This is a genomic window from Rhodococcus sp. OK611 (assembly GCF_003050885.1).
GTDB lineage: Bacteria > Actinomycetota > Actinomycetes > Mycobacteriales > Mycobacteriaceae > Rhodococcus_G > Rhodococcus_G oryzae.
In genome coordinates, this window is record NZ_QAOZ01000007.1 from 55,947 (window position 1) to 169,439 (window position 113,493).

General features: G+C 68.9%; 106 protein-coding genes, 3 tRNA genes and 3 pseudogenes (2 of these 112 running past the window's edge). 43 read left to right on the forward strand and 69 right to left on the reverse strand.

Annotated elements, in window-relative coordinates:
* Positions 1–843, reverse strand: a pseudogene (locus tag C8K38_RS10245) (alpha-E domain-containing protein) (it extends 128 nt beyond the left edge of the window).
* On the reverse strand, positions 830–2,476 hold the full coding sequence (locus C8K38_RS10250; protein ID WP_097211394.1) for a circularly permuted type 2 ATP-grasp protein: 1,647 nt from the start codon (positions 2,474–2,476) through the stop codon (positions 830–832). The pseudogene C8K38_RS10245 and the gene C8K38_RS10250 overlap by 14 nt, the downstream one beginning before the upstream one ends.
* Before the next feature lie 204 nt (positions 2,477–2,680).
* Between C8K38_RS10250 and rpsT the strand changes: the two genes are divergently transcribed.
* Complete coding sequence (gene rpsT / locus C8K38_RS10255) at positions 2,681–2,941, forward strand: 30S ribosomal protein S20 (RefSeq protein WP_027499933.1); 261 nt, start codon at positions 2,681–2,683, stop codon at positions 2,939–2,941.
* 77 nt (positions 2,942–3,018) lie between these two features.
* Here rpsT and C8K38_RS27975 read toward each other — a convergent pair.
* The 4 genes and pseudogenes from C8K38_RS27975 to C8K38_RS10275 form a co-directional block, all read right to left on the reverse strand.
* Positions 3,019–3,340: pseudogene (locus C8K38_RS27975) on the reverse strand (class I SAM-dependent methyltransferase); the annotation flags it as partial.
* A gap of 12 nt (positions 3,341–3,352) precedes the next feature.
* Positions 3,353–4,327, reverse strand: a complete 975-nt coding sequence (gene holA, locus C8K38_RS10265; RefSeq protein WP_257017420.1) for a DNA polymerase III subunit delta — start codon at positions 4,325–4,327, stop codon at positions 3,353–3,355.
* Positions 4,328–4,392: 65 nt separating this feature from the next.
* Positions 4,393–6,750: a ComEC/Rec2 family competence protein gene (locus tag C8K38_RS10270; RefSeq protein ID WP_257017421.1), complete on the reverse strand. Its 2,358-nt coding sequence runs from the start codon at positions 6,748–6,750 to the stop codon at positions 4,393–4,395.
* Positions 6,751–7,626: a ComEA family DNA-binding protein gene (locus C8K38_RS10275; RefSeq protein ID WP_097211396.1), complete on the reverse strand. Its 876-nt coding sequence runs from the start codon at positions 7,624–7,626 to the stop codon at positions 6,751–6,753.
* Positions 7,627–7,809: 183 nt separating this feature from the next.
* Between C8K38_RS10275 and C8K38_RS10280 the strand changes: the two genes are divergently transcribed.
* A complete protein-coding gene (locus C8K38_RS10280; RefSeq protein WP_179800516.1) occupies positions 7,810–9,279 on the forward strand; it encodes a YncE family protein in 1,470 nt (489 codons plus the stop codon).
* Positions 9,280–9,307: 28 nt separating this feature from the next.
* On the opposite strand, the gene C8K38_RS10285 is transcribed toward C8K38_RS10280, so the two are convergent.
* From C8K38_RS10285 to C8K38_RS10320, 8 genes are all read right to left on the reverse strand, one after another.
* Complete coding sequence (locus C8K38_RS10285; RefSeq protein ID WP_097211398.1) at positions 9,308–10,210, reverse strand: DegV family protein; 903 nt, start codon at positions 10,208–10,210, stop codon at positions 9,308–9,310.
* Positions 10,211–10,214: 4 nt separating this feature from the next.
* A complete protein-coding gene (octT, locus tag C8K38_RS10290; RefSeq protein ID WP_077042071.1) occupies positions 10,215–10,988 on the reverse strand; it encodes a diglucosylglycerate octanoyltransferase in 774 nt (257 codons plus the stop codon).
* A complete protein-coding gene (locus C8K38_RS10295; protein ID WP_097211399.1) occupies positions 10,978–11,646 on the reverse strand; it encodes a histidine phosphatase family protein in 669 nt (222 codons plus the stop codon). The genes octT and C8K38_RS10295 overlap by 11 nt, the downstream gene beginning before the upstream one ends.
* Positions 11,643–12,077, reverse strand: a complete 435-nt coding sequence (gene rsfS, locus C8K38_RS10300; protein WP_097211400.1) for a ribosome silencing factor — start codon at positions 12,075–12,077, stop codon at positions 11,643–11,645. Before rsfS ends, C8K38_RS10295 begins: the two co-directional genes overlap by 4 nt.
* On the reverse strand, positions 12,077–12,751 hold the full coding sequence (gene nadD, locus C8K38_RS10305; RefSeq protein ID WP_027499922.1) for a nicotinate-nucleotide adenylyltransferase: 675 nt from the start codon (positions 12,749–12,751) through the stop codon (positions 12,077–12,079). Before nadD ends, rsfS begins: the two co-directional genes overlap by 1 nt.
* A 101-nt stretch (positions 12,752–12,852) precedes the next feature.
* Positions 12,853–14,295 carry a vWA domain-containing protein gene (locus C8K38_RS10310; RefSeq protein WP_097211402.1) on the reverse strand — a complete coding sequence of 481 codons (1,443 nt, stop codon included), beginning with the start codon at positions 14,293–14,295 and terminating at the stop codon, positions 12,853–12,855.
* A 29-nt stretch (positions 14,296–14,324) separates the two neighbouring features.
* The gene (locus C8K38_RS10315; protein WP_077042074.1) at positions 14,325–15,203 is read right to left on the reverse strand and encodes an AAA family ATPase; all 879 of its coding nucleotides are present in this window, start codon (positions 15,201–15,203) and stop codon (positions 14,325–14,327) included.
* Between the two features lie 49 nt (positions 15,204–15,252).
* A complete protein-coding gene (locus tag C8K38_RS10320; protein WP_097211403.1) occupies positions 15,253–16,560 on the reverse strand; it encodes a glutamate-5-semialdehyde dehydrogenase in 1,308 nt (435 codons plus the stop codon).
* 72 nt (positions 16,561–16,632) lie between these two features.
* Between C8K38_RS10320 and C8K38_RS10325 the strand changes: the two genes are divergently transcribed.
* The 6 genes from C8K38_RS10325 to C8K38_RS10350 all read left to right on the forward strand — a co-directional run bounded on the left by C8K38_RS10325 (position 16,633) and on the right by C8K38_RS10350 (position 23,395).
* Positions 16,633–18,027 (forward strand): amino acid permease, encoded by a 1,395-nt coding sequence (locus C8K38_RS10325; RefSeq protein ID WP_097211404.1) that lies wholly within the window; start codon positions 16,633–16,635, stop codon positions 18,025–18,027.
* 30 nt (positions 18,028–18,057) lie between these two features.
* A complete protein-coding gene (locus C8K38_RS10330) occupies positions 18,058–18,924 on the forward strand; it encodes a ribokinase (protein WP_097211405.1) in 867 nt (288 codons plus the stop codon).
* Positions 18,925–18,958: 34 nt separating this feature from the next.
* Positions 18,959–21,067 carry a RecQ family ATP-dependent DNA helicase gene (locus tag C8K38_RS10335; protein ID WP_097211532.1) on the forward strand — a complete coding sequence of 703 codons (2,109 nt, stop codon included), beginning with the start codon at positions 18,959–18,961 and terminating at the stop codon, positions 21,065–21,067.
* 120 nt (positions 21,068–21,187) lie between these two features.
* On the forward strand, positions 21,188–21,724 hold the full coding sequence (ectA, locus tag C8K38_RS10340; protein ID WP_097211406.1) for a diaminobutyrate acetyltransferase: 537 nt from the start codon (positions 21,188–21,190) through the stop codon (positions 21,722–21,724).
* Positions 21,721–22,983: a diaminobutyrate--2-oxoglutarate transaminase gene (ectB, locus tag C8K38_RS10345; RefSeq protein WP_097211407.1), complete on the forward strand. Its 1,263-nt coding sequence runs from the start codon at positions 21,721–21,723 to the stop codon at positions 22,981–22,983. Before ectA ends, ectB begins: the two co-directional genes overlap by 4 nt.
* A gap of 13 nt (positions 22,984–22,996) precedes the next feature.
* Entirely contained in the window at positions 22,997–23,395 is a 399-nt protein-coding gene (locus C8K38_RS10350; protein ID WP_097211533.1) for an ectoine synthase, read from the forward strand.
* 16 nt (positions 23,396–23,411) lie between these two features.
* Here C8K38_RS10350 and C8K38_RS10355 read toward each other — a convergent pair whose 3' ends face one another.
* The gene (locus tag C8K38_RS10355; RefSeq protein ID WP_097211408.1) at positions 23,412–23,840 is read right to left on the reverse strand and encodes a nuclear transport factor 2 family protein; all 429 of its coding nucleotides are present in this window, start codon (positions 23,838–23,840) and stop codon (positions 23,412–23,414) included.
* 128 nt (positions 23,841–23,968) lie between these two features.
* Entirely contained in the window at positions 23,969–24,601 is a 633-nt protein-coding gene (locus tag C8K38_RS10360; RefSeq protein WP_143548431.1) for a hypothetical protein, read from the reverse strand.
* Positions 24,602–24,760: 159 nt separating this feature from the next.
* On the opposite strand from C8K38_RS10360, the gene C8K38_RS10365 reads away from it, so the two are divergent.
* A complete protein-coding gene (locus C8K38_RS10365) occupies positions 24,761–25,684 on the forward strand; it encodes a D-isomer specific 2-hydroxyacid dehydrogenase family protein (RefSeq protein ID WP_097211534.1) in 924 nt (307 codons plus the stop codon).
* Here C8K38_RS10365 and C8K38_RS27095 read toward each other — a convergent pair.
* The 3 genes from C8K38_RS27095 to C8K38_RS10375 all read right to left on the reverse strand — a co-directional run bounded on the left by C8K38_RS27095 (position 25,678) and on the right by C8K38_RS10375 (position 28,050).
* Positions 25,678–25,851 (reverse strand): hypothetical protein, encoded by a 174-nt coding sequence (locus C8K38_RS27095; protein ID WP_179800517.1) that lies wholly within the window; start codon positions 25,849–25,851, stop codon positions 25,678–25,680. The genes C8K38_RS10365 and C8K38_RS27095 overlap by 7 nt on opposite strands.
* A 103-nt stretch (positions 25,852–25,954) precedes the next feature.
* Positions 25,955–26,446 (reverse strand): VOC family protein, encoded by a 492-nt coding sequence (locus C8K38_RS10370; RefSeq protein ID WP_097211535.1) that lies wholly within the window; start codon positions 26,444–26,446, stop codon positions 25,955–25,957.
* 59 nt (positions 26,447–26,505) lie between these two features.
* On the reverse strand, positions 26,506–28,050 hold the full coding sequence (locus C8K38_RS10375; RefSeq protein ID WP_097211410.1) for an alkaline phosphatase family protein: 1,545 nt from the start codon (positions 28,048–28,050) through the stop codon (positions 26,506–26,508).
* A gap of 103 nt (positions 28,051–28,153) precedes the next feature.
* Here C8K38_RS10375 and C8K38_RS10380 point away from each other — a divergent pair, with 103 nt between their 5' ends.
* Both C8K38_RS10380 and C8K38_RS27100 read left to right on the forward strand, forming a co-directional pair.
* Entirely contained in the window at positions 28,154–29,005 is an 852-nt protein-coding gene (locus tag C8K38_RS10380) for a Sir2 family NAD-dependent protein deacetylase (protein WP_097211411.1), read from the forward strand.
* Positions 29,006–29,014: 9 nt separating this feature from the next.
* The gene (locus tag C8K38_RS27100; RefSeq protein WP_179800518.1) at positions 29,015–29,182 is read left to right on the forward strand and encodes a hypothetical protein; all 168 of its coding nucleotides are present in this window, start codon (positions 29,015–29,017) and stop codon (positions 29,180–29,182) included.
* 4 nt (positions 29,183–29,186) lie between these two features.
* Here the strand turns inward: C8K38_RS27100 and C8K38_RS10385 are convergent, their stop codons facing one another.
* The 11 genes from C8K38_RS10385 to C8K38_RS10435 form a co-directional block, all read right to left on the reverse strand.
* Positions 29,187–29,519 carry a hypothetical protein gene (locus C8K38_RS10385; protein ID WP_143548432.1) on the reverse strand — a complete coding sequence of 111 codons (333 nt, stop codon included), beginning with the start codon at positions 29,517–29,519 and terminating at the stop codon, positions 29,187–29,189.
* 61 nt (positions 29,520–29,580) lie between these two features.
* Positions 29,581–30,702, reverse strand: a complete 1,122-nt coding sequence (gene proB / locus C8K38_RS10390) for a glutamate 5-kinase (protein WP_097211413.1) — start codon at positions 30,700–30,702, stop codon at positions 29,581–29,583.
* A complete protein-coding gene (gene obgE / locus C8K38_RS10395) occupies positions 30,702–32,162 on the reverse strand; it encodes a GTPase ObgE (RefSeq protein ID WP_097211414.1) in 1,461 nt (486 codons plus the stop codon). The genes proB and obgE overlap by 1 nt, the downstream gene beginning before the upstream one ends.
* 131 nt (positions 32,163–32,293) lie before the next feature.
* On the reverse strand, positions 32,294–32,557 hold the full coding sequence (gene rpmA, locus C8K38_RS10400) for a 50S ribosomal protein L27 (RefSeq protein ID WP_031938324.1): 264 nt from the start codon (positions 32,555–32,557) through the stop codon (positions 32,294–32,296).
* A 28-nt stretch (positions 32,558–32,585) separates the two neighbouring features.
* On the reverse strand, positions 32,586–32,897 hold the full coding sequence (gene rplU / locus C8K38_RS10405) for a 50S ribosomal protein L21 (RefSeq protein WP_077042085.1): 312 nt from the start codon (positions 32,895–32,897) through the stop codon (positions 32,586–32,588).
* Between the two features lie 241 nt (positions 32,898–33,138).
* On the reverse strand, positions 33,139–36,201 hold the full coding sequence (locus tag C8K38_RS10410) for a translation initiation factor IF-2 N-terminal domain-containing protein (RefSeq protein WP_097211415.1): 3,063 nt from the start codon (positions 36,199–36,201) through the stop codon (positions 33,139–33,141).
* Positions 36,202–36,627: 426 nt separating this feature from the next.
* Complete coding sequence (gene ndk / locus C8K38_RS10415; protein WP_097211416.1) at positions 36,628–37,047, reverse strand: nucleoside-diphosphate kinase; 420 nt, start codon at positions 37,045–37,047, stop codon at positions 36,628–36,630.
* Between the two features lie 18 nt (positions 37,048–37,065).
* Complete coding sequence (locus C8K38_RS10420; RefSeq protein ID WP_097211417.1) at positions 37,066–37,500, reverse strand: DUF4233 domain-containing protein; 435 nt, start codon at positions 37,498–37,500, stop codon at positions 37,066–37,068.
* On the reverse strand, positions 37,497–38,933 hold the full coding sequence (folC, locus tag C8K38_RS10425) for a bifunctional tetrahydrofolate synthase/dihydrofolate synthase (protein ID WP_097211418.1): 1,437 nt from the start codon (positions 38,931–38,933) through the stop codon (positions 37,497–37,499). Before folC ends, C8K38_RS10420 begins: the two co-directional genes overlap by 4 nt.
* Positions 38,930–41,581 carry a valine--tRNA ligase gene (locus tag C8K38_RS10430; RefSeq protein ID WP_373560249.1) on the reverse strand — a complete coding sequence of 884 codons (2,652 nt, stop codon included), beginning with the start codon at positions 41,579–41,581 and terminating at the stop codon, positions 38,930–38,932. Before C8K38_RS10430 ends, folC begins: the two co-directional genes overlap by 4 nt.
* Before the next feature lie 74 nt (positions 41,582–41,655).
* Entirely contained in the window at positions 41,656–42,267 is a 612-nt protein-coding gene (locus C8K38_RS10435; protein ID WP_097211420.1) for a GNAT family N-acetyltransferase, read from the reverse strand.
* 34 nt (positions 42,268–42,301) lie between these two features.
* On the opposite strand from C8K38_RS10435, the gene C8K38_RS10440 reads away from it, so the two are divergent.
* On the forward strand, positions 42,302–42,628 hold the full coding sequence (locus tag C8K38_RS10440; RefSeq protein WP_245220978.1) for a DMT family transporter: 327 nt from the start codon (positions 42,302–42,304) through the stop codon (positions 42,626–42,628).
* Positions 42,625–43,008 (forward strand): DMT family transporter, encoded by a 384-nt coding sequence (locus C8K38_RS10445; protein ID WP_097211421.1) that lies wholly within the window; start codon positions 42,625–42,627, stop codon positions 43,006–43,008. The genes C8K38_RS10440 and C8K38_RS10445 overlap by 4 nt, the downstream gene beginning before the upstream one ends.
* On the opposite strand, the gene C8K38_RS10450 is transcribed toward C8K38_RS10445, so the two are convergent.
* Positions 42,917–44,608, reverse strand: a complete 1,692-nt coding sequence (locus C8K38_RS10450) for an HNH endonuclease signature motif containing protein (protein WP_097211422.1) — start codon at positions 44,606–44,608, stop codon at positions 42,917–42,919. The two genes, C8K38_RS10445 and C8K38_RS10450, sit on opposite strands and share 92 nt — an antisense overlap.
* Before the next feature lie 147 nt (positions 44,609–44,755).
* Here C8K38_RS10450 and C8K38_RS28075 point away from each other — a divergent pair.
* The 3 genes and pseudogenes from C8K38_RS28075 to C8K38_RS10465 form a co-directional block, all read left to right on the forward strand.
* Positions 44,756–44,989 (forward strand): annotated as a pseudogene (locus C8K38_RS28075) (VOC family protein); the annotation flags it as partial.
* A 279-nt stretch (positions 44,990–45,268) separates the two neighbouring features.
* Entirely contained in the window at positions 45,269–45,889 is a 621-nt protein-coding gene (locus tag C8K38_RS27605; RefSeq protein ID WP_097211424.1) for a nucleotidyltransferase family protein, read from the forward strand.
* A 9-nt stretch (positions 45,890–45,898) separates the two neighbouring features.
* The gene (locus C8K38_RS10465; RefSeq protein WP_097211425.1) at positions 45,899–46,900 is read left to right on the forward strand and encodes a zinc-binding dehydrogenase; all 1,002 of its coding nucleotides are present in this window, start codon (positions 45,899–45,901) and stop codon (positions 46,898–46,900) included.
* 25 nt (positions 46,901–46,925) lie between these two features.
* Here C8K38_RS10465 and C8K38_RS10470 read toward each other — a convergent pair whose 3' ends face one another.
* Entirely contained in the window at positions 46,926–47,930 is a 1,005-nt protein-coding gene (locus C8K38_RS10470; protein WP_097211426.1) for an iron-siderophore ABC transporter substrate-binding protein, read from the reverse strand.
* 105 nt (positions 47,931–48,035) lie between these two features.
* Here C8K38_RS10470 and C8K38_RS10475 point away from each other — a divergent pair, with 105 nt between their 5' ends.
* From C8K38_RS10475 to C8K38_RS10495, 5 genes are all read left to right on the forward strand, one after another.
* The gene (locus C8K38_RS10475; RefSeq protein WP_097211427.1) at positions 48,036–50,348 is read left to right on the forward strand and encodes an FdhF/YdeP family oxidoreductase; all 2,313 of its coding nucleotides are present in this window, start codon (positions 48,036–48,038) and stop codon (positions 50,346–50,348) included.
* Positions 50,348–51,172: a formate dehydrogenase accessory sulfurtransferase FdhD gene (fdhD, locus tag C8K38_RS10480; protein WP_097211428.1), complete on the forward strand. Its 825-nt coding sequence runs from the start codon at positions 50,348–50,350 to the stop codon at positions 51,170–51,172. The genes C8K38_RS10475 and fdhD overlap by 1 nt, the downstream gene beginning before the upstream one ends.
* A gap of 120 nt (positions 51,173–51,292) precedes the next feature.
* On the forward strand, positions 51,293–53,476 hold the full coding sequence (locus C8K38_RS10485; RefSeq protein WP_373560244.1) for an MMPL family transporter: 2,184 nt from the start codon (positions 51,293–51,295) through the stop codon (positions 53,474–53,476).
* Between the two features lie 21 nt (positions 53,477–53,497).
* Positions 53,498–53,728 (forward strand): YgaP family membrane protein, encoded by a 231-nt coding sequence (locus C8K38_RS10490; RefSeq protein ID WP_097211429.1) that lies wholly within the window; start codon positions 53,498–53,500, stop codon positions 53,726–53,728.
* Positions 53,729–53,756: 28 nt separating this feature from the next.
* Complete coding sequence (locus C8K38_RS10495; RefSeq protein ID WP_097211430.1) at positions 53,757–54,161, forward strand: DUF302 domain-containing protein; 405 nt, start codon at positions 53,757–53,759, stop codon at positions 54,159–54,161.
* Here C8K38_RS10495 and aroQ read toward each other — a convergent pair.
* The 6 genes from aroQ to C8K38_RS10525 all read right to left on the reverse strand — a co-directional run bounded on the left by aroQ (position 54,141) and on the right by C8K38_RS10525 (position 59,247).
* A complete protein-coding gene (aroQ, locus tag C8K38_RS10500) occupies positions 54,141–54,605 on the reverse strand; it encodes a type II 3-dehydroquinate dehydratase (protein WP_097211431.1) in 465 nt (154 codons plus the stop codon). The two genes, C8K38_RS10495 and aroQ, sit on opposite strands and share 21 nt — an antisense overlap.
* Before the next feature lie 95 nt (positions 54,606–54,700).
* Positions 54,701–55,981 (reverse strand): ATP-dependent Clp protease ATP-binding subunit ClpX, encoded by a 1,281-nt coding sequence (clpX, locus tag C8K38_RS10505; protein WP_077042099.1) that lies wholly within the window; start codon positions 55,979–55,981, stop codon positions 54,701–54,703.
* Between the two features lie 310 nt (positions 55,982–56,291).
* A complete protein-coding gene (locus tag C8K38_RS10510; protein WP_027499880.1) occupies positions 56,292–56,954 on the reverse strand; it encodes an ATP-dependent Clp protease proteolytic subunit in 663 nt (220 codons plus the stop codon).
* 46 nt (positions 56,955–57,000) lie between these two features.
* Positions 57,001–57,645 carry an ATP-dependent Clp protease proteolytic subunit gene (locus C8K38_RS10515; protein ID WP_257017433.1) on the reverse strand — a complete coding sequence of 215 codons (645 nt, stop codon included), beginning with the start codon at positions 57,643–57,645 and terminating at the stop codon, positions 57,001–57,003.
* Positions 57,646–57,736: 91 nt separating this feature from the next.
* Entirely contained in the window at positions 57,737–59,092 is a 1,356-nt protein-coding gene (tig, locus tag C8K38_RS10520; RefSeq protein WP_097211538.1) for a trigger factor, read from the reverse strand.
* Positions 59,093–59,170: 78 nt separating this feature from the next.
* Positions 59,171–59,247: transfer RNA gene (locus C8K38_RS10525), tRNA-Pro, on the reverse strand.
* Positions 59,248–59,447: 200 nt separating this feature from the next.
* Here C8K38_RS10525 and C8K38_RS10530 point away from each other — a divergent pair.
* Positions 59,448–59,521, forward strand: a tRNA-Gly gene (locus C8K38_RS10530).
* Between the two features lie 63 nt (positions 59,522–59,584).
* Here C8K38_RS10530 and dinB read toward each other — a convergent pair.
* From dinB to C8K38_RS10545, 3 genes are all read right to left on the reverse strand, one after another.
* The gene (gene dinB, locus C8K38_RS10535) at positions 59,585–60,835 is read right to left on the reverse strand and encodes a DNA polymerase IV (RefSeq protein WP_097211432.1); all 1,251 of its coding nucleotides are present in this window, start codon (positions 60,833–60,835) and stop codon (positions 59,585–59,587) included.
* A 27-nt stretch (positions 60,836–60,862) separates the two neighbouring features.
* Positions 60,863–61,444 carry a GNAT family N-acetyltransferase gene (locus C8K38_RS10540; protein WP_097211539.1) on the reverse strand — a complete coding sequence of 194 codons (582 nt, stop codon included), beginning with the start codon at positions 61,442–61,444 and terminating at the stop codon, positions 60,863–60,865.
* 86 nt (positions 61,445–61,530) lie between these two features.
* Entirely contained in the window at positions 61,531–62,343 is an 813-nt protein-coding gene (locus C8K38_RS10545) for an AraC family transcriptional regulator (protein WP_097211540.1), read from the reverse strand.
* 83 nt (positions 62,344–62,426) lie between these two features.
* On the opposite strand from C8K38_RS10545, the gene C8K38_RS10550 reads away from it, so the two are divergent.
* Together C8K38_RS10550 and C8K38_RS10555 are read left to right on the forward strand one after the other, a co-directional pair.
* On the forward strand, positions 62,427–62,837 hold the full coding sequence (locus tag C8K38_RS10550) for an SRPBCC family protein (protein ID WP_097211433.1): 411 nt from the start codon (positions 62,427–62,429) through the stop codon (positions 62,835–62,837).
* Between the two features lie 98 nt (positions 62,838–62,935).
* Positions 62,936–63,775 carry a hypothetical protein gene (locus C8K38_RS10555; RefSeq protein ID WP_097211434.1) on the forward strand — a complete coding sequence of 280 codons (840 nt, stop codon included), beginning with the start codon at positions 62,936–62,938 and terminating at the stop codon, positions 63,773–63,775.
* 71 nt (positions 63,776–63,846) lie between these two features.
* Here the strand turns inward: C8K38_RS10555 and C8K38_RS10560 are convergent, their stop codons facing one another.
* Both C8K38_RS10560 and C8K38_RS10565 read right to left on the reverse strand, forming a co-directional pair.
* Positions 63,847–64,644, reverse strand: coding sequence for an Fpg/Nei family DNA glycosylase (locus C8K38_RS10560; RefSeq protein ID WP_097211435.1), 798 nt, complete (start codon positions 64,642–64,644; stop codon positions 63,847–63,849).
* On the reverse strand, positions 64,645–65,118 hold the full coding sequence (locus tag C8K38_RS10565) for a ribose-5-phosphate isomerase (RefSeq protein WP_077042121.1): 474 nt from the start codon (positions 65,116–65,118) through the stop codon (positions 64,645–64,647).
* Between the two features lie 62 nt (positions 65,119–65,180).
* Between C8K38_RS10565 and C8K38_RS10570 the strand changes: the two genes are divergently transcribed.
* The gene (locus tag C8K38_RS10570) at positions 65,181–66,053 is read left to right on the forward strand and encodes a M48 family metallopeptidase (RefSeq protein ID WP_373560245.1); all 873 of its coding nucleotides are present in this window, start codon (positions 65,181–65,183) and stop codon (positions 66,051–66,053) included.
* Here C8K38_RS10570 and C8K38_RS10575 read toward each other — a convergent pair.
* A complete protein-coding gene (locus C8K38_RS10575) occupies positions 66,050–66,373 on the reverse strand; it encodes a hypothetical protein (protein WP_097211542.1) in 324 nt (107 codons plus the stop codon). The two genes, C8K38_RS10570 and C8K38_RS10575, sit on opposite strands and share 4 nt — an antisense overlap.
* Before the next feature lie 113 nt (positions 66,374–66,486).
* On the opposite strand from C8K38_RS10575, the gene C8K38_RS10580 reads away from it, so the two are divergent.
* From C8K38_RS10580 to C8K38_RS10590, 3 genes are all read left to right on the forward strand, one after another.
* A complete protein-coding gene (locus C8K38_RS10580) occupies positions 66,487–67,125 on the forward strand; it encodes a TetR/AcrR family transcriptional regulator (RefSeq protein WP_097211436.1) in 639 nt (212 codons plus the stop codon).
* 181 nt (positions 67,126–67,306) lie between these two features.
* Positions 67,307–68,509 carry an LLM class flavin-dependent oxidoreductase gene (locus C8K38_RS10585; protein WP_257017434.1) on the forward strand — a complete coding sequence of 401 codons (1,203 nt, stop codon included), beginning with the start codon at positions 67,307–67,309 and terminating at the stop codon, positions 68,507–68,509.
* Positions 68,506–69,567, forward strand: coding sequence for an alcohol dehydrogenase catalytic domain-containing protein (locus tag C8K38_RS10590; RefSeq protein ID WP_097211437.1), 1,062 nt, complete (start codon positions 68,506–68,508; stop codon positions 69,565–69,567). The genes C8K38_RS10585 and C8K38_RS10590 overlap by 4 nt, the downstream gene beginning before the upstream one ends.
* 68 nt (positions 69,568–69,635) lie before the next feature.
* On the opposite strand, the gene C8K38_RS10595 is transcribed toward C8K38_RS10590, so the two are convergent.
* Complete coding sequence (locus tag C8K38_RS10595; protein WP_097211438.1) at positions 69,636–70,247, reverse strand: DsbA family oxidoreductase; 612 nt, start codon at positions 70,245–70,247, stop codon at positions 69,636–69,638.
* A 213-nt stretch (positions 70,248–70,460) separates the two neighbouring features.
* Between C8K38_RS10595 and C8K38_RS10600 the strand changes: the two genes are divergently transcribed.
* The 4 genes from C8K38_RS10600 (at position 70,461) to pepN (ending at position 76,101) form a co-directional block, all read left to right on the forward strand.
* The gene (locus C8K38_RS10600; RefSeq protein WP_097211439.1) at positions 70,461–71,693 is read left to right on the forward strand and encodes an NAD(P)/FAD-dependent oxidoreductase; all 1,233 of its coding nucleotides are present in this window, start codon (positions 70,461–70,463) and stop codon (positions 71,691–71,693) included.
* A gap of 104 nt (positions 71,694–71,797) precedes the next feature.
* Entirely contained in the window at positions 71,798–72,199 is a 402-nt protein-coding gene (locus C8K38_RS10605) for a YciI family protein (RefSeq protein WP_077042125.1), read from the forward strand.
* Entirely contained in the window at positions 72,196–73,443 is a 1,248-nt protein-coding gene (locus C8K38_RS10610) for an RNA polymerase sigma factor (protein WP_097211440.1), read from the forward strand. Before C8K38_RS10605 ends, C8K38_RS10610 begins: the two co-directional genes overlap by 4 nt.
* Positions 73,444–73,524: 81 nt before the next feature.
* Positions 73,525–76,101, forward strand: a complete 2,577-nt coding sequence (pepN, locus tag C8K38_RS10615) for an aminopeptidase N (RefSeq protein WP_097211441.1) — start codon at positions 73,525–73,527, stop codon at positions 76,099–76,101.
* Positions 76,102–76,190: 89 nt separating this feature from the next.
* Here pepN and C8K38_RS10620 read toward each other — a convergent pair whose 3' ends face one another.
* The 3 genes from C8K38_RS10620 to C8K38_RS10630 form a co-directional block, all read right to left on the reverse strand.
* Positions 76,191–76,661: a DUF5130 domain-containing protein gene (locus C8K38_RS10620; protein ID WP_097211442.1), complete on the reverse strand. Its 471-nt coding sequence runs from the start codon at positions 76,659–76,661 to the stop codon at positions 76,191–76,193.
* Complete coding sequence (gene ctaJ, locus C8K38_RS10625) at positions 76,648–76,905, reverse strand: aa3-type cytochrome oxidase subunit CtaJ (RefSeq protein WP_097211443.1); 258 nt, start codon at positions 76,903–76,905, stop codon at positions 76,648–76,650. The genes C8K38_RS10620 and ctaJ overlap by 14 nt, the downstream gene beginning before the upstream one ends.
* 63 nt (positions 76,906–76,968) lie before the next feature.
* Positions 76,969–77,631, reverse strand: a complete 663-nt coding sequence (locus tag C8K38_RS10630; protein WP_097211544.1) for an HNH endonuclease — start codon at positions 77,629–77,631, stop codon at positions 76,969–76,971.
* A gap of 153 nt (positions 77,632–77,784) precedes the next feature.
* Between C8K38_RS10630 and C8K38_RS10635 the strand changes: the two genes are divergently transcribed.
* The 3 genes from C8K38_RS10635 to C8K38_RS10645 all read left to right on the forward strand — a co-directional run bounded on the left by C8K38_RS10635 (position 77,785) and on the right by C8K38_RS10645 (position 80,583).
* Positions 77,785–78,180: a globin gene (locus C8K38_RS10635; RefSeq protein ID WP_097211545.1), complete on the forward strand. Its 396-nt coding sequence runs from the start codon at positions 77,785–77,787 to the stop codon at positions 78,178–78,180.
* A 68-nt stretch (positions 78,181–78,248) separates the two neighbouring features.
* Positions 78,249–79,838, forward strand: coding sequence for a glycoside hydrolase family 13 protein (locus tag C8K38_RS10640; RefSeq protein WP_097211444.1), 1,590 nt, complete (start codon positions 78,249–78,251; stop codon positions 79,836–79,838).
* Positions 79,839–79,941: 103 nt separating this feature from the next.
* Positions 79,942–80,583, forward strand: a complete 642-nt coding sequence (locus C8K38_RS10645) for a hypothetical protein (RefSeq protein ID WP_097211445.1) — start codon at positions 79,942–79,944, stop codon at positions 80,581–80,583.
* A gap of 271 nt (positions 80,584–80,854) precedes the next feature.
* On the opposite strand, the gene C8K38_RS10650 is transcribed toward C8K38_RS10645, so the two are convergent.
* From C8K38_RS10650 to C8K38_RS10710, 13 genes are all read right to left on the reverse strand, one after another.
* On the reverse strand, positions 80,855–82,231 hold the full coding sequence (locus C8K38_RS10650) for a glutamate decarboxylase (RefSeq protein ID WP_097211446.1): 1,377 nt from the start codon (positions 82,229–82,231) through the stop codon (positions 80,855–80,857).
* A 98-nt stretch (positions 82,232–82,329) separates the two neighbouring features.
* Positions 82,330–84,312 carry a YhgE/Pip domain-containing protein gene (locus C8K38_RS10655; protein ID WP_097211447.1) on the reverse strand — a complete coding sequence of 661 codons (1,983 nt, stop codon included), beginning with the start codon at positions 84,310–84,312 and terminating at the stop codon, positions 82,330–82,332.
* Positions 84,313–84,315: 3 nt separating this feature from the next.
* Entirely contained in the window at positions 84,316–85,056 is a 741-nt protein-coding gene (locus C8K38_RS10660; protein WP_245220983.1) for a hypothetical protein, read from the reverse strand.
* Between the two features lie 93 nt (positions 85,057–85,149).
* A complete protein-coding gene (locus tag C8K38_RS10665) occupies positions 85,150–86,430 on the reverse strand; it encodes a metal-dependent hydrolase family protein (RefSeq protein ID WP_097211448.1) in 1,281 nt (426 codons plus the stop codon).
* A 286-nt stretch (positions 86,431–86,716) separates the two neighbouring features.
* On the reverse strand, positions 86,717–87,400 hold the full coding sequence (locus C8K38_RS10670; RefSeq protein ID WP_097211449.1) for a hypothetical protein: 684 nt from the start codon (positions 87,398–87,400) through the stop codon (positions 86,717–86,719).
* On the reverse strand, positions 87,393–87,845 hold the full coding sequence (locus C8K38_RS10675) for an acyl-CoA thioesterase (protein ID WP_257017437.1): 453 nt from the start codon (positions 87,843–87,845) through the stop codon (positions 87,393–87,395). The genes C8K38_RS10670 and C8K38_RS10675 overlap by 8 nt, the downstream gene beginning before the upstream one ends.
* A 17-nt stretch (positions 87,846–87,862) precedes the next feature.
* Complete coding sequence (locus C8K38_RS10680) at positions 87,863–92,752, reverse strand: NAD-glutamate dehydrogenase (RefSeq protein ID WP_097211547.1); 4,890 nt, start codon at positions 92,750–92,752, stop codon at positions 87,863–87,865.
* Positions 92,753–92,848: 96 nt separating this feature from the next.
* A complete protein-coding gene (locus C8K38_RS10685) occupies positions 92,849–93,271 on the reverse strand; it encodes an acyl-CoA thioesterase (protein ID WP_097211450.1) in 423 nt (140 codons plus the stop codon).
* Positions 93,272–93,274: 3 nt separating this feature from the next.
* Positions 93,275–94,954, reverse strand: a complete 1,680-nt coding sequence (gene ettA, locus C8K38_RS10690) for an energy-dependent translational throttle protein EttA (RefSeq protein ID WP_027499846.1) — start codon at positions 94,952–94,954, stop codon at positions 93,275–93,277.
* Between the two features lie 111 nt (positions 94,955–95,065).
* The gene (locus C8K38_RS10695) at positions 95,066–96,232 is read right to left on the reverse strand and encodes a lipase family protein (RefSeq protein ID WP_097211451.1); all 1,167 of its coding nucleotides are present in this window, start codon (positions 96,230–96,232) and stop codon (positions 95,066–95,068) included.
* 150 nt (positions 96,233–96,382) lie between these two features.
* Positions 96,383–97,510 (reverse strand): alpha/beta hydrolase family protein, encoded by a 1,128-nt coding sequence (locus C8K38_RS10700; protein WP_097211452.1) that lies wholly within the window; start codon positions 97,508–97,510, stop codon positions 96,383–96,385.
* Positions 97,511–97,584: 74 nt separating this feature from the next.
* Entirely contained in the window at positions 97,585–98,055 is a 471-nt protein-coding gene (locus C8K38_RS10705) for a single-stranded DNA-binding protein (RefSeq protein WP_097211453.1), read from the reverse strand.
* Between the two features lie 163 nt (positions 98,056–98,218).
* Entirely contained in the window at positions 98,219–98,872 is a 654-nt protein-coding gene (locus C8K38_RS10710; protein ID WP_097211454.1) for a TetR/AcrR family transcriptional regulator, read from the reverse strand.
* A 139-nt stretch (positions 98,873–99,011) separates the two neighbouring features.
* Here C8K38_RS10710 and C8K38_RS10715 point away from each other — a divergent pair, with 139 nt between their 5' ends.
* Positions 99,012–99,968, forward strand: a complete 957-nt coding sequence (locus C8K38_RS10715) for an oxygenase MpaB family protein (protein ID WP_097211455.1) — start codon at positions 99,012–99,014, stop codon at positions 99,966–99,968.
* 3 nt (positions 99,969–99,971) lie between these two features.
* On the opposite strand, the gene C8K38_RS10720 is transcribed toward C8K38_RS10715, so the two are convergent.
* Positions 99,972–100,910, reverse strand: coding sequence for a serine/threonine dehydratase (locus C8K38_RS10720; RefSeq protein WP_097211456.1), 939 nt, complete (start codon positions 100,908–100,910; stop codon positions 99,972–99,974).
* Positions 100,907–102,937: a cytochrome c oxidase assembly protein gene (locus tag C8K38_RS10725; RefSeq protein WP_097211457.1), complete on the reverse strand. Its 2,031-nt coding sequence runs from the start codon at positions 102,935–102,937 to the stop codon at positions 100,907–100,909. Before C8K38_RS10725 ends, C8K38_RS10720 begins: the two co-directional genes overlap by 4 nt.
* 122 nt (positions 102,938–103,059) lie before the next feature.
* Here C8K38_RS10725 and C8K38_RS10730 point away from each other — a divergent pair.
* Positions 103,060–103,133: transfer RNA gene (locus C8K38_RS10730), tRNA-Arg, on the forward strand.
* Between the two features lie 36 nt (positions 103,134–103,169).
* On the opposite strand, the gene C8K38_RS10735 is transcribed toward C8K38_RS10730, so the two are convergent.
* Entirely contained in the window at positions 103,170–104,597 is a 1,428-nt protein-coding gene (locus C8K38_RS10735; protein WP_097211458.1) for a DUF2252 domain-containing protein, read from the reverse strand.
* A gap of 121 nt (positions 104,598–104,718) precedes the next feature.
* Positions 104,719–105,243 carry a DUF1269 domain-containing protein gene (locus tag C8K38_RS10740; RefSeq protein ID WP_245220984.1) on the reverse strand — a complete coding sequence of 175 codons (525 nt, stop codon included), beginning with the start codon at positions 105,241–105,243 and terminating at the stop codon, positions 104,719–104,721.
* 481 nt (positions 105,244–105,724) lie between these two features.
* On the opposite strand from C8K38_RS10740, the gene C8K38_RS27110 reads away from it, so the two are divergent.
* From C8K38_RS27110 to C8K38_RS10750, 3 genes are all read left to right on the forward strand, one after another.
* A complete protein-coding gene (locus C8K38_RS27110; RefSeq protein ID WP_169310513.1) occupies positions 105,725–105,862 on the forward strand; it encodes a hypothetical protein in 138 nt (45 codons plus the stop codon).
* Positions 105,863–106,176: 314 nt separating this feature from the next.
* Complete coding sequence (locus tag C8K38_RS10745) at positions 106,177–106,569, forward strand: hypothetical protein (protein ID WP_097211459.1); 393 nt, start codon at positions 106,177–106,179, stop codon at positions 106,567–106,569.
* 183 nt (positions 106,570–106,752) lie between these two features.
* A complete protein-coding gene (locus C8K38_RS10750) occupies positions 106,753–107,889 on the forward strand; it encodes a N(5)-(carboxyethyl)ornithine synthase (protein WP_209926845.1) in 1,137 nt (378 codons plus the stop codon).
* A 60-nt stretch (positions 107,890–107,949) separates the two neighbouring features.
* Here C8K38_RS10750 and C8K38_RS27115 read toward each other — a convergent pair whose 3' ends face one another.
* From C8K38_RS27115 to C8K38_RS10765, 4 genes are all read right to left on the reverse strand, one after another.
* Positions 107,950–108,120, reverse strand: coding sequence for a hypothetical protein (locus C8K38_RS27115; RefSeq protein ID WP_179800520.1), 171 nt, complete (start codon positions 108,118–108,120; stop codon positions 107,950–107,952).
* 113 nt (positions 108,121–108,233) lie between these two features.
* Entirely contained in the window at positions 108,234–108,485 is a 252-nt protein-coding gene (locus tag C8K38_RS10755) for a hypothetical protein (protein WP_077043777.1), read from the reverse strand.
* Between the two features lie 14 nt (positions 108,486–108,499).
* On the reverse strand, positions 108,500–109,672 hold the full coding sequence (locus C8K38_RS10760; protein WP_097211461.1) for a fatty acid desaturase family protein: 1,173 nt from the start codon (positions 109,670–109,672) through the stop codon (positions 108,500–108,502).
* A gap of 25 nt (positions 109,673–109,697) precedes the next feature.
* Complete coding sequence (locus tag C8K38_RS10765) at positions 109,698–110,753, reverse strand: ferredoxin reductase (protein ID WP_218840967.1); 1,056 nt, start codon at positions 110,751–110,753, stop codon at positions 109,698–109,700.
* Between the two features lie 192 nt (positions 110,754–110,945).
* Here C8K38_RS10765 and C8K38_RS10770 point away from each other — a divergent pair, with 192 nt between their 5' ends.
* The 3 genes from C8K38_RS10770 to C8K38_RS10780 all read left to right on the forward strand — a co-directional run.
* Positions 110,946–111,563, forward strand: a complete 618-nt coding sequence (locus C8K38_RS10770) for a TetR family transcriptional regulator (RefSeq protein WP_097211462.1) — start codon at positions 110,946–110,948, stop codon at positions 111,561–111,563.
* A 47-nt stretch (positions 111,564–111,610) separates the two neighbouring features.
* Positions 111,611–112,537: a LysR family transcriptional regulator gene (locus tag C8K38_RS10775; protein ID WP_097211463.1), complete on the forward strand. Its 927-nt coding sequence runs from the start codon at positions 111,611–111,613 to the stop codon at positions 112,535–112,537.
* A 116-nt stretch (positions 112,538–112,653) separates the two neighbouring features.
* Positions 112,654–113,493 carry the 5' portion of an FUSC family protein gene (locus C8K38_RS10780; protein WP_097211464.1) on the forward strand. 201 nt of this gene lie beyond the right edge of the window, so only the first 840 of its 1,041 coding nucleotides appear in the window; its start codon is at positions 112,654–112,656; its stop codon lies off the right edge, out of view.

Here is a 113,493-nt window from a genome sequence, read left to right on the forward strand (position 1 = left end):
ACACCAGCCTGGCCTGCAGGTCCTCCATCAGCACCCCCGGCGGCAGGAACTCCAGCTCGCTCCTGGCCCTGCCGAGCAACCTCTGGGCCTCGGCGCGCGAGCCGACCCGGCTGTGCGGCCGGTGGTCGAGTTCGTCGAGGCACTGCTCGGCCTGCCGGAGGGCGTGGAACACGGACCGCGGGAAGAGCCGGTCCAGGAGGATGAACTCGACCACTCGACGCGCATCGAGGGCGCCGCGGTAGGTCCGCAGGTAGGTGTCCTGGGCTCCCGCCGACCGCAGCACCGTCACCCAGGCGGGCGAGCTGGTACGGTCCCCCGCCCGCGAGAGCAGCAGCCGCACGATCATGTCCACCCGTTCGACGGACCGGCCGAGGAGCAGGAACCGGTAGCCGTCGTCGCGACTGAGGGTGGAATCCGCCAGCCCGGCGAACATCGCGGCGCGGCCCTCGACGTACCTGAAGAACTCGTGCGGGCCGAGACGCCGAGCGGCCTCCTCGCGCGCGGCGAGGCCGTTGTAGGTGGTGTTCAGGCACTCCCACATCTCGCTCGACGTCACCTCCCGTGCGCCCCTTGCATTCTCGCGGGCATGCGCAAGGGAGTCGACGATCGATCCACCCTGGTCGCGGCTGAACGCGACCAGGTCGGTGACCGACCACACGTCGAGCGAGCCCTCCGGCGGCGAGATCCCCAGCACCCGCAGCAGCAGCCGCGAGGACCGGTCGGCGTCGACCGTGGAGTCCTCGAACAACTGGTGCACGGCGACATCGAGGATGCGGGCGGTGTCGTCGGCGCGCTCGAATAGCGCCCGATCCAGTACAGCGACTCGGCATTACGCGCCAGCATCGTCCCCCACCCCACCCTGCTGCTGTTGTTGCTGCTGTTGCTGTCCTGTGGACAGCTCCGGCCCCTGCTCGGTCTGCCCGGCCCGCGACGGTTCACCCACCAGCTCGGCGCCCGCCAGCTCGCGCTCCGCGTCCGAGGTCCGGCTCGCGAGCACCCAGGTGTCCTTGCTGCCGCCGCCCTGGCTGGAATTAACCACCAGCGACCCCTCCGGCAACGCGACCCTGGTCAGACCCCCGGGCAGGACCCAGACGTCCTCGCCGTCGTTCACCGCGAACGGCCGCAGGTCCACGTGGCGCGGCGCCAGCACGTCGCCGACCTTCGTCGGGACGGTCGAGAGCTGGACCACCGGCTGCGCGATCCAACCGCGCGGGTCGTCGCGGATCTTGCGCTTGATCGCCCGGAACTCCTTCGGCGAGGCATCCGGGCCGAAGACGATCCCGTACCCGCCCGAGCCCTCGACCGGCTTGATCACCAGCTCGTCGACCCGATCGAGGACCTGCGCGCACTCGTCCTCGAGCCAGCACCGGTAGGTGTCCACGTTGGCCAGCAGCGGCTTCTCCCCGAGGTAGTACTCGATGATCGCGGGAACATAGGTGTAGACGAGCTTGTCGTCGCCGACACCGTTGCCGACGGCGCTGGAGATGACGACGTTCCCGGCGCGCGCGGCGTTCAGGAGCCCGGCGACGCCGAGCACCGAATCCGGCCGGAACTGCATCGGGTCCAGGTACTCGTCGTCGAGCCGGCGGTAGATCACGTCCACCTGACGCTCGCCCTCGGTGCTGCGCATGTAGACGACGTTGTCGCGGCAGAACAGGTCGCGCCCCTCCACCAGCTCCACGCCCATCTGCCGGGCCAGCAGGGAATGCTCGAAGTACGCCGAGTTCGCGACGCCAGGGGTGAGCACAACCACGGTCGGATCGGCCTCGTTCAACGCCGCCGCGTTGCGCAGGGCCCGCAGCAGGTGCGTCGCATAGTCGCCGACCGCCCGCACCCGGTGAGAGGAGAACAGGTCGGGGAAGACCCGCGCCATGGTCCGCCTGTTCTCCATCACATAGGACACCCCCGACGGCGAGCGGAGGTTGTCCTCGAGCACCCGGAAGGTCCCGTTCGCGTCGCGCACGAGGTCGATACCCGCCACGTGGATGCGCACCCCGTTCGGCGGCACGATCCCGAATGCCTCGCGGTGAAAGTGCTCACACGAGGTGATCAGCGACTTCGGGACCACCTCATCGCGCAGGATCGCCTGTTCGCCGTAGACATCGGCGAGGAACATCTCGAGCGCCTGCACCCGCTGCTTGATCCCCCGCTCCAGCCGGGACCACTCGGCCGCCGCGATCACCCGCGGCACCAGGTCCAGCGGGAACGGGCGCTCCTGGCCCGACAGCGAGAAGGTGATGCCCTGATCGATGAAGGCCCGGCCGAGCGCGTCGGCGCGGGCGGCGAGGTGAGCGGCGTCCGAGGGTGTCAGCGCCGCATGGATCCCACGGTAGGGCGCGCGGACCTTACCGTCCCGGTCGAACATCTCGTCGTAGGCGAGCGCGTATCGTCCGATGTCGGCGTACCCGTCGAAGATGCGAGGCGGCCGCGATCCGCCCCGCTGCACAGGACCCGCCTCGGCCGCCACCTGCGGCATCGTCGATGATCGGAGATTCATCGGCCAATGGTGCTACAGCTCGCGGCGACCGGCAGCGCGAGCCGACAACGTCATAGTTCGCACCCCGCGATGCGCGTCGGTTTGGGTTCCAGGACCGGTCCCTGGTAATCTCGACCGTCGGCGCCCAAGTGCGCCCAAAGCTTCTTAGACAAGAAACCGAGCGAAAACGACAGGATTCTACGCGTGGCCAACATCAAGTCCCAGGTGAAGCGGATCGCTACCAACGAGCGCCAGCGACTGCGCAACCAGTCGGTGAAGTCCTCGCTGCGTACCGCGATCCGTTCCTTCCGTGAGGCTGCGTCCTCGGGCGACAAGGCGAAGGCCGACGAGCTCCTCCTGGTCGCGAGCCGCAAGCTCGACAAGGCAGCCAGCAAGGGCGTCATCCACGCCAACCAGGCTGCCAACAAGAAGTCGGCCCTCGCGCTGGCCGCCAACAAGCTCTGACGTAAACCGTCTCGCAGAACCGCCCGGTCCATGACCGGGCGGTTTTTCGCGTTCCCGAATCAGGGCTTGGGGTGCTCACGGCCGTAGCCGGTCATCACGGCGATCCGGCCGCCGGGCGAGAGCACCCGGATCATCTCGTCGACGACGGTCATCGGCTCGGGGACGAGGTAGAGCGCGGCGTAGCAGCAGACGGCGTCGAACGTCCCGTCGTCGAACGGCAACCGCCTTCGCCCGCTCGCCGCCCGCCGACAGTCTGTTGGCGCCCATCGCAGCGGTCCAGACCGGACGCCAGACCCGCTCGTACACGGCGGCGACCAGTCGGTTGTTCATCGCGTGCTGAGCCGGCGTGGGTCGCGGCGAGCCCGCATCCGGGAGCAGATCGAGGTAGCCCGCCGTCGTCGGGCGCGGGGTTCACCTGTACAGCTCGGCGACGCGCCGCACCGCGAACTCCACGGCATAGTCCGGGTCCGCGGCCGCGCCCTTGACGTCGGCATTGAGCTGGGCGACGACGCCGAGGGCCTCACCGATGGACTCGGAGCCCCAGCCGCGCGCCTGCCCCTGCGCCTTCTTGATCTTCCAGGGCGGCATGCCCAGCTCCGACGCCATCCGGAACGGGTCGCCGCGGCCGGCGGAGCCCACCCGGGCGACGGTGTGCACGGCATCGGCGAGGGCGTCGGCGAGCAGCACGTGCGGGACGCCCCGCAGCATCGCCCACCGCAGCGCCTCCATCGCACCGGTTCGGTCGCCCGACACCGCCAGCTCGGCGACATCGAAGCCCGAGACCTCGGCCTTGCCCGTGTAGTACTTCTGCACGGCGGCCGCGTCGATGAGTCCGCCGGTATCGGCGGCGAGCTGCGAGCAGGCCGCGGCCAGCTCGCGCAGATCAGACCCGACCGCGTCGATCACCGCCTGGATCACCTCCGGCGAGACCCGGACGCCCGCCGTGCGGAACTCGCCGCGCACGAAGTCGGCGCGCTCGCCCTGCTTGCTGAGCCTGGCGCATTCATGGACGACGGCGCCGGACTTCTGCAACGCCCCCACCATCGCCTTGGCGCGGCCGCCACCGGAATGCAGGATGACCAGGACGAATCCCTCGGGAGGCGCAGCCGCGGCGTCGAGGACCAGCGCGACCGCATCCTTTCCCGCCTCGGCGGCGGCCTCGAGCACGATCACCCGATCCTCGGCGAACAACGAGGGGCTGAGCAGCTCGGCGAATTCGGCGACGCTCACGTCACCCGCCCGGAGCCTGGTCACGGGCAGCTCCTCGGCGTTCGCCGAGCTGGCCCTGACCTCGGCGACGATGCCGGCGACCGCGCGATCGATCAGGAGTTCCTCGTCGCCGAGGACCAGGTGGAGCGGCGCGGGGGCTGGGGATGCGGGACTCACCCGAAGATCGTCCCACGATGCGCCGACACCGCGCGGAGGGAGCCGTACCGACGCACGCCGGGTCATCAGGGTCGTCCGACGGAGATCGCCCCGCCGCCGGATCTGCCCACCGCGACGTCGCCGCCCCGGTCGGTCCGGGCGACCGTGGCGCCCATCTCCTGCAGGGCACGCAGGATGCCGGGGTTGGGGTGGCCGAAGGTGTTGCCCTGCCCGACCGAGACCACGACCAGGCTGGCCCCGACCGCCCGCAGGAACTCCTCGGTGGTGGTGCGCGAGCCGTGGTGCGGCAGCTTGAGAATGTCCGCGGCCACCGGCACCCGATCCCGCAGCAGGTCCCGCTGCCCCTCCGCCTCGACGTCCCCGGTGAGCAGGATCCGTCCCGCGATGGTGTCCACCGACAGCACCAGAGATTGTTCGTTCGCCATCTCCGCTCCCACGGCCGGGCTGCGGGGCACCGGCAGCGTCGGCCCGAGGACCCGGAACGTCAGTGCCCCCAGCCGCAGCTGCTCCCCCGCCCTCGCCTCCCTGATCGCCACGCCGGAAGCGGAGGCCTGCGTGCTCACCTGGCGAAAACCCCTCTCCGGCTGGTGCATCGGGCCGAGCACCACGGCACCGACCCGGCGCCCCCGCAACACCCCGGGCAGGCCGTCGATGTGGTCGGCGTGCAGATGCGTCAGCACCACCGCCGCGACCGTCCGCACGCCCAGCCTTTCGAGGCAGCCGTCCACGAGTCGCGGTTCCGGACCGGCATCGATCACCACCGCGGCGCCGTCCCCCGCGGCCAGCACCACCGCGTCGCCCTGCCCGACGTCGCAGGCCACCAACACCCAGTCCCGCAACGGCCAGCCCGGCCACAGGACGCGGACCGGCACCCACACCAGCGCCAGCCCCAGCACCGCGGCCGCGAGCACCCGCCGCAGCCACCGAGATCGGATCGCGAGCAGCAGACCCGCCGCGATCCCCGCCATCACCGCGGCGCCGGCGAGCCCGGCGGGAACCTCGACCGTGGCGCCGGGCGCACCCGCGGCCCACTCGGCGACCCGCAGCAACCACCACAGCGGCGGCCCGGTCGCCCGCACGATCAGGCCGCCGAGCGGGAGCCACACCGCCGCACCCGCGGCCCCGATCGCGCCGATCACGGTGACCGGCGCGATCACCGGGGCCACCGCGACGTTGGCGGCGACCGCCACCGTGCTGAGCGTCCCGGACATCGCCGCGACGATCGGCACCGTCGCGACGTACGCGGCGGTGGCCACCGCCACCGCCTCGGCCAGCGCCCGCGGCCAGCCCCGCGCCCGCAGCCACCGCGTCCACCCGGGCGCCAGCAGCACCAGCGCCGCGGTCGCCGCGACGGACAGGGCGAACCCGAAATCCACGGCCAAGGCGGGAAACAACGCCAACAGCACGATCACGGCCGCCCCGAGCGCGGGCATCGCCTGCTTACGCCTGCCGGTCATCAGGGCGAGCAGCCCGATCGAGCCCATCACCGCGGCCCGGAGCACGCTCGGCGACGGCCGGGCCAGGATCACGAAGGCCGCCAACGCCACCGCCGCCAGCACCGCCGACGTGCGCGGCCCCAGAGCCAACGCCCGCATGAGCAGCAGGACTGCGCCGATCAGGATCGAGATGTTCGCCCCGGAGACCGCGGTCAGGTGGGACAGCCCGGCGGCGGTGAAGTCGTCCCGCACCGTGCCCGGCAGCCCGGAGGTGTCCCCCACCACCAGCCCCGGCAACAGTCCGGCCGCCTCGGGCGGCAACGCCGATCGCGCGGCCGCGGCGAAGTGGGCCCGGACCGCGCCCGCCACCCGCTGCGTCCGCGGCGCCGGTTCGACCCGAAGCGGCTCCCCCGTCACGCGGATCGTCGCCACCGTGAGGTCGCGGCGGATCGGGCGGCTCACCTTGCCCCGCAGGCTCACCCGCTGCCCCGGCAGCAGCTCCTGCCAGCCGTCGGCGGGCGCGAAGATCACCACGGAACCGCCGACGGCGTATCCGCCCGCCCCCGGACCCCGCGCGTCGATCGATCGAAGCGACGCCCGGACCATCACCGTGTCGCCTGCCGGGGAGCGAACGCGCCGCGGGTCGTCCACCGGCACGACGGTGAGGCTCACGTGCCCTCCCCGCGAGGCGACCGCGGTCAGCGGGTGCTCGGCAACCGCCCGCTCGCGGGCCGCGACGGCGACCGCGAAGCCGGCTCCGATCAGCAGCGCCGCGATCAGCACGCCCGCCAAGGCTCGGCGGGTGCCCGCGACCGCGACGACCACGGCGGTCGCCGCCGCGGCCAGCGCTCCGACCGCCGTCCACAGCGCGGCCCGCCATCCCAGCTCGATCCCGACCAGCGTTGCGCCCCAGCACATTCCCGCCGACGGCAGCAGCCGGAGGTCGAGCACTCGCCCGTCGGGGACCGGGGCACCTGACATCGTCATCTACACGGTCACCAGCGCGCGCAGCTTCTCCAGCCGGGCAGGCCCGATCCCGTCCACCTCGCCGAGCTGTTCGATGTCGGTGAACCGCCCGTTGGCCTGCCGCCACGCGGCGATGGCCGCCGCCGTGACCGGGCCCACCCCCGGCAGTCCGTCCAGCTCCGCCTCGGACGCCGTGTTGAGGTTCACCCGGCCTGGCGCCGCCGGATCGGGCGGACGGGCCGGGCCCGCAGCGGCCGGGCCCGCCCCGATGGTGGCGCTGCCCACCGCGACGGGCGCCCCGTCGCGGGGCGCCAGCCCCACCAGGATCTGGTCCCCGTCGTTGAGCCGCTGTGCCAGGTTCAGCCCCAGCAGGTCGGCGCCGTCCCTGGCCCCGCCCGCCGCCGCCAGCGCGTCCGCGATCCGGGCCCCCGCAGGCAGGTGCACCAGGCCCGCGGTCCGTACCAGTCCGACGACGCTGATCACCAGCTCGGCGGGCGGTGACGCGGCCACCGGATCCGCGGGCGCCGGTGCGGGCGTTGGTGCGTCCCCTGGCTGACCAGGGGAGTCGGTGGACACGACGGTCACCGGTTGGACCGCCTGCGCCACGGGCCGGTCCCGCCAGGCGAACACCACCCCGATCACCGCCGCGACGAGCGCGACCGCCGCCAACGCCACCACTCCGCGGCGGCCGGGCGCCAGCCGCGAGCGCGCCGGGGCCGCCTGGTCGGTCAGCCACTCGGGAGCGCGCAGACCCGGATCGCCGTCACCGGGGTCCGGCCCGGATTCCGCCTGATCAACGCGGTCCCACGACGGGGCGGGCTTGTCGACCCGGCCCCCGGCAGCGATCGCCTCGAGTCGTTGCCTGATCCGGTCCCGGGTCTCGTCGGTGCTGCGCATGACAGCGACGCTAGGACCGCGATCCGCCCGGATCGGGCGAGCAGACCCCGAGTTCGAGCCTGCTGTGGATCAGTTCTCGGGCTGGGGATGAAACCAACCGCAGGGCTAAACTTTCTCAATCAACGTGACAGTGCCAGGAGGTACCGAAGCCCAGGGGGCCGACCGACCGAGTGGAGGACTGACGTGAGCACGCATCGTGGCATCGTCTGGCGTGCAGGAATCGCGGTGGTCGCCGGCGCCGCGTTGGCGCTGTTGTCGGCTTGCGACGGCGACGGCGGCGTGCAGGGCGCTCAGTCCAGCAGCCCCACCCCGGGAACACCGACGGCGCGGTTGGAACAGGCGCCTGCGCTGCCAGGGGCGCAGCCCATCTCGCCGAGTGACCGGGTCTACACCGGGGACCAGACCTCGAACACGGTGACGGTGATCAACCCCGCGGCCGACGAGGTCCTGGGGACGATAGCGCTCGGGGCACAGCGGCTCGGCGACATCCTGGGTCCGCAATACCTGCGCAATGTCGACGTGCACGGTCTCGGATTCTCCCGGGACGGCCAATTCCTCGACGCGGTCAGCGTCACGTCCAACACCGTCACCGTGATCCGCACGGCCGACAACAGCATCGTGTCGCAGACCACCGTTGGCCGTTCCTCCCATGAGGGATTCTTCAGCCCGGACGGCCACACCGTCTGGGTCGCGGACCGGGCACTGTCCCAGCTCGACATCGTGGATGCGTTACAGGGCGGGGTCATCGGACAGATCAGCACGGAGTCGGGCCCGTCGAAGGTGTTGTTCAGCCCCGACGGGAGTCGTGCCTACGTCAACCACTCACGCGCGGCGACGATCGACGTCATCGACGTCGCCTCGCGTGAAGTCGTGCAGCAAATCGCAGGGCTCACCGACCCCTTCTCCTCCGACATGGCCCTCTCACCCGACGGCAAGGAGCTGTGGGCCGCGCACAAGAAGGCCGGCAAGGTCAGCGTCATCGACCTGACCACCGGCGCTGTCAGCGCGGTCCTCGATTCCGGGCCGAACACCAACCACCCGGCATTCGTGACCACACCTGAAGCGGAGCTCGTCTACCTCACCGTGGGTGGTACCGACGAAACCAAGATCTACCAGCGTCACCCTGATGGGCCACCCACCCAGGTCGGGTCCATTCCGTCCTCCGGTGTCGAACCGCACGGCATCTGGCCCAGCCCCGACAACACCCGTGTCTACGTCGTCAACGAGGGCTCTGACAGCGTCGACGTCATCGACACCGCCACCCGCGCGATCGTCACGACCCTGCGGACGGGACAGGAAGGTCAGGCGGTGGTGTACGTCGCCGGCGCGGTGCCCGATGGGCCGGGGACGGCCAACCTGACCCGGCAAGGCCTGAACCTTCCGGTCCAGAGCGTCACCTCGGCTCTGGTGGGTCCGGGCTCGAGCGCTCTCATCGTGCGGGCCGTCGACGGTGTGGACATGGTGCAGTTCTCTGGACGCGGGATGACCGCCGACACCCGCTACACCGTGTACGCCACACATGCAGGTCTGCAGAACCCACTGATGTCGTTCACCACCGACCAGAACGGAGACAAGCCGCAGGCGCTGGCCTTCGTCCAGTTCTTCGGCGTCTACGACATCAACTCGGTCATCGTCAGACCCAGTGACGGCTGAACGGGACCATGAGGGGCAACGCTGTGAGTCAGTTCTCGGGCTGGGGATGAGTGCTCTCGCCCTGGCCGGCGGGCTCCGCCGTCATGTTCTCGGCGTCCGCTCCGCCGGGGCAGACCAGCACACCGATGGCACCGGGGCCGATGTGCGTGCCGATCACCGCGCCGATCTCCGAGACCACCATCTCGCTGATCGACGGGATCCGCGCCCGAAGCGCCTCCGCGACCTCCTCGGCCCGCTCCGGCGCCTGCAGGTGGTGCACGGCCACCGCGGCGGGGCCGTGCCCCGCATAGTCGGCCGCGCTCTCGATGATCTTGGCGAGCGCCTTGGTCGCGGTGCGCGTCTTCTCCTTGAGTACCAGCTTGCCGTCCACCATGTGCAGCACCGGCTTCATGGCCAGCGCGGTGCCGAGCAACGCCGCGGCGGTGCCGATCCGGCCGCCCCTGCGCAGGTGATCGAGCCGGTCGACCATGATCAGCAGCCGGCCACGGTTCGCGACGTCCACGGCGCGTTCATAGACCGCCCGCAGGTCGCCCCCCGCCTTCGCCACCCGGGCTGCAGCCAACGCCGGGTAGCCCAATCCCATTGCCGTGGACTGCGAATCGACGATGCGCACGCTGCCGCCGAATCCCTCCGCGGCCTGCCGTCCGGCTTCCCAGGTGCCGGAGAGCTGGCGCGAGATGTGCACGGCGAGCACGCCGTCGCCCGCGCTCTCGTCCAGTGCCCGCGAATACGCCTCGGTCAGCTCGCCCGGCGAGGCCCCGGACGTGGTGATCGTGGCGCCCTGCGGGAGCGGATGAGGCATCTCGTCGACGCCCTCCCGCACATCGCTGCCGCCGACGAGGACATGCAGGGGCACGACGCGAATCCCGTACCGCTGCGCCACTTCGGGAGCGATACAGGCCGAGGAATCGGTGACGACGACGACGGGCACAGCGTTACCGTATGCCCTCCAGCGGTTCCCGGCCGGGAACCGCCGCGCGGATCGCGCTCAGCATGGCCGCGGCGACCCGCTCGTGCCCCTCCCAGCCCCAGTGGATGCCATCGGGATTGCCGTGCTCCGAGAAGACGTTCTCGCGGACCGCCTCGGCGAGGTCGACCAGCGGCACGTTCTTCTCCGCACCCCACTGCTCGAGCGCGCGGACCGCGCCGGGCCGACCCGAATGCACCTTGCCGTAGGCCTCGCAGTCGTGGACGGACGGCAGGGTGCCGATCACCGGGAGCTCGGGTCGCATGTATTCCAATGCGTTCCTTGCACTCTCGAGATACTCGACGCTCAGTTTCGGGGGCAGCGCGACCGGCCAGCCGAGCGGCGACAGCCGCGGCTGCAGCCAGCCGTAGGCGGACCGCACCACGCGCCGCAGCGCGGGCGGCCGCACGTAGCGGATCTGCTCACGCAGCGCGGTGGGCAGCGGCGAGGGCAGCGAATCCATGCCGCCGACGGCGAAGACAACGGCCCCGGCGCGCGGCACGGTGGCCCACACCCGCGGGTCCTGGATCAGCGCCCAGTAGGCATCGCGGCTGGTCCAGCCGATTCGGGCGACCAGTTCGACGTCCCAACCGAGCTCGGCGGCAACGATGTTCGGCCAGATCCGCGGATGGTCGGCGGGCAGCCCGCCCTTCGGCCCGAAGTAGGACAGCGAATCGGCCAGCACCAACAGGACGGGGCGGCCGGGTTCGACGGGCGGTTCGACCGCGAGCTCAGAGGACATCGCTGGCCACCGTCGCCGAGGCGTTCCACACGTCCAGGCGCCAGCTCGGCGCGTCCGGGTCCCCGTGGCCACTCAGCTGCACCCAGCTGGTGTTGCCCAGGCCTCCGAACACCGCCCACCGGTCGACGGGCAGATCCAGCAGCGCGGCCGTGAGAGCGGCGATCAGCCCGCCGTGCGCCACCAGCACGATCGGTTCGTCGCCCCAGCTCTCCTGCCGGGCAACCAGTTCGGTCACGACCGGTGTCGCGCGCCTGGCCACGTCGATCCGGCTCTCGCCGCCGGGCGGGGCCCACCGGGCGTCGGCGCGCCAGGCCAGCCGGGCACCCGGGTCACGCTCGTCGACCTGGGTGTGGGTCAGCCCCTGCCACTGGCCGAGATGGGTCTCGCGCAGCCGCTCGTCGAGTCCGATCTCGAGGCCGGCGTGCTCGCCCAACGCGGTGGCCGTGTCGCGGGCCCGCCGCAGGTCAGAGGAGACGATCGCGATCGGACGCCGCTCGGCCAGCACCCTGGCCGCCGACTTCGCCTGGACCCGGCCGAGTTCCGAGAGATCGGTGTCGAGCTGACCCTGCATCCGGTCGCCCGCGTTGTACTCGGTCTGGCCGTGCCGGAGCAGGATCAAGCGCCGGACGGTCGGGCCGGTGGTGGGGCTTTCGGTCACTGAGCGGACTCCGGGTAGTCGGGGGACTCCACGGCCTCGTCCGCGGGTGTGCCTGCGATCTTCGACCGCGGCTCGATGCCGTCGACCGGGACGACCGGGCAGTCCTTCCACAGCCGCTCGAGCGCGTAGAAGTTCCGCTCCTCGTCGTGCTGGACATGGACGACCATGTCGACATAGTCGAGCAGCGCCCAGCGACCCTCGCGGGTGCCCTCCTTACGGACCGGCTTGTGACCGGCCTCGCGCAGCTTCTCCTCGACGTTGTCGACGATGGCGTTGACCTGACGCTCGTTCGCCGCTGACGCGATGACGAAGCAGTCGGTGATGACGAGCTGCTCGGAGACGTCGAGCACCACCACATCGCTCGCCAGTTTCTCGTCTGCTGCCAGCGCCGCGATTCGCGACATTTCAAGGGCTTCGGCGGATGCGCTCACTACGTGTTCTCCCGGTTCTGCGGATGGGTACTGATCTTGTGCGGTGCCGGTTGCGACACGGTGACGGCGCCGTCGAGGCGCTCGGAATCGTGCGGTCGGTACAGATTGCGTTTCGAGATGTACTGCACGACGCCGTCCGGCACGAGGTACCAGACGGGACGGTTTTCGGCGGCCCGGAGCCGGCACTCGGTCGAGGAGATCGCCAGGGCGGGGACCTCGATCAGTGTGACCGCGTCCTCCGGCAGGCCCTCGAGGTGTTCGGCCAGGTGCCCGACGCCGAGCTCGAAGCCCGGGCGGCTCACGCCGACGAACTTCGCGAGTTCGAACAGTTCCTCCCAGTCCTGCCAGGACAGGATGCTCTCCAGCGCGTCCGCGCCGGTGATGAAGAACAGTTCGGCATCGGGATGCTGGCGGTGCAGATCGCGGAGGGTGTCCACGGTGTAGGTGGCCTTCTCGCGGTCCACGTCCACCCGGCTGACCGAGAAGCTCGGGTTCGAGGCCGTCGCGATCACGGTCATCAGGTAGCGGTCCTCGGCCGGGCTGACGGTGCGCGCGGCCTTCTGCCACGGCTGCCCGGTCGGCACGAAGATCACCTCGTCGAGCGCGAACCGGTCCGCGACCTCGCTGGCCGCGACCAGGTGGCCGTGGTGGATCGGGTCGAAGGTGCCGCCCATCACCCCGAGGCGACGCGGTCGCCGCCTGGGGGTTGCTCCTGGTTCCTGCTGCACGGTTGTCGAGCTTACTGGCTGCCGTGGCGCGGCCCGACCGTGCGCCGTCACACCGGGAGCAGACCCTCGACCACCGCGGCGAGCTGCTGCGCCGACCGGCACTCGTGCATGGTCACCGTGTCCGCGTAGACGAAGGCCGCGGAGTCGCCACTACCCCACTGCCCGCGCGGCTCCGGGTTGAGCCAGTGTGTGTGCTTGGCGACCGCGGCGAGGTGGGTGAGCGCGGCGATGTTCGGGTCGCGGTAGTTGTTGCGCGCGTCGCCGAGGATCAGCAGCGAGCTCTTACTGGTCAGACTGTGCGCGAAGCGTTCGGCGAAGACACCGAGCGCATTGCCGTAGTCGGAGTGGCCGTCGTAGGTGATCAGGTCCGCCTCGCGGATCATCCGCGACATCGCCGCGCCGAGGTCGGCGCCCGCGTCGAAGAACCGGGTCACCTCGTCGGTGGTGTCGATGAACGCGAAGACCCGCACCCGGGAGAACTGCTCCCGCAGGGCGTGCACGAGCAGCAGGGTGAAGTTGCTGAAGCCCGCCACCGAGCCGGAGACGTCGCACAGCACCACCAGCTCCGGTCGGGCAGGCCGCGGCTTGCGCTGCACGAGGTCGATCGGCACCCCGCCGGTCGACATCGACTTGCGCAGCGTCTTGCGCAGGTCGATGGCGCCAGCCCTGCTGCGCTTGCGCCTGGCCGCGAGCCGGCTCGCGAGCTTGCGCGCCAGGGGGCTCACGCTGCGTCGCAGCGCCACGAGCTCGGTGTCCGAGGCCCGCAGGAAGTCGACCTCCTCGGCGAGCCGGGGCACACCGTAGGTCGCCACCCGGTCCTTGCCGAGTTGTTCGGCGGACCGGCGCCGCGTCTCCACCTCGACCATCTTGCGGAAGTCCGCGATCCGCTGCGCGGCGGTCCGGCGTGCGACCTCGGTGGCGTAGTCGCCGTCCGGGTGCTCGCCGTCCACGCTGTTGCCGATCAGTCCGTCGAGGATCCGGGCGAGCAGCGTCTCCGGTGCCACATCGCGCAGCGCCTGGTAGGCGGAGAAGGACGGTCCCTTGGAGGACTCGTACTTGCCGAGCTCCTCGACGAGTTGCCCGGTGAGCAGCTCGGTGAGCGCAAGCGACTCGGGCGATCCGTCGGCGAGCAGTCCGGCGATCAGCTCCCGCAGGGCGTCGAAGTCCACCAGGCCCTCGGGGGTGCGCGGGATCGACACCTCGGCGCCGCCGTCCGCGCGCAGTCCCACCCCTGCGGGGAACCAGAGGTCGAACAGCGCGTCGAAGGTCGCGCGGTGGGTGGGCCTGCGCAGCAGCGAACAGGCCAGGCCCTCGCGCAGTGACTCCCGGTCCAGCAGGTCGAGCACGGCCATCACCCGACCGGCGTCGACGGTTTCCGAGGGCCCGACCGCGATCCCCCGCTTACGCAGCGCCTCGACGAAGTCCACGAGGTGGCCGGGCAGCCCGTGCGGCGACGCGAGGGCACCGGGCGTGTGGGGCGTTGCGGCCATATCGGTTCCGTCCTCTCGGTTGCGGCGAGCTAGTTCAGCCGGAGCTCGGACGCCGCCCGCTGCTGATCGGACTGGTGCTTGAGGATGACGCCCATCGTGGCGCGGACCGCATCGTCGTCGAGCGTGTCCATGCCCAGCGCCAGCAGCGTGCGGCCCCAGTCGATGGTCTCGGCGACCGAGGGCAGCTTCTTGAGCTGCATGCCGCGCAACACCCTGATGGTCCGCACGAGCTGCTCGGCCATCGCCTCGGGCAACTCGGGAACGCGGCTGGCGAGGATGCGCCGCTCGAGGTCCGCGTCCGGGAAGTCGAGGTGCAGGAACAGGCAGCGGCGCTTGAGCGCCTCCGACAGCTCGCGGGTCGCGTTCGAGGTCAGCACCGCGAACGGCTTGCGGGTGGCGACGATGGTGCCCAGCTCGGGGACGGTGACCGCGAAGTCGCTGAGCACCTCGAGCAGCAGGCCCTCGATCTCGACGTCCGCCTTGTCGACCTCGTCGATGAGCAGCACCGTCGGGTCCTCGCGGCGGATCGCGGTGAGCAGCGGACGCGGCAGCAGGAACTCCTCGGAGAACACGTCCTGCTTGGTCGAGTCCCAGTTGTCGCTGCCCGCCTGGATGCGCAGGATCTGCTTGGCGTGGTTCCACTCGTACAGCGCGCGGGACTCGTCGACCCCCTCGTAGCACTGCAGGCGCACCAGTTCCGCGTCCGAGACCTGCGCGACGGCCCGGGCCAGCTCGGTCTTGCCGACGCCTGCGGGCCCCTCGATGAGCAGCGGCTTGCCGAGCCGGTCGGCGAGGAACACCGCCGTGGCGGTGGCCTTGTCGGAGAGGTACCCGGTCTCGGCGAGCCGGGTGATCACCTCATCGACGCTCGCGAAGATCGGCGGCGTCGTCGGAAGTGCGCGGTCCACACTCGCTCCTTGTGCTTGTCGGGGTCTGTCAGTCCTGCGGAGCCTGCGACTACACCGGTCGGGTGTGCCCGTCGCCCCAGACGGTCCACTTGGTGGAGGTCAGCTCGGGCAGGCCCATCGGACCGCGAGCGTGCAGCTTCTGTGTGGAGATGCCGATCTCCGCGCCGAACCCGAACTGCTCGCCGTCGGTGAACGCGGTGGAGGCGTTGACCATCACGGCGGCGGCGTCGACCCGGGCGGTGAACTCGCGGGCCGCGGCCAGATCCGCGGTCACGATGGCCTCGGTGTGACCGGTGCCGTAGCGGTTGATGTGGTCGATCGCGTCGTCGATCCCGTCGACCACCTTGAGCGCCACGTCGAGCGAGAGGTACTCCTCGGCCCAGTCGGCCTCGGTGGCGGGCACCTGTCCGGGCAGGTCCCCGTGGATGATCACGCCCTGCGACTGCAGCGCCTGGGTCACCGCGGGCAGCGCGGTCTCCGCGATGGCCTTGTCGATGAGGACGGTCTCGGCGGTGTTGCACACGCTCGGGCGGCGGGTCTTGGAGTTCAGCACGATCTTGACGGCCATCGGGAGGTCGGCCGCGGCGTGCACGTACACGTGGCAGTTGCCGACGCCCGTCTCGATCGTCGGCACGGTGGCGTCACGGACGACAGCGTTGATCAGCCCCGCGCCGCCGCGCGGGATCACGACGTCGACCAGGCCGCGGGCCTGGATCAGGTGGGTCACGCTGGAGCGGTCCTCGCTGGAGAGCAACTGCACGGCGTCGGCGGGCAAGTCCTGCGCGGCGAGCGAGGCGCGCAGCACCTCGACGAGCGCGGCGTTGGAGTGCACGGCGGAGGAGGAGCCGCGCAGCAGCGCCGCGTTCCCGGACTTGAGCGCGAGACCGAACGCGTCGACGGTGACGTTGGGGCGGGCCTCGTACACCATGCCGATCACGCCGAGCGGCACCCGCACCTGACGGATCTCCAGGCCGTTGGGCAGGGTCGCGCCGAGCACAACCTCACCGACCGGATCCGCGAGCCCGGCGACCTGCCGCAGGCCGGCCGCGATTCCGCCGACGCGGTCGGCGGTCAGGCGCAGCCGGTCGAGCAGGCTCTCCTCGGTGCCGGTCGCCTTGGCGGCCTCGATGTCGAGGGCGTTGGCGGCGAGCACCGCGTCGGTGGCGGCGAGCACGGCATCGGCTGCCGCGTTCAGGGCCGCGTTCTTCTGCGCGGTCGTCAGCTGGGCCAGCACCCGCGACGCCACACGGGCGTTGCGCGCCGCCTCGTGGACGGCCGCACGGGCCGCGTCCCCGCGCCCGTCGTCGTCGCCCTTGGCAGCACCGTTCGTCTCCACCGTCTTGCTCACCGCGGTCATGAGTACAGGGTAACGACCGGCCCGGCGCATAATCGTTCAGCCCAAGTCGTCAACAGAGGAAATAGAGCTCTCATGACCCAGACCCACACCGAGGTGCTCACCGAGGAACCGTCCGAGGGCTACAGCCGCGGGCTCAGTTCCCGGACCATCCAGATGATCGCCCTCGGCGGCGCCATCGGAACCGGCCTGTTCTACGGCGCGGGCGGCGCGATCGAGGAAGCCGGACCGTCGCTGATCCTGGCCTACCTCGCGGCGGGGCTGGTGATCTTCGTGATCATGCGGGCGCTCGGTGAGCTGCTCAGCTACCGCCCCGTCTCGGGGAGCTTCGGCGAGTACGCGGAGGAGTTCCTCGGCCGATTCTTCGGGTTCGTCACCGGCTGGACGTACTGGGCGGTGTGGGTGGCCACCTGCATGGCCGAGATCACGGTGGCAGGCAAGTACGTCGAGTTCTGGTGGCCGTCAGTGCCGACCTGGCTGACGGCGCTGGTGGTGCTGGTCGTGCTGTTCGGCGCCAACCTGATCTCGGTCAAGCTGTTCGGCGAGGCCGAGTTCTGGTTCTCCGCCATCAAGATCACCGCGATCCTGGGCATGATCCTGATCGGCATCGGCGTGCTCACCCTTGGCTTCGGGCACGCCACCAATCCGACGGTGACCAACCTGTGGGCGGACGGCGGGGTGTTCCCCAACGGGTTCGGCGCGGCGCTGATGAGCCTGCAGATCGTGATGTTCGCGTACGTGGGCGTCGAACTCGTCGGCGTGACCGCGGGCGAGGCGAAGGACCCGAAGCCGACCCTGCGCAAGGCCATCAACACCCTGCCATTCCGGATCGGCCTGTTCTACATCGGCTCGCTGGTGGTCATCATGTCGGTGGCGAGCTGGCGCGATTTCCACGCGGGCGTGAGCCCGTTCGTGGAGGTCCTGCAGCAGATCGGCATTCCGGCCGCGGCGGGCATCATGAACTTCGTGCTGCTGACGGCGGCGCTGTCCTCGTGTAACTCGGGCATCTATTCCACCGGCCGGATGCTGCGCAGCCTGTCGCAGCGCAACGAGGCCCCTGCCGCGCTCGGCGCGCTCAGCAAGCGCTCGGTCCCGTTCGCGGGCATCACGCTGTCCGCGGGCGCGATGGTGATCGGCGTGATCGTCAACATCGTCTCCCCCGACCGCGCGTTCCTCTACATCACCTCGGTGTCCACGGTCGGCATCATTTTCGTGTGGGGCACCATCCTGGTCTGCCACCTCAAGTTCCGGGCGGCGGTCCGGGCGGGCCTGCTGCCTGCCGCGGAGTACCGCCTGCCGGGGGCGCCGGTGACCAACTGGCTGGCCCTCGCCTTCCTGGCGATGGTCGTGGTGCTGCTCTTCTTCAGCTCCGCGGGACGTACCGCGCTGGTCGTCGGCGTCGTGTTCGGGGCCGCCGTGTGCGGCGGATACGCCCTGCTGCGCGCGCGTGTCCCCGCCGACACGAACTGAGACCCCGCGGAATCCGGCTAGCCTCGGCCCATGTCCGCTCCCCGGATCACCGTCCTCGGCAGCATCAACATGGACCTGGTCACCACCGCCCCGCGGCTGCCCGCGCCCGGTGAGACCGTCCTCGGCCACGGCTTCTCGACCGGACCGGGCGGCAAGGGCTCCAATCAGGCCATCGCCGCGGCCCGCGCGGGTGCCGAGGTGCGCTTCCTCGGTGCCGTCGGCGACGACGCCTTCGCGCCGGAGCTGAGGGCCGCGCTGGTCGGTGCGGGAGTGGACACCAGCCTGCTGCGCGAGGCCGAGGGCCCGAGCGGGGTCGCGGTCATCTCGGTCGACGACTCCGGCGAGAACTCCATCGTCGTGGTGAGCGGCGCCAACGCCGCGCTGCGCGAACCGACGGACGCCGAACTCGGCGCGATCGCCGACGCCGACCTCCTGCTGTCCCAGCTGGAGCTGCCGCTGGCCGCGGTGACCGCAGGCGCTCGGCACGCCCGGGCGAACGGGACCACCGTGATCCTCAACCCGTCGCCTGCGGCGCAGCTCCCCGACGAGCTGATGGCGTGCGTGGACGTGCTCGTCGTCAACGAGACCGAGGCCGCGCAACTCGGCGCCGCGACCCTGGCGCGGGTGCCCGATGTGGTCACGACTCTCGGCGCACGGGGCGCCACCCTGCGCGGTGCAGGCGGCCTGCGACTGCGCAGCGAGCCGCCCGCCGTCGAGGTGGTGGACACCACCGGCGCGGGCGATGCCTTCGCCGGGACCCTCGCCGCGTCCTGGCACCTCGGGCGGGAGGTCGCGCTCGCTCGGGCCTGCGCCGCCGGAGCCCTCGCCACCACCAGGGCGGGGGCCGGTTCGGCGCCGACCCGCGCCGAGGTCGACGCCGCGCTCGGGCGGCAATGACCTGATGTCGTGGTCGTCGGGCACCATGGGAGCCATGACGACAGCCACCGAGCCCGCCACCCTCGATCTCCGCGCCGACGCGGAACGGTTGCTGCGCGAACTCGCCGGTCCCGACGCCACGCTGCGCGAGGATCAGTGGACGGCGATCGAGGCGCTGGTGGTGCAGCGCAAGCGTGCGCTGGTGGTGCAGCGGACCGGCTGGGGCAAGTCCGCCGTCTACTTCATCTCCGCCAAGCTGCTGCGGGCGCGGGGCCATGGGCCGACCGTGATCGTCTCCCCGCTGCTGGCCCTGATGCGAAACCAGGTGGCCTCCGCCGAGCGTGCCGGGGTCCGTGCCGCGACGATCAACTCCGGCAACGTCACCGAATGGGACGAGATCCACGCCGCCATCGCCGACGGGACCGTCGACGTGCTGCTGGTCAGCCCGGAGCGGCTGAACAATCCCGACTTCCGCGACCAGGTGCTGCCCTCGCTGGCCGCGGACGCCGGCCTTGTCGTGGTCGACGAGGCGCACTGCGTCTCCGACTGGGGCCACGACTTCCGTCCCGACTACCGACGGATCCGCACCCTGATCGGTGAGCTGGGCGAGGGCATCCCGGTGCTGGCCACCACCGCGACCGCGAACGACCGGGTGGTTGCCGACGTGTCCGCACAGCTCGGCGTCGGCGGCTCCGAGACCCTGGTGCTGCGCGGCGGCCTCGAGCGGGAGTCGCTGCGGCTGTCGGTGGTGCACATCGACGAGGCGAGCAAGCGCGCCGCCTGGCTCGGCCAGCAGCTGAACCGGCTGCCCGGGTCCGGCATCATCTACACCCTCACGGTGTCGGCCGCCCGCGACCTGGCCGGGCTGCTCTCCGAGCAGGGTCACGAGGTGGCCGCCTACACCGGCCAGACCGACCCGGCCGAACGCGAGAGCCTCGAGGCGGACCTGCTCGAGAACCGGGTCAAGGCCCTGGTCGCGACGTCGGCGCTGGGCATGGGATTCGACAAGCCCGACCTCGGGTTCGTCGTTCACCTCGGCGCACCCTCCTCCCCCATCTCCTACTACCAGCAGGTCGGCCGCGCCGGCCGCTCCACGGATCGGGCCGAGGTGGTCCTGCTGCCCGGATTCGAGGACCGGCAGATCTGGAGCTATTTCGCCAGCATCGCGTTCCCACGCGAGCACCTGGTGCGCAGGGTGATCGAGGTGCTCGACCCCGAACGCCCGCAGTCCACGCAGGCGCTCGAACCGCTGGTCGAACTCAGCCGGAACCGCCTGGAGATGGTGCTCAAGGTCCTGGACGTGGACGGCGCCGTCAAGCGGGTCCGCGGCGGTTGGATCAGCACCGGACAGCCGTGGGAGTACGACGCGGAGCGATACGGCAGGCTCGAGCAGGCCCGCGAGTCCGAGCAGCAGGCGATGGTCGAGTACCAGCGAACACCCATGTGCCGCATGGAGTTCCTGCGCCGCCAACTCGACGACCCCGGCCTGTCCGCCGACCCACAGCCGTGCGGGCGCTGCGACAACTGCGCCGGCCCCGCCCACTCCGCCGAGGTGGACGACGAGGCCATCGCGCGGGCGCGGGCACGCCTGGACCGGCCCGGCGTCGACCTGGCCCCGCGCAAGCAGTGGCCGACCGGCCTCGCCAAGCTGGGCGTGCCGCTGTCCGGAAAGATCACCGACGGACCCGAGACGGGCCGGGTGCTCGGCCGCCTGTCCGACCTCGGCTGGGGCCAGCGCCTGCGCGCGCTGTTCGACGAGCCCGACGGCCCGGTGCCGGACGCGATCGTCGACGCCTGCGTCAAGGTGCTCGCCGCATGGGACTGGCAGCAGCGACCGACGGCGGTGGTGGCCCTCGAGTCGGCGACCCGCCCGCAGTTGATCTCCTCGCTCGCCGACCGGCTCGCAACCGTCGGGCGGCTCCGCAACCTGGGCATTCTCACCAGGAACCCCGAGCGTCCGCCGGTCTCCGCTGCCAATTCCGCCTACCGCGTGGCCGGGCTGACGGGGGCCTGGCTGGCCCCGGATCTCCGCGACGCCGACGGCCCGATCCTGCTGCTCGACGACCTCGCCGACACCGGCTGGACGCTCACGATGGCGGCCCGCGAACTCCGCGCTGCGGGCGCCCCTGCCGTCCTGCCGTTTGCCCTGGCGAGCGTCAGCTGACCCCCTGGTGTGACCAGGCTCACACAGTCGGGCTCACCAGTGCGGGAGCCGGGTCAGGGCATGCGGAATCGCCGGGGGTAGCTGAAATCCGTTGCCCCCATTGTTACGTTCGTTCGACAGATGAGCCCCGTTACAAAGAGTGCGACCCCGACCACCGCTCCCGGAGCGGTGACGACAAGGCAGCCCGAAATCGATGACGCCGTGCGCATGTGGGAGATTGCCCGCGATTCGCAGGTGCTCGATCTGAACTCAAGCTATGCATACCTGTTGTGGTGCAGGGACTTCCGTGACACATCCGTGGTCGCGGAACAGGACGGCCGCGTGGGCGGTTTCGTCACCGGTTTCGTCCGTCCGGAAGACCCGCGGACGGTCTTCGTCTGGCAGGTGGCGGTCGACGAATCGCTGCGCGGCCGCGGAGTCGCCGCGGCGATGCTGAACGACCTGCTCGATCACCTCGCCCTCCAGGGCGTCACCAGGCTCGAGACCACGATCAGTCCGGGCAACGACGCGTCCCGAGCCCTGTTCACGTCCGTGGCACGGATGCGGTACGTCGACATCACCAATCGAGAACTGTTCACCAACAGTCATTTCCCCGATCAGCACGAATCCGAAGAGCTCTACATCATCGGCGATGACACCACAGGAGGAGAGCAATGACCACCCTGGAAGACATCAGCATCTTCGAAACCCTCGAGTCCGAGGTCCGCAGCTACAGCCGCAGCTGGCCGACCGTGTTCAGCTCCGCCTCCGGCTCCTGGATTCGCGCCGAGGACGGCCGCGACTACCTGGACTTCTTCGCGGGCGCAGGCGCGCTGAACTACGGCCACAACAACCCCGAGCTCAAGCAGGCCCTCGTCGACTACATCCTCGGCGACGGCATCACGCACAGCCTCGACATGTCCACCGTCGCGAAGCGGCGGTTCCTCGAGACCTTCCAGCGGTACATCCTCGAACCGCGCGGACTCGACTACAAGGTCCAGTTCCCCGGCCCGACCGGCGCAAACACCGTCGAGGCGGCACTCAAGCTGGCCAGGAAGGTCACCGGCCGAGAGTCGATCATCAACTTCACCAACGCCTTCCACGGCATGACCCTTGGCGCACTGTCGGTCACCGGCAACTCGATGAAGCGTGCGGGTGCGGGGATTCCGCTGGTACACGCCACCCCGATGCCCTTCGACAACTATTTCGACGGTGCCACCGAGGATTTCCACTGGTTCGAGCGGGTGCTGGACGATTCCGGCAGCGGGCTGAACCGTCCCGCCGCGGTCATCGTGGAGACCGTGCAGGGCGAGGGCGGGGTGAACGTCGCGCGGCCCGAGTGGCTGCGTGCGCTCGCCGAACTCTGCCGGAGCCGGGGCATCCTGCTCATCGTCGACGACGTCCAGATGGGCTGCGGGCGAACCGGTCCGTTCTTCTCCTTCGAGATCGCGGGGATCACGCCGGACATCGTCACGCTGTCCAAGTCGATCAGCGGCTACGGCCTGCCGATGGCACTGACGCTGCTGCGGCCCGACCTCGACGTGTGGGCGCCCGGCGAACACAACGGCACCTTCCGCGGTAACAACCCCGCCTTCGTGACGGCGACGGCCGCCATCGAGCAGTACTGGACCGACGACACCCTGGAGCGTTCCACCGCCGCGAAGGGCAAGCGGATCGCGCAGATCTTCGCGAACCTGTCGGACCAGTTCGACGGGGTCAGCACCCGCGGCCGCGGCATGGTCCAGGGCCTGGTGTTCGACGATCCGGGCAAGGCGGTCAAGGTGTGCGGGCTCGCGTTCGACGAGGGCCTGCTGGCCGAGACGTCCGGCCCCTCCGACGAGGTGGTCAAGCTCCTGCCGCCGCTCACGATCACCGACGCCGAACTCGACCACGGCCTGAGCATTCTCGCCGAGGCCACCGCCAAGGTCTGTGCCTGAGGAGGGACCGAAGATGATCGTCCGTACCACCGAAGAGATCACCGGCACCGAGCGCGACATCACCAGCGCCGATGGGAACTGGCGCAGCAAGCGCATCGTGCTCGGCGCGGACCGGGTCGGATTCTCGTTCCACGAGACCACGATTCGGGCCGGATCCGTCAACGAGTTCCACTACGCCCATCACGTCGAGGCGGTCTGGCTGATCGAGGGCGAGGGCATTCTCACCGACCTGGACAACGGCGTCGTCCATCAGCTCGGCCCCGGCTCGATGTACCTGCTGGACGGCCACGAGCGGCACCGCGTGGAGCCGGTCACCGAGATGCGCATGCTGTGCGTGTTCAACCCCCCGGTCACCGGTCGCGAAGTCCACGACGAGAACGGCGTCTATCCGTTGGTCGAGATCCCCGGCTAGTTAGGCGCTGCGCCGCCTATCCGGTCGTGATCGAGCGCTTGGCCAGGAGCCAGCATTCGTCGACCCTCTGGAAAACATCGCGGTAGGTCCCCATGCTGGCGAGTTTCGGCGCGGTGGTGGTGTCGACGAAGAACTGCCAGACCGACTGCACGCTGGCGGAATCCTCGGAATCGAAGGCGATGGACACGCAGGAGCTCACATGCCGGGTCGCCGTGCCCGGACCGGCGATCCCGTCGGCCCGTCGACGGCGGACACCCTCAGCGATCGCCTTCCGGCCCTCGACGATCTGGGGTCCGATCGCGACGCTCGGTCCTGCGCTCGCCATCTCCCAGACCGCGTCCTCTGTGTAGAGCTGGACGTAGTCGTCGATCGATCCCTCGTCGGCCAGATGAGCGACCCGCGCAACGAGCGATCGGATCACCTCGGACGGGCACTCGGTTGCCATCGATAACTCCTCGCTCGAAGAAACTGTCTCGTTGAAATGTATTGAGACGAGTCGACCCCGTTAGTTGAGGCACAAAACGCCGTCTTCAGGCCGTGCTGACGAATCGGGAGTCAGATCGGCACAGATTTCTATCTGCGCCGAGGCTCTATGAGTTCGGCGAGTTGGGGACATACGTTGGTGATCGCAGAGTGGACTAGGTACTCGTAGGAAGCGACCTTCGCGCGATCGGGTTCCTGGGACTGCAGTGACTGCCAGAGGCCGAGGGTTCCCTGCTCCGTGATCGCAGTGCATGCCCCGCGGCCAAATTCAGCAGCGTGACCACGAACCTGACGCAGGGGAAGCCCTGAGTACAAAGAGCCGTCCAGCTGAATCAGGCCGCATACGTCCCGGGCGAATCTGGCGTCGCCCCCAGAGGGCACCGCGTCGTCCACGACCTTCGACCACTCGGCCCGTTTTTGGCTCTCCAAGTCCTGATTCGAGGGAAAGGACTGCTCAGGGTAGTGGCTGCGTTGGTCGTCAAAGATGTTCTGCCAGTATGCAACAGAGTCGTCGACAGTCATGTTCGCCAGATCTGCGTCGAGGCAGGTTGCGGACGGATCCCTTGGTACATCGACCGGTGGCTCAGCGAAGTACCCCTGGTGCGGGACCTCGTCGGTCGCGATCACATTCCGCGGATTGGCCTCAGGACTGCACGCACTCATCAGTATCGCCGAGGTGACGATGGCTGCTGCGGTAAGTGTGGGGACGAACCGGAACGTCATCATTTGGCCCTTCGGCTGCCGAGTCCAGTGCAGGTTCTCCTACTATGTCAGTTCCATGCTTGACGTCCTGCCAAGCCCAGGCAATGCACGATTTAGGAAGTACAGGTGCCCGGTTCCTCGTATCTGGTCCCGGCCCGAACGGCGCCCGAGGAGACCGACATGACGCCCGTGCCCATCGCCCTCGGCCCGCACGCCGACCCCCAGTTGATGGAGGCCATCGCCACGGGCGGGGGCGAGTGGGCACCGATGGCCGACGCACAGGCGCTGGTCTGGGCGGCCGAGCCCGACCGATTTCCCGACGAGCTGCCGAAGTCGATCCGATGGGTGCAGCTGTACTCCGCCGGGGTCGAGGACTGGTTCACCGCCGGGATCATCGCTCGCCACCCAGGGATCGTGTTCACCTCGGCCGCTGGCGCGTTCTCCGCGACCGTGGCCGAGCACGCCTTCGCGGTGCTGCTGGCCGGGGTCCGGGCACTGCCCGAGCAACTCGCTGCCACCAGCTGGCGGCAGCAGGAGTTCTTCGGCAAGGTCGGGACGCTGCGCGGGAGCACGGTGGCGGTCCTCGGCGCGGGCGGCATCGGGCGCGCTCTGATCCCGATGCTCACCTCGGTCGGCGCTTCGGTGATCGCGGTCAACCGCTCGGGCCGGGAGGTTCCCGGCGCCGCGGAGACCCTGCCCGCCGACCGAACCGACGAGGTCTGGGACCGCACCGATCACGTCGTGGTCGCGGCGCCCGCGACGGCCCGGACTCGACACCTGGTCGGCGCCGAGCAACTCGCCCGCCTCGGTGCCCACTCCTGGGTGATCAACGTGGCGCGAGGCTCCCTCGTCGACACCGACGCCCTGGTGAACGCGTTGCGGGACAGGGCGATCGGCGGCGCCGGGCTCGACGTCACCGACCCCGAGCCACTGCCGGACGGCCATCCACTGTGGACACTGCCGAACGCGATCATCACCCCGCACTGCTCGAACCCGCCGTCCGTCCGGCCGCCCGCGTTCGCCGACCACGTCGCGACGAACGTTCGACGCTTCGTGGCCGGCGAGGAACTGCTGGCGCGGATCGACCCGGTCGCGGGTTACTGAGCCCCCGACTCCGTGTCCGGAGAGGCGGCGGGCTTCGCGGGCGACACCCGGATCACGCCCGCGTCGAGGTCGAGTTCGAGGCGCGGCTGATGCGTCTGCCCGTCGCTGTCCTGGCTGCCGTCGTTCTCCAGCTTCTTCCCCGGGAACAACTCACCGATAACTCCCATGCGATCGACCGTACTCGCGGCGCGACGAGTCCGCCCGCCCCTCAGGGTCGTTCCGCGGGCTCCACTCGATCTTCAGGGTCGTTCCGCAGGCTCCACTCGATCTTCAGGGTCGTTCCGCAGGCTCCACGCCTGCCGCCGGGTAGAACAGCTCGCGGGCGCGCCGGGCCACCTCCTCGGCAGGCACGTCCTCGACCTTCGTGCAGACCGCCCACCGGTGCCCGAACGGATCGAGGAACACCCCGTGCCGGTCGCCGGAGAACGTGTCCGCGACGGCGCTGATGAGGTTGGCGCCCTCGCGAACCGCGCGGTCCACGAACGCGTCGGAGTCCTCGACGTACACCACCACCGAGCTGTGCACCCAGCCCTGCTCGGGCGCCTTGAGTCCGTAGTCGGGCATGTCGTCGGACAGTTGCAGCATCGAGTCGCCGATCCGCAGCTCGGCGTGCATCAGGCCGCCGCCGGGCGCGTCCATCGCGTCCACGACCTCGGCACCGAGGCCGCGGCGATAGAAGTCCAGCGCCGCCTGGCCGTCCTTGACGGCGAGGTAGGGCGTGAGGGTCCGGTATCCGGCGGGAACGGGGTTCACTGTGTTCATGCCCATCAGTGTCCAGCGAGGCACCCGATTCGGGATTGAAGATTCGCGACACGGCGTCGTTACCGCGCGACCACTCCGGAAGGAGACTCCCGTGTGCCGGGTTCCTGGGTCGGCATCCGATTCGGTGGCACCGGGTACGGGGCACCCTGGCCGAGGGTTCCGGCCGCGATGTTCGGTCCACACTGCAGAACCGCGTTCTGCACTCCGGGCGCCGGGTCCGACAGCGCCGGTTTGCGTGCGTCGGGTGGCGCGGCGAAGTTGAATGCCGAGGTCATGTCCCCGACGGTGGCGCGGCGCCACGGCGTGAGGTTCGGCACCGGTGCACCGAATCGTTTCTCCAGCAACCGCAGTTGGGACGTGTGGTCGAAGACCTCCGAGGCGATCAGACCACCGCGACTGTACGGCGAGACAACCAGGGCCGGAACCCGGTACCCGAGTCCGATCGGCCCGGCAATGCCCTTCGCGGAGGACACGGAATCCAGCGGAACGGTCAGGTACTCGCCGGGCGTTCCCGGCGGCGGGGTGGGCGGAGCCACGTGATCGAAGAAACCACCGTGCTCGTCGTACGAGATGATCAGCGCGGTCTTGGCCCAGACCTCGGGATTCGAGGTGAGGATGTCCAGCAGTTCGACGAAGCCCGCGGCACCGAATGCCGGTGGCAGAGCAGGGTGCTCGCAGTTGATGAGGGACGGGATGACCCAGGACACGGCTGGCAGCGTTCCGTTGGCCACGTCGCTGCGGAAGTCATTGGGGTAGGTGGGATCGATGCCCTTGCGGGCCAGCGCCGAACTGGGGTCTTGAGCCTGTTTGAAACACCCCATCATCCCGTCGAGAGCAACCGAGGAGATGGGGCCGAAGTCCTTGTTGTTGTATATCTTCCAGCTCACGCCTGCCTCTTCGAGGCTCTCCGGGTAGGTCTTCCAGGAGTACTGGAACTTCGGGATCAGCGTCGGCGTCTCCACCAGCGGCCCACCGTCCAGCCCGTCGGGGTCGATGGTTCCGCTCATCCAGTACAACCGATTGGGATCGGTCGGGCCGAGCACGGAGCAGTGGTAGTTGTCGCACAGGGTGAAGGCATCGGCGAGCTGGTAGTGGATCGGGATGTCATCTCGGGTGTAGTAGCCCATCGCTGCCGGTCCGTTGCCGACTCCGACCGAGGCGATGGACATCGGCATCCATTTGTCGTTGGCCCCGTTGTTCCACGCCTCGTGCGTGCCAGCCCACGAGTGGTCCGGATCGTTGATGCACTCACCGTCCAACGACGCGCCCAGGGTCGTATCCAACCGGAACGGATTGATGAATCCCGTCGGGTCCTCACCACGCTCGGGCGAGTAGCCGAACTGCTTCCACGCCGCGGACGGATCGTCGAATCCGCGCCCGCCCGACAGTGTTCCGAAGTAGTGATCGTACGAGCGGTTCTCCTGCATCAACAGCACGAAGTGCTCGATGTCGTTCAGTGATCCTCGGCCCCCGTCGGACATGGTGTGCGCTCTGGCGATGATGGGACTCGCCCACGAATTGAGCATCGCCACCGAACCCACAGCGGTCGCCTTGGCGAGAAACTCTCGGCGGGACAGACCAGCGAACGGGTTTCCATGCACCATGCGGGGATGATTTCACCGACACCCCGGACCCGCAACCGGAGCCGCGGTCAGGAGTCCTGTGGAGTCACCGACATCATGAACCAGAACGTCTAGCCTGGAAACCATGTCCGCTCCCCCACTCGAGACCGCGGCGGCCGACGAGGACCACGAGCGCCTGGCCGGCTTGGTGAGCGGCCGCCGCATCGTCGCGCTGACCGGTGCGGGGATGTCCACCGACTCGGGCATCCCGGACTACCGGGGCCCCGATTCCCCGCCCCGCACCCCGATGACGTTCCAGCAGTTCATGGGCGACGCCGCGTTCCGCAGGCACTACTGGGCCCGCAACCACCTCGGCTGGCGACACATGGACGCGTCCCGGCCCAATGCCGGACACCGCGCGCTCGCAGGGCTGGAACGGGCGGGCATGGTCGACGGCGTGCTCACCCAGAACGTGGACCTGCTGCACACCAAGGCGGGCAGCAGGAACGTCATCGACCTGCACGGCAGTTACGCGCAGGTGCGGTGCATGGGGTGCGAGGCCCTGATCTCTCGGTTCACCCTCGCGCAGCGGCTCGATGCCGCCAATCCCGGATTCGCCGAATCCGTCTCCGCGGCAACCGGAGTCGAGATCGCGCCCGATGCCGACGCGGTGATCGAGGAGACCGCGCACTTCGTGATGGTGGACTGCGAGCAGTGCGGCGGGATCCTCAAGCCGGACATCGTCTATTTCGGCGAGAGCGTGCCCAAACCACGGGTCGAGGCGGCGTTCATGATGGTTGCCGGGTGCGAACTGCTGCTGGTACTCGGATCCTCACTCACCGTCATGTCCGGCCTGCGCTTCGTCCGCCGAGCCGCCAAGGACGGCATCCCGGTCGTCATCGTCAACCGCGGCCCGACCCGGGGCGACGAGTTCGCGACCCTCAAGCTGGATGCGGGCTGCTCGCAGGTCCTGACCGCCCTGACGCCACATCGGTAGACTCCGGGCATGTCGAAGTTCAGCGACAAGGTGAAATCACTCTTCAGCAGGCGCAAGCCCGTCACCCCGGAGGATGCCGCCGACATCTCCGACTGGGTGAACGAGGGCGGCGCTCTGCACCCCGAAGGACCACCCAAGGTCATCGGCGACCCGCAGGACAAGCCGAAAGCCCCATGACCCGTCAGAAAGTCTCGGGGCTCCAGACATAGATCTTGTTCGTCAGCGGTCCCAGCCACGGGGTATCCAGCCGATGCTTGTTGCCCCTCGGGTCGACCTGGTACCCGCCGGTCATCCCGTGCCAGGACGTGCAGTACACCTCGCTTGCACCGTACGGGCTGAGCACGATCTTGTCGCCGGCACCGTCACGGATCCACGCCTGCGGATCCCACGGGGCCCGGAACGACTCGCACCGCGAGTACTCCCCCGGACCACCCTCCGCGGCCGCCGTCGGTGCGAGCACGGTCCCCAACCCGATCGCCACGACCCCCGCGGCCACCAATACCCCACGCTTCATGCGATTCGCCTCCCCACTTGTGTACCGGACAGTCTGTTTGTCCGTTTCGGGGAGAAGACCGTTACAGCGGGACCAGGTCGTCCGCGTGCACCACGGGCCGCTGCAGCTCTGACGGCAGCTCGACCGTGGACCGGCCCAGCATCTCGCCGAGCTCGGTCGAGTCGTACGCCACCACGCCGCGCGCGACCGGCGAACCGTCGGGCCCGAACAGCGACACCACGTCCCCGCCGTAGAACCGGCCGTCGACGCCGGTGATCCCCGCGGGCAAGAGCGAACGCCGCCGGTCCACCACGGCGCGCACCGCGCCCGCGTCGAGATGCAGCCCGCCCCGGGTGTCGGCGGCATGCCGCACCCAGAACTTGCGCGCGGACAGCCGGGTCGGCCGGGCGGCGAAGGCGGTGCCGACGCCCGCGCCCGTGAGCGCAGCGGCGGCATCGGTGGCCGCGGCGAGCAGCACCGGCACGCCGGAGTCGGCCGCGAGCCGGGCCGCGGACAGCTTGGAGGCCATCCCACCGGTGCCGAGCGCTCCCCCGGACCCGGCAACCACGCCATCGAGGTCCTCGGGGCTGGTCACCTCCGGGATCAGGGTCGCGCCGCCCTTGCGGGGGTCGCCGTCATACAGTCCGTCGACGTCGGAGAGCAGGACAAGCGCATCCGCCCCGACGAGGTGCGCGACCATCGCGGCCAGCCGATCGTTGTCCCCGAACCGCAGCTCCGTGGTGGCGACGGTGTCGTTCTCGTTGACGATCGCGACGGCACCGAGCGCACGGAGCCGGTCGAGAGTGCTCTGCGCGTTGCGGTGCTGGGTGCGCCGGGCGATGTCGTCGGCGGTGAGCAGCACCTGGCCGACGGTCCGCCCGTACCGCGCGAACGAGGTGCCCCAGGCATGCGCGAGCGCCAGCTGCCCTACGCTCGCCGCCGCCTGCTTGGTGGCGAGATCCCGTGGCCGCTTGGTCAGCCCGAGCGGTGCGATACCGGCACCGACCGCGCCGGAGGACACCACCACGACGTCGGAGCCGGCACGCATCCTTGCCTCGATCGCGTCGGCCAGGGCGTTCAGCGCCCGCAGGTCGATGCCGGACTCCATGCTGGTGAGCGCGGAGGACCCGATCTTCACGACCACGCTGCGTGCGGTCGCGATGGTGGCGCGGGTCTCCGAGAGTGAACGGACCGCGTCGTCCATCACTGTTCTTCGGGATCCAGGCCCTCGAGGCCACGCCGGATCCTGTGCGCGTGCTTGCGCTCGGAGGCACCGATGCGGTCCACCTGATCGAGTCGCGGGTCGGTACCGCGACCGGTGCGGGTCATGTCGATGCCCGCCGGGGTCTGCGGCTCCCACTCGAAGCTGACATCGCCGATGGTGACGTAGCAGCCGGGCTCGGCGCCCTGCTTGACCAACGCGTCCTCGACACCGAGCCGGGCGAGACGGTCCGCGAGGTAGCCGACGGCCTCGTCGTTGTCGAAGGCCGTCTGACGGATCCACCGCTCGGGCCGGACGCCGCGAACGATGAAGCCGCCGGGGGTCTCGGGATCGGCGACGACGGTGAAGTCGCTCGCATTGGAGGCGATGGGACGGATCACCTGACGCTTCGGCTCCGCCTTCGGATGTGCCTCGCGGTACTCCTCGACGAGCTTGGCGAGCGCGAAGGTCAACGGCCGCAGCCCTTCCCGGCTCACGGCCGAGATGGTGAACACGGGCCAGCCGCGCGCCTCGAACTCCGGGGTGACCATCTCGGCGAGCTCGGCCGCGTCGGGGACATCCGCCTTGTTGAGAACCACGATGCGGGGCCGGTCGGCCAGGTCACCGAGGCTCGCGTCGCCGGAGAGTGCCGGCTTGTAGGCGGCCAACTCGGCCTCGAGCGCGTCGACGTCGGAGACCGGGTCACGGCCCGGCTCCAGGGTCGCGCAGTCCACCACGTGTGCCAGCACCGCCGTGCGTTCGATGTGGCGAAGGAAGTCCAGTCCGAGACCGCGCCCCTGGCTCGCGCCGGGGATCAGGCCAGGCACGTCGGCGACGGTGAACGTGGTGTCGCCGCTCGAGACCACACCGAGGTTCGGCACCAGCGTGGTGAACGGGTAGTCGGCGATCTTCGGCTTGGCCGCCGAGAGCACCGAGACCAGGGAGGACTTACCCGCGGAGGGGAAGCCGACCAGTCCGACGTCGGCCACCGACTTGAGCTCGAGGACGAGGTCGCGTTGAACGCCCTCCTCGCCGAGCAGGGCGAAGCCCGGCGCCTTACGGGCCTTCGAGGCCAGCGCGGCGTTACCCAGTCCACCGCGGCCACCGGGGGCGGCGTCGAATCGGGTTCCCGTGCCGATCATGTCGGCGAGGACATTGCCGTCCGAGTCGAGCACGACGGTGCCGTCGGGCACCTTGAGGATCAGATCCTGGCCGTTTGCGCCCTCGCGGTTGCTGCCTGCGCCCTGCGTGCCGTTGCTCGCCTTGGCGTTCGGGTGGAAGTGGAAGTCCAGCAGGGTGTGCACGTTCTCGTCGACGACGAGCACCACGTCACCTCCGCGCCCGCCGTTGCCACCGTCGGGACCGCCGAGCGGCTTGAACTTCTCGCGGTGAACGGAGGCGCAACCATTGCCGCCTTTTCCGGCGCTGACATGCAGCACCACGCGGTCAATGAATCGGGACATGACTGCCGGATCCCTTCCTCAGGGTGAAAAGCAAATAGGGGCGAGCAGGGTATGAGACCCTGGCCCGCCCCTACTGGGAGCTTAGAACTGTCATCAGTCACCGTGATGGTGACACGAGCGACGCAGCAGAATCAGGCCTCTGCGGCGACCGGAACGATGTTGACAGTCTTACGTCCACGCTTGGTGCCGAACTCGACCGCACCAGCGGAGAGAGCGAACAGCGTGTCGTCGCCGCCACGTCCGACGTTCACGCCGGGGTGGAAGTGGGTTCCGCGCTGACGCACCAGGATCTCACCGGCGCTGACGGACTGGCCGCCGAAGCGCTTCACGCCGAGGCGCTGTGCGTTCGAATCGCGACCGTTACGGGAGCTGGATGCACCCTTCTTATGTGCCATGTCGAACCCTCCTGGGTACTAAAGCTGGTTACTTGATGCCGGTGACCTTGAGCACCGTCAGCTTCTGACGGTGGCCCTGGCGCTTGTGGTACCCGGTCTTGTTCTTGAACTTGTGGATGCGGATCTTCGGGCCCTTGGTGTGCTCGACGACCTCACCGGTGACCGAGACCTTGGCCAGCTTGGCGGCGTCGGTGGTCAGCTCGGAACCGTCGACGACGAGAACCGGGACCAGCGAGACAGCAGTGCCGGGCTCACCCTCGATCTTCTCGACCTTGACGAGGTCGCCGACAGCGACCTTGTACTGCTTTCCGCCGGTCTTGACGATCGCGTACGTTGCCATCGGAGGGCTACCCCTTGCTTCTTCGAACGTGCTCGCACGGCTTGAGCCGCGCGACTGGTCTGGTGTGCTTGCTACCTCGGGCAGGCCCGCCGCCGCCCTCGCGGGCGCAGCTGAGCCATATCGCCGGGTAGCGACCGGTCAAGGTTACGGGATGGAGAACCGCAGGGTCAAACTGGCACTCCGCAGGCTCCGCGCCGGTGTCAAACTGACAGTCTCCGACTCCCCCTCGACCGGCCGTCGGTCAGGCGTCGACGTCCGCCGGCGGTCCCGCGGGCCTGGCCGCGGCCCTTCGACGGGGCCGACGGGCCGGTGCCGCGGGTGCGCCGTCCCCCTCGACCGGTTCAGCCGCCGCGGTGGTCTCCGCGGCCTTCACCGGCTCGACAACCTTGGGTTCGACGACCTTCTTCTCGACGACCTTTTTCCGAACGGCCTTCTTCTCGACGACCTTCGGCTCGGCCGGTTCGGGCGCCGCCTCGATCACGACCACGGCGCCGGCCTCTGCCGCCTCCGGGGTCTCGGTCGCGGGGGCCGCGGTGGCACGGGACGCACGTCGGGAACGACGCCTGCCCTTCGCGGGGGCCTCTGCGGGCTCCGGCGCGGCCGGGGCCTCCGGTTCCGCGACGACCTCCACAGCAACCTCCACGACCGGCTCAGCGGCGACCTCGGCCACCGTCGGCTCCTGCGTGGCGGCCGCGGCCTCGCCGGTCTCCGGCTGATGCTCGGCGGCGTCATCGTCGTGGTGATGCGCGGCCATCGCGAGCGCCACCGGGTGGGCACGCTTGACCGTCGCGTCGACCTCGACCGCGGGCGCCTGCCCGTTCTTGGGCGCGGCGGTCTCGGCGGCGCCGGACTTGTCGCGTCCACGCTTCTTGCGGCCGCCGGACTCGCCCTTCGGCGCGCCCGATCGCCCGGCGTCCTCGGAGGACCGCACCTCGACCGGCTCGGCGTGCACGATGATGCCGCGGCCGTGGCAATGCTCACAGTTGGTGGAGAACGCCTCGACCAGTCCGGTGCCCAGCTTCTTGCGGGTCATCTGGACCAGGCCCAGCGAGGTCACCTCGGAGACCTGATGGCGGGTCCGGTCGCGGCCGAGCGCCTCGGTGAGTCGACGCAGGACCAGGTCCCGGTTCGACTCGAGCACCATGTCGATGAAGTCGACGACGATCATGCCGCCGATGTCGCGCAGCCGCATCTGGCGCACGATCTCCTCGGCCGCCTCCAGGTTGTTCCTGGTGACCGTCTCCTCGAGGTTGCCGCCCGCACCGGTGAACTTGCCGGTGTTGACGTCGACGACGGTCATCGCCTCGGTGCGGTCGATCACCAGGGTGCCGCCCGAGGGCAGCCACACCTTGCGGTCGAGCGCCTTGGCGAGCTGCTCGTCGATCCGCTTGGCCTCGAACACATCGGGGCCGCCGTTGCCCTCGTACTTCTCGACCCGCGGCAGCAGGTCGGGTGCGACGGTCTTGATGTAGTTCTCCACCGTCGACCAGGACTTCTCGCCCTCGATCACGATCTTGGCGAAGTCCTCGTTGAACAGATCGCGGACGACCTTGACCAGCAGATCCGGCTCCTCGTACAGGGCCTTCGGGTTGCTCCCCTTGCCCTTGTCCGCGGCCGCGGCCTGCTTCTCGATCTCGTCCCACTGGGTCTGCAGACGCTTGACGTCGCGGGCCAGCTCTTCCTCGCTCACGCCCTCCGACGCGGTGCGAATGATGACACCGGCCTCCGGCGGCACGATCTCGCGCAGGATCTCCTTGAGTCGCTTGCGCTCGGTGTCGGGCAGCTTACGGCTGATGCCGGTGGAGCTACCGCCGGGCACGTACACCAGGAATCGCCCGGCCAGGGAGATCTGCGTGGTCAGGCGGGCACCCTTGTGCCCGACCGGATCCTTGCTGACCTGGACCAGGACCTGGTCACCCGGCTTGAGGGCCTGCTCGATCTTGCGGCTGTTGCCGCCGAGTCCCGCGGCCTCCCAGTTGACCTCGCCTGCATAGAGCACGCCGTTGCGGCCACGGCCGATGTCGATGAACGCGGCCTCCATCGAGGGCAGCACGTTCTGAACGCGACCGAGGTAGACGTTGCCGACCATCGATGCGGACGCCGAGCTGGTGACGAAGTGCTCGACGAGGATGCCGTCCTCGAGCACCGCGACCTGCGTCAGGCCCTCCGCATGCGCACCGGTCTTCTCGCGGACCACCATGACGCGGTCGACGGCCTCGCGGCGCGCCAGGAACTCCGATTCGGTGAGGATCGGCGGGCGGCGGCGACCGGCGTCGCGCCCGTCGCGGCGTCGCTGACGCTTGGCCTCGAGTCGGGTCGAGCCCGAGATCCCCTGGACCTCGTCCTTGACCTTGGCCTTGGTGCGCGGCTCACGCTCGTGCACCACGGTGGTGACGCCGTCTTCCTCGGTACCTGCGTCCGCACCATCGCCACTGCCCTTGCGGCGGCGGCGGCGACGACGACGACGGCTCGATCCATCCCCGGCCTCGCCTGCCTCCTCCGACTCCTCCGACTCGGCCGCTTCCGCCTCGGCCGCCTGCTCGGTGGGCTCGGCCTGCTCAGTGCCCTCGGCGGCGGGCTCGGCCGCACCTTCGGTCTCGTTCTGCTCGTCCTCGGACGCCTGCTCGCCCCGGCCGCGACCGCGACCGCGACGACCGCGACGCCTGCGACGGCTCTGCGACTCGCCGCCGTCCTCGTCGGACTCGACCTCGGCCGCGGTGGACTCCTCGGTCACCGAGGTGTCGGCCTCCTCGACCGCACGCTCCTCGTGGCGCTCTTCGTGACGTTCCTCGTGCTCGACGACGGTGGTCACCTCGATGGGCGCGTCCTCGCTCGGCGCCGCTGCCACGCGGCGGGCGCGGCGACGCCGCGGTGCGGCCTCCGCGGCGGCCGCGTCGGGCTGCAGGAACAGCGGGGCCTGGAACACGGGGGTGACGTCGGGAACGACGTGCACCTCGGGCTCGGCGATGTTGGTGAACAGCCCCGCGGTCTCCACGCCGGGCGCGGACGCGGCTTCCGGCCTCGCCACCTCGGGCGCGGCAGCCGGCTCGGCCGCTGCGACCTCCTGGTGCGCCTCTGCCTGCGGGTTGAACGCAGCGTGCACCCGCTCGGCGAGAGCGCGGTCCACGCTGGACTGCGCGCTGCGCACCTCGGCGCCGAACTCGGCGACCTGGGCGAGCACCTGCTTGCTGGTCAGTCCCAGCAGCTTGGCGAGCGCGTGCACCCGGATCTTCTCCGGGAAGGTCGGCACCGCATTCGCTGCGGCTGAAGTCTGTGAATTTTCGGGCGGCGCTTGATCGGCCACGTAGTCTCCTCGGACCCCCGGGCGCGTCCACCCAGAGTCGTACTGGGTGTGAAGCGGCCACGCGAGGGCGCTCATTGTGTACTCATACCGGTGGGCATGAGATTGTCTGGTCTCGCCCCGCACGTCTCGCAGTGACCCGTTAAATCACTGCCAGCTCGCACGGCGCCTGGCTGGATGGCCGTACTCCCTGATCCGTGCGCCTGATCATCCAGCATGCCTGGGACCGCGAGGGATTTCCTGCGCGCCGTGGCAGCGATGATCGGGCATCGAACCGTGGTGTCATCCGATCGGGCCCGTATGGAACACATCGCGGGTCGACCGCCATCAGTATCCCACACCGTCGGGCCCGACCACGCCAACGGCGCACCGGCGCCGATCCGGCGCGGCGTGTTCGGACCTCTTACAGGTGGTCGGGGGTGATGCGGACTAGCCGCGGGCGAGCTCCGGGAACCAGAGCGCGATCTCCCGCTCGGCCGACTCGACGGAGTCGGACCCGTGCACCAGGTTCTGCTGGCCGTCCAGTGCCAGGTCGGCGCGGATGGAACCGGGGACGGCCTTCTCGACCGGGTCGGTGCCGCCCGCGAGCTGTCGGAAAGCCGCGATCGCGCGCGGGCCCTCGAGCACTGCGGCGACGAGGGGTCCGGACGTGATGAACTCGATCAGCCCCGGATAGAAGGGCCTGCCCAGGTGCTCGGCGTAATGCTGGCCCGCCAGCGCCTCGTCCGCGGTCTTCATCTCGAGGGCCGTGATGGACAGCCCCTTCCGCTCGACACGGGAAAGGATTTCTCCTACGAATCGGCGGGCGACGCCATCGGGCTTGATCAGTACCAGGGTGCGCTCAGTCACGGCGGACAGCTTAAGGGGTCAGTCCCGCTGGCCAGGAAGCAGACCCTGTTCGATCCGCTCGGTGAGGTCCCGCTTGAGATACAGCAGGTAGGCCCACACCGCACCGAACAGCAGTCCCACCGCGCCGATGGCGGGGTGCACCGCGAAACCGGCGATCAACGCCGCCTGCAGCGCGAAGTTGTACCCCATCGCCCACGGCCTGCCCTGGACACCGCCGCCGAGAATCATCAGCAGCGCGAGTCCGACCAGGTAGACGCCGGACAGCCAGGTGATGCCGCCGCCAACGGTCGCCACCACCGGCAGCGCCAGCAGCACCACGATCGCCTCCAGGATCAGGGTGCCCGCGCAGACCCCGCGGAAGCCCTTCCACGGGTCGTTCACCGGCGGACGGAAGCGCGGAGCGCCACCCTCCGCGTCACCTTCGGGTGTGCTCGATCCCTCGGGAGTACTCACGCCGGGTCCTTTCCGAACAGGGTGCGGGCCACGCCAGCGGTGACCACCGAACCGGTGACCACGACGCCCGCCCCCGATACAGCCTCACCGGGCTCGGCGACCTCCTCGGCCAGCCCGATGGCTGTCTCGAGCGCGTCCGGGAGCGTCTGTGCCACCACCACGCGTTCGTCGCCGAACCGGGCCACCGCCAGGTTGGCGAGTTCCTCGACGTCCATGCCGCGCGGAGATCCGTTGTGCGTCACGACGATCTCGTCGAACACCGGCTCCAACGCGGTCAGGATCCCGGCCACGTCCTTGTCCGCCATCACCGCGACGACGCCGACCAGCTTGCGGAAGTCGAACTCCGCGACGAGCGCGGCGGCCAGAGCCTTGGCCCCGTGCGGGTTGTGCGCGGCGTCGAGGAAGACGGTGGGCGCGCTGCGCACCCGCTCGAGGCGCCCCGGGTTGGTCATCGAGGCGAAGCCCTCCCGGATCGCGTCGACGTCGAGCTGGCGGTCCGCCCCCGCCCCGAAGAACGCTTCCACCGCGGCGAGCGCGAGCGAGGCGTTGCGGGCCTGATGTTCGCCGTGCAGGGGCAGGAAGATGTCGCTGTAGACCCCGGACAGGCCTTGCAGTTCCAGTTGCTGTCCGCCGATCGCGATCCGGCGGGCGAGGACCTTGAACTCGGATCCCTCGCGGGCCACCGCGGCGTCGGCCTCGACGGCCCGGCGCAGCAGCACCTCGGTCACCTCCGGCGTCTGCTCCGCGAGGATCGCGACGGTGTCGCGCGGCACCAGCGACTCGGGCGCTTTCTTGATGATCCCGGCCTTCTCGGCGGCGATCCCGGCGATGTCACTGCCGAGGAACTCGACGTGATCGAGCCCGATGGGGGTGATCACCGCCACCTGACCGTCGATGACATTCGTTGCGTCCCAACGGCCGCCGAGCCCGGTCTCCACGACCGCGACATCCACCGGCGCCTCGGCGAAGGCCGCGAACGCCATAGCGGTGAGCACCTCGAACTTGCTCATCGCGGGGCCACCCGCCGCCTGGGACTGGGCGTCGATCATCTCGACGTACGGCAGCAGCTCACGGTAGGTGTCCACGTACAGGCGAGGCGAGATCGGCTTGCCGTCGATGCTGATCCGCTCGGTCGCCAGCTGCAGATGCGGGCTGGTGGTCCGCCCGACCCGACGGTGCAGGCGCGTCATCAGCGCGTCGATCATCCGGGTGACCGAGGTCTTCCCGTTGGTGCCCGCGACGTGGATGGCCGGATAGCTGTGCTGCGGCGAGCCGAGCAGGTCCATCAGGGCCGCGATGCGGGCGGTGGAGGGCTCGATCTTGGTCTCGGGCCAGCGCTGGTCGAGTTCGGCCTCGACGAGCGCCAGCTCGGCCAGATCGACGGGCGTGGGCTGCGATCCCCCGTCCCACTTCTCGGGCGTCTCGGCGTTCACGCCTGACCCTTCAGATCCATCGCCGCGAGCCGGGCGGTGATCCGCTCGACCTCCTCCGCGGCCAGGGTCTGCCGGGCACGGATCTTGTCGACCACGTTGTCCGGCGCCTTGCCGAGGAACGCCTCGTTGGACAGCTTGGCCGCGGTGCCCGCGAGCTCCTTCTCGGCCGCCGCCAGGTCCTTCTCGAGGCGCTTGCGCTCGGCGACCAGGTCCACGGTGCCCGAGGTGTCCAGCTCGACGGTGACGGTGCCGCGGCTGAGCCGCACCTCCAGCGAGGCCGTCGCGCTGAAGTCGTCGGCCGGATCCGTCAGCTTGACCAGCGAGGCGACCGCGGCCTGTTTGCCGTCCAGGTCGGCCTCGGCGATCCCGCTGAGCCTCGCCGCCACCTTCTGGCCGGGGTTCAGACCCTGATCGCTGCGGAACCTGCGGATCTCGGTGACGAGCCGCTGGACGTCCGCGATGCGCTGCGCGGCAACGGCATCGGCGGCCTCACCGGTCGCGGTCGGCCACTCGGAGATCACCACCGACTCCCCGCCGGTCAGCACCTTCCAGAGGGTCTCGGTGACGAACGGCATCACCGGGTGCAGCATGCGCAGCAGCGCATCGAGGACATTGCCGAGCACGGCCTTGGTGCCCTCGGCCTCGGAGCCTGCGAACTGCACCTTGGCGAGCTCGAGGTACCAGTCACACACCTCGTCCCAGGCGAAGTGGTAGAGCGCGTCGCAGGCCTTGCCGAAGTCGTAGCGGTCGAACGCGGCGTCGACCTCGGCCTGGACCTGCTCGAGCCGGTCCAGGATCCAGCGGTCGGCGTCGCTGAGCTCGGCGGGCAACGGCGCGGGCGCCGCGCCGTTCATCAGGGCGAACTTCGTGGCGTTGAACAGCTTCGTGGCGAAGCTGCGGGAGGCCTTCGCGTGATCCTCACCGACGGAGAGGTCGCTGCCGGGGTTCGCGCCGCGGGCCAGCGTGAAGCGCAGCGCGTCGGCGCCGAACTCGCGCACCCAGTCCAGCGGGTCGATGCCGTTGCCCTTCGACTTCGACATCTTCTTGCCGTGCTCGTCGCGGACCAGACCGTGCAGGAAGACGTCCGTGAACGGCACCTGCGGACCGGTCTTGCCCTCGCCCGCGGTGATCGCGTCGTCCTCGGAGACGAAGGTGCCGAACATCATCATCCGGGCCACCCAGAAGAACAGGATGTCGTAGCCGGTAACGAGAACGCTTGTGGGGTAGAACTTCTCGAGCTCCGGGGTCTGCTCCGGCCAGCCCATCGTGGAGAACGGCCAGAGTCCGGACGAGAACCAGGTGTCGAGGACATCGGGGTCCTGCTCCCAGCCCTCGGGCGCGGTCTCGTCGGGTCCGACGCAGCGGACCTCTCCCTCAGGGCCGTACCAGATCGGGATGCGGTGACCCCACCACAGCTGGCGCGAGATGCACCAATCGTGCATGTTGTCGACCCAGCCGAACCAGCGCGGCTCCAGGCTGGCGGGGTGGATCGTGGTGTCGCCGTTACGGACCGCGTCGCCCGCGGCCTTGGCGAGCTCCTCGACCTTGACCCACCACTGCAGCGAGAGCCGCGGCTCGATGGACTCACCGCTGCGCTCGGAGTGGCCGACGCTGTGCAGGTAGGGACGCTTCTCGGCGACCACACGACCCTGCTCGGCGAGCGCCTCGCGCACCTTCACGCGGGCCTCGAACCGGTCCATGCCGTCGAACTGCGTTCCGGTATCGGCGATCTTGCCGGTCTTGTCCATGATCGTGGGCATCGGCAGGTTGTGCCGCAGGCCCATCTCGAAGTCGTTGGGGTCGTGCGCGGGGGTGATCTTCACCGCGCCGGTGCCGAACTCCGGGTCAACGTAGTCGTCGGCGATGATCGGGATCTGCCGGCCCGTGATGGGGTGCTCGAGGGTGGTGCCGAGCAGGTGCTGGTAGCGCTCGTCGTCGGGGTGCACGGCGACCGCGGTGTCGCCGAGCATCGTCTCCACACGCGTGGTGGCGACGATGACGTGCGGCTCGTCGTCGTTCAGGGAGCCGTAGCGCAGCGAGACCAGCTCGCCCTCGACGTCCTCGAACTTGACCTCGATGTCGGAGATGGCGGTCTGCAGCACCGGCGACCAGTTGACCAGGCGCTCGGCCCGGTAGATCAGTCCCGCGTCGTACATCCGCTTGAAGATGGTCTGGACGGCGCGCGAGAGGCCCTCGTCCATGGTGAACCTGTCGCGGCTCCAGTCGACGCCGTCGCCGAGTCTGCGCATCTGGCCGCCGATGGTGCCGCCGGACTCGCGCTTCCAGTCCCAGACCTTGTCGATGAACAGCTCGCGGCCGAAGTCTTCCTTCTTCTTGCCGTCCGCCGCGAGTTGCTTCTCCACCACGTTCTGGGTGGCGATGCCCGCGTGGTCCATGCCGGGCAGCCAGAGCACCTCGTAGCCCTGCATGCGCTTACGTCGCGAGAGCACGTCCATCAGGGTGTGGTCGAGGGCATGGCCCATGTGGAGGCTGCCGGTCACGTTCGGCGGCGGCAGCACGATCGAGTAGCCGGGCTTGTCACTGGTCGGGTCCGCCGTGAAGTAGCCGGCGTCCACCCAACCCTCGTACAATTCCTGCTCTACCGCGCTGGGGTCCCAGCTCTTCGGGAGGGCGTCGGCGGGGTTCATGGGGTCCTGCGGCACGGCACTGGTCACCCGGTGATTCTAGAGAACCCGCGGGGTCCCCCGACACCGCCGTCCGGTCAGCGAGGCGCCCGCCACATCGCCCACAGCGTCGGGCCGCCGTTCGGGATGACGATCTCGCCCGTCACCTCGAAGCCGAATCGCTCGTAATAGGGGACGTTCGACTCCTTGCTCGACTCCAGATAAGCGGGCGCGTGCTCGGCGTCGCACCGGGCCAACCGGGAGTTCATCAACGCTGTGCCGTGACCAGCGCCACGCGCCGAGGGGTCGGTGCCGATGGTGCTGAGATACCAGTGCGGCTCTTCCGGGTGCGCCTTCTCGATCGTCCCGGCGAACTCCGCCCCCGCCATGATCCGGCCACCGAAGGCGCGGATCAGTCCGGGCAGCGCGCGCAGCTGGCTCAGCGCCGACTGCCGCCAGCGTCCCGGCGGGTCCCACAGGGTTGCCCCGGCCACCGACCCGTCCGACGCGAGCGCCACCTCGACGCCGCCGAGCGGAAAGTGATGGTGCCGGATGAGCGTCCCGAACATGTGCGGCAGCCCCGCGCGGCGCGAGCCGACATCCGGCCACAGCCATTCCGTGACCGGGTCGTCATCGAAGGCCGCGGCCAGCACGCGTCCGGCGGCGGGGACGTCGGAGGGGGCGGCGGGTCGAACCGTGACGGCGGCCATGCCGCGACGCTACCGCCCCCGATACGTTGTAGCCATGACGATGGCATGGGTGTTTCTCTCGGTGGCCATCTGCGCGGAGGTACTCGCGACGAGCCTGCTGACCCGGACGGAGGGCTTCCGGCGGCCCGGCCCGACCGCGGTGGTCCTCGGCCTCTACTGCGTGGCGCTGTACTGCCTGTCGCAGACCCTGCGCACCCTCGATGTCGGTGTGGCGTACGCGGTCTGGGCGGGGGTGGGCACCGCCGCGATCGCCGCCATCGGGATGCTGGTCCTGCGCGAACCCCGGTCGGCCGGCCGAATCCTCGGCATCACCCTGGTGGTGGCGGGCGTGGTCGCGCTGAATCTCGGCGGTGTCGGATGAGCGACCGCGTACGGGCGTGGGCCTTCCTCGCCGCCGCGATCACCTGCGAGATCCTGGCCACGGTGTTCCTCGGCAGCACCGAACAGTTCAGTCGACCGCTGCCCACGATCGCCGTTCTGCTCGGCTACGCCACCTCGTTCGCCTGCCTGGCCCAGGCACTGCGGTCGCTGCCGGTGAGCCTGGCGTACGCGCTCTGGTCCGGGATCGGGACCGCGACGGTCGCGGTGATCGGCATCGCGTTCCTCGGCGAACAGGCATCCGCTGCGAAGTTCCTCGGGCTCGCGCTGATCATCGCGGGCGTGGTGATCCTGAACCTGCGGCAGCCGGCGCCCGAGCTGGGGGCGGAATCCGGAGCCCCTGTCGCCTCACGGGAAGAGTGAGGGCGTGCTGCCCGATCGTGTTGTAGATGTGCATGATCGCGCCGGCGAGCATGTCGTGACGCCAGAGGCCCGCGGTTTTGAGTTGATGGTGCAGCGTGCACAGGCATTGGAGGTTGGCGAAAACGGTCCAGCCACCAAAGATCGGATCAGCTCTGTTGAACGCGACGACGTGATCGATCTGGCAGTCCGCGGCGGCGATCAGGCAGTCCGGGTGTCGGCAGGTGCCATCGCGGAGCCGAACGGCGGCGGCGAGTAGGTCGCTCGGCCGGTAGGTCAGCGCGCCCGGTGGCGGCTTTGTGAATCCGCCGTGGCCGTCCGGGAACGCGGTAACGAGATCCGCAGGGTCGTTCAGGATGGTGCGGAACAGGCCGTCGATGGCGTCGGCCGGTGAGATGACACCGGGATGCGGGAGCTTGCGGACCGGAAGCGCGGCCGCCCCCGCGGGCAGGATCCGACTCCTGAACACGAGCAGGCCGGATCCGGCGGTCGACTCGTGCTGCTCGTCGGGCTCGGCCACGGCCGCGCGGCACGGATCTGGCGGGTCGGATGGATCTGGCGGGTCGGGTTCGCGCGCTTCGGGTTCCGCCCCGATGCCGGGTGGCAGGTGGTCCGGTTCCGCCGTGGCACGTTCCTCGGTCGATTCGGTCACGCCATCGGTACCGTCACCGCCGACGATGTTGTCGCACTGCAGGCGGTCGAGCGCCTGCCTGGCGCAGTCGATGATCGCCTGCCAGGTCGCATCCTCGGCGATGGCACGGGCCTGGCCGGCATCCAGATAGCCGTAGCCCTCCAGATAGGCCGGGTTGTCGGCCAACCCGAGCAGCGTCTCCAGCCCGCACGAGATCGTCAGATTCACCTGTGGGGCGGCAGGTTCACAGTTGCGGGTGGCCGCGCAGTCCTGGTCGCCACACTCGCAGGTCAGGGCCCTCCCACCGTGCATCAAGACCATGAATGCGTCCGCACACCGGACGTCGAGGGGACGCGGATCGGCCCGGCACGCCGTCTTGGCGACCTTCACAATCAGCCCCGTGACCGCCGTCAACTGAGTCGCCGTCAGCGTCACCGACAGGACGCCCATCCCGTGGGGCAGACGGCGGGAGCGAACCTTGCGCTTGGCTTCGGCCTCCTCGCGGGCGCGTTGCGCCCATGCGGCGTCGTCCTCGATCAGCATCCGGGCGATCTCGATTCCGAGTGGGGTCGGTGCGAGTCGTCGCGCGGCGGACAGGATGTCCGAGTCCAGGCGCAGCACCGCAGCAGCGGTGGCCTTGCGGGTGTGCTCATCGATCACCCGGATCTTCGCCAGAGACACCTCGCCAGCAGCGAAAGCGCCCCGAATCTCGGGCATCCGTTCGAGGGTGAACCCGAGCCGCATCAGCGACGACACCGACCTGAAGGTGCTCGACAACGCCAGCGCGACCTCCGCGAGCGCAGACCGCTCCGCCTGCTCGGTGTCGAACCCGGCACCGGGAGCACGATGGTCGAAGGTGCCACGAGAGCTGGTGTAGTCCATGATCTGCGCGATCAACCGGGCCGCCGCCGCGTTCTCGGCGCGGGAGGTCTCGGAGATCGCGTCGAGAAGAATCCGCTCACGATCGGTCACTGCCGAAGCTGACACTCCAATCACCCCCCCGGAGACTCTATTCGATCATATGTTCGAGTTTACTCGGGAATGGCCTGCACGCAAGGGGTTTGAGGAACTCGAGAACAAACGGACCCATCGCCATCGACTGTGCGGTCGAATCAAGGAATGTGGATTCGATGGAGCGGCCTGACGATCGACGGCACGGACCCGATCCGATTGGCCGGATTCCGGGGAGCCTTACTTGATCGTGAGGCGCTGCCGGGCCTGCCCGGATGGATCGAGCTCACCCCACGGCATGAACACGAGCCACGCATCAATTTGCAGCCGGTCCCCGAACCCAAGTCCGGGAAGGTCCGCATCAATCTGGATGTCGCCGTCGACGACTTCCACGCCGCGGTCGAACGCGTCATCGCCCTCGGCGGCCGCGACACCGGTGAACGCCACGAATACCCGGAGGGCGTTGCGTGGTGCTCACGGATCCCGAGCGGAATGAGTTCTGCGCCGTCCAGTACTACAACTAGAGCGACACACCCCGCGCCGAGTGCCGGGTTCGCAAACGTCCAAGGCACCCCAGGGAAACGGTTGGCACATGAACAGAGCGCGGCGAATAGCGTTCGTCAGCTACCTCGTGGACTGGGTCAGAGTGACCCTAGAGAACGATCATGCGAGAATGAGGCCATGGGCTCGTCCACCGACAAGGAGCGACTCCTCGGGATCGTGCTCGCAAATCCCGTGGCCCGAACGATCCTCGATCGTGCACCCGATCTCGGGATGAGCGACTGGTATCTCACGGCCGGTGGGGTCTTCCAGACGGTCTGGAACCACCTCGACGGCCGCGATCTCCTGGCAGGCATCAAGGACTACGACCTCTTCTATTTCGACCGGGCGGACCTCGGTTACGCGGCCGAGGACCGAATGATCAGGCAGGCGGAGACCCTGTACGGCGACGTCGAGGCGGCGGTCGAGCTGCGCAACGAGGCGCGGGTACACCTGTGGTACGAGGATCGATTCGGTGTCCCTGGCGTCCCCTTCACGAGCTGCGCGGACGCGATCGACCACTTCGCATCCACCACCTGCTGCGTGGGGATCACGCGCTCCCCCACCGGGGAGTTCCAGGTCTACGCACCCCACGGCCTCGATGATCTCTTCAGCATGGTGCTGCGCCCCAACCCGATCCTGGCCCCGCGGGAGGTCTACGAGGCGAAGGCGGCCCGATGGCGGCGGGAATGGCCAGGGCTGACGGTCGTTCCCTGGCCGGGCGGACCCGCATCCCGCCTGTGCGGAGCCGATCGGGACTAGCCTTCCCCCATGCGCGCAGTCGTGATCACCAAGCACGGGGACGCCGACGTCCTCGAGGTCCAGGAACGTCCATCGCCGGCGCTCCGCCCCGGCGCGGTCCGCATCGACGTCCGGGCCGCGGGCGTCAACTTCGCCGACGTGATGGCCCGACTCGGCCTGTACGCCGACGCCCCGCCGCTGCCGAGCGTCGTCGGCTACGAGGTCGCGGGCACGATCAGCGAGGTCGCCGCGGATGTCGTCGGCCTCGCCGTGGGTGACCGGGTGGTCGCGGGCACGCGGTTCGGCGGCTACGCCGAGCAGGTGTGTGCCGACGCCCGAGACGTGATCGCGCTGCCGGACTCCTTGAGCTTCGAGCAGGGCGCCGCCATTCCCGTCAACTACGCGACCGCCTGGGCAGGCCTGGTCGGGTACGCGAATCTCCGTGCGGGAGAGCGGGTCCTGATCCAGGCCGCGGCGGGTGGCGTCGGGATCGCGGCGACGCAGATCGCCAAGCACGTCGGCGCCGAGGTCTACGGAACCGCCTCGCCAGGCAAGCACGACGCCATCCGTGGCTTCGGCGTCGACGTGGCGCTGGATTACCGGAAACGAGGGTGGGACAGCGGGCTTCCGCCGATGGACGTGATCATGGACGCGATCGGCGGGGAGTCATTGCGGCGGAGCTACGGCCAATTGCGTCCCGGCGGCAGGCTCGTCGCCTTCGGGGCCAGCTCGGTGGTCGCGGGCGACAAGCGAAACCTGTTACGGGCGGCACCGCAGGCCCTGCGCATGATGCGGGGCTTCAATCTCATCGACCAGATGAGCGAGTCCAAGACGGTGATCGGCCTCAACATGCTGCGACTGTGGGACGACCGCGGCACGCTGGAGCCGTGGATCACCCCGCTGCGCGAGCTGATCGAGAACGGCGTCGTGGCACCCGTGGTGTCCGACGCCGTCCCGTTCGCCGACGCGCCAGAGGCCCATCGAATCCTGACCGAGCGTCGCAACGTCGGAAAGGTCGTCCTGGTCCCCTAGCGCGTCGGGCGAACTCTCGCCAGGACTACTTCGTGAGCAGCGGAGCGATCCGCGGCGGGATGTTCTCCAGCGCGTACGGCAGCGACAGCACGGTGCTCCAGGTCATCGCCTCGGCGGCCTCGTCCTCGAGGATGATCGTGCGACCGTCCTTGACGACGTTCAGCTCCTGATAGACCGGCGTCTTGTCGAGCTCGGCCCGCAGCTTGTCGCCGTAGCCGCCACCCGCGTACCAGACCAGCAGGTCGGCGTCGGCGAGCGAGAGCTGCTCCGTGCTGATCGGGGCGAAGTTCGTGGTCGTGATCTGCTGCGTGACAGGCGGATTCACGAAGCCGAGTTCGGTGAAGAAGCGGACCTTCGGGTCCTCCGGGCCATAGACGCCGAACTGGCCCGGACCCTTGAGCGCACCCACGATCACCGTCTTGCCCGCGAACGCCGGGTTGGCGGCCGCGACATCGGTGAACTGCTTCTCGACGGAGGTCACCAACTCCTTCGCCTTGTCCTGCTTACCGAGCGCCTCGCCGATGATCCGGGTCTGGTCCTGCCACGGCACGCCGTAGTCGGCGAACTCCTTCGGCTGCGCGACCGTCGGCGCGAGCGCGCTGAGCTTGTTGTACTGGTCCTTGGTCAGGCCCGAGTAGGTGCCGATGATCAGGTCGGGGTTGGTGGCGGCCACCTTCTCGACGTCGATCCCGGTGTTCGCGCTGCCGATGATCGCGGGCGTCGCCCCGGCGAGCAGATCCTGCGCCCAGGGCCACACTGCGTTCGGGTAGTTGCCGTACCAGTCGAAGACGCCGACCGGGGTGGAGCCGAGCGCCAGGATCGCGTCCTGGTCGTTGTATCCCACGCTGACCACGCGCTGCGGGTCGAGCGGGACCTGGGTCTCGCCGTACTTGTTGCCGATGGTCGCGCCGGTGCCCGAGGAGGCCGAACCTCCGTCACCGTCGCTGCTGCAGGCAGCGGCGAACGCGAGCAGCGCGCCCGACGTTCCGATCAGAAATCCCCGCCGCGTCAATCTACCGACGTCTGCCATCGACTCTCCTCCATCGTCACCAAAGCTAGGTAAGGCTAGCCGAAATAGTAGGCAGAGTGGGTCACCTCGCTTTCGGCGGGCCCGTGACGGGGCCACTATGTAGGCATGACTCGCAAGGGACCCGAACGCGACATAGACGAATCCGAGCTGGTCGTCACGCACAGCAAGGACCACGCGGCGGGAGTGCCAGCGGTCCTGGTGTCCCTGCAACGCGGCCTCGAGCAGATGGGCGCCGTCCGCACCGCCCGGACCCTGGCCAGGCTCAATCAGCGACACGGGTTCGATTGCCCCGGCTGCGCCTGGCCCGAGACGCCGGGGCACCGCAAGCCCGCGGAGTTCTGTGAGAACGGCGCCAAGGCCGTCGCCGAGGAGGCGACGCTGCGCACAGTCGGTCCCGAGTTCTTCGCCGAGCACTCGGTGGCGGAGCTGGCCGAGAAGACCGACTACTGGCTCGGACAGCAGGGGCGCCTCGCGCACCCGATGGTGCTCCGCGAGGGCGCGACCCACTACGCGCCGATCGAATGGGACGAGGCCTACCGGCTGATCGCCGACCACCTGCGCGCGCTGCCCGACCCCGACGGCGGCGTGTTCTACACGTCCGGCCGCACCAGCAACGAGGCCGCGTTCCTCTACCAGCTGATGATCCGCAGCTTCGGCACCAACAACCTGCCCGACTGCTCCAACATGTGCCACGAATCGTCCGGCAGCGCGCTGACCGAATCGATCGGCATCGGCAAGGGTTCGGTGACAGTGCCGGACCTCGAGTACGCCGACCTCATCCTCATCGCAGGCCAGAACCCCGGCACCAACCATCCCCGGATGCTCTCCACGCTGGAGAAGGCAAAGGGGAACGGCGCCAAGATCATCGCGGTCAATCCGCTGCCCGAGGCGGGGCTGCGCCGGTTCAAGGACCCACAGAAGGTGGGCGGCGTGATCGGGCGCGGCGTCGACATCGCCGACGAGTTCCTGCAGATACGCCTCGGCGGTGACATGGCCCTGTTCCAGGGGCTCGGGCGACTGCTGCTCGAGGCCGACGACGCGGACCCCGGTTCGGTGGTGGACCGTGCCTTCGTCGAGCAGCACTGCGCGGGTTTCGCCGAGTACGAGAAGAACGTCCGCGCAGTCGATCTCGACGTCGTCCTCGAGGCCACCGGACTCACGATGACGCAGTTGCGCGAGACCGCCGACGCGATGGCCTCTTCCGAACGGACGATCGCATGCTGGGCGATGGGCCTGACCCAACAGACGCACGGGGTCGCGACCATCCAGGAGATCACCAACCTGCTGCTGATGCGCGGCATGATGGGCAAGCCCGGCGCGGGCGTCTGCCCGGTGCGTGGGCACTCGAACGTCCAGGGCGACCGCACGATGGGTATCTGGGAGAAGATGCCGGACTCGTTCCTCGACGCGCTGGACCGCGAGTTCTCGATCGTCAGCCCCCGAAAGCACGGCTGGGACACCGTCGCCGCCATCCGCGGCATGCGTGACGGCAAGGGCTCCGTCTTCATGGCGATGGGCGGGAACTTCATCCGGGCCACCCCGGACACCGAGGCCACCGAGGCCGCACTGCGTTCGTGCGCGCTGACCGTCCAGGTCTCGACCAAGCTCAACCGCTCGCACGTGGTGACCGGGCGCACCGCGCTCATCCTGCCGACGCTCGGCCGCACCGACAAGGACATCCAGGCCGGCGGGAAACAGATGGTGTCCGTGGAGGATTCGATGTCCATGGTGCACCTCTCGCGGGGCAACCTGACACCCGTCAGCGATCAGCTGCGCAGCGAGGTCGCAATCGTCTGCGAACTCGCCGAGCACCTGCTCGGCGCCGACCACTCGGTGCCGTGGGCACATTTCAAGGGTGACTACGACCGCATCCGCGATTCGATCTCGCGGGTGGTACCCGGCTGCGAGAACTACAACGAGCGGGTCCGGCGGCCCGACGGGTTCCAGCTGCCGCACCCGCCGCGCGACCGGCGCGAGTTCCCCACCAGCACCGGCAAGGCCAACTTCACCGCGAGTCCGCTGCAGTGGTTGCCCACTCCCCCGGGCCGGTTGATCCTGCAGACCCTGCGCAGTCACGACCAGTACAACACCACCATCTACGGGCTCGACGACCGCTATCGCGGTGTGAAGGGCGGCCGCAAGGTGATCTTCGTGTCCGCGGCCGACCTCGCGGAACTCGGCATCGCCGACGGCGCCGCCGTGGACATCGTCTCCGAGTGGACCGGCCCCGACGGCGTGCTGCAGGAGCGCCGGGTGCGCGACTTCCGGGCCGTCCGGTACAGCACCCCCAAGGGCAATGCCGCGGCCTACTACCCGGAGACCAACCCCCTCATCCCGCTCGATCACGTTGCCGCGAAGTCGAATACGCCGGTTTCCAAGGCGGTGCTGGTGCGGCTCGAACCGGCGGGGGCGCACTGATGGGTCGGGTCACCGCGCGCCGCCCGGTGCTACGGATCACCGGTGGCGCCACGGTGCGCAGACCGGACAGCCTGGCCGTGGAGGAACCGCTGGAGATCCGGATCGGCGGCCGATCGCTCTCGGTGACCATGCGAACCCCAGGGGACGACATCGACCTGGTGCACGGGTTCCTGCTGGGCGAGGGCATCATCGGATCGGCGTCCGACGTCTCGGTCATCCGGTACTGCGACGGTGTCGATGCCGATGGCGCCAACACCTACAACGTGCTCGACGTGGCGCTCGCTCCCGGGGTCCCGCCGCCGACCGGCGCCGATCGCCAGTTCCTGACCACCTCGGCATGCGGCGTCTGCGGCAAGGCCTCGCTCGAGGACGTCCGGGTGCGCTCACGCTACGACCTCACCGCTCCCGACCCCGCGGTGACGCCGTCGACCCTGGCGTCCATGCCTGTGACCCTGCGCGCGCGGCAGCGGGTCTTCGACTCGACCGGCGGCCTGCATGCCGCCGGACTGTTCACCGCCGACGGCGCCCTGCTCGCGATTCGCGAGGATGTGGGCAGACACAACGCCGTCGACAAGGTGCTCGGCTGGGCGTTGACCGCCGACCGGGTGCCGCTGCGCGAGGCGATCCTCGTGGTCAGCGGGCGCGCCTCCTTCGAACTCGTGCAGAAGGCCGTGGTCGCGGGCGTCCCGGTGCTGGCCGCGGTGTCCGCCCCGTCGTCGCTCGCCGTCGATCTCGCCACCGAGTCCGGACTGAGCCTGGTCGGGTTCCTGCGCGGCGAGACCATGAATGTCTACAGCGGCGAGGCCCGGATCAAGCCGGCCTGACGCCGCACCCGACCACCCGCCCACCCCTGTGGCGCTTCTCGCATCCCACCTAGATACCCCCTAGGGTATGGTCGATTCATACCGAGCAGATACCCCCCAGGGCATATCGAGGAGATTCGCATGACGAGCAACACGGCCGAGGTGGACAAAACCCGGGCGCTGAGAGCGGGCGGCGACGGCCCGCCGCCGATCGCGTCGACTGGGGGACTCCTCGGCCGACTGGGCGCGGCGATGGTCGGACGCGCCCGGTGGGTGTTCGGCATCTGGCTGATCGCCCTGGTGGCGCTCGGCGCCGCCGCGCCGTCGGTGTTCACCTCGCTGGCCGGCGCCGGCTGGCAGGCCAACGGCTCGGAATCCGTGCAGGTCCGCGAGCTCGCGCAGGAGCACTTCGGTGGGAACTCCTCCGCCGCGGTGCAGGTCGTCGTGCACTCGGACACGCTCGCGGTCGCCGATCCGCAGGTGCAGCAGGTCCTCGCCGACGCCACCGCGGTGTTCGCCGATGATCAGCGGTTCGGCGAGGTCATCGCCCCGCAGCCCGGCATGTCGATCAGCCCGGACGGGCACACCGGCATCCTGATCGCGGGGGCGAACGCGGGCACCGACGACATGGTCAAGGCCGTCGACGAGCTCAAGGGCGAACTGGGCGCACTGTCCACGAATGAGATCGAGGTCTACCCCACCGGCGCGTCCGCGCTGTGGAGCGATTTCAACAAGGCCAATCACGACGCGATGATCCAGGCGGAGATGCTCTCCTGGCCGGTCACGCTCGCGATCATGGTGCTGGCGTTCGGGTCGCTGGTTGCGGCGGGACTGCCGCTGTTGCTGACCATGGCGGGCCTGATCGCCTCCGCGGGCGGGCTGGTCCTGCTCAACACGGTCACGCCGATCTCCGTGTGGGCCATGAACTTCGCGATGATGTTCGCCCTCGCGCTCGGCATCGACTACGCGTTGTTCATCGTGTCGCGATTCCGGGATGCGCTGAGCAAGAGCGGCGACCCGCGCGCGGCGGTCGCCGAGACGATGGACACCGCGGGCAAGGCCGTCGTCCTCTCGGGACTGACCGTGCTCGTGAGCCTGTCCGCGGTGCTGCTGGTCCCGGCGCCCGCGGTCCGGACGATGGCCGTCGGCATCATGCTCGCCGTCACCTTCGTTCTCGCGGCCACGCTGACCCTGCTCCCCGCCGTGCTCGGCAAGCTCGGCACCAAGGTCAACGCAGGCGCGCTCCCGTACGCCAAGCGGCAACAGCACCGCTCCCCCCCCTTCGCCGCGTGGGGCAACCTCCTGCACCGCCACCCGTGGCCGTTCGCGATCGGCTCGCTGCTGATCCTGATCGCGCTGTCCCTCCCGGTGCTCGGCCTGAAGGTCGCGATGCCGTCGATCGAGGTGGTCCCCTCCGACGCGCCGGTCCGGCAGGGCTACGAACTCGTCCAGGAACAGCTGGGCGAGGGCGCGCCAGGAATGCTGCAGATCATCGCCCCTGCATCGGAGGCCGAGGCCACGGCCGGCGCCGCGGCCGCCGTCGACGGAATCGCGATGGTCACCCCGCCGCAGCCGGCGATCGACGGCTCCGACCACGTGATGCTGCAGGCGATACCGGGCGTCGACCCCTCCGACGAGTCGATGGGTTCGATCCTCACCCAGCTGCGGTCCGAGCTGCCCGAGCAGGCCATGGTCGGCGGCGCACCTGCCGAGAACCTCGATCTGCAGCAGGCGCTCAACGACTACCTGCCGCTGATCGTCGGCATCATCCTGGTGCTCGGGTTCCTGCTGCTGCTGGTCGCGCTGCAGGCCCCGCTGATCGCCATCCTTGGCACCGTGGTGAGCCTGCTCTCGACCGCCGCCGCGTTCGGCGTCGCCAAGCTGATCTTCCAGGACGGACACGGGGCGGGACTGCTCGGCTTCACCCCGCAGGGCTTCCTGGACGGATGGGGGCCGGTGTTCTTCTTCGCGATGATCTTCGCCATCGCGATGGACTACACAGTGTTTCTGCTGTCCACCGCGAAAGAACACTACGAGCGATCCGGCGATCCGAAGGTCGCGCACGTGGACGGCCTCGCACACTCCGGCCGGGTGATCGCCGCCGCGGCGGCGGTGATGGTCGCGGTGTTCTTCACCTTCGCCCTCGCGGATCCGCTTCCGCCGAAGGAGATGGGCATCATCCTGGGCGTCGCCGTCCTGCTCGACGCGGTCCTCATCCGCCTGGTCCTGCTGCCGGTGCTGCTGCGACTGACCGGGCACGCCGCCTGGTGGTCGCCCGCCTGGCTGCGCAGGGTGCTGCCCGACATCAGCTTCTCGCACGGCTGACCCCAGAAAGGAGATCCCCCCATGGCTACATTTCCCCGCCACCACGGATGGACGGTCGAGCGGCTGGTTCCGCTCCTCGCAGGCACCATGGTGCTGCTCAGCGTCGCGCTCACCCTCGCGTTCTCGTCGTGGTGGCTGATCCTCACCGGATTCGTCGCCGCGAACCTGCTCTTCTATGCGACCGTCGGATGGTGCCCGGCCAGCCTGCTGATGCAGCGGCTCGGTATCACACGACTCGACGAACCCGCGTGAACACCCCGATCCAGAACGGAGACAACTCATGAACCTGGCACTCTCGACGACACTGCAAGCTTCCTTCGCCGATGCGGTCGAAAGGACCCGAAAGGCCCTACAGGAACAGGGCTTCGGCGTGCTCACCGAGATCGACATGCGCGCGACGCTCAAGGCGAAGCTCGACGTGGACATGGAGGACTATCTGATCCTCGGTGCGTGTAACCCGCCGCTGGCGCACCGCGCGGTCACCATCGACCGGCAGATCGGATTGCTGTTGCCGTGCAACGTGATCGTTCGCTCCGATCCCGATACCGACGGCACCGTCATCGTGGAGGCGATGAATCCCGAACTGATGGTGCAGGTCACGGGCGAACCCGCGCTCGAGGCCGTGGCCGAGGAGGCGGGCGCCCGCCTGCGGGCCGCGATCGCCTCAGTCGGCGACGCCTCCTGACCGCCGTTGCCGTCGACAGATCCAGTCGACGGCAACGCGGTAGCCCTCCGGCCCGAGGCCGCACACCACGCCGTCGACGACCGACGACACGAGGGACCGGTGCCGGAACTCCTCGCGACCGTGGATGTTGCTGATGTGCACCTCGACCACCGGCACCCCGAGCGTGGCGATGGCGTCGCGCAGCGCCACGGAGGTGTGCGTATAGCCACCCGGATTGATCACCACACCCGAGGCCCAATCGCGGGCCTCGTGGATCCAATCAATCAGTACGCCTTCATGATTGGACTGGCGCGCATCGATCTCACGGCCGTACTCGGCGGCGACCACGCGGCACATGGCCTCCACGTCGTCGAGGGTGGCGAACCCGTACACCTCGGGCTCGCGCTGCCCGAGCAGATTCAGGTTGGGTCCGTTGAGCACGAGGATCGAGCCTTCGGTCGCCATACGGGTCACGCTAGCTCGCGAACGACCCCGACAGACGGAGAACGGCCGGTGGGAATCCCACCGGCCGTTCTCCGTCTGCTGTGTCGTTGTGCTGATTACGCCGACTTGTCGCGACGTTCCGGCCGCTCGGGCTTGCGCGGGACGATGGTCGGCAGCACGTTGTCGTTCACCGTCTCGGCCGTCACGACCACCTTGGCGACGTCGTCGCGGCTCGGGATGTCGTACATCACCGGCAGCAGGACCTCTTCCATGATGGCGCGCAGGCCGCGGGCACCGGTGCCGCGCAGGATCGCCTGATCCGCGACGGCCTCGAGCGCGTCCGGGGAGAACTCGAGTTCCACCCCGTCCATGTCGAACAGCCGCGTGTACTGCTTGACCAGAGCGTTCTTCGGCTCGGACAGGATCTGCACGAGAGATTCCTTGTCCAGGCTGGTCACCGAGGCCACGACCGGGAGACGGCCGATGAACTCCGGGATCAGGCCGAACTTGATCAGGTCCTCGGGCATCACCTCGGCGAAGTGATCCTGGGTGTCCAGCTCGGCCTTGGAACGCACCTCCGCCCCGAAACCGATGCCGCGCTTGCCGACCCGATCGGAGACGATCCGCTCGAGACCCGCGAACGCGCCCGCAACGATGAACAGCACGTTGGTGGTGTCGATCTGGATGAATTCCTGATGCGGATGCTTGCGCCCACCCTGCGGGGGCACGCTCGCCTGGGTGCCCTCGAGGATCTTCAGCAGAGCCTGCTGCACACCCTCGCCGGACACGTCCCTGGTGATCGACGGGTTCTCGCTCTTGCGGGCGATCTTGTCGACCTCGTCGATATAGATGATGCCGGTCTCGGCGCGCTTGACGTCGTAGTCCGCGGCCTGGATCAGCTTGAGCAGGATGTTCTCGACATCCTCGCCGACATAGCCCGCCTCGGTGAGTGCTGTCGCGTCGGCGATGGCGAACGGAACGTTCAGCATCTTCGCCAGCGTCTGCGCGAGGTAGGTCTTGCCACAGCCTGTCGGGCCGAGCATCAAGATGTTCGACTTGGCCAGTTCCACGGTCTCGCCGCGGGCGTCGCGACCCTTGTCACCGGCCTGGATGCGCTTGTAGTGGTTGTAGACCGCGACCGCGAGCGTGCGCTTGGCCGCGTCCTGACCGATCACGTAGTTCTCGAGGAAGTCACGGATCTCGGCCGGCTTGGGCAGCTCGTCGAGCTTGACCTCGCTCGACTCGGCCAGCTCTTCCTCGATGATCTCGTTGCACAGGTCGATGCACTCATCGCAGATGTAGACCCCTGGTCCCGCGATGAGCTTCTTCACCTGCTTCTGACTCTTGCCGCAGAAAGAGCACTTCAGCAGGTCGCCGCCGTCACCGATGCGTGCCATCTCGTCAGGTCCCTACTTCCTTCTCAGCGTGGTGACCATCCCCCGCCCGAGCGTGTGAGTCGTCGCGACCCACATCCCTGGGCGGACAAAAGCCCCTGATGTGACCGTACCCGTAGTTTCGGAACGAGGTCGACCAGTTGCCGATGATTCAACTCGGCGCAGCCGAGGTGAAACTCCGACGACCGGTGCCACCCCGATTCCGACCGGGGGTCCCAGCCTGACCGGTCGGCTCCCCGACACGCAACATCCGAACGAACGCGGCGTGTCGCGGAGCCCGACCGTCTTCTGTCGACCCGGAGGCCGACGACCGCTACTTCTGGGCGGAGAGCTTCCGGTACTCCAGCACGTCGTCGATGATCCCGTACTCCTTGGCCTCCGCGGCCGTGAGGATCTTGTCGCGATCGGTGTCCTTGCGGATCACCTCGGCGTCCTTGCCGGTGTGCTTGCTCAGCGTCGACTCCATGAGCCGGCGCATCCGCTCGATCTCGGCGGCCTGGATCTCCAGGTCGGAAACCTGGCCCTGTATGCCGCCCGTGGACGGCTGGTGGATCAGCACGCGCGCGTTCGGCAGTGCCAGACGCTTGCCGGGGGTGCCAGCCGCGAGCAGCACCGCCGCCGCCGACGCCGCCTGCCCGAGGCACACGGTGGTGATGTCGGCCCGGACGTACTGCATGGTGTCGTAGATCGCCATCAGCGAGGTGAACGAGCCACCGGGCGAGTTGATGTACATGGTGATGTCGCGATCGGGATCGAGCGACTCGAGCACCAGCAGCTGCGCCATCACGTCGTTCGCCGAGGCGTCGTCGACCTGCACGCCGAGGAAGATGATGCGCTCCTCGAAGAGCTTGTTGTACGGGTTCGACTCCTTGACGCCGTAGCTGGAGTGCTCGATGAAGGAAGGCAGGATGTAGCGCGACTGAGCGCCGGCCGGTGCCTGGCCGCCGAGTGCACGGGGATCGAAGAGGTTGGTCATCAGTTCTCCAAGATGGTGTGGACGGGAGGTCGGGGGCGGTGGCGGGTCAGTTGCCCGCGCCGCCGGCCTGCCGTGCGCGGGAGACGACGTGGTCGACGAAGCCGTACTCGAGCGCCTCGGTCGCCGTGAACCAGCGGTCCCGGTCGGAGTCCGCGGTGATCTGCTCGACCGTCTGGCCCGTGTGCTCGGCGATGAGCTGAGCCATCTCACGCTTGGTGTGCGCGAACTGCTCGGCCATGATCGCGATGTCGGACGCGGTTCCGCCGATGCCTGCGGACGGCTGGTGCATCATGATCCGCGCGTGCGGCAGGGCGTAACGCTTGCCCTTGGTTCCCGCCGAGAGCAGGAACTGGCCCATCGAGGCGGCCAGACCCATGCCGAACGTCGCGATGTCACACTCGGCGAACTGCATGGTGTCGAAGATCGCCATGCCCGCGGTGACCGAGCCGCCGGGCGAGTTGATGTAGAGGGAGATGTCCCTGGTCGGATCCTCGGCCGAGAGCAACAGGATCTGCGCGCACAGCTTGTTCGCGATGTCGTCGTCGACCTGGGTACCGAGGAAGATGATGCGTTCCCGAAGCAGGCGCTCGAACACCGAGTCGCTGAGATTCAGACCAGAGGTGGCTGAAGTCATGGCGGGGCCCAACGAAGCCCCCGGGTTCTGTGAAGTCACGGTACCTGCCTTCTCCATAACTGAATTCGATGATTCTTGACACTGACACTAACGAACAGGGACGGCCCCGGAGTCCCGGTGCCGTCCCTGTTCGCTATTGGCGTGAAATCTAGCTCTCGTCCGCGGCCTCGGCCTCGTCCGACTCCGGGCTGCCGAACAGCTCCTTGGTGTCGACGGCCGCGCCGGAGGTGTCCGTGACGGTCACCTGGTCGACGACGGTCGCGAGCGCCTTGCCGCGTCGGACGTCGGCGAACACGGCGCCGAGCTGACCGGCCTGCTGGACCTGCTGGATGAACTGATCCGGCGAGATGCCGTACCGCTGGGCCTGGAAGATGATCCGCTCGGTCAGCTCCTGCTGGCCGACCTCGGTGCCTGCCTCGTCCGCGATCGCGTCGAGCAGCAGCTGGGTCTTCACCGACTTCTCGGCGGCCTCGGTGGCATCCTTGTCGAACTGCTCGCGGCTGGTGCCCTGCGCCTCGAGGAGAGCGTTGAGCTGCTCCTCGTCGTGGTCGAGGCCGTGCACGGCCTCGTGCAGCTGCGCGTCGACCTCGGCCTTGACCACGGTCTCGGGCAGCGGGACCTCGATGGTCTCGAGCAGCGTCTCGAGGACCTTGTCGCGGATCTGGCCGGCCTGCTCGACCTTGGCGACCCGGCCGACCCGCTCGCGCAGGTCGTCCTTGAGTGCGTCGAGGGTGTCGAACTCGCTCGCCAGCTGGGCGAACTCGTCGTCGGCCTCGGGCAGCTCGCGCTCCTTGACGGTGCCGACGGTGACCGTCACGACGGCCTCCTTGTCGGCGTGCTCACCGGCGACGAGCTTGGTGGTGAAGTCCTTCGACTCGCCGGCCTTGAGCCCGACGATCGCCTCGTCGAGACCCTCGATCAGCTGGCCCGAGCCGACCTCGTGGGACAGGCCGGACGCGGTCGCCTCCGGGACGGCCTCGCCGTCGATGGCGGCCGACAGGTCGATCGACACGAAGTCGCCGTCCTGGACGGCGCGCTCGACACCGGTGAGGGTGCCGAAACGCTGACGCAGCGACAGCAGCTGCTCGTCCACGGCCTCGTCGGTGATCTCGACGGGCTCGACGGTGACGGCGAGGGTGCTGTAGTCGGGCAGGTCGATCTCGGGGCGGACGTCCACCTCGGCGGTGAACGCGAGCAGCTCACCGTCTTCGATCTTGGTGATGTCGATCTCCGGCTGGCCGATCGCCTTGACGCCTGCGGTGGTCACGGCCTCCGAGTAGCGCCCGGGAAGGGTGTCGTTGACGACCTGCTCGAGCACGGCGCCGCGGCCGACGCGGGCCTCGAGGAGCTTGGCCGGGGCCTTGCCCGGACGGAAGCCGGGGAGACGGATCTGCTGCGCGAGGGCCTTGTACGCCTTGTCGAAATCGGGCTTGAGCTCCTCGAAGGGCACCTCAACGTTGATACGGACCCGCGTCGGGCTCAGCTGCTCGACGGTGCTCTTCACGGACATGCTCCTTCGTGTGGTCTTGCTCGTTGCGTCGCGGCCCTGATCTTCAGTTCCGCGCTGTTATGACGTTGTCCCTGGTCGGGGTGACAGGATTTGAACCTGCGACCCTCCGCTCCCAAAGCGGATGCGCTACCAAGCTGCGCTACACCCCGTTAGGTCCGCGACACGACGACCACGCGGAAGATCCGTGTGGCTGCCGCCGTGGTGAATCCTACGGGTCACCAGTTCGTGAAATTCCCGGCCACCCGATTTGGCGGATCTCCGGCCACCCGATTGGCGAATCCTGAACTGGGTTGGGTACAGTCTCTCAACGCAGACGACATCGATGGCGATCCCAAGTTGTCGTGTGCACGGGGATGTAGCTTAGTGGTAAAGCCTCTGCCTTCCAAGCAGATGATGCGGGTTCGATTCCCGTCATCCCCTCCACGATGTACCAGCCCACCAGGCCTTCGCCGGGTGGGCTTTTTCGTGCCCGAGTGCAGGTGTGCGCTAGTCGGGCAGGATCGGCACCGTGACACCCTGATCGCGGCCGAGCAGCACCGCCCTCGTGACGGCGGCCGAGCCGAACCGGTCCCGCAGGCTGTCCAGTGTGGTGTCGAGAGAGCTGCTCGAGGGCTCACCGAACGGCAGCGTGAGTTGTTCCGCCCCGCCGTTCTCCAGGTTCGCGAGCGCCACCCCGACCAGGCTCAGGCCGCGATCGTGGATCGTGGGCATCGCCGCGGCCAGCAGGCCGCGCGCCTCGGCCAGCAGTACCGCTGTCTGCGAGGTGGCCTGCCCGAGGGTGTGCGAGCGGGTGACCCGGGTGAAATCGTCGAAACGCAGCCGCAGCACCACCGTCCGGCAGACCCGGTCCGCCGCCCGCAGTCGCTTTGCCACCCGATCGACCAGCGCGACGAGTGCCGCCTCGATGTCCTCCGGCGACTTCGGCCTCCGCCCCAGCGCATGCTGCGCTCCGATCGACCGCCTGCGACGCCCGACCTGGACGCGCCGCGGGTCACGTGCCCAGGCAAGCGCGTGGAGGTGCCTGCCCGCCGCCTGCCCGACCACCGACATCAGTTCGCGTTCGGAGATCTCCGCGATCTGCCCGACGGTGCCGATCCCGTAGTCACGCAGCTTGCGTGAGGTGACGGCGCCGACTCCCCACAGTCGCTCGACCGGCAGCGGATGCAGGAACGCCAGCTCGCGATCGGGCGGCACGAGCAGCAGCCCGTCCGGCTTGCCCACCGCACTGGCCACCTTGGCAAGGAACTTGGTCCTCGCGACGCCCACCGTGATCGGCAGCCCGACCCGCTCGCGCACCTCCGCCCGGAGCCGGGCCGCGATCTCGACGGGGGTCCCTGAGACCCGCCGCAATCCCCCGACGTCGAGGAACGCCTCGTCGATCGACACACCCTCGACCAGCGGAGTGGTCTGCCGGAAGACCTCGAACACGGCACGGCTCGCTTCCGCGTACGCGGACATCCGCGGCCGGACGACCACCGCCTGCGGACACAGTCGCAGCGCCTGCGCCCCACTGCCCGCCGTGCGGACCCCGTAGGCCTTGGCTTCGTAGCTGGCGGCGAGGACGACTCCCCCGCCGACGATGACCGGCCTGCCCCGCAGCGACGGGTCGTCTCGCTGCTCGACCGAGGCGTAAAAGGCATCGAGATCGGCATGCAGGATCGTGGCCTCGGTCCGGGCAGGCTCGGAGCCCGGGCCGGCGGGCGAGGGCGGAAACGCTGCACGATCGGACACGAACATATGTTCGCATCGGGCACCGACAGTCCGCTACCCCCGCGGCCCCCGATGCATTCGCCACACCTCGGGTCCATGGTCGATCGTGATGTGCCCTGCGATCGAGAACCCGTGACGCTGGTACAGAGGCAGGTTTCGGCGGGTCGCCGTATCCAGCCACACTGCGTGGCCCTCGCGGTCCATCTCCGCGAGCCCGGCGGCGAGCAGATCGCCGCCGAGCCCACGCCCCTGCGCGCCACGGGCCACCCCGATCGTCGCCAGAAGCCAAGCGTCATCCCAGGAGCCCATTGTCGACATCCGCTCCTCCGCGTCCATCATTCGGACGAACCGGTCCCCGTGCAGCTCGGCAATGGACGCGAGAACCGATTCGTCAGGAGGCGACACGTCGGGAGGAATGAAAGCGACCACGCCGTTCCGGTCGGCGTCGATATACCCGAGGCCGTGCGGCAGGGCCATGTGTTCGAGATACAACCGTTGAAGCTCGGTCACCCGCTCCTCGTGCGAATCGGCTTGGACGCACCACGTCGTCCAGGGATAGTCGGCGAAAGCCTCCCCGAGAACAGACGCTGCGCGGTCCAGATCTTCTGCCACCAACGGCCGAATCGAGATTTCCATACCGCACTTCATCACGATTCACAGTCCCGACGAAAGTGATTATTCGGACATGGACCCGATGTGACGGGGCGACGCTCGGCGAGCGCTTAGACAGGCGACAGCAGCGCTCGCACCGCGCCCGGGGTTCGGCCCAGGTGGGCGCGCATCGTCCTGGTCAGGTGGGCCTGATCGGCGAACCCGAGGTCCGCGGCGAGCCCGGCGAGGTCCCGCTCCCCTGCCTCGAGCCGAGCCAGCGCCCGGCCCACACTGACCCGGTTGCGATACCGGGTGACGGAGACGCCGGTGACTGCGGTGAAGTGTCGACTCAGCAGGAACGGCGACACCCCCAGCGCGCCCGCCAGCGGGATCAGCCCGTCGGATCCGGGGGCTTCGTCGAGGATCGCCTCCCTGGCCGTCGCGACCAGCGCCCGGCCGCGCGGGCCGGACCGGATCCGCGCCGGTCCAGCGTCGTCCGCCACGCGCTGAACCACCTCCCCGACGAGCCCCACCAGTTCCTCGGCGACCGCGAACCCGACGTCGCCGCTCGCCGCCGCCCTGAGCAGCCGCCGATGCCACAGCTCCACCCGGGCGTCGACGTAGAGGTCCGCGGCGGGCGCCGCCCCTTGGTCGCCCGCGATCGAGTGCCACAGCTCGGCGCCGATGTCGATCGAGGTACAGAGGTCGCCGCCGACGGGATGCGCGAACCGCTCTTCCTGGCCCGGTCGGCCGAGGTAGGCGGTGGTCCGGTCCAGCACCGATTCGGCTCCGTCGGCCCGTCGCAGGAACCGTCCCGCTCGCACGAGCACCAGCCGGTGATCGTCGTGGCACTCCGGGCCCGACCACGCGGCGTGCTCGCCGGCACAGGTGACCGCCCAGGCACTGAACTGGGGCGACTCCGCGATCCGCGCCGCCGATTGCATGAGGAAAACGCTACGCGCGGCCACCGACACGGAACCGCAAAAATGTTCAAGACGATCGGACCGGCGGAGGGCACCCTCAGGTCATGGCATACATACGCACCGAAACACTCGTCGACACCTCCCCCAAGCGCGCATGGGATGCGCTTCGCGACTGGGGCGCGCTGCACGAGCGCCTGGCCGCCGGGTTCGTCACCGACACCACCATCGACGGGGGCGACCGGATCGTCACGTTCGGCGACGGCTCGGTTGTCCGCGAACGCCTGGTCGCGCTGGACGAGTCGGCCCGCCGCCTGTCGTGGTCGATCGTCGACGGGCCCTACGAGCATCACAACGGGTCGGCCCAGGTGTTCGCCGAGAGCGATGGCCGCACCCGATTCGTCTGGATCGCGGACGTGTTGCCGGATGCACTGGCGGACCGCACCACGGCCATGATGGAGCTCGGCACCAGCGCAATTCGCCGAACCCTCGAGGGAGACCGGGTGCGCGGCGGATAGCCGACGGACTCGAGGGCGGCAGTTCCGCGGACGGCGGGCCCCGCTGGATCGCCGGTAGGCTGGGACTCGTCCGATTTGTCCCCATGGGAAGGCCCCCAGTGGAACTCCTCCTGATCCTCGCCGTCATCGGTGTCGTCGTGTTCCTGGTCATGAAAAGCCAGAAGCGCTCCGTCGGCCACACCGCCACCCAACTCGAGGACGCCAAAGCGGACGCGCGCCAGGCAATCGAGCGGCTCGGCGGCCAGGTCTACAACCTGACCGGCACCGACATGGCCTCGAAGCAGGCCCTCGCCGACGCGTCCGAGCGCCACATCGCGGCCGGCTCGCAGATCGACCAGGCCAACAGCCCGGCGCAGGCCCGCCTCGCGAAGCAGACTGCGCTGGAAGGCTTGTACTACATCCGGGCCGCGCGAACCGCGATGGGTTTGGACCCGGGACCCGAGGTCCCGAGCATCGACGGCCAGCGCGCCGCGGGCGAGGTGACCGAGAACCGCGACATCGAGTTCGAGGGCCGTCAGGTCTCGGCTTCCCCGAACCCGTCCCCGCGCACCCCCAACTACTACCCGGGCGGTCGCGTCGCGGGTCGGCCCGTCCCTGCCGGCTGGTACTCCGAGCCGTGGTGGAAGCCGGCGCTCGTCGCAGGCGCGTGGGGCGTCGGCTCGATGTTCCTGTTCTCCGCGATGTTCGGCGGCATGGCCGGTGTGCCCTATGACGCGCAGGCCTTCGAGAGCGGCGCCGGCGACGGGAGCGACGCGGGCGGTGGCGATGCGGGCGGCGATGCCGGTGGCGACGGTGGCGATGGCGGTGGAGACGCCGGTGCCGACGCCGGTGGTGACTCGGGCGGCGGCGACTGGGGTGGCGACGCCGGTGGCGGTGACTGGGGCGGTGGCGATTTCGGCGGCGGCGACTTCGGCGGCGGCGACTTCGGCGGCTTCTAGGACCTGCTCTACGAACTTCGGCAGGATTTCACCCGCTTTCCGGGCGAAATCCTGCCGAACTCGTATAAGCCTCAGACCGACTGGCAGGTCGGGCACCAGAACAGGTTGCGCGCCTTCATGACCGAGTGAGCGATCGGTGTGCCACACACGCGGCACGCCGATCCCGTTCGGCGGTACACGTAGGTACGCGGGCGATCCTTGGCGTAGGCCGGCTCGCCGTTGTCGTGCTCGGGGCGCACCACGTGCATTTTCCCCCGCCGGACACCGACCTTCATCAGTGCGACGAGGTCGGTCCACATGGCATCCCATTCGGTCGCGCCCAGCCGCGCGCCGGGGCGGTTCGGGTTGATCCCGTGCCGGAACAGCAGCTCGGCCCGATAGACATTGCCGACCCCGGCGATCACCTGCTGATCCATCAGCAGTGCGCCGATCGCGGTCTGCGACTTGGAGATACGGCGCCACGCCCGCGCGGGGTCGGCGTCGGGACGCAACGGGTCGGGGCCCAGCCGGTCCTCCAGCGCGCGTAGCTGGGGCTCGTCATAGATCTCGCAGGCGGTCGGCCCGCGCAGGTCGGTGCCGATCTCGGCCCCGACCATCCGCATGCGGACCTGGCCCACCGGCGTGCCCATGGGCAGCGGGAGATCGGTGAACTTGCCGTACAGCCCGAGGTGCACGTGCACGATCTGGCCCGACTCGTAGTGGTGCAGCAGGTGCTTGCCCCACGCCTCGGCCCGGACCAGGACCCGGCCGTCGACGCTCGCCGCGCCGGACTCGAACCTGCCCTGCGGGCTGGACACACGAACGGGAGCACCGGCGAAGTGTCGCTGGTGCTCCCGTGCGAGGCGGTGGAGAGTGTGACCCTCGGGCACTCAGGCCTCGGGCAGGGCCGGCGGCACGCCGGTGCGCTCGTACTCCGACAGGATGTCGATGCGCCGCTGGTGCCGCTCCTCGCCCGACCACGGGGTCTCGAGGAACGCGTCGACGATGGCAAGGGCCTCCTCGAGCGAGTGCATCCGGCCGCCGATGCCGATCAGCTGCGCCTTGTTGTGCTGGCGCGCGAGCTGGGCGGTCTCCACGCTCCAGGCCAGGGCGCAGCGGGCGCCGGGCACCTTGTTCGCGGCGATCTGCTCGCCGTTGCCGCTGCCGCCGAGCACGATGCCCAGGCTGCCCTCGTCCTCGACCACGCGGCGCGCGGCCTCGACGCAGAACGCCGGGTAGTCGTCCACGGCGTCGTACACGTGGGCGCCGCAGTCCACGGCCTCGTGGCCGTTCGCGGTGAGATGGTCCTTGATCTGGTTCTTGAGCTCGAAGCCTGCGTGGTCGGCACCTAGGTATACGCGCATGTGTCGATTCTGACAGGTCGGCGCGGCGACCCCCGACCCGACCACGAATAGGGTTTGTCCACATGGAGCAGTTCCCACCCACGATCACGCATCACTCGCCCGTCCACCCCGCGCCCGGGTACGCGCCGCCGCAGATGCTCCCGCCGCGAGGGCTCTCCCCGTGGGGTATGCCGATCCGGCACCACCTCGAGATCCCGCTGCTGATCCTGGCGATCGCGACCACCGTGGCGGCCTACCTGGTGTCGATCGCGCTGATCGCCTCGGGCGCGCTGGAGCCGTGGGTCATCATCGTGCTGCTCGCACCGATCCTGCTCTTCTTCGCCCGCGGGCAGATGTACGCCGCGCAGCGCGTCAACGGCGTGAAGATGACGCCGACCCAGTTCCCCGATGGGTACCGGATGCTGGTCGAGGCGGCCGCGCGGTTCGGCATGCCACAGGTTCCCGACGGCTATGTCGTCCTCGGCAACGGTCAGATCAACGCGTTCGCGTCCGGTCACGGCTTCCGGCGGTACGTGGTGGTCTACAGCGACCTGTTCGAGATCGGCGGCCAGGCACGCAATCCCGACGCGCTGGCGTTCATCATCGGACACGAGGTCGGGCACATCGCCGCGGGCCACACCTCCTACTGGCGCCAGCTGGGCATGTTCGCCTCCAACTACATCCCGGTGATCGGGTCCTCGCTCTCCCGCGCGCAGGAGTACACCGCCGACAACCACGGGATCTGTAACCGTCCACACGGCGCACCGGGGGCGATCGGCGTGCTCGCCGCGGGCAAGTACCTGATGAGCCTGGTCGGGTTCGACGAGATGGCCGACCGGGCCCGCACCGAGCGCGGGTTCTTCCCCTGGCTGGTGAACATCCTGTCCGGACACCCGGTGCTGACCTGGCGCGCCGCCGCCCTGCGGGACCGCTCGCGGCACGGCCGGGTGTTCTAGCCGGCGACCTGCTCGCAGTGTGCGCGGACCGCGCGGTGGTCCGGATCCACCCAGCCCTTGGACTCCGCATAGTCGATCATCGCCACGAACCGGGGCAGCCAGCCCTCGCCGCGCAGGGGGTGACTGCGCACCGCCCCCTCGAGGACGCCGATGTCGAGCCAGACGTGGTCGCCGTCCACGGTGCCCCATGCGCCCAGCGCGGCGGCGGCCCGTTCCCGGTCGCGATCGCCCAGCACGGTGACCGCCAGACTGGTGAACTCGTCGACCCCCGTCAGTTCCACCGTCGCCTCGGCCTCGCGAAGGTCCACCTCGAGCTGCATCTCGTACCCGCCTCTACCCAGGACCGACCACACAATTGGATCAGTTGATTGAATCGTTGAGCCCATTTGATGCCATGCCCCCACCCATGTCAAGGGTGTGCGAAACTCTCGACATGTCCACCCCGAACCAGAACCGTCAGGGCAACGCCACCCGAATGCGCCTGGTGAAGACGGCCGAAAAGCTCTTCGCCGCCCAGGGTGTGGACGCCGTGTCGATCCGGGCCGTCAACTCGGCCGCCGGGCTCGGGCCTGCCTCGGTGCACTACCACTTCGGCTCGAAGGACGACCTGCTGGCGGCGGTCCTCCTCGATCTCGGCGGCGCGGTCCGCGACCAGATCCGGATCAACGTAGACCGACTCGCCGCATCGCCCGTCCCCCCGACCGCGGACGACCTGGTTCGGGCCGTCACCGAGCCCTACCTCGAACTCGTACTGCGACAACGCGTCCGGGGCATGCGGTGGGTCAAGATCATCGCGCAGATCTCCCAGGAAGGCCACCCGGCCCTCGAGGCCGCGGGCCAACAGGTCAACGAGAGCCTGCTCGATCAGGTCCGCCGCGCATATCCACACTCCGACCCGGACCGCCTCCCGCTCCGCTGGGCGATCTCCGTGATGGGCTTCCTCCAGGCTCTGGGCCGGGCCGACGAGTGGAGCCACGGCGCCGGCCGTCTCTCCCCCGAGGACCTGACGAGCTTCTACGAGGACCTCGTCGTCTTCGTCGTCGGCGGCGCCGACCGACTGCTCGGCTCCTGACCCACCGACAGGGAACCGGAAATCCGCACCTCCGCACGAGTGTCCACTCAGCGGGAGATTTTTGGATCAGTTGATCCAGTTCGGTGATAGAACTGCGGTCAGGCGGATGTGATGCCGCTCACTCTGAACGGCCGGCCGCCCTCGACTCCTCCCCCGGAGGCCGGCACCCACCTGCAAGGAGATGACGCTCGTGTGGACCACCGATTCGATCAACTTCGGCGCCTTCCTCGCGCCGTACCACCCGCTGAACGCCGATCCCGCGCTGCAGCTGCGCCGCGACATCGACCTCATGGAACACCTCGATCACCTCGGATTCGACGAGGCGTGGATGGGTGAACACCACTCCACCGGCGCCGAGATCGTGCCCGCCCCTGACCTGTTCATCGCAGCGGCCGCGGAGCGGACCGAACGGATCCGGTTCGGCACCGGGGTCACCTCGCTGCCGTACCACCACCCGCTGATCACCGCGGACCGGATCACGCAGCTCGATCTGCAGACGCGCGGCCGGCTGATCTTCGGCACCGGCCCCGGCAAGATCCCGCTCGACGCGCACATGATGGGGATCAACCCCTCGGACCAGCGCCGGATGCAGGGCGAGGCCCTCGAGGCGATCCTCGCGCTGCTGCGCGGCGAGGTCGTGAACATGGAGACGGACTGGTTCACCCTGCGTGATGCCCGCGCGCAGCTGCCCACCTACAACCCGGCCGGCATCGAGATCGCGACCGCCTCGACGATGTCCCCCAACGGATCGGTGCTCGCGGGGACCCACGGCCTCTCGCTGCTCTCGCTCGCCGCCAGCTCCCCCAGCGGATTCGACGTCCTCGATCGCAACTGGAACGTCTACGAGAAGGTCTGTGCCGAGAACGGGCACGTCGCCGACCGGTCCACCTGGCGGCTGGTCAACCCGATGTTCCTCGCCGAGACGCGGGCGGACGCGGAGCGCGCGGTGAGCCGCCGGATCGACTCGATGGCCGCCTACGTCAACCGGCAGACCGGCCAGAACCCGGACTGGGCGCAGACTCCCAAGGAGATCATCGATCAGTGGCGCAATGACACCCTCGGCGAGTTCGGTCAGGCCATCATCGGCACCCCGGACGAGGCGATCACGCAGATCGAACGACTGATCGAGAAGACCGGCGGCTTCGGCACCATGCTGATCCTGCACGTCGACATGGCGAACTGGGAGGACACCAAGCGCAGCTACGACCTGTTCGCCTCCGAGGTGATCCCGCACTTCAAGAACCGCAACGGAGGCCGTGAGGCCAGCCTCCAGTTCGCCGAGGACAACCGCGACTACCTGCTCGGCGGCCTGATCGGCGCGATCACCAAGGCACACACCGACTACTACGGCCAGCCCGCCGAGACCGCAGGAGCACAGGCATGAAGGCAGCACAGTTCAGCGACGGCGCGTTCACGGTCACCGAGGTCCCGGACGCACCCACCCTCGCACCCGCTCAGCTCCGCATCGACGTCACCGCCTGCGGCATCTGCGGCAGCGATCTGAGCATGTCGAAGGACCCCTGCCGGTTCGTGCACGTCGCCGAGAACGCCGGCTACCCGCTGGCCACCTTCGACACCGACCGGCCCGTCGTCCTCGGCCATGAGTACGCGGGCATCGTGTCCGAGGTCGGTTCCGCCGTCACCGATTTCGCCGTCGGCGACCGGGTGGCGGGCATCGGGCTGGCGACCGACACCACGACCGGCATCCCGAAGATCATCGGGTACTCCAACGAGTACCACGGCGCGTTCGGCGAGCACATCGTCGTCGACGCGTTCTGGGTCCGGCACGTCCCCGAGAGTCTCTCGCTCGAGCACGCCACTCTCGCCGAACCGTTGCACGTCGGCGAGATGCACATGCAGCAGTCCGGCCTCACCCCCGCCGACTCGGCACTGGTGATCGGTTGCGGCACCATCGGGCTCGGCGCCATCGTCGCGGCCAAGGCCCGCGGGGCGCAGCTGGTGATCGCGTCCGAGCCGTCGCCGAAGCGGCGCGAGCTCGCCGCGAAGATGGGCGCCGACATCGTGGTCGACCCGAACGAGCAGGACCCCATCGAGCTGTGGAACCAGATGGTCGCCGAGGGCAACACCCTCGTCGGTCAGGCGGGCGCGGGCATTCTGATCGCCTACGAGTGCAGCGGCCGCGCCGGAATCCTGGGCACCCTGATGCACACGATGCCGTTCAACTCGCGGATCCAGGTGCTGGCGGCGCCGTTCGGCGACGAGACGATCATTCCGGTGGTCGGACAGTTCCGCCGTATCGCGATCAACTTCGGCCACGGCCCGTACGAGAACGCCTACGACATCACCCTGCAGCGGCTGGCCGACGGGGAGATCGACGCCGAGTCCATCATCACCGGCCGGGTCGGACTCGAGGGTGTCGCGGACGCGTTCACCGCGCTGCGCGACCCCGAAGAGCACGTGAAGATCCTGGTGCTGCCCTAGGCGGCTCCGCCGCCCGTGCGCGGTTGACGAGTGCAGGGACTCGTCAACCGCGCACGGGCGCGTAGCGCCTACTCGAAGGAGGGGTCCTCGGTCCGGGTGCGCTTGAGCTCGAAGAAGTGTGGGTACGACGCCAGCGCGACGGTGCCGTCCCACACCCGTCCCGCGTCCTCGCCGCGCGGGATGCGCGAGAGCACCGGACCGAAGAAGGCGACGCCGTTCACGTGGATGGTCGGGGTGCCGACATCGGGACCGACGGCATCCATCCCGGCCTTGTGGCTGCGACGCAGGTCCTCGTCGTGCGCGTCGGTGTCGGCGGCCGAGGCCAGGTCGGCGGGCAGGCCAACCTCGGCCAGCGCCTCCGCGATCACAACCGGGAAATCCTTGTTGCCCTGATCGTGGATCCGGGTCCCCATCGCGGTGTACAGCGGCAGCAGCACCTCGTCGCCGTGCTCCTTGGCCGCGGCGATCGCGACCCGGACCGGACCCCACGCCTTCTCCATCATCGCCTGGTATTCCTCGGGCAGATCGCGCCCCTCGTTCAGGACCGCAAGGCTCATGACGTGGAAGTTCGCGTCGATGTCACGGACCTTCTCGACCTCGAGGATCCAGCGCGAGGTGATCCAGCACCACGGGCAGAGCGGGTCGAACCAAAAATCGGCGGTATCCCTGGTTTCACTCACGGGCTGCTCCCCTGTCTTCTCGTCGCGGCTGTCGGCGCGCTCGTCTGGTGGGGACCCGTCGCCGACGGGTCCATTCGTAGGCAACCACCGATCGGACCGAATGCTTCCCGGCCGAGAAGCCCCCTACCGGATGACGGTCGGCAGTAGGGTCGACAGCAGCGCCATCAGGACCGTTTTCGTCACAATGCAGTGTCTCGAACGGAGTGTGAGGACATGTCACCGAACCGTACGTTCGTGATCGTCGGCGGCGGGCTCGCCGGAGCGAAGACCGCGGAAGCCCTGCGCGAGAAGGATTTCGACGGCTCGATCGTCCTGCTCAGCGCGGAGGACCACCTCCCCTACGAGCGGCCACCACTGTCCAAGGAACACGTGGCGGGCAAGAAGGCCCTCGCCGACTTCACCGTGCATCACGGCGACTGGTATCGCGACCACCACGTCGACCTGCGGCTCGGCACCACCGCCACCGCCCTCGACCGCGACGCCCACGAGGTACGACTGCCGGACGGCTCGACGCTCGGCTACGACAAGCTCGCGCTGGCCACCGGTTCACGCTCGCGGCGACCGCCGATCCCGGGTTCCGACGCCGCAGGGGTGCACTACCTGCGCACCATCGAGGAGTCCGACGGCCTGATCGGCGCGCTGGAGGCGGATTCTCGCCTGGTCGTGATCGGCGCCGGGTGGATCGGACTCGAGGTCGCCGCCCAGGCCCGCGAGCGCGGTGTCGTCGTCACGGTCGTCGAGTCCGCGACGCTGCCGCTGCTGGGGTCCCTAGGCCCCGAGATGGGCACGGTCTTCGCGGAACTGCACCGCGAGCACGGAGTCGACCTGCATTTCGAGGCCACCGTGGAGGAGATCACCGCCGACGCCGGTCGGGTCACCGGGGTGCGCCTGGCGACTGGCGAAGTGCTGCCCGCCGACGCGGTGCTGGTCGCGGTCGGGGCGCAGCCGAACGTCGAACTCGCCGAGCAGGCCGGGCTCGCAGTGGACGGCGGGGTGCTCGTGGACGCGGGCATGACCACGAGCGACCCCGACATCGTCGCGGTCGGCGACATCGCGGCGCAGCAGCACCCGGTGCTGGGCACCAGGATTCGCGTCGAGCACTGGGCGAACGCCCTCAACCAACCCATCGTCGCCGCGGCGACGATGCTCGGCAGGCCCGCCGAGTACGACAACCTGCCCTACTTCTTCACCGATCAGTACGACCTGGGCATGGAGTACGTCGGCTACGCACCGACCGGCGGGTACGACCGTCTCGTCGTGCGGGGCGACGTGACCCGGCGCGAGTTCGTCGCATTCTGGCTGGGCGGGGACAACAGGGTGCTGGCAGGCATGAACGTCAACGTCTGGGACGTGACCGACGCCGTCAAGAAGCTGATCACCGCGGGCGAGCCGGTCGACCCGGCCCGCCTGGCCGACGAGTCGACACCGCTCGACCAGATGGTGTGATCTGAATCACACCATTCTCCCGCAGAAGAGTGTCGGGAGAGCCTGCCCGGCTCCGTCCTACCCATGAGAGCGCCACGGGGCGCACCCGACCGAAGGAGCCGACGATGAAGTACATGCTGATCAAGACGTACAGCGAGGCCGCGTACTGCGATTCCCCGATCCACGAGTGGGAGCCGAAGGACATCGAGGCGCACATCGACTTCCAGCGCGCGCTCGGCGAGCAACTGGCCGCATCCGGCGAACTGGTCGAGGCGCAGGGGCTGGCCGGGCCGGACCAGGCACGCATCGTCAGCTCCGACGGCCGCTCCGCGCCGGTGGTGACCGACGGGCCGTTCCCGGAGACCAAGGAATTCCTGGCCGGTTACTGGATCGTCGACGTGGACAGCGCCGAGCGGGCGGTGGAGATCGCCGCGCAGGCCTCGGCGGCCCCCGGACCCGGCGGAAAGCCGATCGGCGAGTACATCGAGGTGCGCGCGATCATGAGCGCCCCGCCCACCGATCAGTGACCTTCCCACCCTCCGGCGACACCGAGGACCTGCTGCGCGAACTCCGGCCGCAGGTCCTCGGTGTCCTCGTCCGACGGTTCGGCGACTTCGCCGCCGCCGAGGACGCGCTCCAGGAGGCGCTTGTCGCCGCCGCCACGCACTGGCCCACCGACGGTCTGCCCGACAATCCACGCGGCTGGCTCATCCAAGCCGCCCACCGTCGCATGACCGACGCCATCCGCGCCGACGCGGCCCGCAGGAACCGCGAGGCCGTCGCCGCCGGGCGGGAGCCGACCCGGCCTGCCGACATCACCACGCCCGATCGGGACGACACGCTCGCCCTGTTCTTCCTCTGCTGCCATCCGGCGTTGTCGCCCGCGAGTGCGATCGCACTGACGCTGCGCTCGGTCGGCGGGCTCACCACCGCCGAGATCGCGCGGGCCTTCCTGCTGCCGGAAGCGACCATGACGCAGCGGATCACCCGCGCCAAGAGGCGGGTGGCCGCCTTGAATCGGCCCTTCGCGGTGCCGGAGTCCGGGCAGTGGCACGAACGCCTCGGCGCGGTGCTGCACGTGCTGTACCTGATCTTCACGGAGGGCCACGCCAGCACGTCCGGCCGACAGGTGCGTCGCGCGGACCTGTCGGCGGAGGCGATCCGACTGACGCGGGCGGTCCATGGCCAGCTTCCCGACGATCCCGAGGTCACCGGACTGCTCGCGCTGATGCTGCTCACCGACGCGCACCGCGCCGCGCGCACCGGCCCACGCGGGGAACTGATCCCGCTCGCCGAGCAGGATCGCAGGCTGTGGGATCGCGAGGCGATCACCGAGGGCGTCCGACTGACCACGGCGGCGATCGGGCACGGGCTGACGGGCCCCTATCGGATCCAGGCCGCGATCGCCGTGCTGCACGCCCAGGCGACGAGCACAGAGGACACCGACTGGGACCGCATCCTCTCGCTCTATCGCCTGCTCGAACGCGTCGCCCCGAACCCGCTGGTCACCCTGAATCTCGGGGTCGCAACCGCCATGGCGCACGGTCCGTCCGCGGGCCTGGACCTGATCGCCGCCCACCAGGACCAGCTGTCGGGCACCCATCGGCTGGCCGCCGTCCGAGCCCACCTGTACGAGATGGCAGGCGATACGCCCAGCGCCGTCGCCGAGTACACCGTCGCCGCGAACAGCACCCCCAGCGTCGCCGAACGGGACTACCTCATCCTGCGCGCGGCCCGCCTGCGCGGCGAAGTCGGGCCTGACCGGTCGTGAGCGTGCGCATCTCGTGATGGGATGGACCCGAGAGGTCAAGCCTCGACACACATCTGTCCCCGATCACGAGGAGCGTCCGACGTGGCCCCACCGAACCTGACCCGCGAGCAGGCAGCACAGCGGTCCGCGCTGTTGAGCGTCGACAACTACCGCATCGAGCTGGACCTGACCGACGGTGACGGCAAGCCCGGCGCGCACACCTTCTCCTCCCGCACCACGGTCACCTTCGGTGCGACGGCAGGCGGCGACACCTACATCGACCTGATCGCGACCGCCGTCCGCAGTGCCACCCTCAACGGCGCTGCCCTCGACGTCACCGGCTACGACGAGTCCACCGGCATCGCGCTGACCGGCCTGGCCGAGCGCAACGAGCTGATCATCGAGGCGGACTGCGAGTACTCGCACACCGGCGAGGGCCTGCACCGCTTCGTCGATCCCGCCGATGGGTCGGTCTATCTCTACTCGCAGTTCGAAACCGCCGACGCCAAGCGGATGTTCGCCTGCTTCGACCAGCCCGACCTCAAGGCCACCTTCGACGTCACCGTGACCGCGCCCACCGACTGGCAGGTCATCTCGAACTCGGCCGTGGTCGAAACCCTCGCCGCCACACCGGGACTGCACCAGTTCCGCACCACCCCGAAGATGAGCACCTACCTCGTCGCCCTGATCGCCGGGCCGTACGCGCGGTGGACCGACACCTACACCGACGAGCACGGCCACATCCCGCTCGGCATCTACTGCCGCGCCTCGCTCGCCGAGCACATGGACGCCGAGCGGTTGTTCACCGAGACCAAGCAGGGCTTCGGTTTCTATCACCGCAACTTCGAGGTGCCGTACGCCTTCGGCAAGTACGACCAGCTGTTCGTCCCCGAGTTCAACGCGGGCGCAATGGAGAACGCGGGCGCGGTGACCTTCCTCGAGGACTACGTGTTCCGCTCCAAGGTGACCCGGGCGTCCTACGAGCGCCGCGCCGAGACGGTGCTGCACGAGATGGCGCACATGTGGTTCGGCGACCTCGTCACCATGACGTGGTGGGACGACCTGTGGCTCAACGAGTCCTTCGCGACGTTCGCATCGGTGCTGTGCCAGTCCGAGGCCACCGAGTACGTCAACGCCTGGACCACGTTCGCCAACGCCGAGAAGTCCTGGGCGTACCGGCAGGATCAGCTGCCCTCAACCCATCCCATCGCCGCCGACATCCCGGACCTCGCCGCGGTCGAGGTGAACTTCGACGGGATCACCTACGCCAAGGGCGCGAGCGTGCTCAAGCAGCTCGTCGCGTATGTCGGGCTCGATCCGTTCCTGGCCGGCCTGCGCGCGTACTTCAAGGAGCACGCGTTCGGCAACGCCACCTTCGACGACCTGCTCGCCGCGCTGGAGCACTCCTCCGGCCGGGACCTGTCCGACTGGGGCGCGCAGTGGCTCAAGACCACCGGGCTGAACATCCTGCGGCCGGAGTTCACGGTCGCCGAGGACGGCACCTTCTCGTCCTTCGCCGTGCTGCAGGGCCGCGCGGAGCCGGGCGCGGGCGAGTACCGCGTGCACCGCCTCGCCGTCGGCATCTACGACGACGTGGACGGCAAGCTGGTGCGCACCGAGCGCATCGAGCTCGATGTCGACGGACCGCGGACCGAGGTGCCCGAGCTGGTCGGGGTCGCCCGCGGCAAGTTCGTGCTCGTCAACGACGACGACCTCACCTACTGCTCGGTGCGGCTCGACCCGGATTCGTTGGCCGTGCTGATCGAGCGCATCGGCGACATCGCCGAACCGCTGCCAAGGACGCTGGCGTGGTCGGCGGCATGGGAGATGACGCGGCAGGCCGAGCTCAAGGCCAGGGACTTCGTCGAACTGGTGCAGCGGGGCGTCGGCGCGGAGACCGAGGTCGGGGTGGCGTCGCGGCTGCTGATGCAGGCACACGCCGCCCTCGGCAGCTACGCCGAGCCCGGCTGGGCGAACGACACCGGCTGGCCGGGCTTCGCGAACCGGCTGCTCGAGCTGGCCAGGGAGGCCGAGCCGGGTTCGGATCACCAGCTGGCCTTCCTCAACTCGCTCACCGCGGCGCGCCTGCAGCCCTGGCACACCGAGGTGCTGCAGGAGTTGCTCGACGCCGATCCGGCGACCGTCGGGCTGCCGGGGCTGGTGGTCGACACCGACCTGCGCTGGCGGTTGGTGCAGGCGCTGGCGGTGGCCGGTGAGGTCGACGCGGACGGCCCCGAGTCGCCGTTCATCGACGCCGAGGCGCATCGGGATCCGACCGCGGCCGGTGCCCGGCAGGCGGCGGCCGCACGGGCGGCCCGGCCGCAGGTGGCGGTCAAGGATCAGGCATGGGCCACGGTCGTCGGCGACGATTCCGTCCCGAACATCACCGCCCGCGCGATCATCGGCGGCTTCGCGGCGCCCGGTCAGGGCGAGCTGCTCCAGCCGTACGTGACCCGGTACTTCGCCGACATCGCCGATGTCTGGACGCGTCGCTCCAGCGAGGTGGCGCAGACCGTGGTCGTCGGCCTGTACCCGGCCTGGTCGATCACCGAGGCCTCCGTCGCGGCGGCCGACGACTTCCTGGCCGGTGACCATCCGCCCGCGCTGCGCAGGCTGGTGGTCGAGGGCAAGGCCGGGATCGTGCGCGCGCTGCGGGCCCGCGCCTTCGACGCCGGCTGACCCACCCCAGGAAACGACGGAAGGTGCCCCTCACGCGGCGAACCGCGTGGGGGGCACCTTCGGTCGAAGCGGAGTGTGCCGGGGTGGGGCTAGCGCACCGCGATGGCCGCGCTCATCACGCGGATCGCGCTGACCAGGCCGTCGATCAGGTCGGCCTCCCCGAAGGAGGACACAGCTGCAGTCACGCCGAGCTGCACGACCCGGTCCGTGACCCGACCGGCGACCTTGCGCCCAGAGCGGATCTCGATGGCGCGCTGGTTCGGCGAGACCGCGATCAGCACCGAGCGCTCGGCCTCGGGGGTCTTCGGGAACAGCGCGTCGGCGCCCGCCGCGGTGTCCTCGCCGAGATCACCGATGAACGCGTTGAAGCGCACCTTGGTCGACCTCGTCGCGTCGGTCATCGCATCGTCGAGGGCCACCAGCTCGTCCACGCTGAACGGCAGATCGTCGTAGGGATCGCCGACGCGGTGCACGCTCGAGACGCGACCGCTCGCGGTCACCACCGAGCCCACCGGGAGCTCGGACTCGATCACCGCCGGGAAACTGCTACCACCTGCCACTTGCCGAACCTCCGATCAGATCTGCGGATCCGGACTCGATGGCCGCGTGCCCGCCGTGGTGACCGACCGTCACCTCGTCGACCGCGGACCACAGCACCGGCTTGTGGGTCCATTCCTCGTCCAGCGAGTAGTGCGCGGGGGTGGTGCCTGCCACCGGCTTGGCCAGGTAGCACAGCCCCGCGATGATCGCCGTGATGAGCGCAGGGATCCCTACGAAGATCAGCGATGTCTCAAGAATGCTCACGCACCAAACCGTAGCCCAGTGCGCCACAAATTGTGCCGTCGGGGGCACCTCGAGATCGGACGTTTACGCAGCGCCCTCGCCGAGATAGCGCAACCACACCGGGTCGAGCTCCTTGGTGCTCGCCAGCAGCCGCCAGTGCTGCCCCTTGGGCGGCACCAGGGCGGCCCGCAAGGTCCAGCCGAGCTCGCTGAGCAGCTTGTCGGCTTTGCGGTGGTTGCAAGGCGCGCAGCAGGCCACGCAGTTCTCCCAGGAGTGACCGCCGCCCCGGCTGCGCGGGATCACGTGGTCGACGGTCTCGGCCTTGTCGCCGCAGTACGCGCAGCGGAATCGGTCGCGGTGCATCAGCGCGGCCCTGGTCATCGGGATCCGGGCCCGATAGGGCACCCGCACGTAGTTGCGCAGCCGGATCACGGAGGGGACCTGCACCGACCAGTCGGCGGAATGGATGACCTGCCCGTCCGGATCCTCGTGGACGGCGCTGGCCTTCTCGCACACCAGCAGGACGACGGCTCGGCGGACGGGGAGCGCGGTGAGCGGCTCGTAGGTGGCGTTCAGAAGCAGCACCCGGCGCTTCACCCAGGAAGGAACCGCGTCGTCCTCACCTGGGGTCGAGGGTCTCAGACCCTCGTCTATCACTTGCAGCGAAGAAGCCCCCGATCCCCGCGGCAGGCGGGCATCAGTGGGCTGGAGTTGTCGGTGCGCTCGGGCGCTGTGCGAGTTCTTCATGCGACCTCCGGGAAGATTGCTCCCAAGTTGACCACGGATGGCCTGCTCGCGCACGTCCATTTGGTACAAAGATGCAGGACTTTCGGTGAACAACCGATGACAACACGAGCGCGTCGACGTCACGGCGCGAGTACGGGCACAATGGACGCCGACATGACTGATGCCGAAGTGAGCTTCTACGAAGCGGTGGGCGGAGCCGAGACCTTCCGCAAACTGACCGCGCGGTTCTACGAGGAAGTGGCGAAGGACGAGATCGTCCGGCCCCTCTACCCGGAGGAGGACCTCGGACCGGCCGAACGCCGCATGCGGATGTTCCTCGAGCAGTACTGGGGCGGCCCGCGAACCTACTCCGACGAGCGCGGACACCCCCGGCTCCGGCTGCGACACCAGCCGTTCCGGATCGGCCCGCTCGAGCGCGACGCGTGGCTGCGCTGCATGCACATCGCGATCGCGTCGATCGACGAGGCCACCCTCGACGAGCCGCACCGCCGCGCCCTCGTCGACTACATGGACATGGCCGCCGCCTCGATGGTGAACTCACCCGTCTGATCGGCGCGAACCGGGCCACATCCCGCCGAAGTCGTGCTGCCCGGACGGGTTTGGCACTATGGGTCCCTGTGACCACCGACGAGACCGTGCCGGAGACAACAGATCCCTGGTGGACGAACGCGGTCTTCTATCAGATCTATCCGCGCTCCTTCTCCGACTCCAACGGCGACGGCGTCGGCGACCTGGGCGGCGTCCGCGACCGGCTCGGGTACCTCGAGCTGCTCGGCGTCGACGCCATCTGGCTGAGCCCGGTGATGCGCTCGCCGATGGCCGACCACGGCTACGACGTCTCCGATCCGCGCGACATCGACCCGTTGTTCGGCGACCTCGAGGTGATGGACGCGCTGATCGCGCAGGCACACGCGCGGCGGATCCGGGTCACCATGGACCTGGTGCCGAACCACACCAGCGTGGCGCACCCGTGGTTCGCGGCCGCGCTGGCGGCCGGGCCGGGCAGCCCCGAGCGGGCCCGCTACCACTTCCGCGACGGCCTGGGCGAGGACGGCTCCCAGCCCCCCAACAACTGGCCGAGCATCTTCGGTGGGCCCGCCTGGACCCGGGTCACCGAACCGGACGGCTCCCCCGGCCAGTGGTACCTGCACATCTTCGCCCCCGAGCAGCCCGACCTGAACTGGGACAACCAGGAGGTCGCCGACGACCTCGCCACCACGCTGCGGTTCTGGCTGGACCGCGGCGTCGACGGTTTCCGGATCGATGTCGCGCACGGCATGGCCAAGCCGGAGGGACTGCCGGACTACGACTGGGAATCCAACCGGCTCCTGAGCAACGACGACAACGACCCGCGGTTCAACAACCCCGGCGTGCACGAGATCCACCGCGGCCTGCGCAAGGTGATGAACGAGTATCCCGACACGGTGGCCGTCGGCGAGATCTGGGTGCGCGACAACGAGCGCTTCGGCGAGTACATCAGGCCGGACGAACTTCACCTGGGCTTCAACTTCCGCCTCGCCGAGGCCGAGTTCGGCGCCGACAGCCTGCGCGAGGCCATCGAGAACTCGCTCGGCGCGGTGGCCGCGGTCGGCGGCACCCCCACCTGGACGCTGTCGAACCACGACGTCGAGCGCGAGGTCACCCGCTACGGCGGCGGCGAGATCGGCCTGGCCAGGGCCCGCGCCATGGCCGTCGTCGAGTTCGCGCTGCCCGGGGCGGTCTTCATCTACAACGGCGCGGAACTCGGGCTGCCGAACGTCGACCTCCCGGACGAGGCGCTGCAGGATCCGGTGTGGGAGCGGTCGGGGCACACCGAACGCGGACGCGACGGTTGCCGGGTCCCCGTGCCGTGGGAGGGCGCGGCACCGCCGTTCGGCTTCAGCTCGACGGAGACGTCGTGGTTGCCGATGCCACCGGAATGGGCCGACCGCACCGTGGAGGCGCAGATCGAGGACGTGACGTCCACGCTGTCGCTGTACCGGTCCGCACTCGAGCTGCGGGCCCTGCGACCTGAGTTCTCCGGCAACGAGATCGATTGGTACGGAAGCCCGTCCGGTTGCCTGGCCTTCCGCCGACGCGGCGGGCTGGTCTGCGCGCTGAACGCCACGGATGCGCCCATCCCGCTCCCGCCGGGAGAACTACTGCTCGCCAGCGCCCCGCTGGTGAACGGGGAGCTGCCCCCGAACGCGGCGGCCTGGCTGGTCTGAAATCCCAGTCAGGCCGAGTGCGCAGGGAGCCAAACAGTAACGATTCGATTCCCCCGTACCAAATTACAGCTGCCTGTACGAAACGCCATCTAGACTGCGCCACATGCTGATTCACCCGACTTTGCGGATGCAATCGTGGGGATTCGTCATCGGTGCACTGCTGTTTGCGCTCGGGTCCGCACCCTGGATTTCCACGGCTCTTGGCGCCGCGAGCGCCAACACGGCCTTCTTCATCGGGTCTTGGTTCTTCACCGCCGCGGCTTTCATCCAACTTGTACTCAGTGGGCAGGCCACCACTACAGACCGCGGCAAGCCGGCAATTCGAGCCGAATGGCTCTCGGCGGCAATCCAATTCCTGGGAACGCTGTTGTTCAACATAAGCACGGGTGCCGCACTGCACGCGCACACGATCAACAGCGAAATGCACCTGGTGTGGAATCCCAATGCCGAGGGCTCGGTCGCCTTCCTTGCGAGCAGTGCCCTCGCCGTCCTGATTCTGCTGCGGGCCAACCAGTTCTGGGAACCAGGCTCGCGGGACTGGCAGAGTGTGTGGCTGAACATGCTCGGTTCCATCGCGTTCGGATTCTCAGCGGTGGGCGCGTTCATCACCCGTGACGGCACCACGATGGACGCGGCGGTCGCTGCGGGTGGAACGTTCGTCGGTGCGCTGTGCTTCTTCGCGGCCTCGGCGATATTTCTCGGTGGGGACGATCAGCCCGCCGAGGAGATGGCCGACGCGAGCTGAGTGCCTCCGCCGCCCTGCCGGTGTTCCGGGTCGGCCGATCCGACCCGCCCGCGAGAACCCCGGCCGGGGTGCCGTCGATCCAGGGCCGGTGCCCCACCCGATGGCCGGTGTTGCGTCTGCGCACCAGTTCGATGTTTCTCCGCACGATCCGGGTAGCGCACGGCACTACGCGCCCGGCGGTCCACGGTCCCCGCCACCGTGGCCTCCTTCCGATACGAGCAGGGGCGGCACAGGTACGGGATATGCACCTGTGCCGCCTGTGACTGTCAGCTCAGTGCGCGAAGCCCTTTGCGTTGTGCTCGGCACCGGACTTCAGCCGTGCCACGACATCCCTCATCGCCAGCACCAGCTTGTATGCCATGTCCCGGCTGAAACCCTCCCGCAAGACGATTCGCAGTACCGCGACATCCTCCGCGTCGGCCGGCATGGTGTAGGCGGGGACCTGGAAACCGCGGGCCCGCAGTTCGTGGGAGATGTCGAACACGGAGAACCCCGCGTCGCCGTCGACCTCGAACGACAGCACGGGAATCGCGGTGCCGTCGGTGATGATCCGCATGTGGTCGATCTTCGCGATCTCAGCGGAGAGCATCAGTGCGGTGTCCCGCAGCGACTCCATGATCTGGGTGTACCCGGCGACACCGAGCCGGATGAAATTGTAGTACTGACCGACGACCTGGTTGCCCGGACGCGAGAAGTTCAGTGTGAAGGTCGGCATGTCACCGCCGAGGTAGTTGACCCGGAAGACCAGGTCCTCCGGCAGGTGCTCCTTCGAACGCCACACGACGAAGCCGATGCCCGGGTACGTCATGCCGTACTTGTGGCCGCTGACGTTGATCGAGACCACCCGGGGCAGGCGGAAGTCCCACTTGAGTTCCGGGTGCAGGAAGGGCACCACGAAGCCGCCGCTCGCGGCGTCGACGTGCAGGGGAACGTCGGGGCCACCCTTCGCGGCGATCTCGTCGAGGACGTCGGAGATCTCGGCAACCGGTTCGAGCTCACCGGTGAACGTCGTACCGAGAATTGCGACCACACCGATGGTGTTCTCGTCCACGGCCTCCCGCACCTGCTCCGGCGTGATGACGTAGCGGCCCTTCTCCATCGGGAGGTACTTCGGTTCGACGTCGAAGTAGCGGCAGAACTTCTCCCAGACGACCTGGACGTTGCTGCCGAGGATGAGGTTCGGTCGGGTCGAGTCCTTTCCTGCTGCCTGCCGGGCCGCCCGCCACTGCCACTTCAGGGCGAGGCCGGCGAGCATGACCGCCTCGGAGGAGCCGACCGTGGACACCCCGGTCGCGGACGAGGGATCGGACTCGTCGAGATCGACCGCATTGAACAGGGCCGCAACCATGTTCACGCAGCGGGTCTCGATCTCGGCGGTCTGCGGGTACTCGTCCTTGTCGATCATGTTCTTGTCGAACGTCTCCGCCATCAGCCGGTCGGCCTGAGGGTCCATCCAGGTGGTGACGAATGTGGCCAGGTTCAACCGCGAGCTGCCGTCGAGCATCAGCTCGTCGTGGATGAACCGGTAGGCGGCTTCCGGATCCGATTCGGACTTCGGCATGCGCAGTGCCGGAACGGCGTCGGTTCCGAGCCGTCCGGTGTAGGCGGGAGCGAGGGATTCGGCGGGAGCTGCAAAGGAATCAGACATCTTCTCTCCAATACTCGGTTCCACAGATCACAGAGGTTGAGGCAAATCACCCGGGCTTGGTGACGAGCACCGCCCGGTCACCGGGTGGCTTCTCCTGGTCACACCTCCAGAGGTGGGTAGAGCCGCTCCATGGTGTAGTGGCGGTTGCGGCGGACGGAGAGTGCGCTGGCGGTCAGGCTCACGAGCAGGATCCCGACGAGCACCACGATCGCGATCCACAGCCGGGAGTCGACGTGCTCACCGATAGTGAGCTGCCGCAACCCGTTGACCGTGTAGGTCATCGGGTCGAACGGGTGGATGTACTGGAAAGGCTTGGCGGTCGTCGGCACGGGGTAGATGCCGCCCGCGGAGACCAACTGGAGCATCAGGAAGGCGAGGGTCACCACACGCCCGACGGCGATCCCGAACACTGCGTTGAAGGCCTGGATCATCGCGAGGTAGGTCGCGGAGATGAGCATCAGGAACGCGATCGTGCCGAACACGTGCTTCACGTCGAGGCCGACACCGAAGTGGACGACGGTGTACATGACGACCACCTGCAGGATCCCCACCAGCAACGCCGGCCAGTACGACGCGAACACCGTTCGGTACAGTCCCAGCCCGCCGACTGTCGGCCGGGACTGCAACGGGGTCAGCAACATCCAGGTGATGATGCCGCCGACAAACAGGGCCAGTGAGAGGAAGAACGGCGCGAAGCCGGTGCCGAACGTGGGCGCCATGTTCGTGTAGTCCTGCTGGAGCTTCACCGGCGTCGAGAGCGTGTCCGCCGTCGCGGTCTTCTGCTCGTCCGTCCAGCTCGGTACCTGCCCGGCCCCCTCGTCGAGCGCGCTCGCGAGTTCCTTCGAGCCGGACTGCAGTTCGACCATCCCGGACGCGAGCTGACCTGCGCCGCTCGCGAGCTGGTTGCTGCCGTCCGTCAGCTGAACCAGGCCGGAGCTGAGCGTCGCGGCACCACTGCTGAGCTCGTCGGCGCCACTGCGCAACTGGCGCAGGTCGGAGGCGATCCCACCGTTCTGCAGCGTCGCCAGACCGGACTGCAGTGGGCTGCTCGGGTTCGTGAGCTGGTATTCGACCGCCCGAGCATCACCGCTGAGTCGATTGATCTCCGCCTGCAGCTCCGCGGTATCCCCACGCACCTGCTGGGCGGTGAGCGGCGACAACGCCGCCACTGCCCGCTGAACCAGGGGATCCGAGCTCTGCCGCAGGATGTCCAACGCTTGGGAGACCGCGGTGGCGGGCGCAGGCGTCGATTCGGGCAGCCGGCTCCCGAGTGCCTCCAGCGACTGCCGGAGCTCGGACACCTGACCGCCGACATTCGGTAGCGAACCGCTGTCGAGGGCATTGATCAACGGCGTGGTTGCACCGTCGATCGCCGTTGCGAGTTGAGCTGCGCCACTTGCCAGTTGTGCCGATCCGGATTCCGCGGTGACCATGTTCGTCGCCAGTTCGTTCGCACCCGAACTGAGCTGGTCCGCCCCGCTCTTGGCGGTGTCGATCCCGGCGGCCAACTGGTCGGCGCCGTCGGCGGCCTGCTGCAGGCCGGAGCCGGCGCTCTGCAGACCGGTGAGCACCTGCCCGACACCCTGCGCACCGATGGTCGAGTTGACCTGGTTGATGACCTGCTCCGAGGCGTCCTGCCCTATGACTGTCGCCAGGTAGTTGTTGGCGTCGTTGAACGTGAAGATCAGCTCCGCCTTCTCCGGGTTGGCCCCGTTCGGCGATTCGACTGCCGCGCTGAAGTTCTCGGGAAGGGTGATCGTGTAGTAGTACTTTCCGGACGCCAGGCCCTCGGATGCCTCCTCGTCGGAGACCTCCGCCAAGTCCAGCTGCCCAGAGGCGATGAGCGACTTGACGACCTGGTCACCGGCATCGAGTTGCTGCCCGTCCGCGGTGCGGCCGGTGTCGTTGTTGACGATTGCGGCGGGGATCTTGTCGACCGCGCCGAACGGATTCCAGAACGCCCACAGGTACATCGCGCCGTAGAGCAGGGGCATGAGGATGATGGTGATGATCGCGATGCGCGGCATGGTGCCACGGAAGTACCGCTTCGAATCGCTGCCGAGGGACACTCCTGCAAGCATGGGTCACCTCCCTTCGGTCATGACGCCGACGTCGCCTGCGCCGAGCAGTCCGTGCAGGTCGACCACCGCACGCACCCCGGTGTCCGGCAGTAGCGGGTTGACGTCCGCGGTGATCACCGACTGCTTTTCACCCAGCGCCACAAGGCGTTCGAGGACCCCGAGCCGTTCCTCGTCGTCGGCGATCTTGTCCATGCGCCCGACGACGAGCAGCGGTGGACGGCGAGTGTTGGCCACCGCGATCCGCAGCAGCAGCTGCTGGATTTCGGGGAGATCGTCGACGAAGGCGTTCAGCGCCGGCAACGGCACGTCACCGAACACCTCCGCGCACATGCGCTCCACACCGTCCTCGTGCACCCGGGGAACGAACTTGAACCACGGTGACTGCCACCGCAGTTGTTCGGTGACCATGTCGCGGACGGTGACCGACGGGCTGACGTCGTCGATCTCGTTCACGCACGCGATGGCAGACTCCGCAAACACCTTCGCGGGTTTGTTCGTGTGCCCCAGCACGGTCAGTGACCCGCCCGACAGACGCATCCTGCCGCACAAGGTCATGAGCAGGGCCGTTCGGGCGGCACCGGACTGCGCGGCAAGTACCGTCACCCCGCCCTCGTCGATGTCCAGGTCGAGCGGGCCGAACACGTGCCCCCACGGACCGTGAAGCTCAATCGCCCTCGCGGACACGAGCGACCCGGGGATCGGCTCCCAGAAGTCCTCGTGTTCCGCTGTCGCTGTTTCGACCAACTCACACCTCTCATCCGGCGCTCACCATCAGGTCGACGGCGCGCTCGTTCGACACTGCTGTTCGTGTTCGATCAGATGACTCGGCGGACCGGGTCAGAGTGTGTTCTTGACGATCTCGCCGTTCTTCACGATGACCGACAGGCTCTTACCCGGGTCCCCGATCAGGCTGAGGTCCTCGATCGGATTGCCGTCGACCAGCAGGACGTCCGCCCACGCGCCCTCGGCGATGACCCCGAACGGGGCCTCCCGGTAGGGGTCACGCTCGCCCGCAAGCCGGAACAGTTCGGCGTTGCCGGACGTCAGCATCCGCAGCGCGTCGACATTGCTGTAGTAGTCACCGAGTCGGGCCGCCATCACGCTCTGCCGTGGGGCGATCTGGGGCTCGAGGAGCAGATCGGTTCCCCAGGCGACGTTCACCCCATGCTTCTTCGCCCAGCCGTACACGTTCTCGACACCGGTGCAGATCTCGCGATCCTTCCCGGCACGATTGGCATCCGGGTAGTGGTGGTCGCCGAGCGCGAACGGTTGCATGGACAGCCAGATCTCCCGCTCGGCCAACAATGCAATGGTCGGCTCGTCCGCGAGGTGGCCGTGCTCGATGGATCTGACGCCGGCCTCGATCGCCCGGCGAATGCCGGTGACGTTGTAGACGTGGGTGGCGACGTAGGTGCCGTAGTCGGTGGCAGCGTTCACCGCCGCGCGCAACTCGCCGTCAGTGAACTGGACCGTGTACAGCGGGTCGTACATCGAGGCGGCCCCGCCCCCGACCATCACCTTGATCTGAGACGCGCCCTTCTTCAGCTGTTCACGCACCGACGCCAGCACCTGCGCCTCGCCGTCCGCGACACGCATGAACCCGATCTGCTCGGCACGCGACTCCGCACCGCCCAGCGCGGTCGGCGTTTCGTAGACGAAGCCGAAATCACCGTGACCACTGGTCTGCGAGACCGCGGCCTGCGACGGGTAGATCCGCGGGCCCAGAAACTGCCCACGATCGATAGCCGACTTGATGCTGCTCGTGTCGCCGGCCATGTCCCGGACCGCGGTGAAACCGCGCAACAGCATGTTCTTTGCTTCAGCGAGACCATTGATCGCGATGTGACTCTCCGAGCCCGTCACCATGTCGACGTATGAGTTCGCGTTGCCCACCAGGTGTACGTGGGCGTCACACATACCTGGCATCAGCACCCGGCCGCCGCCGTCGATCACCTTCGTCTCTCTGCCCGGTTCCTCACCCACCGGGGATTCCGACACCGCAGCAACTCGGTCGCCATCGATCAGGACGTCCCCGGCAACGAGCCGGTCGGACGTGCCGTCGAACACACGTACATCACGAAAAACAATCCGCCGCTTGGCTTTCGCTGAAGTCGTCATACCGGCGAATGGTAAGCAATCTCCAAAGGGCGGGTGCGGCAGTACCCGGCGGACCGGACACAAAGTTATTCAAACGAGACGGTCGTTCGCAACGAAAAGGAGAATTAGTACGTCGAATTCATGCCGTACAAGGTTCCCGATCACGCAATTCGTACAACGGTAAATCCCTTGCAAATACCTGGCCAAATCACATGAGGATTTGCAGGATCAGCAGGTCAACCACACCCACACACGGGAAACCATGATGCGACGGCGTGGACTCGTCACCGGACGCCCACGGTGCGGACTAGAGCACAGACAGTGGGATCTCACCCCCGCGCCGTGCGAACACCGAACCGAAGCGTGCGTCCAGGCGCAGCCAGGTCTTGGTCGCGCGCACCCGCACCATCTCGGCCGCATCGATGCGCTCGAGATCGACGGCCGCGGTCATCGGATCCGAGCTGACCTGCGGGATGAATCCCATTGCGGCCAGCGCGAACACCGTGCGCATGGACACCCCGACGACCTCGCCCGCACCCTCGACGCTGAGCACCTCCTGCGCGAGCAACGAGGCAGGCGGGCCGTGGCTGCTGCCGTGCTCCTTGGCCAGCGCCGCACCCTGCTGAGCCAGGTCGATCAGCACCCGAGCCGGAACGTCGTCGATGTGCGCGAAGCCGGCCTCCGGCGGCAGGGCGCCACGCCAGGCCGAATCCATCGAGAAGCCGGGGTCGATGTCGGCGCCCTCGGCCGCGGTCACGCCGCGCAACAGTCCGTCACCGGCGGCCGAGGTGTCGTCCGGGCTGATCCGTCCGGAGACGACCCGCGCCGCGAGCGCGTCGAAACCCGTCGGGACGAAGGCCACCAGCCGACCCTCGTCCCGCTGCCGCATCCGGACGATCACCGCCTCGTCCAACCGGATCGCCCTGGCGAGGAAGGTCGCGAGGTTCTCCCGTTCGCCCGCGTCCGGGATGGTCAGGACCCGCTCATGCACGCTTCCACTGCTCCAGGTACTCGCGCTCGGGCGCGGTCAGCCTGCGCAGCCGCTGGGTGTCGATGTCGAAGGCCGCGATCTGCGTGGACGCCACGATCGACGGCGCCGAGTCCGGCGCCGCGCCGCCTGCCCGCACCTCGTACCCGATGGTGAAGTCCACCGCACGGACCGACTCGATCCACATGAGCACGTCCAGGGGGCCGTCGTCGTGCCGCAACTGGCCGCGGTAGCGCACGTGCAGGTCGGCGATCACCGCGCCGTCCCGGAGGGTGACCGTCGGCCTGCCGTCCTCGAACAGCCACGGGATGCGCGCCTCCTCCAGGAGGGTCACCATCCTCGCGTGGTTGATGTGCTGGAAGACGTCCATATCCGACCAGCGCACGCCGACCTTCGTGTGGAAGCCGACCGCAGCCGCGGTCACCGACCCTGACGTTTCGACGCTCAAACTTCGATCCCTTCCGATCAGGTGCCCGCTCCGCGCACCATGCTGCGAACCTGACGCGCCGCCACCGAGAGCGTCGCGAGGTCAAGCGTCCCAGACTCCGCGATCTCGCCGAGCGCTGCCCTGGCCCTACTCAGCCGGGACGAGTTCGACGACTCCCAATCCAGGATCTTCTCCTCGGGCGTCTCGTCCGGTTCCCCACCCGCGAGTACGTCGAGGGTGAGCGAGCGCAGCGAGCTGTACAGGTCGTCGCGCAACGCGAGCCTGGCCAGCGAATGCCACCGGTCGCCGCGCTCGAGACCCGAGATGGCGGTGAGGAATCCGTCGATCCCGAGGCGCTCGTCGAGCGCGTAGTAGAGCTCACCGACCTCCTCGACCTCGCGATCGCTGATGTCCGAGATGTCGATGATGTCGAGCGAGGGGAACCCGTCGAGCAGGCCGTACACCCGCCGCGCGAGCGGCTCGGGGCAGCCGTGCTCGACCACGTGGGACATCCGGGTGGCGAGGTCGGTGACGTGATGTCCGCGCAGCCAGTTCGGGAGTTTCGGGGTCATCGCGCGGACCCGCGCGGCGTACCTGTTGATCTCCGCGCCCACCGCGACCGGCTGCGGACGGTTCGACAGCAGCCACCGCGCCGCCCGGTCGAGCATCCGGCGCGATTCCAGTGTCAGCTCGTCGGCCACCATCGAATCGATGGGCGCCTCGCGGATGTCGCTCCACACCGTGCGCAGGTCGAAGATCTCGGTCGCCGCGGTGAAGGCCCTGATGGAGTCGGTACTGCTCGCGCCGGCCTCCTCGGCGAGCCGGTACGCGAAGCTGATCCCGCCGAAGTCGATGGCCTCGTTGGCCAGGATGGTGGCCACGATCTGGCGGCGCAGGCGATGTGACTTGATCTGCCCGGCGAACCGCTCGCGCAGCGGCCGAGGGAAGTACCTGGGCAGCCGCACCGCGTAGGTGTCGCTGTCGGGCAGCTCGCTGGCCAGCAGATCGTCCTTGAGCGCGAGCTTGACGTGTGCGAGCAGGGTGGCCAGCTCCGGAGAGGTGAGGCCGGTGCCCTCCTGCAGTCGCTCCTCGATCTCCACGGGTCCGGGCAGGGCCTCGATCTCCCGGTCCAGCCCGCGACGGGCCTCGAGCGCGGCGAGCTGGCGCGCATGCACCCCCAGCATCGCCGGGGCGTCGGCGCGTGAGGTGCCCATCAGGTCGTTCTGGTCGATGTTGTCCCGCAACACCAGCCGCGACACCTCGTCGGTCATCGAGGCGAGCAGGCCGTTGCGCTCGGCCCCCGGCAACGCCCCGCCGCTGACCGCGGTGTCCAGCAGGATCTTGATGTTGACCTCGTGGTCGGAACAGTCGACGCCCGCCGAGTTGTCCATGGCATCGGTATTGATGCGGCCACCCGCGAGGTCGTACTCGATCCGGCCGCGCTGCGTCACCCCGAGATTGCCGCCCTCACCGATCACCCTGGCGCGCAACTCGTTCCCGTTGACCCGCACCGGATCGTTCGATTTGTCGCCGACGTCCGCATGGGTCTCCGTGGTGGCCTTGATGTAGGTTCCGATCCCGCCGTTCCAGAGCAGGTCGACCGGCGCGCGCAGGATCGCCCGCACCAGCTCCGGCGGCGACAACTCGGTGACGTCCTCGTCGAGGCCGAGCGCCGCCCGCGCCTGGGCGGTCAGCGGCACCGACTTGCGCGAGCGGTCCCACACCCCGCCGCCCGCACTGATGAGAGCCGGGTCGTAGTCCGCCCACGAGGAACGCGGCAGTGCGAAGAGCCGTTCCCGTTCGAGGAAGGACCTCGAGGCGTCCGGATCGGGGTCGAGGAAGATGTGCCGGTGGTCGAAGGCCGCGACCAACCGGATGTGCGGGCTGAGGAGCATCCCGTTCCCGAACACGTCGCCGCTCATGTCGCCGATGCCCGCGACGGTGAAGTCCTCCGTCTGGGTGTCGATCCCCATCTCACGGAAGTGTCGGCGCACACTCACCCAGGCGCCCTTGGCCGTGATCCCCATGGCCTTGTGGTCGTAGCCGACCGAGCCTCCAGACGCGAAGGCGTCGCCTAGCCAGAAGCCGTACCGCGCCGCCACGTCGTTGGCGAGGTCGGAGAACTGGGCGGTGCCCTTGTCCGCAGCGACGACGAGATAGGTGTCGTCGCCGTCTCGGCGCACCACCCGGTCCGGCGGAAGCACCACCCCGGTCGCGGGTTCGACGTTGTCGGTGACGTCGAGCAGGCCGGAGACGAACAACCGGTAGCAGGCCTGTCCCTCCGCGAGGAGCGCCTGCCGGTCCACCACCGGGTCCCCGGTCGCCGCGGGCGCCCTCTTGACCACGAATCCGCCCTTCGCGCCGACCGGCACGATCACGGCATTCTTCACCGCCTGCGCCTTGACCAGGCCGAGGATCTCCGTCCGGAAGTCCTCCCGGCGGTCCGACCAGCGCAACCCGCCACGGGCCACCGGACCGAATCGCAGGTGCACGCCCTCCACCCGCGGCGAGTAGGCGAACACCTCGAAACGCGGTCGCGGTTTCGGTAATTCGGCGATCTGCTGGGGGTTGAGTTTGAACACCAGGATTTCGCGGTGATCGCCTGCCTCGTCGGTCACGTAGTAGTTCGTCCGCAGCGTGGCCAGGACGAGTCCCAGCATCCCGCGCAGGATCCGATCGGCATCGAGGCTGACCACCTCGTTGATCCGGTCGCGCAGCTCGGCAGCGAGCTCCTCCGCACGCTGCGCCGAGGCCCGGTCGGGATCGAAGATCGACCGGAACAACTCGACCAGCAGCCCGGTCGTCTGACCGTGCTCGATCAGCACTCCCTCGATGTGGAACTGGCTGTACGGAAATCCCGCCTGGCGCAGGTACTTCGAGTACGCGCGCAGGACGGTGGCCTGCCGCCACTCGAGCCCGGCCCGCAGCACCAGCTCGTTGAACCGGTCGGGTTCGGACCGGTCGTACCAGACGGCGGTGAAGGCGTCGGTGAACCGGTGTTGGAGGGCGAGCGCCCTCGTCGACTCGATGGCCCGATCCGCCTCGTCCAGCTCCGAGTCCAGGTTCTCCCCGACCGTCGCATCGACCAGTTCGGGAGCCGCGGACAGCCCGAAATCGTAGATCCAGCACGGCAGCCCGTCCGGACGAACCACCCGGTACGGCCGCTCGTCGAGCACCTCGACTCCGAGGCTCTGCAGCACCGGCAGCACCTGGCTGAGCGAGACCCCGGCACCGCTGATGTACAGCGTGAAACGCCACTGACCCGGTCGGGCGTCCTTGTGCCGGTACAGCTTCAGATCGATCGCCTCGCCGGCCAGCGCCTCCAGTCGCACGATGTCCCTGACCGCTCGCGCGGCGTCGAAGTCCTGCTTGTATGCCTCGGGGAACGCCGCGGCGAAGCGCTGCGCGGTCACCGAGGTCACCGACGGATCCGCCGCGACGGCGTCCAGGAGGTCGTCCTCCCACGCCCTGGTCGCCGCCGCCAGCATCGACTCGATCCGGTCGCGGTCACCTGCCGAGAGCTGAGCCGACGACGGGGGCACGTCCGGCCCCTTGTGGATGGTGAAGTGCACCATCGCAAGATCCGATTCGGTGACCCTCGCGCTGTACTCCAGCATCCCCCCGCCCAGTTCCCGCAGCAGAATCGACTGCATCGCCAAGCGAACCCGCGTGGTGTAACGGTCGCGGGGCAGGTAGACGAGCGCAGACGTGAACCCGCCGAACTGGTCGTCCCGGAGGAACAGCCGGACCCGCCTCCGCATGCCGATTGCCAGCACGGAAGTGATGGTCTCGTACAGGGTCTCGGTGTCACTGGAGAACAGCTCGGTACGGGGGAAGGACTGGATGACCTCGAGCATCCGCTGGCCGGAGAACGAACCGATGTCGAATCCGGCCCGTTCGATCACCGTGCGCGCGCGTCGCTCGATCACCGGGATGTCGAGCACGTTCTCGTGCAGCGCGGTCACCGTGAACACGCCGACGAACCGGTGCTCGCCGGTGATCGCGCCGTCGCCGTCGAGGCCGGTGACGGAGACGAAGAACGGGTACACCGATCGGTGCACCGTGGCGGGCGCCGCCCCCTGCGCGAGCAGCAGGATGGGCCGGTCGACACTGAATTCGGGTGCGGGCAGGTCGATTCGGTGATCGGCCACCGATCCCGCACCGAGCACCCCCAGCCCACTCTCGGGCACGATGTGGGCGAGCGGCCGCCCGTGTTCGCCGGGATCGCGGAACTCGTACCGCCGGTAGCCGAGGGTCATGAAATGCCCCTCGGACATCCAGCGCAGCAGTGCGGCGGTGTCCCTGATGTCGACCGCCCAGTATCCCTGCGGTTCGCGGTCCGCGAGCGCATCCAGATGCTCGGCGAGCACCAACTGGCCATAGCGCATCGCGTCCGCATCGGCGACCACCTGCCGCACATCCGACAGCACGTCACGGACCGCGGCGCCTGCCTCGGCGAGCGTGTCCGGGTCGGTGGTCGGATGCAGCAGGACGAGCATCCAGGACTCGGTGAGCATTCCGGCTCCGGCCGCCGTGCCGTTGACGAGCACATCGAGGAGGCCGCCGTCCGGATCGCGCCGGACCTGGAAGACCGGATGGATCAGCTCGGTGACCGTGATACCGAGGCGGGCGAGCAGCGCCATGACCGACTCGACCAGCAAGGGCATGTCATCGGTGACGATCTGCACGGCGGGCTGGCCGGGCAGCGGCTCGAGCACCCGCGATACCGCGTGGCCGGCAGGGCGGCGCGAGGCCAGTTCGAGGTGGGTGCCGAACACCCTTTCGGCGTCGGCGCTCGGGCGACCGGGCGACCCCGCCCAGTCGATGTTCCGGAAGTACACATCGCGGACCGCGTCGAGGCGGGAGACGAGGTCCGAGGGCAGGCCCATCGTGGCCCCGTGGTCGAAGCGATCGGCTGATCTGGTCATCTCGCGGCCCACTCCCCTGGTCGAACTGACGTGACGGGTGTGCACGTCTGAGCCTAACCGTGGGGAGCGGGACGAGAGGTGAACTGACGGCGCCCTCTAGCGCACCGTTTCCGTGATCGCATACTCCGACAGCACCGATCGCTCGAGTTCCGTGAGCGGAACCGACGTTTCGGTCTTCACGTCGAACCGCACCATCACCGCGTCCGCGACGCCACAGGTGACCCCGTGGACGTCGCGGAACAGGTGGCGGACGCCGAACGAGGAGTTCCCGACCGCGAGGACGGACACCTCAACGGTGACCGGGCCCGACTCGTCGGTGATGGGCTTGAGGAACTCGATCTCCACCTTGCGCACCACCATCGCCGACGGACGCACGCCCGCCGGGAAGACGCGCTCGCGGAAAAACTTGACCCGCGCTTCCTGCGCGTACTCGAGGAAGAGCGTGTTGTTCACGTGGCCGAGGCGATCGGAATCGCCCCAGCGCACCTGAACCTCACAGGTGAAGACCTTGTTCGGCACGTCCTAGCCCCGGGTGAGCTTGCGGTGGGTGACGCGGTGCGGCCGGGCCGCGTCGGCACCGAGCCGCGCGACCTTGTTCTCCTCGTACGCCTCGAAGTTGCCCTCGAACCAGTACCAGGCCGCCTCGTTGTCGCCGAAGGCGCCTTCCCAGGCCAGGATGTGCGTGCAGGTCCGGTCCAGGAACCAGCGGTCGTGCGAGATCACCACGGCGCAGCCGGGGAATTCCTGCAGCGCGTTCTCGAGCGAGCTGAGGGTCTCGACGTCGAGGTCGTTGGTCGGCTCATCGAGCAGGATCAGGTTGCCGCCCTCCTTGAGGGTCAGCGCCAGGTTCAGCCGGTTGCGCTCACCACCGGAGAGCACGCCCGCGGGCTTCTGCTGATCCGGGCCCTTGAACCCGAAGGCGCTCACGTATGCGCGCGAGGGCATCTCGTTCTGGCCGACCTCGATGAAGTCGAGTCCGTCGGAGACCGTCTCCCAGACCGTCTTGGTCGGGTCGATGTTGGCCCGCGTCTGGTCGACGTAGCTGAGCTTGACCGTCTCGCCGACCTTGACGGTGCCCGAGTCCGGCTCCTCGAGCCCGACGATGGTCTTGAACAGCGTGGTCTTACCGACGCCGTTGGGACCGATCACGCCGACGATGCCGTTACGGGGCAGCGTGAAGGACAGGTCCTTGATCAGCAGCCGGCCGTCGAAGCCCTTGTCGAGGTTCTCGACCTCCACCACGACATTGCCCAGGCGCGGAGGGGTCGGGATCTGGATTTCCTCGAAGTCGAGCTTGCGGTGCTTCTCCGCCTCCGCGACCATCTCGTCGTAGCGGTCGAGGCGGGCCTTGCTCTTGGCCTGGCGGGCCTTCGCGCCGGAACGGACCCAGGCGAGCTCCTCCTTGAGGCGCTTCTGCAGCTTCTGGTCCTTCTTGCCCTGGACCTCGAGTCGCGCGGCCTTCTGCTCCAGGTAGGTGGAGTAGTTGCCCTCGTACGGGTAGAGCCGGCCGCGGTCGACCTCACAGATCCACTGCGCGACGTGATCGAGGAAGTACCGGTCGTGGGTGACGGCGAGGATGGCGCCCGGGTAGGCGGCCAGGTGCTGCTCGAGCCACAGCACGGACTCGGCGTCGAGGTGGTTGGTGGGCTCATCGAGCAGCAGCAGGTCGGGCTTGCTCAGCAGCAGCTTGCACAGCGCGACGCGGCGCTTCTCACCGCCGGAGAGATGGGTGACGGGCTCGTCGGCCGGCGGGCAGCGCAGCGCGTCCATCGCCTGCTCGAGCTGGGAATCGATCTCCCAGGCGTCGGCGTGGTCGAGCTTCTCCTGGAGCTCGCCCATCTCCTCCATGAGCTCGTCGGAGTAGTCGGTGGCCATCAGCTCGGCGATCTCGTTGTAGCGCTTGAGCTGCACCATCGTCTCGCCGAGGCCCTCCTCGACGTTCTCGCGCACCGTCTTGGTCTCGTCGAGGTGCGGCTCCTGCATCAGGATGCCGACGGTCGCGCCCGGCGCGAGGAACGCCTCGCCGTTGCCCGGCTGGTCGAGTCCGGCCATGATCTTGAGGATGGAGGACTTACCCGCGCCGTTCGGACCGACGACACCGATCTTCGCGCCCGGGTAGAAGCTCATCGTGACGTCATCGAGGATGACCTTGTCGCCGTGCGCCTTGCGCACCTTTTTCATCGTGTAAATGAACTCCGCCATGGCGACCAGAGTATCGGGACACCAGGCGACTCCCCAATCCACACAGGCCTTGGGCCCGATCTGCGGCGGGCCACGACCGATTCACGGCCCGCCGCAGGTCAGATCAGGGGTTCAGGCGGTCCCGAACAGCGACCGGATGAAGGCGGTCGTATCGGGCAACGCCTCCATCACCGACGCCCCGTGACCGCCCGAGTAGGACCTGAAGGTGACGGGCTCGCCTGCCAGTTGCAGATCGAGTGCGAGCTTCGCACCGAGCGGATACGGAACCGTCCGGTCGCCGGTGCCGTGCCCGATGAACACGGGCCGGTCGTAGCCGGCTGTGGGGACCGCGAGGTAATCACGCATGGCCGAGCGGAACATCTCGTTGTCGAGCGGCTTGCTGAGCATCTCTCCGACACCGAAGGTTCCGGCATGCTTCTGGAGGGGGACGAAGCACATGGTCTCGGCGGTCTCGACCAACTCGCGACCGGCCGGGCTGAGGTAGTCGCCGATCGGCAGATCCGGTCGGGCCGCCTTCATCCCGTTGACCACGTACGCCGCGAAGGAGGTCAGCCCGTTGAGGCCGAGATTGGGGAAGCCGGGACCGCCCAGTGGGAAGAGCAACTCGAGGTTCGCGGGGGTCCCTGTGGCGACCGCGCCGCGGTAGTCCAGCTCCGGCGCGTACTTCGTCGCCTCGTGCGCAGCGAACATGGCGGCATGCCCGCCCTGCGAATGCCCGATGGCCACCCAGGCGGTCGAGAGTTCAGGCGTCACCTCGCGGGCCGCCCGGACCATGTCGATGACCGAACGGCCCTCGCTTCGCCCGTGCAGGTAGGCATGGGTTCCCTCGGTGCCGAGCCCCACGTAGTCGGTGGCGACCACGGCGTAGCCCTGCGCCAGCCACGCCGAGACGTAGTCGCGGGTGAGCGCGGTGACGTCGAACCCGAGCGCGGGCGCGCAATCGTCGCCGACGCCCGTGGTGCCGTGTGCCCAGGACACCACCGGCCAGCCGCCTGCGGGCGCCGTTCCCTTCGGCAAGTAGACCGCTCCGGTGCTGAGGGCCGGCGCGCCCGTCGGACCCTCGGTCCAGTACGTGAGTTGGCGCGATCCACTCGCTGCCGCGCCGACCTCCGCGCCCACCGGAAGGGCCTTGTCGGCCACCACCGTGCCCGGTTCGCCGACCGGATCCGCCGCGGCCTGCCCGGCCGCCGGCACGGCCAGTGCGAGCACCGCCAGCACTGCTACGCCTGCGCGCAGGCCGAGGCGATGCCCAGCAGCGCGACCGAATTCGAACTCCATCGTGTTCCCCCACCCTCGGTTGGTTGTGTGTGCGGTCCCCCGCGACGGGCTCCGGACTCGGTGCAGCGTAGAACTCCGGCGCGGTCGCTACCCGCAAAACAGGACACTCGTCCAGTCACCGGTCGCCGATGCCTTGTTGCGAGCGGCCGGTCATCGGATCAGCGGCTCGACGAACGCGATGGAGTCCGCCGACGAGGCCCCGAGACTCTCGCCGTGCCCGGCACCCGGGTACGCGACGAACCGCGCGTCCGCCCCGGCGAGTTGAAGATCCGCGACCAGCTTCAGCGTCAGCACGATCGGCACCACGATGTCGTTGGTGCCGTGCCCGATGAACAGCGGCCGGTCGTAGCCACCGGTCGGCACGCCCAGATAGTCGGCGAGCGCCGATCGGATCTCGTCGCCGCCGAGCGACCGCGAGAACAGCTCACCCACCTGCACTCCCGCGACCTGGGGAGCCAGCTCGGGTGAGCAGAGGCGCTCCGCCAGCCCCGCCAGTTCCCGTCCGCGCGGCGACAGGTAGCTGTCGAGGTCCAGGTCGGGTCGAGCCGACCGCAACCCGACGATGGCGAACAGGGAGAACGTCGTCAGCCCACGCAGGCCGAGATTGGGGAAACCCGGACCGCCGAACGGAAACAGCTGTTCGAGGTTCGACGGCGCACCGATCGCGACCGCGCCTCGGTAGTCCAGGTCCGGCGCGTACGTCGTCGCCTCATGGGCTGTGTGCAGGGCCGCGTGCCCACCCTGCGAGAGCCCGATCACCACCCACCGCGGCGAGACCCCCGTGTCGATCGTCCGGGCCGCCCGCACCATGTCGATGACGCTGTGCGCCGCGGCCTTGCCGTCGAGGTACGGCAGCACGCCGGGCGTCCCGAGACCGATGTAGTCCGTCGCCACCACCGCGTACCCCCGCGCCAACCAGTCCTGGAGGTAGGCGGACTCGATGGCCTGCGGCCCGGTCATCGAGGGCGCGCACTGATCGGACACCCCGATCGTTCCGTGCGCATAGGACACCACCGGCCAGCCACCCTCGGGGGCCGGCCCCGGCGGCAGATACACCGCCCCTGTGCTGGTGGCGGGGGCACCCCAATGGTCGGCGGTGGCGTAGGTGAGGCGGTACGCCCGCCCGGTCCCGGGTATCCAGAGTTCTCTCGGCATGTCCTGCACCGCGATGACCGATCCGGGTGGTGCGGGCGCCGCCGCGGAGGTGCCGGATCCGACCGACACAGCGGTCATCGCGGCGACGATCAGGACCACGACCAACAGCCTCAGGCGTGCCATGCGAGCCGCCCCCTCACCTGACGGGAAGACTCCTCAGCCTATGCCGCCGCCGTGACCGAAATGCCCGTTATCGGTCAGCTCGCCCGGAGCGCCGGATCGAGGCCTGCCCCCGCGAGGCCCCCTGGATCGCGTTCCGACTCCCCGGCCCCCGGGTCCGCATCCGGGTCGACGGACTGCGACGCCTTGGGCGCACGGTCGAGCCTGGCTCGGCAGCGAGCCAGGTCGGGGCCGACCGCGCTGGCGCGCATCTCCAGGTCGGCGCGGTCCACCCCGTCCTTTGTCGTGTACTCGTTGGTTCGCAGCTGCCCACAGGCGATCACCGGATCCCCCTTCATCAGCGAGGCGCCGACGCCCGCCACCAGCCGCCGCCAGCAGGTCACCGTCAGGTAGAGGGTGCCGCCGTCGGTCCACTCCCCGGTCGAGCGGTCCTGACGCCTGGTGTTGCTCGCCATCCGAAAGCTGAGCACCTCCTCCCCCGAGTTCGTCGGCCGCTTGACCGGATTGGTGATCACGGTGCCGACCACCGCCGTGTGCGTCTCGTACATGTCGTTCCCCCTTGGCATCCGTGGGCCACGCGGCCCCTCGATGCCAGCGTCCCCCGTCGGGTCGCCGGATTGTGGCCGCGGACGAATCTGTGGATGAACGGATGGGGCGTCCACAGACCCGCGAAAACGGCCACGCGGGAACACAGTTCGTCTCACCGGTGTGCTAGCGGGTGGACCGACCCGAGGTGATCGTGGCGGCCAGCGCCCCCGCGTAGGTGACGAGGCGCTCACTCGAATAGGTGACGGGATCACTGACCGCGAGCCTGCCGAGCATCTCGGCGAACGAGAGCATCGTGTGGGCCAGCAGCACCGGGTCAAGACCGGCCAGTCCGGGCTCCAGCGCGATCCCCATCCTGGCCAGTTCCTCCGCCTTCACCAGCACCGCCGCCCTGGAGGCGCGGAGGTGTTCCTGATACTCGGCCGGCGCCTGGTCGGGCGCGGTCAGGATCAAGCGCCACCGGGTGGGGTTCGCCACCACGACGCGCACGAACGAGGACACCGTTCCGGCGTAGGCCGCGGCCGGACCCAGCGCGCTGAGGTCGGTCGGTATCGCGGCCATCACCTGCTCGATCGCGCGCCGGTGTTCGCGCTCGAGCAGGGCCGCGACCAGCTCCGCACGGGTACGGAACACGTTGTAGAGCACCGGTTTCCCGACGCCGGCCTCCGCCGCGACGGCCTCCATGTTCAGCTCGTGCAGGCCCGACCGCCCGGTCACCGCCACCGCGGCGTCGAGCACCTGGTCACGGCGTTGCTCCGGTGGCAGTCGCGGCGCGTACTTGCGTCGCGGGCGCTCGTCCGCCGTCTGCGCTCTCGTCATCGATCCACCTCCGCGTCCACCTTAGAGATCGCCGCTCGCGGCCAGTCCCCGCCGGGGCCAATGCTACGCAACCGTTGTATTCACCGACAGCAATTGCTACGGTCGCGTTGCATTCACGAACCGCGCCGGAGGAGACACGATGAGCGAACCCCGCATGTTGGCCGACCGAGGCTGGCCGTTCGATCCCGCACGCAGGCGCGAGGACAACGGATTCTTCGGGCCGGGATCGCCGACGTGGAAGGTCTGGACCAACCCGACCGCACTGGTCGGGTTTCAGCGCTCGGTCACCCTGGAGCACTTCGACCCCTTCCTGACCGCCGCGGTCGCCGACGCCAAGGGGATCTACCTGGACCCGAGGGGGCGTCTCGACGGCACCCTCTCCTACTTCCTGATCGTGGCGGTCGGCGACGCCCGGTCGGCGATCGAGACGTCCGAGCTGCTGATGCGGGTGCACGCGAAGGCAACCGGGATCGAGCCGATCAGCGGGCAGCGGTACAGCGCCAACAGCCCCGACAGCCAGCTGTGGATCCACGTCACCGGCTGGCACTCGGTCCTCAAGTGCTACGAGATGTTCGGTCCCGGACCGCTGAGTCCGGACGAGGAGGCCCGGTACTGGGCCGAGTGCGCCGTCGCCGCCGAACTGCAGACCTGCAAGCCCGCGGACATCCCGCGCTCGCGCGCCGAGGTGCACGAGTACTTTTCCGCCGTGCGCCCTCGGTTGTGCACCTCCGAACGGGCCATCGAGGGCATGCACTACCTGCTGCGCACCCGCTTCGGGAAGGACCGGCTCGCCCTGTGGGCGATGAGTCGGCTGATGGCGCCCGCGACGATCGCCACCCTGCCGGGGTGGATGCGGGAGCTGGGCGACTTCGATCAGCCCGCCGTGATCGACCGGGTGGTCACGCCGCTCACCCGGGCCGCCGTGCGCTCCACGAGCAATCCGCGAACCGAACTGGCCGTGGTCAAGCGCCTGCTCCCGGCGACCCATTCGGTCCTCGACCAGCATTTCAACGGGGCGCCGCCAGTGCGTGCGGAGACCGTCACCCCGTCGGCGGCCCGTGAGCGCTACGGGGCTCGGGCGGGGCGGCCCGCGTAGCGGCTAGCCCGTGGGCAGCGTCGTCGGGTCCGTGTTGGCGCCACAGATCACGGCGGCGACCCGCTCCCCCGCGGCCGGCGTGTAGGCGCCGCTGAGCAGGGCGGCGATCGGCGCGGCCGCCGCATGCTCGACCGCCAGCCGGAACTCGCGCCACAGCAGGTTTCGTGCCTCGTCGATCGCCTCGTCCTCGACCAGCACCGAGCCGATCCCGGCCCGGCGGGCGACATCCATGGCGATGTCACCGAGTCGGGTCGCACCGAGCGCGTCGGCCGCGATGCTGTCCACCCCCACGTCCACCGGGAAACCGGCGGCGAGCGCGGAGCTGAGGGTCGGTGCGCCGCTCGGCTCCACCCCGACGACGGATTTCTCCCCCGCGAGCGCGGCGGCGATCCCCGCGACGAGTCCGCCGCCACCGACCGCGACCAGTACCGTGTCGGTCTCCGGCGCCTCCTCGGCCAGCTCGAGACCGATTACCCCCGCGCCCGCGACCACATCGGGCAGGTCGTAGGCGTGCAACTGCTGGGCGCCGCGCTGCGCGGCGATGGCCGACGCCCGGAGGTAGGCGTCGACGTATCGCTCGCCGTCGAGCACGACCTCGGCGCCGAGCGCGCGCAGCCGATCCACCTTCACCGCGGGCGCCGAGGCCGGAAGGACAACCGTGCACGCGATCCCCAACATCCCGGCCGCCGTGGCGGCCGCGATCCCGGCGTTACCGCCGGACGCGATCACCACCGGCGAATCACGTTGCGCGCCATCCCGGTTCAGCATGGCGTTGAGGCTGCCGCGGATCTTGAACGAACCGCCGAGCTGCAGTTGCTCGAGTTTGAGCGCGACCGGGATGTCCCCGCCCGGCGTCGGCAGGACCACCAGGAGCACCGGGGTCCGCCGAACCCGGGGACCCACCCGCTCCCGCGCGGCGAGCACCTCCTCGCGAGTGGTCACTGGCCGGCTTCGTGGTCGCGCCGCGCCAGCTCCGCGAACATGGCGTTGTGCGCCGCGAGCTCGGCGTCGTCATCACGGTCGGCCGCACGATCGACCCGCTTGGCCGTCTTCTCGTCGCTGCGCGACCACTGCACCAGCAGCGCCAGCATCACCAGCACGAGCGGGATCTCGCCGGTGGCCCAGGCGATGCCGCCACCCAGCCGCTGATCACCGATGAGGTCCGCGTTCCAGTCCAGACCGAGCGCCCGGTAGAACCAGCCACCCATCACCTCGCCCATGCTCATCAGCGCGATGCCGAAGAAGGCATGGAACGGCAACGACCCGAACACCATCGCCAGCTTGGTGATCGGCTGCAGGGTGCGCGGCGCCGGGTCGATGCCGATCACCACCCAGTAGAAGAGGTAGCCGCTCAGGATGAAGTGCACGTTCATCAGCAGGTGCGCGCCGTGCGAGTCGAGCGTCGCGCCGAAGATGCCGCCGAGGTACAGGGCGTAGAAGCCGCCGACGAAGAGCACCGAGGCCACCAGCGGGTGGGTCAGGAAACGGGACACGGGGCTGTGCAGCGCGGCCAGCAGCCACTCGCGCGGACCGGGTACCCCCTTGGGCCCTGCCGGGGACAACGCCCGCAGCGCCAGGGTCATCGGGCCGCCGAGCACCAGCAGCACCGGCGCGAGCATCGACAGCGCCATGTGCGCACCCATGTGCACGCTGAACACCGCGGGCGAGTACCTGCCCAGGCCCGACGAGGTGGCGACCAGGAGCGTCGCGCAGCCGAGCACCCAGGCGATGGTGCGGCCAACCGGCCACGTGTCCCCGCGCTTGCGGAGCCGCCGGACGCCGAGCAGGTACACCACCGCCATGATGATCGCCGCGGTGCCGAAGATGAGGTCGAAGCGCCAGTCGAACGCGAGCTTCGCGAACGTCGGCGGGCCGTCCAGGTTGTAGCCCAACTGCACCTCGGTCGGGGTCGGGTTGATGTTCTCCGCGGGGGGCGGTGTCCGGCCGAGGCCGACGGCGATGCCGATGGTCGCGGCGAAGATGATCGCCTCGCCGCCGGCGAAGCGGATCAGCGGGCCACGGGCCGTCGGGTCGGCGGCCAGCGCGGGCAGCGCACTGCGCCGTTGCAGGTATCCGAACACGCCCAGGACCACCAGCGCGACGGTCTTGGCCACGAGCAGCCAGCCGTAGGTACTGGTGAACAGCTCGCTCAGCGGCAGCCGCACCAGTCCGTTGAGGACACCGGAGATCGCCATCACGACGAACGCGACCGTGGCGACGTTCGAGAACCGGCGCGTCGCGACGTCGGTGTACGCGCCCCGCCTGCGCGCGTGCGCGAGCAGCGCGAACAACCCGCCCGCCCACAATGCCGCGGCGACGAGGTGCCAGATCAGGCTGTTGGTGGCCAGGTCGTGCGATCCACCGGAGGAGGAGTGCCCGGTCAGCGCGAGCGGCATCAGGGTGGCGACGCCGAGCAGCAGCAACGCCGGGGTCCAGGACCAGCGCAGCACCAGTCGCGTGCCCACCGCGAGCAGCACCGCGAGGATCGCGGTCGATCGCCACGCGCCCGCGAGCTCGATCTGCGGGATCGCCTTCCAGAGGTTGGCGGGTTGGATGGCCGCGCTCAGCGGCTGACCGGAGGTGTCCGAGACGGTCAGCGGCACCAGGACCAGCGCGCAGGCCGCCCAGACGATCGCGGCGTTCGACGCGGTGCGCACCGCCCGGTAGCCGTCGACGTCGAGCACCCCGCTGCGCTGCGGCGGCACCAGGAACGCGGCGAGCAGCAGCGACCCGATCGCGAGGACGGCGGCGACCTCACCGGCGGCCTTGACCGCAGGCAGTCCGTAGGTGGTGAGCGGACCCGGGTCGGGGATGCCGAGCAACACCAGCGCGTCCGAGGCGGACAGCCCGACGATGATCGCCGCGACCAGCCCCGCGATGATCCCGAGCGTGACGAAGATCGGTACCGAGTTCTCCCCCGCCCTTCGGATCGGCGACGGGGCGGAGGGGGCGAGCTCGGGTGATGCCATGCCCACAAGGGTAGGAGGCGCGCGCCTGTCGGGTTCGTCCAGGTTCGCCGACCCGTAAGCGAACCTATCGAATATTGGTCATGGTTACCGGTAGACTCCGGACCCGATCCTTCGCGGATCACGCCTCCGTAGCTCAGTTGGATAGAGCAAGAGCCTTCTAATCTCTAGGTCGCAGGTTCGATTCCTGCCGGGGGCGCTCACGTGTGCAGAGAAGCGGCGCTCCGGCCGCGGTTCACTCCCGGTGCGCGGTGATCCGCCCGTCGGCGATCGCATCGAGCAGCGCGGCGTGGTCGCGGGCGTTCTGGTCGGCGTAGGTCTCGGCGAATTCCGTCAGCGCCTTGTCGAAGTCGTCGTCCGAACCGAGGTACCCGGCGATGGCGAACCGGTCGCCCGCGCGGGCATGCGCGAACGCGAGAACGCGGGCGCAGAGCCGGCCGTAGAGGGCCATCAGGTCGGCGGACATGGTCTCGATGACCGCTGAGCCCTTGCCGTCGCGCAGTTGCCGGACGTAATAGTCCCGGACGGTCCCGTTCACGTCGGGCCCCTGCTGCCAGCCCAGGAGGATGTCGCTGGCGCTCTGGATCACCCGCTGTCCGGACACGACGCGTTCGCCCTGGTTCGCATAGGACGGACCCTCCAGGTATCTGGAAAGCACCGACGGCGCCGCCTCCTTGGCCTGCAGGAACAGCGGGTCGCCGCCGGGGCCGACGAGAAGGATGATCCAGGCCCTGGTGCCGACGCTGCCGACGCCGACGACCTTTCGTGCGGTCTGGACGTATTCGAATCGGTCGAACAGGACACGTCGGGCGGGTTCGAGGGTGTCGCGATACTCACGTAGTCGCTGGATCATCTCGCGGTCGATCCGCTCGGCTTCGGTGTCGCTGAGGATCTCCTCGATGGGGACGATCAGCGGCGGTGCGCTCACGATCCGCGGTTGCCCGTTTTCCGTCGTGGTCAGTTTGGACAGCGCCTGCATGCTGTCGCGACCCCAGGATTTGCGGATCGTCTTCTGGACACGCTTGCGGGTCGAGGAGTCCAGGACCTCGCGGAGCTCGTCCAGCTGCGCGGTCGCGTCGATGTGGGCGTAGCAGACCGCCAGCTCGCCGCGATTGGCCTGGTAGGTCATCGTTTCGCGGTACTCGGCCGCGCACGCGCGGGCGATCCGTTTGCGCTGTTTGCCGGTGAACCCGTTGTCGAGACCGGCGACGGCGAGGCTCGCGACGAGCCTCTTGAGATCCCATTCGAATGGTCCGGGATAGGTTTCGTCGAAGTCGTTGAGGTCGAAGGCGAGTTCGCGTTCCGGTGTCGCGAAGAGTCCGAAGTTGCTCAGGTGGGCGTCCCCGCAGAGCTGGGTGTACAGACCCGTCGTCGGGGCGTGTGCGAGGTCGTGGGCCATCACCAGCGCGGCGCCTCGGTAGAACGCGAACGGCGAGTCGGCCATCCGCCCGTACCGGATGGGGAGGAGCTCCTGGACCCGGGTGGAGGCCTGGGACTCGAGCAGGCCGATCGCGTCACGGTCGGCGGTCGGACCGTGTTCGGCGATGGCGCCGAACGGGATCCGGCGCCGAACCTTTTCCCCGTGTTCGAAGCTGGCCGCCCGGGTCGGGCGGCCGACCGCACCGGCGGGTCGCAGGTCGGAGAGAGTGTCCAGTTCTGTCATGGTTTGCTCCCTTGAATGGCTGTCGTCCGCGGGTGTGGCCTGGGTTGCAGCCTGCGCGGCCACGGCGGCGGGCGCCTCCCCCGATGAGGGTGATCTGCCCGACCGCCGGACCGTGAAGTTCTCAGCTCTTGGTCGCCTCGTCGATCTCCTTGCTGACCTGCTCGGCGTCCGCCTCGAGCTGCTTCTTCGTCACCTTGGCTGCTCGTTTGAGCGCCTTCTCGACCCGCGCCTCGACATCCGTCGCCGCGATGACGATCAGCCCGCTGTCCCCCTCGTCGAGCAGCTCACCCACCTCCTTGAGGTCGGAGCGGCTCATCCCGGCCGCGACGTGCCCGCCGAGCGCCCCGAGACCGGCGCCGCCTGCGCCGCCGAGCAACAGCCCTGCCCCGAGCCCGACGGCGGGGAACAGGGCCACCAGCGCTCCCCCGACCAGGCCGATGCCGAGTCCTCCCCAGGCACCCTGCCGGGTCGGCTGCTCATGCTTCTTGACGATCTTGACCTTGCCCTTGTCCGTCCGGGTGATGACGGCCGCGTCGTAGGTGTCGACCAGGTGGAGCTCGACGTAGAGGTCGTGGATGGCGTCGTAGTCGGCGATCGCGGCATCCTCCGAGTCGTAGACCGCCGCGAGCAGAGCGAATGTATCCATGGCCATGGGTTCCTCCAGAGGGTTGTGTCCGGCAATGGGTCGTCGTCCGGCTTCCAGCCTCGCCACCCGCGGCGCGGGTGGCATCCCCCAAAACGGGTGACCACGAAGCGTGGCGTCCCGCCGCCGACGCAAACGGCCAAAATCGGTGGCGAATTCCTGCAACATTGAACCAAGACCCGGCGATATACAGGGTTGAGGTGAGTCCCCATGACGGACAGTTATGCCGCACGGCGCGCCGAAGCGGGTGGTGGACCAGACCGCGGGCATTTCGCGGTGGCCACCTGCCGCTCGCCACCGCCGCTGCGCACGCGCGTTCCCTGATCGCGCCCAAGGATTCCGGATCGCCCCGCGCGGTCGACGGAAGTCAGATAGGCGTTGCCGTCCTCACGAGCGGTGGGCGGGAATTGCTCGACTGGTGCGCCTCGCGTTCAGTTGCGACCACACCGCTCACCCGTGAAATACCCATGAAGGTGGCAAGAAGATGGACCTCGAAATGCTCGAGAAGCTGATCGATCTCATGAGCAAAGTGATGGACATGATGGGCGGCATGCAAGGCGGCGGAGGCGGAGGCGCCGGGCCCCTGGGCAGCCTCGGCGGGGGCGGCAGCCTCGGGTCGTGATCGAGCGCCCATGAAGGAAAGGCTCTCGGCCCACTCGGCCGGGGGCCTTTTCTCGTCACAGTTGCCTGGTGACCGCGGACGGGGGTCGCGATCTCTTCTGTTCCAGTCGTGGACAAGCGATCACCGCGCTAGTGTTTTTACCTGACTCTTGGCGACTCCGTGGAGGTGCGCTATGGAAGTGGCCGCACCGTACGGCGCGATCCGAGCTCTCATTCCTGCGCGAAGTCCGTCGCCCCCAGCCGCCGACACGACCTGCCGACTCTACGGCGACTGAATTGGATCATGGCCATCCAAACCAGTATTGGAGTCCTGCAATGAATCCGACCAAATCTCTTGCCGCGTCTGCGCTCATCGTCGTCGCCCTCGGCGCCGGAGCGGGAACCGCCTACGCCCAGCCCGCGGTGGCCCCGCCCCCGGGCGCCGAAGCCGTCTCTGACGCGATCTGGCCCGACAATCCCACCAAGCAGTCCGCCTTCGATGCATTCGCCACCGAGGTCGCCGTCGGTTGGGGGAACGGCGGCGCACAGGGCGCACTGATCGGGCTGGGCGTCGGTGCGGGCGTCGGGTGCCTGTCGATCTTCCCCAACTTCATCGCCGGGTGCATCGTGGGCGGCGTGATCGGCGCCGGCGTCGGCGCCGTCAACGGGATCAAGGATTCCAATCCGAAGGTGATGCCGGCCTTCGACAAGCTCCTGGCGACCCCCTGAGATCGGGGCGCGGCGATTCGCGGTGCCGATCCGGCACCGCGGGGTCTTGCCCATCTGTGCCGGACGACGCGCAAGGTGCCCTAGACTCCGATCGGACGCCATCGCACAATCGTTCGAAGTCACGCCGCCCGTGGCCCACGGCCTGCAATAGGCAGGCATCACCAGTTAAGGGCGCACTTGAACATGCTCCGTCTCGGAATCACGTCGAACTCACACAAGGAAAACGAGCACCGGCTCCCGATCCACCCCCTGCACCTCGAGCGAATCGACGCGGGGCTCCGCGAGCACATCTACCTCGAGCGCGGGTACGGCGCACACTTCGGGATCCCTGATGAACAGCTGGCCCCGCTCGTCGCGGGCCTGCTGTCGCGGGAGCAGCTCATCGCGACCTGTGACGTCGTCCTGATCGCCAAGCCACTCGCGGAGGATCTCGCGCAGCTGCGGGAGGGCCAGGTGCTGTGGGGCTGGCCGCACTGCGTCCAAGACGCGGCGGTCACCCAGCTCGCCATCGACCGGCGGCTGACCCTTATCGCCTTCGAGGCTATGAACCACTGGACGGCCGACGGTTCGCTCAGCCTGCACGTCTTCCACAAGAACAACGAGCTGGCCGGCTACTGCTCGGTGCTCCACGCCATGCAGATCGCCGGATCGACCGGCGACTACGGTCGCCGCCTGCGGGCCGCAGTGATCGGCTTCGGCGCGACCGCCAGGGGCGCGGTCACCGCGCTGAGCGCGCACGGCGTCCACGACGTCGAGGTGCTCACCGTCCGCGGGATCAGCGCGGTCGGCGCGCCCATCCACTCCGCCCGGATGGTGCAGTTCGATCACGACGACGCCGACCCGCGCCGCAGCCACGCCCACACCGAACGCGGTCGCGTGCCGGTGGCCGGATTCCTCGCCGAGCACGACATCATCGTCAACTGCGTCCTGCAGGACACCGACGCGCCGCTGACCTTCCTCGCCGACGAGGACCTCGATTCACTCGCACCGGGCACGCTGATCGTCGACGTATCCTGCGACGAGGGAATGGGATTCAGCTGGGCGCGGCCGACGTCGTTCGAGGAGCCCACCTTCGAGGTCGGCAACAACGTCGTCTACTACGGCGTTGACCACAGCCCGTCCTACCTGTGGAACTCCGCCACCTGGGAGATCAGCGAAGCGCTACTCCCCTATCTCGCGACCGTGCTCGGCGGACCCGCGGCCTGGGATGCCGACACGACCATCCGGCGGTCCATCGAGATCCGTGACGGGATCGTCCAGAATCCCAGCATCCTGTCATTCCAGGAGCGCTCACCGGATTATCCGCACGTCCGGCTCTGACGATGACGTGGTCCGCGCCGACGGCAGTCGGCGCGGACCCACGCTCCCAATCGGCGCGTCCTACTTCGTCGCGCCCTTGCGCACCACCGTGAGCTTGTGCAGCCGCGAGGAGATCCGCTTCTCGTCGCTGCCCCGCAGCAGGGCGATTCCGGAGCGGATCTCCTCCACCGCCCAGGTGCCGGCAGTATCCGAAATATGCACCAGGTCGCCGACCTGAACTGCCTCACTCATCGCCGTTCTCCGCATCCACTACTCCAGGCGGGCACGTGGAACCGTCCCGCCGATCATCATCAGCTGGGTCAATTATCACGCGCCGGGCGCGGGGTGTCGCAGACGGGCGGCGACTACTTGTCTGCGGGGCCCTCGCCGCCGTCCGTCTCGCCCTCCACGACGTCCGGTTCCTCATCGGCGGCGTCCGCCTGCGCCCGCTTCGACGCCTCGCGCATCTCGATGCCGTCGGTGATCCAGTCGCCGATCTCGCGGGTCACGTCCCGGACCGCGCCCGCGATGATCATCGCGATCTTGCCGACGTGCGTGGCCCCGGACTCCGTCAGCTCCTGCACGGTGTCCTTGCGTCGCTCGAACTTGCTCACCATGGACGCGTCACCTCTCACGCTGTGGCCTTCTGACGTTCGACGATAACACCGGGAGCGGACTCGGAGCCGGTCAGGAACGGCGGCAACGCGAGCTTGAAGATCTTGCCCCACACCGATCCGATCTGCTTGAAGAAGCCGCCGGTGTTGTACGGCAGACCGTGCTTCTCGCACAGCGCCCGCACGTGCGGCGCCATCTCGGGATAACGGTGCGCCGGGATGTCGGGGAACAGGTGGTGCTCGATCTGGTGCGAGAGGTTGCCGGACATGATGTGGAACAGCGGGCTGCCCTCGATGTTCGCGCTGCCGAGCATCTGGCGCACGTACCACTGCCCCTGCGTCTCCTCCGCGGTCTCCTCCTCACTGAAGGTCTGCACTCCCGTCGGGAAGTGCCCGCAGAAGATGATCGAGTAGGTCCACAGGTTCCGGACCAGGTTGGCGCCGGCGTTGCCGAGCAGGGTGGTCACGAACAGCGGGCCGGTCAGGGCCGGGAACACGACGTAGTCCTTGAGGACCTGGCGACCGGCCTTGCGCCACATGCCCTGCAGCAGCGGCTTGACGTCGTGCCACTTGCGCTTGCCCTTGACGATGTTCTCGGTCTCGAGGTCGTGCAGCATCACGCCCCACTCGAAGAAGACCATGAGCGCGAACGCGTAGACCGGGTTGCCCAGGTAGTACGGATTCCACTTCTGGGCCTCGTCCATCCGCAGGATGCCGTAGCCGATGTCGCGGTCGCGGCCGACGATGTTGGTGTAGGTGTGGTGCATGTAGTTGTGCGAGTGCCGCCACTGGTCCGCGGGGCACACCGTGTCCCATTCGAAGACCCGCGAGTTCAGGCCCGGTTCACGCATCCAGTCGTACTGGCCGTGCATGACGTTGTGGCCGATCTCCATGTTGTCGAGGATCTTCGAGATGCCGAGGGCACCGACGGCGGCGAGCCAGAACGGCGGCAGGAACCCGAGGTACATCAGGCCGCGGCCGGCGACCTCGAATCCACGCTGGGCCTTGATGATCTTGTAGATGTACTCACGGTCCTGCTCGCCGAGATCGGCGACGATCCGGGCGCGTAGCTCGTCGAGTTCGCGTCCGATCTCCTCGACCTGCTCGTAGCTGAGCACGATCGGGGCGGTGGTCTCTTCGTTCTTCGCGCCGCCGAGGAACGGCAGCGTCGGGATGGACAGTCCGAGCATGGGAGTTCTCCTTGGTCGAAGGTGATCAGATGTCGACGGAGACGTCGCCGACGGCCGCCGAGATGCACAGCTGGATCGGCTGGTCGGGGTCGGAGTCGGTCTCGCCGGTACGCAGGTTCCTGGTGCAGCCGGAGGTCTTGACCGCGGTGCAGGAGAAGCAGATCCCCATCCGGCACCCGTACTCGGGAGACAGACCGGCGGCCTCCGCCTGTTCGAGCAGGCTCGCGCCCGAGTTCTGGGCGGTCACCCCGGACGAGCTGAATGTGAGCAGGCCGGTGGCGTCCTCGTCGGCGGCGACCGGGGCGGTGAACTCCTCGGTGTGCAGCCGCTCGACCAGCCCGATCCGGACGTAGTGCTCGCGGACCCCCCGCATCAGCCCTGGCGGGCCGCACAGGTACGTCTGGGCCTCGCCATGCCAGGGCGCCGCGGCCTCGAGGTGCTCGCGACCGAAGAAGCCGTGCAGGTCGCCGCCCTCCGACTGGCCGGTGTAGGCCAACACCACCCGCACGTTGTCGCGACCCGCCACCAGCTGGGCCAGCTCGTCGCGGTGGGCAACGTCCCGCTCGGCGTCGGCGTAGTGCAGGAAGGTGATCTCGCCGTCGTGCCCCTCGTCCAGGAGTGTGCGCAGCATCGACAGCACCGGCGTGATGCCGCTGCCACCGCTGATGAGCAGGATCTTGTCGGGCCTGCGAGCGGGCATCCGGAAAACCCCGTCGGCCTGCGACAGGCTCACCACCAGCCCGGGGTGGGCGTTGGCGTGCAGGTACTGCGACACCAGGCCCTGTGGGTGCGCCTTGACGGTGAGCTCGATGCGGCCGTCCGAACGGTGCTGCGAGCAGGCGGGCGAATAGCACCGCGTGTGCCGGACACCGTCGATCACGACCCCGATCTGGACGAACTGACCGGCCTCGAAGCCCCGCCACTGCCGGGTGGGGCGCAGCGTGAGGGTGACGGTGTCGGCGGTCGTTCGGCGCACCTCGGTGACCTCGGCCCGCAGGTCGCGCACGGTCGCCATCGGGTTCACGAGCTCGAGGTAGCGGTCGATCTGGTGCGGGGTCGCCATCGCCTCGAAGAGCGACATCAGCGAGAGCCGGCGGATTCCGGTTCGGGTCTGCAAGGTCACCACGGCCTCCTGTTTGAGAGTTTCAGTGAACACTCGTACACAAACAAGTGTGTCAGGAAGTACCAGGTAGGTGTCAACCCCAAGGGCAATGTGACGCCGATTACAGACCGGTCGTACACAGAACAAGTGAACACACATACACTGATTGCCGTGACCGAACCGGAGAGCAGGGCCGAACGCAAGGAGCGCACAAGGACGGCGCTTCTCGACGGAGCGCTCGAGCTGCTGGAGGACCGCAGTTTCGCGAACCTGAGCCTGCGCGAGGTCGCGCGGTCGGCCGGGATCGTCCCGACCGCGTTCTATCGACACTTCGCCTCGATGGACGACCTCGGCGTCGCCCTGGTCGAGGACAGCATGCGAATGCTGCGCCGGATGCTGCGCGAGGCCCGCCGCGGCCCGAGCGCCAAGGACGCGGGGGCGTCGCTGGAGATCCTGCTGCGGCAGGTACACGCGCACGAGGGCCAGTTCCGGTTCCTCAGCCGCGAACGCTACGGCGGGGTCGCCGAGGTGCGCCGGGCCATAGCCTCCGAATTACGTTTGTTCGCAAGCGAACTCACCATCGACCTGTCCCGGGTTCCTGGCCTGTCTGAGTGGGAGGTCGAGGACCTCGAGATGGCCGCTGATCTGATCGTCAACACGATGATGTCCACCGTCGTCAACGTCCTCGAGGTCGATCAGCGCGACGAGCGCGAGGTGATCGCGCGCGCCGAGCGCCAGCTGCGCCTCATCATGATCGGGATGGGCGGCTGGCGGTCCGGGCCGCGGTAGACACTTCCGACCAGTCATTTCGGCACCGGGGCGTGGTCGAATAGGCCATGCAGTTCCGCCAGCTCGAGTACTTCGTTGCGCTCGCCCGGGAGCGACACTTCGCTCGCGCCGCGAGCGCCTGCTTCGTATCCCAGCCGGCGCTGTCGGAGGCGATCCGCAAGCTCGAGCACGAACTGAAGGTTCCGCTGGTCCGACGCGGGCGCGCCTTCGAGGGCCTCACACCCGAGGGCGAACGGCTGGTGCCGTGGGCCCGACGCATCCTGGCCGACCACGATCTGCTCAAACAGGAGGTCGCGGCGCTGCAGACCGACCTCACCGGCGAGCTGCGGCTCGGGGTGATCCCGGCGGCGTCGACCACCGTCGCACTGCTCACCGATCCGTTCTGCGCGGAGCACCCACTCGTCCGCGTCCAGGTCGAGTCGAGCCTGCGGTCGGCCGAGATCATCGAGCGAATCCGCCGATTCGAACTGGACGCCGGGATCGTCTATCCGGACGGTCAGGACACCGCCGACCTTCTCGTCACCCCGCTGTACGAGGAGAGGCACGTACTCGTCGTCGGCAGTGAACTGCTCACCGGCCGATCGGACACCATCGGTTGGCCGGACGCGCTGGAACTACCGATGTGCCTGCTGAACAAGGGCATGCACGGCCGCCAGCTCATCGACGATGCGTTGGCCACACTCGATCTGGCCGCGACTCCGCAGCTCGAAACCGACTCCGCCCTGACGCTTCTCGCCCACGTCGGCAGCGGCCGTTGGGCGAGCATCATCCCGCAGACCTGGCTCCGTAGCCTGGCCCCGGCCGCGGGCACGCGCGTGCTGCAACCGGACGGCCCGTCGGTCACCGCCCGGGTGGCGCTCGTCATCGCCGCGGCCGCGCCCGGCTCGGTACTGACCCGCGCCCTGATCCGGACCGCGCAGGCCGCCGGCATCGATGCCGCGCTGCGGGCGCCGTCCGAGCCTGCGGCCGACTGACACCCTCCGCTCGATCGGCCGCGCCTATCGAACGTTCGGAAACATGTCTTGGACATCCGCGGCGCTGCACCCTGAGACTGAGATCCATTCCCACGGACGACGATCGGAGTACCCCCTTGCGCGCGGCACCGGCACGTCGACTGCTCAGCGTCGTCCGCGTCGAGAACGACCACCTGCACGCCGGCCGGGTCGCGATCGGACTGATCGTTCCCGGGCTAGTACTGGTGCTCCTCGGCCGCCCCGACCTGATCATCTATGCCGTCTTCGGATCGTTCACCGGCATGTACGGCCGGTCCGAATGGCACCGCGAGCGACTCCGGCATCAGGTGCAGGCGAGTGCGGTACTGCTGACCGGCATCGGCATCGGCCTTCTGCTGTCCGGCCTCCACGCCCGACCGTGGGTCCTGGTGGTCACCGCGGTCGGGTTCAGCGCCATGGGATCACTGGTGACGGACCGGCTCGGTCTCCGACCCGCGGGCCCGTTCTTCGGGATCTTCGCGCTCGGCGCCGTCGCCGCCGTCCCTGCCGGCCACATCGCACCCTGTGCGGCACTGTCGATCTGCGCCGCGACGGCACTGCTCTGCATCGCCGTCGGCCAATCCGGTTCGATCCGAGCCCCGGCATTCCGACTCGAGACGTCCGTTCGGCGGATGAGCCAGGACGTGGACCTGCGGGCCTCCGAAGCGATGGTCCAAGCCTCGCGCTATGCGTTGGCCCTATCCCTCGCAGGCGCGGCGGGGCTACTCCTCGGGATCGGTCACCTCAACTGGGCCCTGGCGGGCGCCGCCGTTCCTTTGGCGGCCACCGACGCGCGCAGCCGCGTCTATCGCGGCATCCACCGCGTGCTGGGCACGGTCGCCGGACTCGGCGTCGCCGCCGCGCTGCTCCTACCGGACCTGCCTGCGACCGTGCTCGCCATCCTCGTGATCGCCCTGATGTTTCCGACCGAGCTGTTC

What these genes read in the sequence shown, in the direction of transcription:
- C8K38_RS10375 (WP_097211410.1), bottom strand. Translation starts at nt 28,050, where the DNA reads ATGGTGCATGGAAACCCGTTCGCTGGTCTGTCCCGCCGAGAGTTTCTC.
- C8K38_RS10430 (WP_373560249.1), bottom strand. Translation starts at nt 41,581, where the DNA reads ATGAACCCCGCCGACGCCCTCCCGAAGAGCTGGGACCCCAGCGCGGTA.
- C8K38_RS27115 (WP_179800520.1), bottom strand. Translation starts at nt 108,120, where the DNA reads ATGAGTGAGGCAGTTCAGGTCGGCGACCTGGTGCATATTTCGGATACT.
- C8K38_RS10765 (WP_218840967.1), bottom strand. Translation starts at nt 110,753, where the DNA reads ATGTCGCTCTTCGAGGCGATGGCGACCCCGCACCAGATCGACCGCTAC.
- C8K38_RS10710 (WP_097211454.1), bottom strand. Translation starts at nt 98,872, where the DNA reads ATGACGAGAGCGCAGACGGCGGACGAGCGCCCGCGACGCAAGTACGCG.
- C8K38_RS10750 (WP_209926845.1), top strand. Translation starts at nt 106,753, where the DNA reads ATGCTCCGTCTCGGAATCACGTCGAACTCACACAAGGAAAACGAGCAC.
- C8K38_RS10540 (WP_097211539.1), bottom strand. Translation starts at nt 61,444, where the DNA reads ATGGAAATCTCGATTCGGCCGTTGGTGGCAGAAGATCTGGACCGCGCA.
- fdhD (WP_097211428.1), top strand. Translation starts at nt 50,348, where the DNA reads ATGGGTCGGGTCACCGCGCGCCGCCCGGTGCTACGGATCACCGGTGGC.
- C8K38_RS10360 (WP_143548431.1), bottom strand. Translation starts at nt 24,601, where the DNA reads ATGACGTTCCGGTTCGTCCCCACACTTACCGCAGCAGCCATCGTCACC.
- rplU (WP_077042085.1), bottom strand. Translation starts at nt 32,897, where the DNA reads ATGGCAACGTACGCGATCGTCAAGACCGGCGGAAAGCAGTACAAGGTC.
- C8K38_RS10585 (WP_257017434.1), top strand. Translation starts at nt 67,307, where the DNA reads ATGACGCTCGTGTGGACCACCGATTCGATCAACTTCGGCGCCTTCCTC.
- C8K38_RS10475 (WP_097211427.1), top strand. Translation starts at nt 48,036, where the DNA reads ATGACTCGCAAGGGACCCGAACGCGACATAGACGAATCCGAGCTGGTC.
- C8K38_RS10275 (WP_097211396.1), bottom strand. Translation starts at nt 7,626, where the DNA reads ATGCGCAGCACCGACGAGACCCGGGACCGGATCAGGCAACGACTCGAG.
- C8K38_RS10735 (WP_097211458.1), bottom strand. Translation starts at nt 104,597, where the DNA reads ATGACAGAACTGGACACTCTCTCCGACCTGCGACCCGCCGGTGCGGTC.
- C8K38_RS10570 (WP_373560245.1), top strand. Translation starts at nt 65,181, where the DNA reads ATGGAGCAGTTCCCACCCACGATCACGCATCACTCGCCCGTCCACCCC.
- C8K38_RS10650 (WP_097211446.1), bottom strand. Translation starts at nt 82,231, where the DNA reads ATGTCTGATTCCTTTGCAGCTCCCGCCGAATCCCTCGCTCCCGCCTAC.
- ettA (WP_027499846.1), bottom strand. Translation starts at nt 94,954, where the DNA reads ATGGCGGAGTTCATTTACACGATGAAAAAGGTGCGCAAGGCGCACGGC.
- C8K38_RS10435 (WP_097211420.1), bottom strand. Translation starts at nt 42,267, where the DNA reads ATGGCCGCCGTCACGGTTCGACCCGCCGCCCCCTCCGACGTCCCCGCC.
- C8K38_RS10565 (WP_077042121.1), bottom strand. Translation starts at nt 65,118, where the DNA reads ATGCGCGTATACCTAGGTGCCGACCACGCAGGCTTCGAGCTCAAGAAC.
- C8K38_RS10725 (WP_097211457.1), bottom strand. Translation starts at nt 102,937, where the DNA reads ATGGCATCACCCGAGCTCGCCCCCTCCGCCCCGTCGCCGATCCGAAGG.
- C8K38_RS10705 (WP_097211453.1), bottom strand. Translation starts at nt 98,055, where the DNA reads ATGTACGAGACGCACACGGCGGTGGTCGGCACCGTGATCACCAATCCG.
- C8K38_RS10755 (WP_077043777.1), bottom strand. Translation starts at nt 108,485, where the DNA reads ATGGTGAGCAAGTTCGAGCGACGCAAGGACACCGTGCAGGAGCTGACG.
- C8K38_RS10590 (WP_097211437.1), top strand. Translation starts at nt 68,506, where the DNA reads ATGAAGGCAGCACAGTTCAGCGACGGCGCGTTCACGGTCACCGAGGTC.
- C8K38_RS10365 (WP_097211534.1), top strand. Translation starts at nt 24,761, where the DNA reads ATGACGCCCGTGCCCATCGCCCTCGGCCCGCACGCCGACCCCCAGTTG.
- ectA (WP_097211406.1), top strand. Translation starts at nt 21,188, where the DNA reads ATGAGCCCCGTTACAAAGAGTGCGACCCCGACCACCGCTCCCGGAGCG.
- C8K38_RS10605 (WP_077042125.1), top strand. Translation starts at nt 71,798, where the DNA reads ATGAAGTACATGCTGATCAAGACGTACAGCGAGGCCGCGTACTGCGAT.
- obgE (WP_097211414.1), bottom strand. Translation starts at nt 32,162, where the DNA reads ATGTCCCGATTCATTGACCGCGTGGTGCTGCATGTCAGCGCCGGAAAA.
- C8K38_RS10370 (WP_097211535.1), bottom strand. Translation starts at nt 26,446, where the DNA reads ATGAACACAGTGAACCCCGTTCCCGCCGGATACCGGACCCTCACGCCC.
- C8K38_RS10700 (WP_097211452.1), bottom strand. Translation starts at nt 97,510, where the DNA reads ATGGCACGCCTGAGGCTGTTGGTCGTGGTCCTGATCGTCGCCGCGATG.
- C8K38_RS10715 (WP_097211455.1), top strand. Translation starts at nt 99,012, where the DNA reads ATGAGCGAACCCCGCATGTTGGCCGACCGAGGCTGGCCGTTCGATCCC.
- C8K38_RS10665 (WP_097211448.1), bottom strand. Translation starts at nt 86,430, where the DNA reads ATGACGACTTCAGCGAAAGCCAAGCGGCGGATTGTTTTTCGTGATGTA.
- C8K38_RS10320 (WP_097211403.1), bottom strand. Translation starts at nt 16,560, where the DNA reads ATGACCGCGGTGAGCAAGACGGTGGAGACGAACGGTGCTGCCAAGGGC.
- C8K38_RS10470 (WP_097211426.1), bottom strand. Translation starts at nt 47,930, where the DNA reads ATGGCAGACGTCGGTAGATTGACGCGGCGGGGATTTCTGATCGGAACG.
- C8K38_RS10490 (WP_097211429.1), top strand. Translation starts at nt 53,498, where the DNA reads ATGGCTACATTTCCCCGCCACCACGGATGGACGGTCGAGCGGCTGGTT.
- octT (WP_077042071.1), bottom strand. Translation starts at nt 10,988, where the DNA reads ATGTCCTCTGAGCTCGCGGTCGAACCGCCCGTCGAACCCGGCCGCCCC.
- C8K38_RS10350 (WP_097211533.1), top strand. Translation starts at nt 22,997, where the DNA reads ATGATCGTCCGTACCACCGAAGAGATCACCGGCACCGAGCGCGACATC.
- C8K38_RS10250 (WP_097211394.1), bottom strand. Translation starts at nt 2,476, where the DNA reads ATGCCGCAGGTGGCGGCCGAGGCGGGTCCTGTGCAGCGGGGCGGATCG.
- C8K38_RS10775 (WP_097211463.1), top strand. Translation starts at nt 111,611, where the DNA reads ATGCAGTTCCGCCAGCTCGAGTACTTCGTTGCGCTCGCCCGGGAGCGA.
- C8K38_RS10545 (WP_097211540.1), bottom strand. Translation starts at nt 62,343, where the DNA reads ATGCAATCGGCGGCGCGGATCGCGGAGTCGCCCCAGTTCAGTGCCTGG.
- C8K38_RS10580 (WP_097211436.1), top strand. Translation starts at nt 66,487, where the DNA reads ATGTCCACCCCGAACCAGAACCGTCAGGGCAACGCCACCCGAATGCGC.
- aroQ (WP_097211431.1), bottom strand. Translation starts at nt 54,605, where the DNA reads ATGGCGACCGAAGGCTCGATCCTCGTGCTCAACGGACCCAACCTGAAT.
- clpX (WP_077042099.1), bottom strand. Translation starts at nt 55,981, where the DNA reads ATGGCACGCATCGGTGACGGCGGCGACCTGCTGAAGTGCTCTTTCTGC.
- nadD (WP_027499922.1), bottom strand. Translation starts at nt 12,751, where the DNA reads ATGGGCGGCACCTTCGACCCGATCCACCACGGCCACCTGGTCGCGGCC.
- ectB (WP_097211407.1), top strand. Translation starts at nt 21,721, where the DNA reads ATGACCACCCTGGAAGACATCAGCATCTTCGAAACCCTCGAGTCCGAG.
- C8K38_RS10335 (WP_097211532.1), top strand. Translation starts at nt 18,959, where the DNA reads ATGACGACAGCCACCGAGCCCGCCACCCTCGATCTCCGCGCCGACGCG.
- C8K38_RS10495 (WP_097211430.1), top strand. Translation starts at nt 53,757, where the DNA reads ATGAACCTGGCACTCTCGACGACACTGCAAGCTTCCTTCGCCGATGCG.
- C8K38_RS10745 (WP_097211459.1), top strand. Translation starts at nt 106,177, where the DNA reads ATGAATCCGACCAAATCTCTTGCCGCGTCTGCGCTCATCGTCGTCGCC.
- C8K38_RS10695 (WP_097211451.1), bottom strand. Translation starts at nt 96,232, where the DNA reads ATGGAGTTCGAATTCGGTCGCGCTGCTGGGCATCGCCTCGGCCTGCGC.
- C8K38_RS10740 (WP_245220984.1), bottom strand. Translation starts at nt 105,243, where the DNA reads ATGGATACATTCGCTCTGCTCGCGGCGGTCTACGACTCGGAGGATGCC.
- C8K38_RS10655 (WP_097211447.1), bottom strand. Translation starts at nt 84,312, where the DNA reads ATGCTTGCAGGAGTGTCCCTCGGCAGCGATTCGAAGCGGTACTTCCGT.
- C8K38_RS10680 (WP_097211547.1), bottom strand. Translation starts at nt 92,752, where the DNA reads ATGACCAGATCAGCCGATCGCTTCGACCACGGGGCCACGATGGGCCTG.
- proB (WP_097211413.1), bottom strand. Translation starts at nt 30,702, where the DNA reads ATGGACGACGCGGTCCGTTCACTCTCGGAGACCCGCGCCACCATCGCG.
- dinB (WP_097211432.1), bottom strand. Translation starts at nt 60,835, where the DNA reads ATGTTCGTGTCCGATCGTGCAGCGTTTCCGCCCTCGCCCGCCGGCCCG.
- C8K38_RS27605 (WP_097211424.1), top strand. Translation starts at nt 45,269, where the DNA reads ATGGGCTCGTCCACCGACAAGGAGCGACTCCTCGGGATCGTGCTCGCA.
- C8K38_RS10510 (WP_027499880.1), bottom strand. Translation starts at nt 56,954, where the DNA reads ATGACCAACCTCTTCGATCCCCGTGCACTCGGCGGCCAGGCACCGGCC.
- C8K38_RS10550 (WP_097211433.1), top strand. Translation starts at nt 62,427, where the DNA reads ATGGCATACATACGCACCGAAACACTCGTCGACACCTCCCCCAAGCGC.
- C8K38_RS10575 (WP_097211542.1), bottom strand. Translation starts at nt 66,373, where the DNA reads ATGCAGCTCGAGGTGGACCTTCGCGAGGCCGAGGCGACGGTGGAACTG.
- C8K38_RS10600 (WP_097211439.1), top strand. Translation starts at nt 70,461, where the DNA reads ATGTCACCGAACCGTACGTTCGTGATCGTCGGCGGCGGGCTCGCCGGA.
- C8K38_RS10635 (WP_097211545.1), top strand. Translation starts at nt 77,785, where the DNA reads ATGACTGATGCCGAAGTGAGCTTCTACGAAGCGGTGGGCGGAGCCGAG.
- C8K38_RS10760 (WP_097211461.1), bottom strand. Translation starts at nt 109,672, where the DNA reads ATGCTCGGACTGTCCATCCCGACGCTGCCGTTCCTCGGCGGCGCGAAG.
- C8K38_RS10465 (WP_097211425.1), top strand. Translation starts at nt 45,899, where the DNA reads ATGCGCGCAGTCGTGATCACCAAGCACGGGGACGCCGACGTCCTCGAG.
- C8K38_RS10380 (WP_097211411.1), top strand. Translation starts at nt 28,154, where the DNA reads ATGTCCGCTCCCCCACTCGAGACCGCGGCGGCCGACGAGGACCACGAG.
- C8K38_RS10515 (WP_257017433.1), bottom strand. Translation starts at nt 57,645, where the DNA reads ATGGAGAAGGCAGGTACCGTGACTTCACAGAACCCGGGGGCTTCGTTG.
- C8K38_RS27110 (WP_169310513.1), top strand. Translation starts at nt 105,725, where the DNA reads ATGGACCTCGAAATGCTCGAGAAGCTGATCGATCTCATGAGCAAAGTG.
- C8K38_RS10355 (WP_097211408.1), bottom strand. Translation starts at nt 23,840, where the DNA reads ATGGCAACCGAGTGCCCGTCCGAGGTGATCCGATCGCTCGTTGCGCGG.
- C8K38_RS27095 (WP_179800517.1), bottom strand. Translation starts at nt 25,851, where the DNA reads ATGGGAGTTATCGGTGAGTTGTTCCCGGGGAAGAAGCTGGAGAACGAC.
- C8K38_RS10270 (WP_257017421.1), bottom strand. Translation starts at nt 6,750, where the DNA reads ATGACGATGTCAGGTGCCCCGGTCCCCGACGGGCGAGTGCTCGACCTC.
- C8K38_RS10485 (WP_373560244.1), top strand. Translation starts at nt 51,293, where the DNA reads ATGACGAGCAACACGGCCGAGGTGGACAAAACCCGGGCGCTGAGAGCG.
- rpmA (WP_031938324.1), bottom strand. Translation starts at nt 32,557, where the DNA reads ATGGCACATAAGAAGGGTGCATCCAGCTCCCGTAACGGTCGCGATTCG.
- C8K38_RS10325 (WP_097211404.1), top strand. Translation starts at nt 16,633, where the DNA reads ATGACCCAGACCCACACCGAGGTGCTCACCGAGGAACCGTCCGAGGGC.
- C8K38_RS10645 (WP_097211445.1), top strand. Translation starts at nt 79,942, where the DNA reads ATGCTGATTCACCCGACTTTGCGGATGCAATCGTGGGGATTCGTCATC.
- C8K38_RS10330 (WP_097211405.1), top strand. Translation starts at nt 18,058, where the DNA reads ATGTCCGCTCCCCGGATCACCGTCCTCGGCAGCATCAACATGGACCTG.
- C8K38_RS10445 (WP_097211421.1), top strand. Translation starts at nt 42,625, where the DNA reads ATGAGCGACCGCGTACGGGCGTGGGCCTTCCTCGCCGCCGCGATCACC.
- C8K38_RS10630 (WP_097211544.1), bottom strand. Translation starts at nt 77,631, where the DNA reads ATGAAGAACTCGCACAGCGCCCGAGCGCACCGACAACTCCAGCCCACT.
- C8K38_RS10385 (WP_143548432.1), bottom strand. Translation starts at nt 29,519, where the DNA reads ATGAAGCGTGGGGTATTGGTGGCCGCGGGGGTCGTGGCGATCGGGTTG.
- C8K38_RS27100 (WP_179800518.1), top strand. Translation starts at nt 29,015, where the DNA reads ATGTCGAAGTTCAGCGACAAGGTGAAATCACTCTTCAGCAGGCGCAAG.
- C8K38_RS10310 (WP_097211402.1), bottom strand. Translation starts at nt 14,295, where the DNA reads ATGGCCGCAACGCCCCACACGCCCGGTGCCCTCGCGTCGCCGCACGGG.
- C8K38_RS10440 (WP_245220978.1), top strand. Translation starts at nt 42,302, where the DNA reads ATGACGATGGCATGGGTGTTTCTCTCGGTGGCCATCTGCGCGGAGGTA.